A 115,343-nucleotide genomic window follows, 5' to 3' on the forward strand; every position below is an offset into this window, starting at 1 on the left:
CGGAGAGGATCACTTCGGGGCGAGCGCGTCGCCTGCGGTGCGGCAAGCCTGGGCCGAGGCGTCGGTGAAGGCGCCCTTTAGCCAGTCGTACAAGCACCTGTAGCCGTCTTGGTTGCGGATGATCTGGGGGCCGCCGCGATGGCGCACGCCATTTTGGGTCTCTTTGCGCTCGGGATCGTAGGCGAGCGGCTTGGAGATGAGCAGCAGGATGTTCGGATCGTCCCCCGTCATGACGCGATTCAACTGCTCCGGCTCCAGGCCGAGCACGGAGCGGTAGTTGGCCGTCTGCTCCGCGGCCGTCGCCGGCGTGTCGCTCGGCACGATGCCCGCGTCGTTGGGCAGCCGCAAGCCATACGCGCCATAGATGCGCAGCGGCCGCTCGAGCCGGCCGTGACAATCGAGCGTCCCACAACGTCGCTCGAGGAAATAGCTGACATTGCCGGTCTTGAACGCGCCTTCGTCGGGCCGGGTCTTCAAGGTGGTCAGGCGCCCGTCTTCCGGCGCGGGCGCGCAGGAAGACGCGACGAGCATCGCGACCGCGAGCGGCGCGACCGAGAGGAGCGCCGCCGCCGTTTTCCGTTTCGAGATCGCACCCATGGTCGAGCTCCCTGGTTTCACGCGGGTCTCACAAGTGAACGCGCCCGACCGCTCCGAATCGGTCGTTGCTCACCCCTTTGACGGGATCGCGGTGGCACCCGGCGCAGGAGGGCTCACGGCCGACGTGGCTGGTCATGAGCTTGTTGTTTCCATCTTTGTTGATTTTGACGTGAAAGGGAAATTGCAGATCGGGCCAATCGGTGTCGCGCACGAAGAAGTTCCCCGACTTGTTGGTGAAGACGTTCCCCCTCGGCGAGGTGCCGGCCGCATCGACCATCAGGATCTGGACCCCCTCGACCCCCTTGGCCGCCTTGGGATCGGCCACATCGTAAATCGTTCCCGCCACGGCAAAGTGCGAGTTGGCCGTGCCCGCCGGTTGGTGGCAGAGAACGCAAGGCTGGTTGGGGCGATGGTTGGGTCCGGGCCCCGGGCTCGCGGGCTCGTCGCCCAGCTTGGCGATGGCCTCGTCGATCACGGGATCCGTGCACGACGCGGCCGATGCGGCCAAGGCCAACGTGGCCAGCAAGGTGAGATACGGCGCGGCCCTCATTGGAACTCCACCTCGAAGCCGAACGACCCGTACAGGGCTTGCCTCTGAACGATGTAGAGCGAATTGAAGTAGTACGAGTACATGTAGTCGCCCTGGACGGTGATCGCGTACTGGGTCGTCGCCTCCGGTGAGCCGAGCGCGATGCGCGCCCCTGCCCCGAGGGTCGCGCCGATCATCGGGCTCAGCTCGCGGTCGCCCGTGCGGTACGTGGGAAGGACCACCGTTCCATCGTCGCGCGTCAAGGCCGCATAGGCGAGCCGATAGAAATTGACGCCGGTCTGCGCGTGAAAGCGAAGGTGCGGCCAGAGACGCAGATGCCGCCCGATGTCCTGCACGTACCGGAGATCGGTGGTGGTCGCCTTGGTCTGCCAGGTGTCGTAATAGAGGCGCTGGTCCAGGCGCAGGGTCGCGCTGGAGAAGCGGTGCAAGAAGCGCAGCGCAAAGGCGAAGCGATCGCGCTCGTTGGGGAGCTGCTCCTGCGGGCGGTACGGCAGGCGGTTGGCGTTGACCACGTCCGCGGGCACGCCCGCCTGGATCTTGCCGGCCACGTTGGGCGAGAACATCGGCACATAGCGGTAGATCTTCGACTGATCGCCGCGCTCCGTATCCATGGTGCCGCCCACCACGAGCACCGACGTGGGCGACATCACGAACGTCACGCCGAGCTCGAACGAGTTGGTGTAGAGCTTTCGCTTGTCGCCGAGGTGGTAGAGCGGCACGTTGGAGAACGGCGTGTCATTTCGGCCGATGGTGCCGTCCGAGTGCGAGAAGGCCAGGCGCGGGGTGATCAGCTTGTCGTTCAAGTCGGCCGTGATGGAGCCGCCGCCATTCAGGTTGAGGTAATCGGGCTCCGACGAGAACGAGCCATTGGCCTGAAGGCCGAAAATGCCCACCTTGTACCCGCCGCCGAGGGTCCCCGCATAACGCCGCTCGACGAAGGCCCTCGAGGCGGTCGAGACGATGTCGGGCGACGCCGCCGTCACGAAGTCGGCGAGGAAGCTGCCGCCCACGTTCCACCCCGCGGTGGGCGAGATGACCTGCGCGTTGATGGCGGGGCTCGCGACATGAACGTGCGTGTTGTCCGTATAGCCGGACATGTCGAGGCCCAGCTTGACCACCAGGTTCTTGGCGTTCGACGGGAGACACTTCAAAACGTCTTCCTGATTCTTGGCGGCCGTCATGCACGCGAGCTGCCCCTGGGTGAGGAACTCCGGCGCGCGCGACTTCATGGTGATCTTGACGGTGTACGTCTCGCCTTCTTTGACCTCGATCTCCTCGTCGTACGAGAGCGCGTTGCCGTTTCCGGTGCCCTCCGCGTGCACTTGGTGCTTGCCGGGATCGACGGAGAACTTCTTCCTCAGGTCCCCTTTGACCTCGCGCTCATCGAATTTTACCGCCAGATTGGTGACACCATTGGGCGGATCGAATGTCACGTGGGGAACGCGCGGAACGATGTCCTGCACGCGCTGCCGCGCCGCGCGCATGACCCCTGCGTCCTTTTGATCGATGCCCATCTTGAGAGCTTTTTGCGTATTTTTGAGGGCGTCGATCAGCTTCCCCGCGCGGTTTTCGCACGAGGCCAGGTGAAGGCGGGTGCGCGCTTTCTCCTCGAGCTCGAGCGACTTCTTGTCGTTCTCGATGCAGCCCTCGAGGTTGCCCGCCAAGTCGGCGTTCATCCCTGCGCTCGCATACTGAAACGCCTGATTGTTCTCCCATCCCGGGATTTTTCCCGTGGGCGCCGCCGGCATCGGCGCCGCACCGGGCGAGGGCGCGGATGTGTCTTCCAACTGGGCGGCCGTGGTCTCCGTGGGCGCCGGCATCGGCGGCGGTGGGATGACGACACCTTTTACGCGCGACTCCATGAATTGGGTGCGCATGGTGGGGGTGGCCCGCTCGGGCAGCTTGGCGCTCGGATCTTCCGAAAACGCATTGGAGAAATGATTCTTTGCTTCGCTGGCGACACCGAGCTGCGACGCGACCATCCCCAGAGCAATGTAAATTTGCGCTTTGACCGAAGGACTGCAGCGGCCGGGGCGACGGCACCGCTCGAGTTCCGAAACGAGCTTTCGCTTTGCCTCCGAGTATTGCGCTTTTGCGTATTCCTCGGTGAGCACCCCGCGAACGTGCTCCTCCGCGGCTGCGTCATCGGGGAGCGCCGCATGCGCGATGCGGGGGGCCGCCAGAAGGAACAACAGGTGCAGCGTGACGGCGAGAAGCACCGCCATCACTCCGTCGGTGCGTCGCTGGAGCACGGGGCTAAAGTACCGGAAAGTTGTCGGGGTTAGACGCAATTTCTAGTTGCAACCACAGCCACCACCACCGCCGCCCAAACCACCTTTCGCCCCCTCACTGACGTCGCGTACGTGTGCGTCGATGGGGCTACCCATGTCCTCCGTCGTCATGGTCGGATGCGCGAGAGTGCCACGCTGGTAAGGCATGACCTTGGCGCAACCGAACGAGGAGACGGACAGGAGGACTGCTGTTACCAGAGCCCGGCGGAAGGTATTGCTCCTGGACATCGGAGTTCTCGAATAAAGCATGTCGCGCGCCAGCTCTTACATTGCCGGCCGCGGACGGATACACGCGCGAAAACGTCATATTGAAAATTGCAATGGGCATTAGCCAACCCACCCCGGATCGCGCGTGATCCGCCGGCAAAAACCATCGAAACCGTATGTCGGATTCGGTTGCGCGGGGGCCGCACGTCCGTAATAAGGACACCATGCGACGCGGTAAGTTGTTCATCGCCAAAGCGCTCGCCTTCGTTGCGTTCGCGACGTGCGCCAGCTTGGCTTGCCTCCCCGAACAAGAGCGGACGAACTATGGTCCGGCCGAGAGCCTCGGGCCGCGCCAGTTCCCGGGGCCGAAGAACCCGGCGCCGGCGGGCGACGGAGGCACGCCTCCACTTCAAAGCTTGTGCGGCGGCAAAGGTCCCATCGACGGCGGTCCTTGCGACACGAGTTGGAAGAAAGACATCTTCGAGCCGATGTTCAAGACCGCCGGCACCATGAAGTGCTCCTCGGGCACCGCGTGCCACGGCGACAACGGCACCTCGCCGATCATGAGCGACACCGATCCCGAGGCGGCGCGGGCGCAGCTCGCCCTGTTCATCATGCCGGGCAACAAGAAGCCGTACATCGATGTCTGCGGCAAGGACCCCGACGGTTCGGGGATGGTCTGCAACCTGGGGGGCGCCTGCGGGTCGCAGATGCCCAAGACGTCGACGGGTCAGCTCGCGACCGCTGCGCAGATGGAGACCATCCGCAAGTGGCTCGCGTGTGGCGCACCGAACAATTAGCGCCACGGCCGGGGTTACGGCACACCGTGCTGCTCCGTTAAAGAGCGCAAAAAACGCGGATGGCGTCGCGGGGGCGGGATTCTGCTAAGAGTCTTCCGTAGATGGAACGGCTTCTGGCACGGCTCGAGCGGCGGTTTGGTAAATTCGCGATCCCCAACCTCACGACCTTCATCGTCGGCGGCATGGCCATCGTCTTCGTGCTGGCCACCTTGGATCCGCGGTTCATCGGCTCGCTGACCCTCGATCTGCAGCGGGTGGAGCGGGGCGAGGTGTGGCGTCTCTTCACCTACTTGTTCCTCCCGCAGAGCCGCTCGGGTTTGTGGGTGCTGTTCTCGATGTATTGGACGTGGATCATCGGCTCGCAGCTGGACTCCGAGTGGGGCGCGTTCAAGCTCAACGCGTACTACCTGTTCGGCATGCTGGGGACCACGGCGGCGGCCTTCATCAGCGGCGGGGCGCAGGGCAATTTCTATTTGAATTTGTCGCTGACGTTCGCATTCGCGACCGTGTTTCCCGATTACGAATTTTATATGTTCTTCGTCCTTCGGGTGAAGGCGAAGTGGCTAGGCATTTTCCTGGCCGCCCTCTACGGCATCCGTCTGGTCACCGGCGACTGGACGGAGCGCGCGGCCATCCTCGCGTCCTTCACCAACTACTTCCTGTTCTTCGGCGGCCACCTCTGGGGCCTCTCGAAGCAACGCAACACCGTGGCGCGCCAAGCCGCCCGCCGCACCTCCTTCCACTCCGAAGCCCCCCGCGCCGTCACCGGCGGCCGCAGCTGCGCCATCTGCGGCGCCCGCGAAGACGAAGACGACGCGGACATCCGCGTCTGCTCCTGCGAACGCTGCGGCGGCAAGCCGCGCAATCTGTGCCTCGTGCACGCGAAGAATCATTGAGGCGGCGGGCGCGCGGGAGGGGCGCGCTCAGCCCCCGTCACACCTCCAGGACCACCTTGCCGAACGAATCGTTCTGCGCCACGCAAGCATGCGCCGCCGGCGCCTGATCCAGCGGTAAAACGCGGTCCACGACCGCCGCCACGGCCCCTTGGGCGACGAGCGGGACGATGTGCCGAGCAAACACGCGGGCCGCCGCGATCTTCTCCTCGAGGGGCCGCGAGCGCAGCACGGTGCCGAAGATGCGGGCGCGCCGGGTCATGAGGGGACCGAGCGGAATGTCGGCGGTGGCGCCGCCGGCCATGCTGACCACGGCGATGCGACCGCCGGGGGCGATGCACGCGAGATCCTCGGCGAGGTAGCCGCCGCCCACCAGATCGAGCACGACGTCGGCGCCGCGGGCGCCGGTGAGGTCGAGGACCTTGCTGGCGAACTTGCCGCCTTCGGCGAGGATGCCATCCACCATGCCGAACGCGCGCGCGCGCTCCAGCTTGTCGGCCGTGCGCGATGTGCCGATGGCGCGAGCGCCGATGGCGCGCGCAATTTGAACGGCGGCCGTCCCGACCCCGCTGCCGACGGCGTGCACGAGGACCACTTCGCCCGAGGCGAGCGCCCCTTGCGAGACCATGGCATCGTAGGCCGTGATGAACGCCTCGGGGATCGCCGCGGCCGCGGTGAACGAAATTCCTTGCGGGATCTTCGCGAGCGTCCGCGCATGAACGACGATGGCCTCGGCGTAGGTGCCTCCGCCCGCGAGACCGAACACGCGATCGCCCAGGGCGACGTCGGCAACGCCAGGACCGAGCGCCTCGACTTCGCCGGCGAACTCCAGGCCGGGGATGTCCTGCGGAGCATCGGCCGGCGGCGGATAGAACCCCATGCGCTGGAGCAGATCCGCGCGGTTGATGGCGGTGGCGCGAATGCGAACGCGGACCTCCCCGCGCGAGGGTTCGGGCGTGGGGACGTCGCGGAGCTCGAGGACCTCGGGGCCGCCGAAGCGGGCAATGACGATGGCGCGCATGGTGCGGTCAGCGTGCCAGAACCCCCGAGAAATGGATCACCAAAGAAGCGTCAGCCCAGCTCGCATGGCGGTGGTCGTGTCGGTCGCCGGGTAGAACGGCGGGCCAACGCTGCGGAGGATCCCAATCGACGGCTGCACATGGCGCAGCATCATGCGGACCGAGGGTGAAATGGCGTAAAAGGCGCGCCGCTCATCGGCCACGTACGCGTCGATGATGTAGAGCTGGTAGGCCTCCATGCCCAGCGCGACCGTGTCGAACAGGCGAACCGCCACATAGAGCGTGGCGAGCGAGAAGACGCGCTGGCCCGTGTCGTCGCGAACGCCAAAGGTCCACTCCAGGCCCTCGCGAAACTGGATGATGAACGGCCCCACCGTGTCGTGCACGTCCACGAAGGGACGAAACGCGAAGGTGCCGTTTTGAAAGAACGAGTAGTCCCAAGGACGAAGCGCGATGGCCGCGCTGGCGAGCGAAAAAGCATCGCGCGACTCGCGGTCGAAGCTCGCGGTCGGAAACATGATCCCGAGCCCGGCCCCAAAGGCGAGCCCCGTGCTCGTCGACCACACACCGCGCCCTTGAAGCTCCACGTTGCCGCCGAGCACGAACGGCGCGCGCGTGCTCGCCGGCGAGCCGAGGGCGGCCTCGTACGTTCCGCCGACGAAGAACGAGCGCTGGTGGACCGGCAGCTCGGTGCTGAGACGAAGGATGTGAACCGGTACGTGGCCGCGCAGCTCGCTGCTGTCGCGCGGGTAGTACGCGCCCGTGGTCCACTCGATGGTGGCCTCGCGCTCGGCGTGCGCGAGCTCGGGGAGCGTGGGGGCCCGCGGTGCCGTGGGCAGCTGCGTGGTGCCGCCGCCGACCTTGGTGTCCAACAAAGGCGGGGGCAGCGGCGCTGGCGGAGGGGTCTGAGCCTTCTGCTTCGCCTCCGCGCTCGCAGCGGTGTCTGCGCCTGCGGCTTGGGCCCGAGCGGGCGGCGCTTCGAGGGCCGTCACGAGAGCCATGAAGCCTTTGAGGAGCCCGAGACGCCGTCGCACCGCGTCGTAAATACTATCCATCGACCACGATGCCCATCGCGCGTGCACGGATCATCGCTTCATGGTTGGCCGCGTGCCCCGGGCGAAACGCGTCGATGCGCCCCGCGGGTGGCCCGCCGTAGAGAAAGGCGTCGCCGACCAAGTCGAGCAGCTTGTGCCGCGCGGGCTCGTCGCGCGCGGCGGCGGGGCCGGCGGCGTGGAGCTGGTGCTCGCCGACGATCACGACGCTGGCGGCGTCCACGTGCGCCATCATGCCGAGGTCGGCGAGCTTCGCCATCTCGTGCGCGAAGAGGAACGTGCGCGCGGGCGCGATACGCTCCATGAAATCGTGTGGATCGCCGTGCCACTCGGCGCGGCGCTCGAGCGTGGGGTGGTCGAGCTCGAGGGTGATCGCCACGGTGGTGCCGGGCGAAGGGACGAAATGGTATTTGCTTGTGCCTACAAATATCTCACCTTCGCGCGCGACCTTGCACCGCGGGGGCGAGCCAGGTACACCGAGCTCAGCGAGCGCCTTGCACCAGCGCAGCGCCGCTCCATCGACGAACGGGAGCTCGTCCCCTTCCACCTCGATGGCCACCCCCGCGTGAATGCCGAGCCCGCCGAACGCCGCGAACAGGTGTTCGACCGTTCCGACTCGTCGGGCTGCGTGGTTCGCGGAGGGCGCGGGGTGCGTGACGGCCCGTTCGATGGTCGTCGTTCGAAGCGAAGGGACGAACCGATAGGCCGCGAGGGGCGCGCCCGCCAAACGAATCGGGCCGGCCGTTCGGCGCAAGGTGACCGCGGCGAGCAGGCCGCCAAACGTTCCGCGACCATCAACCGAACTGGTCACTTTAGTGACCATGATGGGCCGTCAGGATCATCGAATGGGTGATGGGAAGCGAAATCAGCACGGTCGGCACCAGGCAGTGGTGCAAATAGCACGGCCCCAACGGAACAAGTGGGATTGGCGGGGGACCGGCAAGCGTGAATAATCGGCCTTCGAGAAAACAATGGCGAACAAGGGAGTCCACCTCGTCGTTAAGGGACGAGTCACAGGTGTTTTTTTCCGAGCCTCAGCGCAGCGCGAGGCCCGTCGTCTTGGCATCACAGGCTGGGTGAAGAACCGCAACGATGGTGCGGTGGAGATCCGTGCAGAAGGAGAAGAAGACGCAATCAAGGAGATCATCGGGTGGGCGCAGCACGGCCCATCGGCCGCACGTGTCGATAACGTCGACGTGCGCTGGAAGAGCTATACGGGCGAATTTTTCGACTTTCGCATCGAGCAGTAGCCTCCGCGCGACCTGTCGAGGCGCGCCAGCTCGAGCCGCGACCCGTCGAGGTTCGACGCTTCGAGCCGCGACGCCGTCCGGTCTGGCCGCTCTGCTCGCGGGCGCGATGGTGCTCGCGGCACAGGGCGCCCGTGCGCAGGGTCCCGCGCCGCCTGCGTCCGATCCGGGCGCGCCTCTCGCTGTGCTCGCCGACGCGGGGACGTCGCAGGCCGCGCATCGGATCGTCGCGACGGCCATGGCGAACAGCGCGTACCGTGAGGAGGCTGCGCGCCTGCTCCAGGAGCTCGGCGAGGTGGCCGTACCGGCGCTGATCGAGGCCAAGGGCCGCGCGAATCCGCTGGAGACGCGCAAGTGGGCCATCGCGGTGCTCGAGAGCATGAACAAGAAGGTGCCGGGGGAGGCGGTGCAAACCAAGGACGCCGCCCTCCTGGCCGAGGTGCTCCGCGCCTACGGCAAGACGCGCGATCTCGACGCGCTGGGCGCCATCTTCGCCTTTGCGAACTCGGACCGCACCCCGGTGCGCGAGGCCGCGCGCGAGGCCATCGTGCAGTACGGCGACAGCGCGCTCTCCAAGCTGCGCGAGACGTACACGAACTTGAAGAACGGCCCGCCGCCGGAGGGCTGGGGGGCGCCCGAGCTCGCCCGCGAGCTTTTCCGGCTGATGGACCACGCGCGCCTGCGCGATCTCTACGCGCTCTTCGACGAGGCGCTCGCGAAGGCCAAGGGCGACACGCCGGAGGCGGCCGTCGCCGCGCTCGATCAAGTCTTTGCGCGGGCGCCTTCGTTCGAGCGGCGCGGTGAGGCGGTGCCCATCTATCTGCGGTACGCGGAGTCGCTCGAGGCGACCGATCCGGCGCGCGCCCTCGACTACTACCGGAGGGCCGAGCGCCTATCGCCCGAGGGCACCGAGCGAAACCGGGTCACCAGCGCCATCGCGACCATCGAGGCGCGCGGGCTCGCAGAGCGCGGGGTCCTCGATCGCGAGGCCCTTCGCCGCGCGCTGGAGCTCCACCCCGACAACGAGAAAGCCAAGGCTGCGCTCGAGCGCCTCGACGCCGAGGAGCAGTCGCGGACGCATCGCCTTCGTATGGGCATCGGGATCGGCGCCGCGATCGTCGCGCTGCTCGCCGCGATCCTTCTGTTCCTCCACCGCAAAGCAGAACGCCCTCTCCCGGCAGCCGAGAACTCCGGCGCGGGAAAGGGCGTGTAGCGACCTTCGGACGCGGGGCGATCCTTCTGTTCCTCCACCGCAAAAGCAGAACGCCCTCTCCCGGCGGCCGAGATCCCGGCGCGGGAAGGGCGTATAGCTGCTCGCGGCGATTCTTCTGTTCCTCCACCGCAAAGCAGAACGCCCTCTCCCGGCGGCCGAGAACTCCGGCGCGGGAAAGAGCGTGTAGCGGCTCGCCGCGATCCTTCTGTTCCTCCACCGCAAAGCAGAACGCCCTCTCCCGGCGGCCGAGAACTCCGGCGCGGGAAAGGGCGTGTAGCGACCTACGGATGCGGGGCGATCAGGCGCCGGCGGTGACGTCTTTCTTGGCCCGCTTGGCGGGGGCGCGCTTCTTGTCTTTCTTGGCGGCAGCGGCCTTGCCGTTTGCGCCATTGGCGTGGGCGCCGTTGGTGGCTCCATTGGCGGCGGTTTTCTTGGAGACCACGGTGCCCTTCGGCTTGGAGCCGAGGAGGTCGGAGGCGATGGCCTCGGCGCGGTTGGTCTCCTCCCACGAGAAGCCCTTGCGGCCGAAGTGACCGTAGGCGGCCGTCTTCTTGTAGATCGGCTTGAGCAGATCAAGCTCCTCGATGAGCGCCTTGGGGCGCATGTCGAAGCTGTCGAGGATGTACTTGGCGAGCTTCTCGTCGTCGACCTTGCCGGTGCCGAAGGTGTTCACGTGAACGCCGACGGGCTTGGCCACGCCGATGGCGTAGGCGACCTGCACTTCGCAACGACGGGCAACGCCCGAGGCCACGACGTTCTTGGCGACGTAGCGCGCGTAGTAGCACGCCGAGCGATCGACCTTGGACGGGTCCTTGCCGGAGAAGGCGCCGCCGCCGTGGCGGCCCATGCCGCCATAGCTGTCGACGATGATCTTGCGGCCCGTGAGCCCGCAATCGCCCTGCGGTCCGCCGATGACGAAGCGGCCGGTGGGGTTGACGTGGAACTTGGTGTTCTTGTCGATCAGCTTCTTCGGCATGACCTTGTTGATCACCAGCTCGATGACCGCGTCGCGCAGGGTCTTGTACTTCACCGCCTCGCTGTGCTGCGTGCTGACGACGATGGCATCGACGCGAACGGGGACGTCGTTCTCGTACTCGAGGGTGACTTGGGTCTTGCCGTCGGGCCGGAGGAAGTCGACCTTCTTGGACTTGCGAACGGCCGCGAGCTGCAGCGCGAGCTGGTGCGCGTAGTCGATGGGCGCGGGCATGAGGTTCGGCGTTTCGTCGGTGGCGTAGCCGAACATGAGGCCCTGGTCGCCGGCGCCTTGCTCCTTGTGGAGGCCCTGGCCTTCCGTGACACCCTGGGAGATGTCGGGGCTCTGCTTCTCGAGCGCGGTGAGGACGGCGCACGTGTTGCCGTCGAAGCCGAGCGACGAGTCGTTGTAGCCGATGTCGAGCACCGTCTTGCGAACGAGCGTGGGGATGTCGACCCATGCGCGGGTCGTCACCTCGCCTGCCACGACGACCATACCGGTCTTCGCGAGTGCTTCGCACGCAACGCGAGAGGTGGGGTCCTCGGCGAGAAGCGCGTCGAGAATGGTGTCGGAGATGGCATCGCAGACTTTGTCGGGATGGCCTTCGGTGACGGACTCGGACGTGAACTGGTAGCGTGCCATGCGGTAAAAGGCTCCTCTTTTTCTCCGATAACCAACGAGCCTGAGCTCGCCCTGAAAGCGGCGCCTTCGCGCCGAAGGTGCCGTACCATAGCTCGGGATCCGGCGCATGGCTACGCGTACGGCAACAAGTGGGCTCAGGTCGATTTACTGCTGCACGAGGGCCCGAAGGCGCGCGGCGTGTGGGCTGGTCGGGTGTGCACGTAGGAAAGCCACCGCTTCGTACTTGGCGCGCGGCAGGTTGCCCGTCTTCACCAAGGCTTCGACATAGAGCACCTTACGCTCTTCCTCCAACGTTCCACCCCCGAACGAAGCCTCCCCTCGCTCCAACAGCACCCGCGCGGCCCGCGCATTCCCCTTCCGCAATTCACGCCGCGCCGCCGTGACCAAGGCTGCTTCGTCGGCCAGGTGATCGCTTATCTCGTCTGCGGGCTCGGGGGGTCGTGGGGTCGCGCTCGCGCTGGGAGCAGGAGCGCCTTCGGGCGTGGCTACGCTGGGTTTCGTGGCTCCGGGGTTCGCGGCTCCGGGCGTTGCCCCGCCAGGCGTCGATCCACGAGCGGTCAATCCGCTGGGTTTCGTGCCGCTGGGCGTTGATCCACCGGGCGTTGCCCCGCCGGGCGTCGTGGCGCCGGACGTTGATCCACCGGGCGTTGCCCCGCCGGGCGTCGTGGCGCCGAGTGGAGATGATCCTGCCGAGAGCGCTCCTCCCCCTCCTGTCGTTTCAATGACGGATGTCGAGTCGGCACGCGCGGCGTTTGGCAGGGTCGAGATCCCGGGGGGAAGAGGGATCGTTGGAACGAGGGACGTCGACCCCGAGGATTCGAGCGAAGAAAGAGGCGGCGCATCGAGCTCGGGTACAAGACCGTGCGGCGTGCCGGAGAGGCCCTCGGAACGCGGAGCTCGCGCAAACGATTCGCGCAGCGGCTCCTGGCGCTCAATCGCACGCTCGACCCAGCCCGATGACGATGGTGGCGATGCCGAAGACGACTCCGAACGTGGCGGAGATGCGGCAGGCGCGCCGGATACCGCGGTTCGCGCGGGGGGAGCCGGTGAACGTTCGTCGCTAGGCCCACCCGCGAGGGCCGCCGTGATCCCAAGGATGCCAATCGCCGCCGATACCTTAATCAACGCCCCCGTACCAAACGACGTCGCCGCGACCGTTCCCGCAGCACCCGCCGCGCCAGCAGCACCCGCCGCGCCAGCAGCACCGCCCACGGCAGCACCACCCGCAATCCCCGCACCACCAGCAGCAGCCCCCACGCCACCGGCAGCACCCGCACCACCCCCCGTCGCCGCAGCCGCAGCACCCGTCGTCGCGACCCCCACGCCAACGATGGCCCCCCAAACGGCATCTTTGGCGTTGGCCGGAGGATCCATATCGCGCCCGACGTCGAGGAGCGCGCGCTCCATCTCGGTCTCGGGGCCGCTTTGCTCCAGCCAGCGACGGGGATCGCGCGCCTTCATGCCCCGCGCCCTCCCATGGCGAAGCGCTCGCGCGCAACCCTTCGGTCCAGCGCTTGCCGAAATCGCTCGCGCGCGATCCGCAAGCGCGAGTGCACCGTCCCCACGGGGATGTCGAGCAAGGAGGCGATTTCCTCCCCGCTCATCCCGTCGAGCTCGAACAGTGTGAAGACGGCGCGTTGTTCCATCGGAAGTTCATCGAGGATCGACTCGAGCAGGGCCAAGCGCTGACGCCGCTCCAGAATGGCGGACGCATCGTCGGCTCGATCGGGGGTTTCCTTCAAGGGGCCATCGTCGGAAAGCACATGGCGGCGATCCCAGAGGACGTTGCGGCGGCGTTGGGCCACGCGCATGCAGATGGCAAAGAGCCACGTCGTCAGTTTGGCGTGGCCTTCGAAATCGTCCAGGCGTCGGTGCACCACCATGAAAACCTCTTGGACGGCATCGCCCGCGTCGTTCTCGGAGACACCGAGCCGCCGCAGCGAGCGCCACACGAACGAGAAATGTTCGTCGTAGACGGCACGGAACTCCAGCTGAGACGCGGGCTGGACGGGCTTCGTGGGTCTCTTGAAAAGACTCATGGAAAAGCCAAGGAAGCGCCTAAGGTAAGAGCAACGAAGGGGCTCTCGCCGTTGTAGACGAGGCCCACACCGTCGACTGTGTAGCTCGCGCGAACGAGGGGAACGTCCACCGAGCCGCGCGCCCAGAGCGACCAGCCGACCACCGGCTCCCCGGAGGCCGAGCGCAGCCACCCGAGCTGCTGGCTCCAGAGCAGCGCAGGTCCCCCCGTGATCAGCGGGCGCGATTCGGTGCCCTCGCGGGGATACCCGCGCGCGGTGCCCGACGCCATGGCGAAGCGCATGGTTGCGCATACATCCAATGCCATGGCCGCGTGATCGCCGAAGGGCGTGAAGCATGCATCGGCGTGAAAGCCCGTGAGCGCCAGGCTCACGTTTCCATCCGCAGACTCTTTTTCGTTGCGGCGGGCGAGCACCGAGCTCCGTTGCAACGGCTGATGAAACACGCCGAGCCCGAAGGACCAAGGCGCAGGGTGCGTCCAGCGCGCCGAGATACCGAACACGGGCGCGATGCGCCCCATGAGGCCGCGCGTGATGCCGCCGCCGAGATCGAGCACCAGCGAGGGAGCGGCGGCGCGCGCGGGAACCGTCGCCTTGGGAGACTCTCCGCGCTCCTCGGGCGGCTTTTCAGGAGCCGCCGGCGGCGCGAGGTCGCGTTCGTCGTTTTTCTTCGCGGCCTCCAGCGGATCGAGCATCAACGCCAAGGTCACGCCGGCCGCATCGATCATGGCACCGCACGACGTCTTCGGGTGCCGGATGATGCGCGTCCCCATCACCAATCCGGTGAGGGTGATGGTCACCTCGTAGCCCCGACCTTGACGCGCGAAGTCGACCCGCGCATCGGTGGCATCGCTTGCCTCGTCGCGCGGCCCGCGCGGCAAGGCCGAGAGCAGGCGCTGGCGGATCGTCCAAGCGTCGGGACAACCCGTGATGCGCTCGTCGAGGTTCACCGAGAGCTCGCGGGGCTCCGCGCCCGCCGTGCGCGCGAACGTCATCGCGACGAACGCGGCGAGGATCATCGGGGGCCGCTTAGCGAGCATCGGGAGACCCATCCCCTGGACCCGCTCCGCCGTCCACGATCACCATGGCATCCGGGGCCCCATCGGGGAACGTGAATGCATCCGGGTTGGTAGATGGAGCATCGCTTGGCCCGCCATCCAAGATTCCTCCATCGAGGAGGCTACCGTCGCCTTCGGGCCCGACATCCGGCAAGGGCCCGCTATCCGGCGTGGGTCCGCCATCTCCGGCCGCAGCTTCGAGCCCTCCCAAGGATACAGCTCCGCCCAGACACGCCACGGTGCCGCACATGACCCAGACGAAGAAGAGAACAGCCACCTTCTTCATCGTTTTCAGGCGAAGGGATTCCTCAACGGAGACTCGCGTCTACCACTGTCGGGTCACTGCGGGTAGCGAGCCGGTCTCGCCGCGGGCTCCCGCACGTCGGGCTCCTGCGGATCACCTGCGCCAGCGTCCGCCGTGGGAATACCCGCGTCCGGTGAAGGGTCGGGACCTGCACCGCCGTCGACCGGCCACGGACCTGCGCCACCATCGACGGGCCACGGACCCGCGCCGCCATCGACCGGCCACGGACCCGCACCGCCATCGACCGGCCACGGACCCGCACCGCCATCGACCGGCCATGTGCCGGAGTCGGGCGAAGGCCAGGGTTCACCCGCGCCCGAATCGATGGGCGCCCCCGCATCGCGCGGCGGCCATGGATGGCCGGCGCCGCTATCGACCCGGCCAGCGTCCGGTCCGGGTACGACGCCGCCGTCGGCTGCGGGGCCGCCATCGACGATAACGCCGCCGTCGCCCGCGGGACCGCCATCGACGACAACGCCGCCATCGGCGACAGGGCCGGCGCCGCTGTCGATCACCGCCGCGTCGGGACGATCGCCGTTACCGTCCTCGTTGCCGTCCTGCGCCAAGTTGTGGGGGTTGTCCCCTGTCGTTTCGTCGATGGAGCTGCCCGCGCACGCCGCGAGCACGAGCACACCGGCGAGGAGCCAGAGTCGATGAGTTTTCCGCATAACGTCTCCTTCGTCCGGTGAGTGCGGGCGTCGGAGACGTGCGATCACGAAATCGACATGCGCCTCGAAATGGCGCGCGAACGAGGTCGAACCGTTACTTCAAGTTCGGCGTCGAGCCTTTGCTGAGCGGTACGTGCACGCTGGTGCGGCGCGAGGCGACTTCGATTTCGTCGCCGGGCAACCCCGCGATCGCGAGCGTGGCCGGAGGATCCCACGAGAGCGGCGCATCGGGCCCGCCCACGAGGCCATAGAAACGTGCCGCCACGCGCGACATGCTCGCGTCGCCCAGCCGATCCCAGATGTCACACCAGGGTGTGGTCTCGCGCATGGCGTTGAAGAACTCCTCCGCGCGCTTGAAGGTCAAGGTGTGACGGAACACGGTGTGCCGCACCATCGACAGCTCGGCCTCTTCGAACATCTGGGCCATGGCGTCGCGCTGGGAGAGGATGCGCGGGCTCGGTGGCACGAAGTCGGGCTCGAAGTGCTGAAGGCACTGGCTCACCCGCTCGAACGGATCGTCGTCCTCGGTGGGACCCCATGTCATGACCACGACCTTGCCGGCGGGTGCCAGGGCGCGTGCCCAGGACTTGAGCGCCCCCACACGGTCGTCCAGCCCCCAGAGGCCAAAGGCGCAGAAGACCACGTCCCACGGACCGCCGCTCGCGTCCGCGGCGTCGGCCTGCTCACAGTAGACGTTTTCCAGTCCTGCTGCGTCCGCCTGCTGACAACAGATGTTCAGCAGCTCGGCACTCCGGTCGGTAGCGCGTACCCTACCCGTTTCGCCCACGGCGCGGGCCGCCGCCAGCACCTCCGATCCCGGACCGGCGCATGCAATCAGCACGCGGTGCCCCGGTTCGAGCTTCGCCTCTTGAATCAAATCGAGGTGGTACGGCGTAAACCGCGGTACCCACTCTTCGAAATAGCCGCGCGCTGCGCGATCCCACGGGGTCGCCATGGACCAAGCATAAGCCGAGCGCTTGCCATGAGAAAGGGGTGTACCCTGCTCGCGCGATGAATCCTTCCTCCCCCTCCAATTCCTCCAAGTCCGGCCCCGCTGACGTGGACCCTGGCCAAACCGGCGTCCGGCGCACCTCCATCTACGAGGAGCACGTCAAGCACGGCGGGCGCATGGTCCCCTTCGCAGGCTGGGAAATGCCTGTACAATACACTGGTATCGTCGACGAGCATCAGGCCGTGCGCACCGCGTGCGGGCTCTTCGACGTGTCCCACATGGGCGAGCTCGTGATGCAAGGCGAGCACGCCGGGCGCGTCGTGGATTATCTGGTGACCAACGACGTGAGCAAGCTCGAGGTGGGGCAAGCGCTCTACACGCCGTGCTGCAACGAGGCCGGCACCATCCTCGACGACCTCGTGATCTACCGCGCCGGCGAGGACCGCTATCTGACGGTCTGCAACGCCGCGAACCACGCGAAGATCGCCGAGGTGTTCCGGCGCGCGGCCGAGAACCACTGCTCCTTCGAGGATCGCAGCGACGCCACCGGGCTGATCGCGCTGCAAGGCCCGAAGAGCTTCGAGCTGCTCGCCAAGGCCGGCAGCGACGCCGCCAAGCTGTCGGAGCTCAAAAGGTTCCACTTCCGCGACGCGGTGGTGGCCAACGTGGCCTGCACGGTCGCGCGCACCGGCTACACGGGGGAGGAGGGGGTCGAGATCTTCTGCGCGTGGAACGAGGCGCCGGCGCTCTGGCGCAACCTGGTCGAATTGGGCAAGCCGCTCGGGTTGAAGCCGGTGGGCTTGGGCGCGCGCGACACCTTGCGGCTGGAGGCCCGCCTCTCCCTGTACGGCAATGACATTGACGAGACGACCAATCCGCTGGAGGCGGGGCTCGGCTGGACGGTGAAGTTCACCAAGGGGGACTTCGTGGGCCGCGAGGCGCTCGAGAAGGTCAAGGCCCAGCCCCTCGCGCGAAAACTGGTCGGTTTCGAGGTGACGGGCCGCGGCATAGCCCGGCATGGCTATCCCCTGCGCGACCTGGAGGGGAACGTGGTGGGCATCTGCACCAGCGGCAGCCCCGCGCCGACTGTTGGCAAGAACATCGGTCTCGGCTATCTGCCTGCCCACCTGACGGCGATTGGTACGAAATTCTTAGTCGACTGCCGAGGACGAAACGCCGAAGCTGTCGTCGTCAATACTCCGTTTTACAAAGCGAACAAAGGGACAGGATCCACATGAGCGACGCGAGCATTCCCGAGGGCCTCAAGTACACCAAGGACCACGAGTGGGCGAAGATCGAAGGTAACGAGATCGTCGTCGGCATCACGAAGTTCGCGGTCGAGCAGCTCGGCGACATCACCATGGTGACCATCGACAAGAAGAAGGGCGACGACGTCACCGGAGGAGATGCTTTCGGGTCTGTCGAGAGCGTCAAGAGCGTGAGCGATCTGCTCGCCCCCGTCAGCGGCAAGCTCACGGACATCAACAAGGCGGCCCAGGACAAGGCGGAGCTCTTGAACGAGGATCCGTACAATGCATGGCTCGTGCGCATTGCCGTATCGGATGCGACGGCGCTCGATGCTCTGCTGGATGCCGCAGCGTACGCGGAGCACGTGAAGAATAGCGCTTAGCGCGACGGCACCAGATCGCGCTAATCATCGCGCGCGCTCGCGGGCCTCGGTGCCGAGCGCGCCGCGGGGCGGCGTGGCCGAGGGAGAATCGGCGGCTCGTCTAACACTACTGGTTTCATGCAGTGGAAACGCGCAGCCCGGAACGCGGTCCGGCAGTAGTGTTAGAACGAAGTCGCCGGGGGGACTTGAATTGACGTAGTTCGGTATTATGGTCGAAATACTTTCGAGGGGTGACCATATGGTGGACTACCGTGGGAAGATCGCCGAGGCGTGGAAGATTGCCGATGCGAAGGCGAGCCTCTCGGAACTGGTACGCGAAGCGGAGCGAGCGCCACAACGAATCGAAAACCGCGGGCGCGAGGTCGCCTACGTGGTGGGGGCCGAGGAATACCGGCGCCTCACCGACCAAGCCGAGAAGGCCAGCGACGTCGCCCGTCTTCGCCGCTTCCTCCAACTGAGCGCCGATTTACGCGCCGCGGGCGGAGCCGATATCAAGCTGCCGGAGCGAGGCTCCCGCCCATCGCCCTTCACCTCGGACGATTCGAATTCGTGCCAGCGGCCGGCCGCTAGGCCATGAGCTATCTGGTCGACACCAACGTCGTCGCCGAGCTCGCCCGTCCCCATCCAAACATAAACGTCGTCCGTTGGTTCGAGACCCAACGGGGCATCGTGGTGAGCGCCATCTCCATCGAGGAGCTCTCCCTGGCCATCGCCCGCGCTGAACCCGCCGAACAGAGGCGGCTGATCCCGTGGTTCGAGGCCCTTTTGGCCTTGCCGGCCGAGGTGGTCCCCGTCGATGCCCGCATCGCCCGCGCTTCGGGGGAGCTCCGCGCGGCGCGCGAGCGGGCCGGGCGCTTGGTGGCGCAGGCGGACATGCTCATCGCCGCCACGGCGCTCATTTCGGGGCGAACCCTCGTCACCGGGAAGACCGGCGACTTCGAGGGGTGCGGCGTGGCCTTGTTCGATCCGTTTTGACCTACGCGGCGCGGCACGGAGGGAAAACGCGCTTCCCACCGCCAGGACGCGAGGGGCGCCAAAGGGAACGGTCGCTGGATCGGCACCCAGCTCCCATTCCCCTCGTTTTCATGCGATGGCGGCCACGCTTTGGCGCGAATGGCAACCCTGGCGATGCAATGGGCCTTAGCCCGCGGCGTACTCCTCAATGGGCGGGCAGGTGCAAATGAGATTGCGATCGCCCAGTGCGTTATTCAAACGGCCCACCGGGGGCCAGAATTTGCGGTCGCGCGTCCACGGGGCCGGGAATGCGCCCAGCTCGCGGGGGTACGGGTGCTTCCAATCGCTCGCGATGACCATATCGGCCGTGTGCGGGGCGTTTTTGAGCGGATTGTCGTCTTTGGGGAGCCGGCCTTCTTCGATTTGGCGGATCTCCTCGCGAATGGCGATCATGGCGTCGCAGAAGCGATCGAGCTCCGCCTTCGATTCGCTCTCCGTGGGCTCGACCATCAACGTGCCCGCGATGGGGAACGACATGGTGGGAGCGTGAAAGCCATAGTCCATCAGCCGCTTGGCGACGTCGTCGACCTCGATGCCGGCCGTCTTCTTGAACGGGCGCACGTCGAGGATGCACTCGTGCGCGACCCGCCCGCGCTGGCCGCGGTACACGATGGGGTAGTGCGGGCCAAGGCGCTCGGCGATATAGTTGGCGTTGAGGATCGCCACCTTGGTGGCGTGGGTCAGGCCCTCGGCGCCCATCATTTTGATGTACGCCCAGCTGATGATGAGGATGCTCGCGCTCCCCCAGGGCGCCGCCGACACGGGCCCCACCCCGAATTTTTCCACGTCCGCGAGCTGATCGTTCTTGGTGACCGTGCTCGGATAGTGCGGCAGGAAGGGCGCGAGGTGCGGCGCCACGGCGATGGGACCCATGCCCGGGCCGCCGCCGCCGTGCGGGATGCAAAACGTCTTGTGCAGATTGACGTGGCAGACGTCGGCGCCAATGTCCCCCGGCCGGCAAAGACCGAGTTGCGCATTGAGGTTCGCGCCATCCATGTACACCTGCCCGCCGTGCTCGTGGATGATGGCGCAGATCTTCTTGATGGCCTCCTCGAAGACGCCGTGCGTCGACGGGTACGTCACCATGAGCGCCCCGAGCTTGTCGCGGTGGGTGCGCGCCTTCTCCTCGAGATCGCTCACCATGATGTTGCCCTGCTCGTCGCACTTCACCACCACCACGTCCAGACCGGCCATGACGGCCGACGCGGGGTTCGTTCCGTGCGCGGAGGACGGAATGATGCATACCGTGCGGTGCGCCTCGCCGCGGCTCTCGTGGTACTTGCGGATGGCCAGGAGCCCCGCGTATTCACCTTGCGCGCCGGCGTTGGGCTGCAAGCTCACGGCGGAGAAGCCGGTCATCTCGGCCAGGTAGCTCTCCAGCTCGCGGAAGATCTGCTGGTAGCCGCGCGACTGCGCGAACGGAACGTACGGGTGCAGGCGGTTGAAGCCGGGGAACGAGATGGGCATCATCTCGACCGTCGCGTTCAGCTTCATCGTGCACGATCCCAGCGGGATCATCGAGTGGGTCAGCGAGAGATCGCGCCCTTCGAGCTTGCGCACATAGCGCAGCATCTCGGTCTCCGAGTGGTACCGATTGAACGTGCTGTGCGTCAGGTACTCCGAGGTGCGGCGCAGCGCCTCCGGGATCGCCGGCTTCGGCGCCGATTGCGACGCGCTTCCATCGCCCCCGAACACGCCGAGCAAGGTGGCGACATCGGCCGGGGTGGTGGTCTCGTCCAGGCTGATGCCGAGGCTCTGCGCGTCGATGCGGCGCAGGTTGATGCGCTTCGACTCGGCGGCCGCGAGCCACTTCTTCACCTCGGCCTCGGTGCCCTGGACGCGCAAGGTGTCGAACCACGAGTCGTGGGCCAGGCGCACGCCCAGCGCGCGCAGCCCCTCGGCCAGGGACGACGTGGCGCCGTGCACCATTTCGGCGATGGCGCGGATGCCGCGGGGACCGTGGTAGACCGCGTACATGCCGGCGATGACGGCCAGGAGCGCCTGAGCGGTGCAGATGTTGCTCGTCGCCTTTTCACGGCGAATGTGCTGCTCGCGGGTCTGCAACGCCATACGCAGCGCCGGGCGCCCTTGCGAGTCTTGCGCGACGCCGATGATGCGGCCCGGCAGCTTTCGCACGAACTCGTTCTTGGTCGCCAGGTACGCCGCGTGCGGGCCGCCGTAGCCGAGCGGAACGCCGAAGCGCTGCGTGCTGCCCACGGCCACGTCCGCACCGAACTCGCCGGGCGGCGTGAGGAGGGCCAACGAAAGGATATCGGCCGCCACGATGAACAGGCCGCCCGCCTTGTGCACTTGCTCGGCGAAGGCGCGGTAGTCGTGGAGCGCGCCGTCGGTCGCCGGGTACTGCACGAGGGCACCGAAGGCGCCGATGGCCGCCAAGTCGACCTTGGCCGGATCGCCGATGACCAACGAGATGCCGATGGCGCCTGCGCGGGTGCGCAGCACGTCCAGGGTCTGCGGGTGACACGTCTCCGACGCGAAGAACGTGTTCTTCTCCTCGCCGGTTTGCAGCGCGTAGGCCATGTGCATCGCCTCGGCGGCGGCGGTGGCCTCGTCGAGGAGCGATGCGTTGGCGACGGGCAACCCCGTGAGATCGGTCACCATGGTCTGGTAGTTGAGCAGCGCCTCCAGACGGCCCTGCGCAATTTCCGCCTGGTAGGGCGTGTACTGCGTGTACCACCCCGGGTTCTCCAGGATGTTGCGCTGGATGACCTTGGGCGTCAGGCAGTCCGAGTAGCCCATGCCCAGGTACGAGCGGAAAATCTCGTTCTTCTGACTGAGCTCGAGCGCCTGCGAATAAAGCTCGTTCTCGCCGAGAGGAGCCGGAAGGTCGAGCGGGCGGGCCAGACGGATGCTCGAAGGGACCGTCTCATCGACGAGCTGCTCGACCGACGAAAGCCGGAGAGCGCGGAGCATCTCGACGGTCTCGTCCGTATCAGGACCAACGTGGCGCAGTACGAAGCGATCGGGGTGTTTCCAGGGTGCTGACATGGCGTGGTGGAGCGTCCTATATCAGATAGTCTCGCCCCATGCCTGCTCCGGGGACGCGCATCCGCGATTATGAGATTTGGGGCCTTCTCGGCGAAGGCGGGATGAGCGAAGTCTGGCTCGCCAAAGACGAGGTCCTGTCCATCCCCGTGATGATCAAGACCTTGGGGAAGACATCGTTGTCCGCCCCCGAAGCGAGCCAGCGCGTCTTGAACGAAGCGCGCACGATGGCGCGAATTCCCGAGCCGCGCATCGTCCGCGCGCTCAACGCGGGCATCCACGAGGGCACGCCGTACCTCGTTCAGGAGTACGTCGACGGCATCGACATCGAGGAGCTGGACGCCTGGCGCCGTAAGACGTTGGGGGTCAATTTGCCGCTTTGGTTCATCTGCGATGTGATGAAAGAGACGTGCCGTGCGCTGCACTCCGCACACCAGAGCGGGGTCATCCACCGCGACGTGAAGCCCTCCAATGTGTTCGGCTCCCCGGAGACGGGCGTTCGCTTGGGCGATTTCGGCATCGCCGCCGGTATTTCCAGCGGGCAACCCTCGGACATCTGCGGCACGCCCTCGTTCATGGCCCCCGAGCAAGTGCGCGGTGAGCCCATCGACCGCCGAACCGACGTCTTCGGCGCCGGCGCCACCGCCTACGTGCTCCGCTATGGCACCCCGCCCTTTGCGAGCTTGGAGGAGTTGCTCGATCCGGCCGTCTCCGTCGCCTTCCCGCCGCCGCAGCACCCGCAAGAGGGCTACTTTCAGCACCTTTTGGCCGCGATGCTCACCAAGGATCCGGCCGCGCGCCTGCCCAACGCCGCCATGGCCGGCCGGCACTTTGCCATGATCGAGCACGCGCTCCGCTCCTCGCTGCAGGCGGCGCCGCTGGTTTGCCTCAGCGATTTCACCTTCCGTTTGCTGGACTGCACCATCGTCCTGGAGGTCGGCGATCTCGCAGAGGCCACGGTCGACGGGGTCGTCTCGTCGGGCAACTACGATTTGCGCATGCGCACCGGTGTGGGCGATGCACTGCGGCGTCGCGGCGGCGACTCCATCGAGGACGAGGCGCTGCAGAACGGCGAGCAAGCCTTGGGCACCTGCGTGCCTACGCGCGCGGGCCGCCTTCGCGCCAAGCGCGTGCTCCACGCCGTGAGCGGGTGGAACGAAATTTCGTGCATCGGCCGCGCCACGCAGCGGGCGTTTCTTCTGGGCGACGAGCTCGGGCTGCGCTCCCTCGCCTTCCCGGCCCTCGGCACCGGCGCGGCGCGCATCAGCGTGGAGGCGTGCGCCAACGCCATGATGACCGCGCTGCGCTCGCACCTGGCCTTGGGCGGGACGCGGCTCGAGATGGTGCGGGTGGTGTTCGATACGCCGGCCAAGCGTGACCGATTCCGCTCGGTGGCCGAAGAAGCGCTGCGGGCCGAGGAGGATCCGCCGACCTTGATCGACCTGGGGCTGCCCGTGGCCGCGCCCAAGGTCGGGGAGCACTCGGCGACCCACCTCGATTTGAGCCGCCACGAGGCTCTCCGCTCTACCGTACCCGTTCGATAGACCCTACCCAGCCCAGCCAGGTACCGATGCCGAAGTCCGAAACCTTGAAACGCTGCGCGTGGCCCACCGCCGATCCGCTCTACCTCCGCTACCACGACGAAGAATGGGGGGTGCCCCAGCACGACGAGCGCAAGCTGTTCGAGATGCTCGTCCTCGAAGGGGCGCAAGCGGGCCTCTCGTGGATCACCATCCTGCGCAAGCGCGAGAACTACCGGCGCGCGTTCGACGGCTTCGACGCGGAGAAGATCGCGCGCTACGGCGCCAAGAAGCGCGCGGCGCTGCTCGCCGACGAGGGCATCGTGCGCAACCGGCTGAAGATCGACGCGGCCATCGGCAACGCCCGCGCGTTCCTGGAGGTCCGCGAGCGCGAGGGCTCGTTCGATCGCTTCCTCTGGAGCTTCGTCGATGGCCGGCCCATCGTCCGGCGCCCGCGCACCATGAAAGACGTACCGGTGAGCACCCCCGAGTCGGACGCCATGAGCAAAGAGCTCAAGGCGCGCGGCTTTCGTTTCGTGGGCTCGACCATCCTGTACGCCTTCATGCAGGCGTGCGGGCTGGTCGACGATCATGTGCGGGGGTGTTTTCGGGCGAAGAAAGGGCGCTAGGCTGCGCTAGGCTCGCAGCGCATGAAGTCCGGCATCGCGCTTCGCCTGCGGGGCGTCGTCAAGTCGTACGGGGAGAGGCCGATTTTGCGGAGCCTCTCGCTCGACGTCCCGAGCGGCCAGTTCGTGGCGGTGGTCGGCCGCAGCGGCTGCGGAAAGAGCACGTTGCTCCGGCTGATCGCGGGGCTCACCGCGCCGGACGAAGGCGCGATCGTCGCGGGCGACCACCGGGTGACCGGGGTGCAGCCCGATGTGCGGATGATCTTCCAAGAAGCGCGCCTACTCCCATGGAACGACGTGCTGGCGAACGTGGGGTTCGGAACGACGGGCATCGATGCGCGCGCGCGCGACGCGAGGGCGCGCACCTTGCTCGAGCACGTGGGGCTCGCGGATCGCGCGGCGGAGTGGCCGGGGCGGCTCTCGGGCGGTCAGCGCCAGCGGGTGGCGCTCGCGCGCGGCCTCATGAGCGAGCCGCGGCTCCTGCTCCTGGACGAGCCGCTCGGCGCCCTCGATGCGCTCACCCGCATCGAGATGCAGCAGCTCATCGAGCGACTCTGGCGCGAGCACGGCTTCACCGCCGTGCTGGTCACCCACGAGGTGCAAGAGGCGGTGGCGCTGGCCGATCGCGTGATCATCCTCGAGAACGGCAGCATCGCGGCCGATGTGGCGATCCCCATGCCGCGGCCGCGGATGCGCGAAGACGGCGCGTTCGTGGCCACCAGCGCCGCCCTCCTCGGGCACATCTTGCAGACCCGGCCGGCGCTCTAATTTTTCCGCCTCTCTAACCCCCGCCTTCCTCGCGCCAGCGAAGGAGCCGCCGCTCGATTCGGACCAGAATGCCGTCGCTGATCTTGCCGCACCCCGCGAGAAGGACGATGGCCACGAAGATCAAATCCGCCCGCGAGAGCTCGCGGCCATCGGTCAAGAGAAAGCCCAGGCCCGCGTGGGCGGCCATCAACTCGGCGGCGACCACATAGAGCCACGCCACCGCGAGGCCCGTGCGAAGCCCCGTGAGCAACGACGGCAGGCTGCTCGGCAGAATCACGGCCCGAACGATGCCGAGCCGCGGCAGACCGTGGATGTGCCCGAGCTCGATCAGCTTGCGGTCCGTGCTGCGAACCCCCGCGATGGCGTTCAGGTACACGGGGAAGAACGAGCCGATGGCGATCAGCGTGATCTTCGGCGCCTCGCCGATGCCCATCCACAGCAGAAGGAGCGGCACCCACGCCAGGGAGGGCACCGACCGCAGCGCCTGCACAGTGGGATCGAGCAGCGCTTCCCCGCGCGGATCGAGCCCCACGCCAAAGCCGAGGACGGCGCCCACCACGGCGCCCAGGGCGAAGCCCACGAGCACGCGCACCACCGACGCGCCCAGGTGGAGCCAGAGCTGCCCCGTCTTCATCATATCCACCAGCTCGAGCGCGACGGCGCTGGGCGCGGGGAGCACGAACTCCGGGAGCGCGCCGGCCCGGGCGGTGATTTCCCAGGCGGCAAGGAGGGCGCACGGCACGAACAGACCGTGCAGAGCGCGCCCTTTCACCCCGCGATCCCTTCGGCGCTCTTGGTATCGAGCAAGGTATCGACCGCCTTTCCGACGTCCGCCCCCGCGCGGACGAGCTGTTCGTCGACCAAGATCGACGACACGGCGCGGAGCGCGTTCACGTGCGCGGCGCCCAAGCGCGGCTCGCCAAAGTCGTTGCGCTCGAGCACCCTCTGGGTCACGGCGGGGCTCAGCTTGGCCTCGTTGGTCACCAGGGAGCGAAGCTCGTCGGGGTTGGCGAGGGCCCAGCGGCGGGCGCGCTCGTAGATCTCGATCACGGCGCGCACGGCGTCCGGATACTGCTCGGCGAACGCATCGCGCACATCGAGAAAGCCGTAGGTGTTGTACTCGGGCTTGCGCACGACGAGCCGGCTGCCTTGCTCCAGCTCGGAGGCCGCCATGTGCGGATCGAGCCCGGCCCATGCGTCGACATCGCCCCGCTCGAGCGCGGCGCGCCCGTCGGGGTGCTGCAGGTGGACGAGCTCCACGTCGCGCTTGGTGAGGCCCGCGTCGTGGAGCACCCGAAGCAAGAAGAGGTACGGATCGGTGCCCTTGGTGGCGGCGATCTTCTTGCCGCGAAGGTCGGCGACATTTCGCACGGACGAAGCCTTGGGCACGACCAGCGCCGTCCACTCGGGCTTGCTAAAGATGTAGACTGCACGAATCGCGTTGCCATTGGCGCGGCTCAAAAGCGCGGCGCCGCCGGCCGTGGAGCCGATGTCGAGCGCGCCGCTGCCGAGCAGCTCCAGCGCTTTGTTCGAGCCGAGGCTGAGGATCCAGCGGATGGGCACCTTGGCGCCGGCGGTCGCGAAGCGCTCTTCGAGCCACTGCTTTTGCCGCACGACCATCGACAAAGGTGAGTAGTAGGCCCAGTCGACGCGGAGCTCTTCGGGGAGGCGCGGCCGAGCGCTGCGCGCCTGCGAGCGGCACGCGGCGGCGACGGACACCGTGCCCATGGCGCCGAGGGCCCAGAGCAATCCTTGGCGGCGGGTGGGCCTTCGAGCGCGCGCGGCATCGTTCGCCATAACGAACAATATGTCCGTTATGGCGAAGGACGTCCAGCCGTCATCTCAGGCGTGCGGCTAAGCGGGCGATGCGACTTGCTTTTTCCAAGTGGCCACGAGCTGCAGCGCCTCGAGCGGCGTGAGGCGGTCCGTATCGAGGGAGCGCAAGGCTTCGGCGATGTCGTGCGCGGTCTTTTGCTCGGGGGTCATGGCGGCGCGATCGGGGCCACTGCCGAAGAGATCGAGCTGCGGGCGCGCCGCGCGGTCCCGCCGGCGGAGCGAGGCGGGGGCGCCGCTGGGGAGCGGGGCGCCGCGTTCGAGATCGGACAGGAGGGTGCGCGCGCGCGCCAGCACGATCTCGGGGATGCCGGCCAGGCGCGCGCAGGCCACGCCGTAGCTGCGGGAGGCGGCGCCGCGCTGGAGCTTGTGCAGGAAGATGAGCGTGCCCTCGTGCTCGCGGGCCGAGACGCTGAAGTTCTCGGAGCCCGAGCGCGTGGTGCATAGCTCGGTGAGCTCGTGGTAGTGCGTGGCGAACATGGCGCGGCAGCCGATGACGTCGTGGAGGTGCTCGGCCACGGCCCACGCGATGGAGAGCCCGTCGTAGGTGCTGGTCCCGCGGCCGATCTCGTCGAGGACGACCAAGGAGCGGCGGGTGGCGCGGCGCAGGACGTTGGCCGTCTCCTTCATCTCCACCATGAAGGTGCTGTCGCCCTTGGCCAGGTTGTCGCTCGCGCCCACCCGGGTGAGCACGCGATCGACGATGCCCACCTCCGCGCGGCGCGCGGGCACGAACGAGCCGGCCTGCGCCAAGATGACGATGAGCGCGACCTGGCGCATCAAGGTCGACTTGCCCGCCATGTTGGGGCCCGTCAGGAGCCAGAGGCGCTCGGCGGTGGCGTCGAGCGCCACGTCGTTGGGGACGAAGCGCCCGGCGGCCGCGAGGCGCTCGACCACCGGGTGGCGCCCGTCCTCGATGACCAAGCGGAGCGAGTCATCCACCACCGGGCGCGCGTAGTCGTTGCGATGGGCGACCTCGGCCAGGGCGCTCGCCACGTCCCACTCGGCCAGGCGCCCGGCCACCGCGCGCAGCCGCTCGACGTGCGCCACCAGGCTTCGGAGCACGCCGTTCAAGAGCTCCGTCTCGCGCGCCATGCAGCGGTCCTCGGCGTGCGCGAGCTTGTCGGCCAGCTCGTCGAGCTCGTCGCACGTAAAGCGCTCGGCGTTGGCGACCGTCTGCTTGCGCCGCCAGGTCTTGGGCGCCTTGCTGGTGTGCGAGCGCGTGACCTCCACGTACCAGCCGAACACGCGCGTAAAGCGCAGCTTCAAGCTGGGGATCTGCACCTCTTCGCGCAGGCGCGTCTCGAGCTCCACGATGAGCCGTTGCCCGTCGCGCGCCAGGGTGCGCACTTCGTCGAGCGCAAGGTCGTAGCCGGCGCGGATGACGCCGCCGTCGCTCGCGCGCACCGGCGCGTCGGGGTCGATGGCGCGCACCAGCTCGTCGCAAAGATCGGCGCACACGTCGAGCCACGGCGCGCCCGGCGCGATGCCGAGCGCCTCGCGCGCGCTCAAGTCGGGGCACGACTCGAGCGCGTGCGCGACCGCGGGGAGCGCCTCCAGCGAGCGGCCCAGCGCCACCAGATCGCGCGGGCTCGCGCGGCCCACGGCGAGCTTCATCGCGAGGCGCTCGATGTCCGAGACCCGCCCGAAGAGCGAGCGCACCTCGGCGCGCAGACCGGGCTGCGTGACGAACAGCTCCACGGCGTCGTGGCGGCGCCGGATCTCCGACACATGGGTGAGCGGCGACAAGAGGCGCCGGCGCAAGAGGCGCGCCCCCGGACCGGTCTTGGTCTCGTCGATCTGCGCGAGCAGCGAGCCGCGCGTATCGCCGTCCATAGTGCGCACCAGCTCCAAGTGCGACTGCGTGGCGTCGTCCAGGAGCAAGGTCTCGTCGAGCCCGTACACCTCCAAGCGCGCCACCGGCGGCTTCTGCCCCGCTTCGCACTCGCGCGCCACGTCGAGGCAGCGCGCGGCCGCACGCAGCGCCGAAATGGGCGCGCCGGAGGCGCCTGCCTCGCCGGCGCCGAGGATGGCGTCGAGGGTGGCCATGGCCGCCGCCTCCTCGAGCGCAGCGGCTTGCTTGCGAACCACCGCGCGCGGCCGCACGGCCGCAAATTGCTCGGCGACGGCCTCGGCGCCCGGCCCCACCAGGAGCTCGCGCGCGTCGAGCCGCACCAGCTCCCCGAGGGCGCCGTCGCGATCGGCCGCTTCGCACGCCGAGAGCTCGCCCGTCGAGACGTCGAGCGCCGCGATGCCAAAACGACCTGCGCCCTCCTCGACGGCCACCAAGTACAAATTGGTGCGCGCATCGATGGTCGCATCGTCGTACACGATGGCGGGTGTCACCACCCGCACCACCTCGCGCGGCACGATGCCTTTCACCTTCGAGGGATCGGCCATCTGCTCGCAAATGGCGACCTTGAAGCCTTGGTCGAGCAGCCTTTGAATGTACGTGGCCGCCGCGTGGTACGGCACGCCGGCCATGGGGATCTCGTCCTCGGCGCCCTTGTTGCGGCTGGTCAGGGTGAGCTCGAGCGCGCGCGCGGCGATCACCGCATCTTCGAAGAAGAGCTCGTAGAAGTCCCCCAAGCGAAAGAACAAGAGCGCGTCTTTGTGCTTCTCTTTCGCCGTCAAATACTGACGCATCAGCGGCGTCGCGGCAGGGTCTTGCTGCTTTGCCATCGAGACGGACATAAGCGCTGCCGCGGGCGCTGTCTACACAGGAGCGGCGAGCCCGTCTCCGAGCCCGCGCCCCTGCGGCTTTTCGCGCGCCATCGCCACGGGAGCGGCGAGCCCGCGCGTCGTCAGAAGTACGGGCTGCGCGCCAGGATGTAGTTGTTCAAGTCGACCATGATCAGCCCCTGCGAGGAGCCGTCCACGACCGCCATCTGTTGAAACGGCTCCACGAACTTCATCGACTGCGGGCTCATGGCCACCGACGAGCCTGCCAGGTTCAAGGTGAGCGCGCCGTAGCCGCCGCGCGTCTGGAACTGCCAGATCGTGTCGCGCTCCGGCACCACGTCGGCCGCTCCGAGGTGGCCGTTGAAGATCATGAAGCTGAGCGCCGCGTTTCGCATCGCGAGCGGGCTGTTGCGACCGACGAACTTCGTCGAGTCCTCGCGGCACTTGCCCGCGCTGTCGGCGCAATCGAACGACCGCACCGCGGGGGCGCGGCTGTTCATCAGCCGATCGCGCGTCGCGCACGACTGCACGCACGCGCCGGTCGCTTCGTCTTTGACGACGTGGTGCGAGTACAGCGCGAACGTCGACTGGGTGACCCACTGCCCGCCCGTGCGGATCTTGAAGTGCGCCTGGTTGTGGAAGCAGCATTTGAGCTGGCTCACGAACTGGGCGTTCGACCGATCGCGCCCCACCACCACCCGGTTCGACGTGCTCGGCGGCCCCTTGGCCGTCTCGTATCCGTATCGCCCCAGGACCAGGTGATCGTCGTAGGCCTCCAAGATGGGGAAGTCGCGGAACACGCTCGGCCGCTGCTGGCCGGCGTATCCACCGAAGATGGCCGCGCAAAAGTCGTGTCGCGCGCGGGGCTCCTGCGGCGGCGCCGCGCCCTCGTCCACGACCTTGTCCCAGCAGCTGCCGCCGTCGTCGTTGTTGTCGGCGCCCCAGTAGGGATCGGCCACGTCGAGGATCTCGTCGGTGATCTGAACGTAGTCCGCGATTCGTTTCTCGAGCGGGAGCTTCGGATCGCGCGAGGTCAAGGGAGTCTGCGGCGTTTGCAAGGCCTCCTCCGCCTTGAGCACGTCGCTCGCGCGCTGCTGGCCGATGCGGTAGTCCTCGATGCCCTTTCGGCAAAAGAGCACGTTCGGCTGCGACAAGGTGATCGTCTGAAAGTCGTCCGTGCGCTTGAGGGTCCCCGTGTACCCCTCCATCCCCGGAAGGACCCCTTCGTACACGACGGCCCACGATTGCTCGAAGTGGACCTCCGGGGCCTCGAACGAAAAGCGAACCCCCGGCGAGGTATCGTCGAAGTTCGAAGGCGGAAACGCGCTCTTTCCCGGATAGAGGAAGTCGTCCTTGGTCGGGACCATCAGCGGATAGGGTCCGCCCTCGACCCCGGCCGCCGGCAGCGAGGCGCCGTTGAGCACCAGGCGCGGCCGCCCATCGATCGTCGGCACCCGCGAGGAACCGTACGTGGCGTCCACGCGAACGACCTCCTTCGAGCGCGAGCGATGCGGCGCGCCCATCGGGAAATAGTACTCGTCGGTCACCGTTGGGATCTGTTGGGACGTCGCCACCTTCACATGGTAGGCGTCCTTGGCCAGGTTGCCCGGGCCGTCCGTTTGCGCGAGGGTGGTGTCGCTGACCTTGTCGCTCAAGTCGATGGGGCGCCGGCAAGGCGAGTCCCAATCATCGACGTCGATGGCGATCATGCGCCCGTTGGTGAGGGTGACGAACGCAAAGATGCCGCGCATCCGCAGCGGCCCGAGGACGGGGTTGACGCTCTGCCCCGACATGTTCGCGCGAAAGAGGGTCCCCGGATCGAAGTCGGGCGCGCTCGGATCGAACGACGCGCGCGGGTTCGGATTGCAAAGCGCGCCGCGGTAGCCGCCCGGGAGCACGTTGCCAAACTGATCGCGCGGCGAAAAGTCGTGGCGCGCGAAGGAGACCGCCGCGATGGGCGAGCCGAAGGCGATGCGGTCGGGCGGCTGGAACGGGTTGAGCTCGGGGTTCGGCCGCGTGAGCGGAACGCGCGGCGACGTCGCGGGATCCGTCACGTCGTACACCATGATGCTGCCGTCGCTGCGATCGACCGCGTACAGGAACTTCTTGTAGTCGCGCGTCGGCGGGCTCACCGCGATCTGCCCCAGCGACACCAGGCGCTCGGGCGTGAGCTGGCTCGTGGCCAGCAGCGGCGCCAGCTCGCGCGGGCTCCCCGGCTTCGACAGATCGAACACGTGAATGAGCGGCAGCGCGCCATCGGCCACGTAGAGGATCTGCCCATCGCGCGCGACGTACGTGCCCTGCGGCGCGGGCCTCATCGCCGGCGCCAGAGGGTACGAGACGGGCGCGCCCGCGTCGACGGGGGCGGTGCCGCCATCGGCCGAGGGCGGGGCCGCGCAGCCGGGGGTCGGCGGCATCGGCAGCGGCGCGGCGGTGCTCTCGGCGCCGGCATCACCGGCGTCGGGGGTGTCCTTCGGGATCCCGTTGCCCCAAGCCGGTCCCGGATTCCACGAGCTCGGGAGATCGCCGGACAAGTTCACCGCGCCGGTGATGGCGATCTTGCAGTCATCCAGCGAGCCCGGCTCGATGCGCGGGCCAGCGGTCTTCTCGAGCCGCTCGGCGTCCGGGGTGCCGAGGGGATCGGCGCCGCGCAAAAACGGCTTGGGGTCGAGGGTGATCAGCTGCGATGGACGCCGTCCATCCCCCGGGAGGACGACCGCCACCTCGTAGTTCGACTCGGGCGATCCGCCTCCGACGGTGCCATCGCCGGGGAGCCCGCGCGGAATGACCGACACGGACAGGGGCTGCTGCGGGAGCGCGCACACGGGCCACGTGGTCAAGGTGGGGATGGGCCGCGTGCTCTCGGGCGGAAGCGGGTAGGTCTGCGGCCAGTCGCCCAGAACGTCGCGGTTGGGGAGCGCGTAGATCGCGTACTTGTTGGTCTCCGCCGTCGCCACGAACGACATCTTTCCGTCGGGGGAAACGGCGACGTCGGTGGGCTTGGCGCCGACCGGGAGGAAGTTGATCCCGGGGGTGCCGCGATCGATGTCGATCACCGCTTGGCCCGAGAGATCGACCACCGCCACCTCGCCGCGCGCGAGCTGGGTCACCAGCGCGAAGAGGTGAAAGCGGGAGAACTCCGCCGTCAGCCCCGCGGGCGCGGGCGGGCAGTTCGCGGCAGGCGCCGGGGTCGGCGGGATGGTGCGCAGGAGGCCTGGAGCATCGCCCTCGAAGCGCTCGAACAGCTGGATGCACACGAAGTCGACCTTCTGGGCCATCTCGAACGAGCTGACGGCACGCTGGGTCGTGTTCTGCGTGCAGCTCGCGATGGAGAGCGCCAGAACGGCCGTGAGCGCGGTCGCCAAGAGCGCCGCGACGGAAATGGAGACGAGGCGGCGACGGCGCATCACTGGGAGCCCTTCGGAGCCGTGGGTTGCCCCAATGTGTAAACGACGTTGCCGAAGGTGGAGTTGTCCGGCCGGGAGTTGTCGAGATCGATCACTTGGACGAAGGAATTGGTGAAGCTGGCCACATAGGCGAAGCTGTAACGTTTGATATGGTGCGCCGGGTTCTGCCGGTCGTCTTCGGGGACGGGCTTGCGGAGCGCGACGTCGTCGAGGACGAACGGATCGAAGGCCATGGCGAAGGGGCCCACGCCCACGCGGATGGTGTCGGGCGGACTGGCCATGTTGTTGGGGTCGTAGATGTAAATGAGCGCCGAGTCGAAGGCGACGACGAAGAGCCGCAGCGCATAATTCCCGGCGCGATCGACGATGGGCGCGAGGTACACGCGGGAGGGACCGGCCTGCAGGGGCTCGTTCTTGCCGAACTGGAGCTCGTCCGGATCGTAACCGGAGGTCGTCGCCGAGCCGCCGACGGTCCCCGTGACCAACATGTTCGGCGAGCGGCTCGCGATGAACATGCGCGCGGGCACCCGTGCACACTTCCTCAAGTCGGCGCCGGGCGCCGCTTTGCAGAGGATGCGCGGCGTCGGGTCGAAGGCGATGCCACGGATGTCGACGTTCTGGGCGTTGACATTGGGGATGGCGAACACCTCGTTCTGCAGCCAGGGGCGGAAGGCGTCCGACGACCCTCGGAAACCGTCGTCGTCCTTCAGGCGAAGGCGATCGAGGCGCCCGTAGAAGCGGCTGGTCTGCAGAAACGAGGGCATGAGCCGATCGCAATTCTCGAATGCGTCCGGATCGTGGGGGATGTTGGCGATGCCATTGCCCCCGGGCGTGACGTTGTCCACCACGAACTGCAGGGAGGGATCGCCGGGGCTGACGAGGCTCCCGCCGCATTTGACGCCCGGTATGGGATCGAGCCCGGTCACGAAGAGGCTCGACCTCGCGTCGTTCAGCGCCTGGTGCGTGATGACGATGGCCGTGCCGTCATCGCTCTGCGCGAGGCCAAAAGGCTCGCCCGGCATGGTGACCCCGCGCGAATTGCGGGAGTCGGCGCTGGGGTTGTTGCCCACGCTGTGCCGCCCGTCGCATCGCCGATCGACGCGCGTGCCGCAGTCGATGCGAAAGGGCTCGAAGGACGTGTCGAAGCGGTCGACGTTGGGCGGGGGCGCCTTCGGATCGTCTTCGCCGACGTCGGCCCACGTGAGCGACGCGTTGCTTCGCAGCGGCAAAAAGAGGCGTGCGCGCTTGTCCGCGGTGAGGGCCTTCGACAGATCGAGCTCGCTCGCGAACGCGCCGATGGTGGCCGAGTCCTGGATATAGGCCTCTGACTGCATCGGGGGCGAGCACGTCTGCCCGATGGGAATCAGGCGCCCGTCGCGGTCGTAGCGATCGGGCCCGCCCAGGAAGGTGCCGTCGGGCCGGCAGAAGGTGCGCGGCTTCACGATGTAAGGAAGGTCCGGGAGCGGTGCGAGCTCACCGGGGCCCGTCGACGGCGGCGTGTAGTTCAGCGCGACGCCAATGTCACGGCGGATCTTCCAAAGGTTGTACGACTGAACGGTTCCCCCGTTCCACTGCAAGTCGAAGTCCGAGTTGACTGCGTAAAGAACGTTCCCGCCGCGCGAAACGGCGAGACCCGTGGGGAAGTAGAATTTATCGGGTGGGGGAGGCGACCCGTCTCCCCCTGCAGCGTAGCAGGAGCTGAGCGCGAGCGCGGCCGCCCCCATAAGACGGCGCACCATGTCGGCGGAGCCTAGTACATAGGCCCCTTCAGATGTCCAAGATGATCACACCCCGGTTCGCTTCATCGTCCACCTCATGGCGGGGACGTGGGCGCGGAGGCATAAGGGGAAGCTCCAGCACCGGCTGCTCATAGCGGGCGCGTTCTTCCTCTTCGCGTTTGCGTATTTGCTCGATGATGAAAGGGGGGAGCATCGGACCTCCTCCTGTTTCAGACGAACCGACCCTGTGTGAACTCCTCGAATTAACTGTTAGCAACCTGGGTGCCATGGTCAAGAGAACGGCGCCGTGCTTCGCATCGCACTCTCCCACGGGTCTTGAGTTAACCTGGCCACGCATGACGATCACCGCTGGATCATGCGGAAACATCCCGCACACAGAGACGCTAGGACCTCGTCCATCTGGCGTCCAGCAGCGGCGTGCGTCCATGCACAGCACGCCACACCCGCCATGGCAAGAGGATCGTCCACCGTCCATCCAAGCCATCATGGCCGCGCTGGTCGTCGTTCTCGCATTTTTTGCGACGGTTTTGAGGTCGGAGCCGGCTGCGGCCGAGGGCGCCACTCATCCGTTCGACATCACCAGCAACGATTGGGAAGGCTCCGCCGAGTTCGTCCAGCTCGCGCGTCATGAACTCGGTGACGCGCGCATCATGGGAACGGAGCGCATCGATCTCACGCATTTGAGGCCGGAAGACAGCCTGATTCTCCTGCACCCGGAGAAGACGCTCGATGTCGGCTCGCTTGCGCGCTTCATGCGCGCGGGAGGGCGCGTCATACTGTTGGACGACTACGGGCGGGCCGATGCTCTTCTGCGGCATTTCGGCATGGAGCGCATTGACACGCCACACCACCCTGCGGACAGCGTGCGTAGCGACCCGCGGTTGCCCATCGCCGAGCCTGCAAGTCCACACCCCGTCGTCACAGACGTGCGCCGGGTTGTGACGAATCACCCCACCGGAATCAAGCATCCGGACCTTTCACCCATCCTCAAAGTGCGCGGTGTAGGCGAGCCCGATGTGCTCGTGGCGGTGGCGGGCGCCGTGGGACAGGGGCGGCTCTTGGTGGTCGGCGATCCGTCCATCGTGATGAACTCGATGCTCCGCTACGCCGACAACCGTGCTTTCGCGCGCGCACTGGTGCGGTATGCAGGCGAGGATGACTCGTGGGGGAAACGCGCCGGACGCATTTACATCGCCGCCGGTGGTTTTGCGCAGGATGGCGCATTCGGTGCGGAGGAATCGCTCTTCACCGACCTCGGCAGCCGCCTACGCGGGCTGGAGGATGCGCTTTCGTCGGTGCGGCGCGAAGGGTTTCCGCCGTGGGCCCTCTATGCGGTGGCCGTCCTGATCGGCTTGGGTGTGGTCATCTGGGTTGGGGCGAACGCAGGGCGCATCCACCGTCCGCTCGTGCCGCGCTTTACGCGCCCGATTCCCCTCGCGGCACAAGGAGGTGTCGCGGGGCGCGCAGCCCTGCTCGCGGCGCCTCAAACGTCGCGGGCTCTTGCGATGTTGGAGCTAAAGAACGCCCTCGAGGAGGAAACCTGTGGTTTGCTCCACCTCGACCAAGTGCCGGCCCACAACGTTCTGCTCGAGCAGCTCGCGCAAGCGCGCCTCCTTCCCCCCGATGGCATTGCGGAGCTCCGAGCCTTGCTCCTTCGCCTGGCGAACATCGAAACCTTGGTACTATCCCGAAGCCCCTCGGCTATGAGTAAGATAACCGACAACGATGTGATGATGGCCGCCAAGACGATACGAACGCTTCTCGAGCGGGCCCGCAAGAATGCCGCATCTCTGTCGGGGGACGTCACGCCGATGAATCGAGCGAACCAGGTGCTCGGATGACCGCCGCCAACGTCGTTGCCACCAACGAAGTCGGTCCGGCGAAGGAGCGGGTCGACGAGCTGCGTCGCGAGGTCGCGCGCGCGTACATCGGCTCGTCGCGCTCCCTCGACGCCATGCTCGTGGCGCTCCTGGCCAAAGGTCACGTGCTGCTCGAAGGGGTACCGGGCGTTGCAAAGACCACCTTGGTCAAAGCATTTGCCACCGCGCTGGGCTGCTCGGCGCGCCGCATCCAATTCACACCCGACCTTCTGCCGGCCGACATCACGGGCACCTACGTCCTGTCACCCAAAGACGGGACCTTCGCCCTGCGCGCGGGCCCGGTGTTCGCGAACGTGGTCCTGGCCGACGAGATCAACCGCGCCCCCGCCAAGACGCAATCGGCGCTGCTCGAGGCCATGCAAGAGCGCCAGGTCACCATCGAGGGCGATCGCTTCGAGCTGCCGCTCCCCTTTCTGGTGCTGGCCACGCAGAACCCCATCGACCTCGAGGGGACGTATCCCCTCCCCGAGGCGCAGATCGATCGCTTCCTGGTGCGCGTCTCCATGGGCTATCCGCAGCCGCGCGAAGAGTCGCTCATGGTCCGCACCTACGGCGTCGACGCGCCCACCGTGCGCCCGGTGTTGAGCCCCGAGGACATCGCCGCGCTCCAGACCACGTGCGCGCGCATCCACGTCGAAGACGATCTGTTCGACTACGCCGTGGGCATCACCGGCTTCACGCGCTCGCACCCCCGCGTCGCCCTCGGCGCCAGCCCGCGCGCCACCCTCGGCTTGATCCAAGCCGCCAAAGCGTACGCCTTGATCAACGGCCGCGGCTTCGTCACCCCCGACGACGTGCGCGCCGTCGCCCCCAACGTGCTCGCGCACCGCTTGGTGCTCACCGCCGACGCGGAGCACGAGCCCAAGATGCGCCAGCACGTGATCGACGAGGCGCTCTCCAAAGTCGGTTATCGCCGCGGCGTACGCGCCGTTTGAGTGCACGGCGCACGTATGTCGTCCCGTATTTCGAATTTTCGAAATACGGCTTAGCGGATTAATCGCGCCGCACCGGTCGACCGAATAATCGGATGCAAGATCCGATGTTGTGCGGGCAACGCGATGACGCGCGCGGCCATGAGCCGCACAACGCGGCGCACGCGCTCATTATGTACATCCCTGAACGAATTCGTCCTCGAACGGCACTTCGACACGCGTTCGACACGCGCACTTTGGATGTACGTGCACACTTCGCCAATGACATCCGACTCCATCGCGACAACGCCGGATGAGATAGCGGAAGCCATGAACCGTTTTCTTTCATTTCGGTGGACGCCGGGAGGGCAATCCCGATAATTGCGCAACTGTTGAATCGGCGAAGCCCACTTTCATCGCCGTACATACCTGCCGTACATAGCCAACTCGTCTCCTCAATGGAGGTTTTCCTATGAATAAGAGTGCGGTGATTTTCACATCACTTGTTGGTTTGGTGTGGGCATGCAGCGACGCCGGAGTCCAGGCTCCAGGGCAACCTTCGGTCAATGGATCCGAATTGGCTTCGGAGACCGAGGTCTCGACCGCGTCGAGCGAGCTCGCAGTGGCCCCCGCCGCCGACGATGATCCGGTAACGCACCTCAATTACTTTGGGGCCGATGCGCAACGCGGGCGAAACGCCCCGTCGGCCGACTTCGATCGTTCGGCAGACTACGTGGTCCAGCGACTGAAGCAGTACGGACTGGTGGGCCCGAACCCCAATGACCCGAGCAGCCCCTACTATCAAACGTTCAACATGAACGGCTTTGCCTCCGAGAGGGCGGAGTTCGCAAACCACGCCGACCACGGCACGGGCGCGGACGCCTTCGGGACGACGCTGTTCGAGCACGGCTTCTACCTCGACGATCGATTGGATTCGCAGTCGTTCGGCGTGCTGGCGCAGAAGTACCGCTCGATCACCGGCTCCACCAAGACACCGACGCTCAGCGATTTGAAGGCGAGCACCGAGCTCCTCGCGGCCACGCGCAACGTGCTCGGAAGGCTCGATGGCACGGGCCCCAAGAAGGCCGAGGTCATCGTGGCCATGGCGCACCTCGATCACCTCGGGGTCTCCGGCGGCCAGATCTACAACGGCGCCGACGACAATGGCTCGGGCAGCTCGGTGCTCCTCTCGTTGGTGCCGATCCTCGCGGCGGCCAAGGAAGCCGGCCAATTGAACCGCACCATCCTCTTCTTCTGGACGGCGGCCGAGGAGGACGGTCTGGTCGGGTCCAACTACTTCGTCTCCCACCCCATTGCCGGTATTGGTCTCTCGAACATCGTCGGCGTCGTCAATATGGATATGGTGGGTCGCTGGGACAATTCACGAATCAGCATTCTCGACAAAAAGTCGAACGGCTCCACCACCTACCTCTCGGGCCTCCTCTCCCAAGCGAACAGCGCCCTCGCCACGCCGTTCACGCGCATCAACAAGGACATCGATGCGTACGCGCGCCGGCAGGACGGCGCATCCTTCTTCGATCGCGGCGAGGACGTCCTCTTCGTGTTCGAAGGGCTGAGCAATCCGAACGGCGGCGGTAACCTCCACTCCGATTACCATCGCCCGACGGACGACGTCTCCAAGATCATCGCCGAGAACGGCGGCCAAAAGGTACGCCGTATTCGCGACTTGGTGGGCGGCACCTTGAAGCTCGCCGCAAATCGTCCTTAGTCGCGACGTCGCGACCATAATTTCGCAATACAGCTTGCCCCCTGGCGCGTAGGATGCGGTGAAATTTTCACCGTTCTTTCGAGCTAGGGGGTTTTGCTTGAAAATCCAACGACTGCGTCTCCCAATGGGCCTATTGGCTGCGGCGAGCGTATCCGCGCTCGCCCTTTGGTCGTACGGCTGCAGCAGCAACGACAATCCATCTTCACCCGGCCTGGGCAAGGCCGATCCCGGCGGCACCTTTGGCGTGCAAGCCATGGTTCACGTCACCGGCGCGGGGCGCGTGCTGAGCGCTCCCGCGGGCATCGACTGTCCGGGGACCTGCGCGAGCATCCTCCTCTTCGATCCGAGCAGCGCAGCCGCAACGACCGCGAGGGAGGTCACCCTCTCCGCCACCGCATCGGCGGGGTGGCGCTTCGCCGGGTGGGACTTCGAAAGCATCGACGCCCCCGGCCATGGCCGCGGCGCCGATCCATGTCAGCCCATCGTGCGCCGCACGAACACGCCGAGCGCAGATCCCTCGAGCAACGTGATCAAGCTGGCCGCAGGCGAACAAGATGGAACGCCGCCGCAAGGGCAAGACTGCGCGGGCGTCACCAAGGTGCCGCTGGCCTACTCGGTCACCGCCAAATTCGTGAGGCTCGATGCGCCGCCCGACGGTGGAAGCGAGGGCACACCTCTTTATGCGTGCCCGGCGCCGGCCACGGGTCGAAAGCTCTTTCACAAGGGCGGGCGCCTGCTCTGGCAATGCGACAGCAGCGGGCAATCGACGATCTGGTCCGGCGACACCTCGGGCGCGGCCACCGCCGCGCAGTTCGCATCGGCCGCGTCGATTCAAGCGTTTCAAGTCGATCCTTACGCGTCGCACGCCGTCTACCAAACGGGCCCGAGCGAGGTCTACGCCCGCAACACATCGAGCGGGACCAGCGCCGTGCGCGCGCTCGGCACCGTCCCCACCACGTGCAGCGCGCTCACCGCGGACGGCCTCAATGGCTACTGCCGCTCCCTCGATTCGCTGTTTCGGTGGCCCCTCGAGAGCTCCGCGACGGGAAGCATCGTCGCCACCGGCCTGCCGTCGGGCTCCGATCTCACGATCGACGGCTCCCCCGCCACCAACGTGTACTTCTCGGAGTCGTCTTCCTCCGCGGGCGGCGTCTACTTCCTGCCGGTCGCGGCGCTCGATGGCGGCGCCCCCGGTCGCACCCCGGTGGCCACCGGTCAGGTCCTTCCGCTCCTGGGTTACGTCTCGTCCACCACCGCCTACTGGCAAAACGGCGCGCAGAGCATCGTGAGCGCGTCCAAGGCCGGCGGCGGGGCTCCGGCGACCCTCCAATCGCGCACCACCGGCATTCGCAGCTTCGTCTACGATCCGCTCATGGCGCGCATCTACTTTCTGTACGCGCCCAGCACCGGGGCGGGCGCGTCCTCGATCGAATGGGTCGTAAGCGGCAGCACCGTCAGCACGGTGACCAAGTCGGGCCTGACGAACCCGGTCGCGCTCGCCGTCGACGGCAGCTACGTCTACTGGCTCAGCGGCGACGGCCGCGTCTTCCGGGCGCTCAAGTAGGCCCCATCGGAGACGTGCGGTCTTGGCCGAACGCCGCTATCGTTCGGCCATGTATCCGCTCTCGCTCGAGACCGAGCGTCTCGTTCTTCGCGACTACGAAGATGGGGATCACGTCGCCGTCCACGTGTTCGAGAGCGATCCCGAGGTGCTCCGCTATCAAACCCGTGGCATTTCCCCGCTCGAGGAGACCCGCGCGTTCATCGACAAGGTGCGCGCGGAGAGCCTTGCCACACCGCGGAGGCTCTTCGAGCTCGCGGTGGTCTCCCGCGAGGACCAGACCCTGATCGGCCGGGCCGGCATCGTGGTGCGAAGGCCCGAGCACGCCGAGGCGGAGCTCTTTTATGCGTTCCGCCGGGACCGCTGGGGGCGCGGGTACGCGGCGGAGGCTGCGCAGGCGATGGTGGACTTCGGGTTCGGGCGGCTGGAGCTGCACCGCATCTACGCGGACACGGATCCGCGCAACGTCGCCTCCATGCGGGTGGCCGAAAAGGTCGGCATGCAGCGCGAGGGGCTGCTGCGCGAAAAGTGGTTCATCAAGGACGAGTGGTGCAGCTCCGTCATGTTTGCGATCCTCGATCGCGAGTGGGCCGCGCGGCGTACCTAGAGGCGCGCTCGGCGGCGGCGAGGGACATGCGGCCGGTCGCGGAGATCTATGCTGCCGCGATCCAATCCTTGCCGATCTCCTCGAGATAGAGGTGTTTCGTTTTACACGTGTCCTGTAGCGCCTTGAGGATATCCACCGAGTAGTTTTCGAGCGGAGCGAGGTTGGCGACGCACATCCGAAGCAAGCGCTCGGCGATGGGGCCCATGGGTTCCTTGTCGTTCTCCCAGCGCGAGACCGTCTCCTTCGTCACCCCCATCACTTGAGCCAAGTCGGTACCGGACCATCCAAGCCACTTCCGAAGAAAACGGATCTCGACGGCTTGCAAGCGCTCGGTGCGCTCGATGAGCGCCTTTGCGATCGCGAAGTGCAGCTTTTCGATACGGGAGATGGCGACGTCGATCTCACCGCACTCGCTGCAACGGCTTACCTCCACCCCTCGAAGCGTAACGTTCGGCAAGCCGCACTCGTCGTAGCGGTAGTTCTCTCGTGCGGTCGTCATCGGACTGCCGCAGTTGGGGCACTTCATGGCTTCGTTCTCCAGGCGGTTACGATGCGAAGCTCGGTTCGTTCTGGGAGAGCAATGAACGGCAACTCGGACGGGACGTGGGAACGCGGTATCGCCATTCGCCGTCGAAGCGATTCACGCGCTCATCAATTCGCCGTCCAGCGCGCCGTGTCGGTGACTTGCTTCAAGGAGACGATGGCGCCGTCGCGCACTTCGATGACGTGAACGAAGGCTGCGTCGAGCGGAGCGCCGGCCGCGCCCGTGCCCCGGTAACGGCCGAGCACGAAGAAGCGGCCGTCGCGTGCAGAGACGATCTCCTCGGGCACGGGCGCCACCCGAAAGCGCGCGGCGATCGTGCTCCAGAGGTTCAGCATGCTCGCGCGGCTCGGGATCGTTCCCCCCACGCCGAGCGGCATCCCTTCGCTGACATAGCCCGTGAAATCGCGGTGAAGAAGCGCCGCCAGGCCCGCACCATCCCGCCGCCAGAAGGCGTCGTAGAGCTGCTCGACGGTGCTCCGATCCTCTCGATGCTCGTCCATGTGATCTCGCTCCCTTTTGATTAGAACGTTTGCTCTAATTATCTGGAGCAGCCACGCTCGTTCGTCAAGGCGCGAGGAGCGTTTGTCCCACCCGCCGCGATGGACTACGGTTCGCGGACGTGGGCCGAGACGGCATTCATTCCCCCGACGACATCCTCGACGCCGCGCGCGACGTCGTCCTCGAGCGCGGCGTGAGCGGCGCCACCACGCGGGCCATCGCCGAGGCCGCAGGGGCGCCGACCGGCTCGATCTACCACCGCTTTGGCTCGCGCGACGGCGTCCTCGCCAACATGTGGATACGCGCCGTCCAGCGCTCGCAGCGCGCGTACCTCGACGCCATCGCCGTGCAGACGGATCCGGTGGAGGGCGCCGTGGGGGCTGCGCTGTCCATCTTCGACTTTGCCCGCCACGAGCGGAAGGACGCGCAGATCGTCGTCCTCTTTCGCCGCGAGGACTTGATCCGCGAGGCGCCCAAGGGTCTCGCCGAGCCCCTGCGCACCTTGAACGAGCCGGTGCTGCGCGCGATCCGGCAGCTCCACGATGCGATGAGCGGCTGCCCGCCGCCGTCGGGGGGCGCGCTCTCGTTCGACACCTTGCTGCTCGCCGTCTTCGACTTACCTTATGGCGCCACGCGCCGCTATCTCGTGCGCGGAAACGCGCCGCCCCGCACCATCCGGCCCGCGCTCGAGCTGGCCATCCGCGCCGTGCTGCCGCCGTCGACCATCAAGCCGTGAGCGCGCTCGCCACCGCCAGCTCGTAGCGGTGCCCATCCTCGTCGTCGTCTTCGATGAACCACAGCGCCGAGAGCACGCTCTGCGCGATGGCCCACCCTCGGATCCGCTCGCGATCCAGCGCGAGCTCGTCGGCGAGCTGCGCCATGCGCCGCTGGAGGAGCCGCTCCCAACCGGGCCATGTGATGAACTCCGGGATCGGATCGTGGAGGAACACCGCCGTCTCGAAGGCCGGCTCGCCGATCACGCCCTTGGGATCGATGGCCACCCATCGCCCGCCCTCCACCTCCAAGATATTGCCGTGGTGCAGATCGCCGTGCAGCAACACGGGCGGCCCCGACGACGCGAGGAGCTCGCGATAGACCCCCTCGGCGCGGTCCACCAATCGCGGCGGGAGCTCGCCGATGCCGCGGCCACCCGGCAACCGCCCGCGCGCGCGATCGAACGCCTCCGACCACAGCTCCAAGGTCACGAACGGCGAGGAATCGGCGGGGACATCGCGCCGGAGCGCACGCATCACCTGCGCGGCGATCGCGGTGGCGCGCGCATCGTCGATCCGCGCCAGCGGCGCCAGCTGGGTTCCGGGCATGGCGCGCTCGAGGAGCATGGCACCGCTCGCGCGATCGACCTCCAGGAGCCCGATGGCGCCGCGCCCTGGACCGAAGGCCTCGAGCGCCGCCACTTCGGAGACGAAATCCCGATCCGGAAAGGTGACCTTGAGCACCACGTGCGAGCCATCCGCCCGTCGCGCGGGGGCCGCATAGTTGTAGCTGACCTCGGGGAAGCATTCGCCGAGCTCGAGGGACCACCTCTCTGCGCAGCGCGCGATGGTTGCAGGAAGCGCGTCGAGCCACGCGCGAACGGCCTCTCCCCTTCCGGCGTTGTTCTCCAAAATGTCCGGCGGGAGGTTCACGGGGTTCATGACGGTTGCCGAATCCAAGCGTCCACCCGTCGCTCCAGGACGTCCAGCGGGAGCGAGCCGGCGAGCAGCACCACATCGTGAAACGCGCGAACGTCGAACCTTTGCCCCAGAGCGCGCTCGGCGCGGGTGCGCAGCTCGCGCATCTTGAGCTGGCCGATTTTGTACGCGAGCGCCTGCCCCGGCCACGCGATGTACCGATCGACCTCGTTGATCACGTCGAGCTCCTGCCGCGGCGCGTTCTCCATGAAGTAATCGATGGCCTGCTGCCGGGTCCATTTTCGAGCGTGCATCCCCGTGTCCACCACCAGACGAACCGATCGCCACATGTCGTACGCGAGCTGGCCGAACTTGTCGTACGGATCGCCGTACAAGCCCAGCTCGTCGCCCAAGGTCTCGCAGTAGAGCGCCCAGCCCTCCGCGTAGGACGTGTAGCTACCATAGCGCCGAAAATCGGGCATCGTCGTCTGCTCGGCAGCGAGCGATACTTGCAAATGGTGCCCGGGCATGGCCTCGTGCAAGGTAAGCGGGATCATCTCCCAGCGCGGGCGCGTCTCCGGCTTGTACAAATTCACGAGGTAGGTGCCGGGCCGCGATCCATCGGAGGCCGCCGGATAATAAAAGCCGGTGGTGGCGTCTGGGGCCATGGCCTCCGGCGTGGGCTCCACGCCATACGGTTGCCTCGGCAACGTTTTGAACAATTTGACCAGCAAGGGATCGATCCGCTTCGCCAAGCTGCGGTAGCGCAGGAGCAGCTCCTCGCCCGTGCGGTAATAGAAGCCGGCGTCGGTGCGTAGAAAGTGGAAGAACTCGTGGAGCGAGGCGCCGAAGCCCGCGCTCGCCTTCACCGCCTCCATCTCGGCGCGAAGGCTGGCGACTTGGGCGAGGCCGATCTCGTGAATCGCGTCCGGCCCGAGATCCGTCGTCGTGAATTTACGGGCCAAAAACGCGTACATCTCGGGCCCGTTCGGGAGCTGCCAAATACCGATTTGCTCGGGTGAAGCCGGAATATACTCCTCCGTAATGAACCGCTGAAAGCCCCGCAGCGCAGGGACCACATGGTCCAAAATGGCCGCGCGCGCCGCCGCCGCGAGCCGCTCCCGCTCCGGGGCCTCGACGTGGGGAGGAAAGCGCGTAAACGGCGCGTAGAACCCGCTCTTGCTCGGGTCGTCCACGAGCTGAGGCTCGAGCTGCGCCGGGATGCGCTGCAGGATGATGCGGGGGTGCACGAGCCCTTCGCGCAAACCTTCCCGCATGAGGGCGACGACTTGATCGACATAGACGCGAAAGCTCCCGAGGCGCGCCACCCAATCGTCGTAATCCTGGGTCGTCTCGAAGCGCAAGGTATCGGCGAGCTGGTAAGCGGCCTGAACCCCGGTGAGCTCGCGAACGTGCTCGGGCAAGAGGCCCATCTGGCTCGTCGGGAGCAGATGCAGCTTAAATTCGTACTCGCGCGTCCACGTCTCGTAACAGCGCCGGAAGAGGTCGTAATCGAGCTGCTCCTCGCCGGGCAGGCCGCCGCGCTCGATCCGATCGAGCTCCGCGAGCACCTCGCGATCGTGCCGGTACGCCTCCTCGATGGCCCCGAAGCTCCGGTCGTCCCAGCGCCCGTTCCAGCGGCGGTCGCCGAGCACCGAGGCATAGGTGGGGCTGTGCTCCAGTTGGTAATTCCATTCGCGCTCGATCAGCGCGCGAAGTGGGGTGGTGGGGACACGGGAGGTGGTGTGCTCGGCGTGCGGCATATCGCTCTGTTCTGTAGGAGGGATCCGGCGCGCTGAAAAGAGGCGGGGGCCTTCCTTGCGGAAGTCGTCCTCCAGGGTGCGGCTCGGGACTCACTTGCGGAGGTCGTCCTCCAGGTACGGCTCGGACCTCGCTTGCGGAGGTAGTCCTCCGGGGTACGGCTCCTCGGGACTCACCTGCGGAAGTCGTCCTCCAGGTACGGCTCGGGACTCACTTGCGGAAGTAGTCCTCCAGGGTACGGCTCGGGGCTCACTTGCAGAGGTAGTCCTCCAGGTGCGGCTCCTCGGGACTCACTTGCGGAAGTAGTCCTCCAGAGTACGAAATCGCCGGAGCACGTCGATGGTCGGACGCTGGATGGGAACCGTGCCCTTCGGGCAGGTCCGTGCATTCGGTGATGCTGCAGGGGTTGGTCGGGGTTGGGTGGCGTTTGGCTTGGTGCCGTTTGGCGTCGTGGTGCTCGGCGTCGTGCCGTTTGGCGTCGTGCTGCCTGGCGTGGTGGCGCTCGGCGGCGGGTCGCTGGGGGCCGTGGTGTTCGGTGCGGCGGCGCGGGGCGCGGCGACAATGGGTGGCGGCGGCGGTGGGGGCGGCGGTGGTGTCGCGATCTTCGTGCATGCCCCGGGCGTGCGGCAGGCGGGTTGCTTGTCCCAGTCGACGCAGTCGAACACGCTATTTCCGTCGGAGAACGATGCGCGCACATGGCGGCGGTCGTAGAGCGCGTCGATGTATTGCTGCATCCGCACCTGCTCGGCGGGGCTGGCGAGAATGGGCGATCCCTGCGCATCGACGGAGGCGGCCGCGGTGGTGGGCTGCGACTGTGGGGGAGGCTCGGAGTTGGAGCACGCGGCGGCACCGATGGCGTATGTTGAGCCCATGGCGGCAACAAGGAAGCGACGGAACGTCATGCCTGTTCGACGGACGCGCACGTCGATCCTTACACGTCGCGTATCGGCCGGCGCGGCATCGGCTTCGCATGCGCCTCGAGATGCCGTGCTATTCGCCCTCCCGGGCGCCTCGAGATGCCGCGTTATTTTGCCTTCGCGGGCCCGACGATGCTCCAACAGTGCCCATACGGATCGATGATCTTCCCCATACGCCCGTAGAACTCGTCGTTGAGCGGGCGCAGCACCTTGGCGCCGGCGGCCACCGCGCGGTCGAACCAAACATCGGCATCGTCCACGGCGAGCGAAATGGTCGTGGTGGTGCCGCCGAGGGATTTGGGCGCCCGCACCCCCGTCATCTCGACGGGAAATTCGTCCGACATCATGACCTCACCGCCATTGATGAGGAGGGTGGCATGGCCGAGCTTACCTTCATACGGATATGTCTCGGCAACGACCGCGCCGAATGCACGTTTGTAAAAGTCGAGGGCTCCGTTGCCATCGTGCACGGCCAGATACGGCGCAACCGGCGCGGGTTTTCGTTCGGACATGATTTCGCTCTCCCCAACGCCGATGGTAAACCTCGCGAAGGTCCTTGGCGAGCCCGAAGCGCCACCTACGCACGGGCATCCATCTCGCTCCCTCCTTGCGAACGAACGCGCATCGCGGCTTTCTGGGCGCCGCGCGTCCTCGCGTTCGTTCCACATCCCGATGTGGCTACGGAGCCTTGGCGAGCGAGCCCTCGAGCCACTCCAAGATCCGCTGCGTTTGAATGGCCTCCGCGCCCGGCTGGTCGTGGAACTGGGCGGTTTCGGCCGCGGTGAACTTCAGATACTCCTTCTTCGACGTGAGGGCGTCGAAGAGCTCCTTTGCCTGGCCCCGCGACTCCTCCTCGGCGTCGACCACCAACGTATTCGCCGTGATGTTGGCCACTTCGGCCGGCGTCATGATGTAGCGTCGCAAATCTTTGATGAGCTTCGCGGGAGTGTCGACTCCGTGGCGCCACATGAAGTCTTCGATCCCCCATCGCAAGAAGGAGCTCGCCTTCATCAGCTCGTCCATCTTGGCATTGAAGGCCGCTTCGTCCGAGTCGACCAAGGCCAGGAGCTGCGGATCGAGCGCGGCTGCCATATTGCGATACCAATCGATGACACCAGGATTGGGCACGAGCGCGCGTATCCGATGTTCCTTGGTGGCCGCGCGCGGTCCGAGGTAGCCGCCCATGCTGAGAGAATACAATCCGACATAGTCCGGATCGACCTCCGGGCGCGCGATCACATAATCCACGACGGGGGTCACGACTTTTTCCCAATCGGGCCGGAACGGCAACCCCTGCAAACGAATCACCTGCCCTTGCCCGGGTCCATCGAACATGAGCACATGAAAGCCGCGCTTCATGGCCTCTTCGGCCATCGTATATCCGTCCTCGGCCCACGCATCGCGCCCCTGCATGTAGAGCAGCACCGGCGCCCGCGAAGCCGCGCCGGGGGACTTGCAGAAATACCCCGGCAGCGTCGTACTCTCGTAAGGTATTTTGACGACCTCGCACGGCGAGCGCGAGAGCGTGAGAAATTTGGCGAACGCGTCGACCTCCTTTCGCGTGAGATCGCGATACTCCGCCGCCCCTTGCGCCGAAAGAGGCTCGACGGAATGGTGCATCGCCGCACGATAATACGTCGCCGCGCGATGGTACGCCTGGCTCGCAGAGAGCGGGTGCTTCCTACTTTCGCTCTCCTGGCCGACCGACATGAGCCGGTCTGCCGTCTTTCGCCACTCGCGGGTCCAACTCTTCGGGTCCGACTCGTCCACACGCCGCGCCGTCTCGAGCACCTCACCGACGTCCGACTGCTGGCCCCACGCATGTCCGAGATAAAACAAGGTGACCTCGTTATAGAGGTCATCCTGGAATCCCAAGTTCCACCACGGTTTCTTCGCCCCCCCGCCATCCCCCGCATCGTCGCCCGACACCGGCGGCGGCTTCGCGGGATCATCGGAACCACATGCCGTCATGGCCCCTGCCATCAACGCGCCCATCAGCAGCGATCCTCCGAGCCAATGCATCCGGCGCATCGAACCAGGGCGTGCAGGAACCGAGCTCTCGAACGTGAAACCATTTTCGTCCTTCATGCAGACTGCTCTTTCGCTAAGGGCGGACCTCAGCCGCCGGCCAATTTCCTTTGCTAGGTATGTGACCGCGGCGAACGTTTTGTTCAAACAATTGTTTGAAACTGTTGATTGACGACGTCAACATGCCGCGCCCAACCGAGCCGATCGGAGGCAACCGTGTGCGCGTTGCACGATATTTCGGGGTATTTCGGCGCTCTTGCGCGAGACGAGCGCGCCGTTACGCAGCCGGTACAGACTATTTTACTGAACAGCTTGCTAGCACCACCGGCTACGGTTGCGGAACGTTTTGGCCCTGGGCGGCGCGGAGAGCGGGGGTCAGGCACACACGGACGAGGTGCTCGAACGAGACGTCGGGGCCATCGTGCAGTCGACACAGAGCGCGCGAACTTTCCGAGATGCGCCGGCGCATCGGCGCAGCGCGCGCTTCGAAGTGGCGCAACATCGTCCGTGATACGGACTCGGTCGACCACGCAGACATTACCGCGGCGGTCGCGCGACCAACGAACGCTCGTGGACCGCCTCGCCGGCTCGCAGGTCGTGCGCGCGCGCGGGGTGAGATGGTGAGATGGTGGCAGAGGTTCATATAACGAGCGAGGTCGAGTACGAGCTCGTGCCCCTGGTTCCGCAAAGATCCGATGACGGTTTCATGCGCCCTTGCTGGACCGTGCCGCCGAGCTCAGTCCTGCTCCTTCGCCCTTGACCACGCACTCTCCTCACTCTCGAGCCATGTCACGCCGACGGTTCGGGCAGCGATATGAATGAAGCTATTCCAGTCGCTCACATAGAATGCATAACGAAAGACGCCCTCCGCCACCGTTGGAAGACGGACGTTCGGATTCTCGGGCACATTCTCGCAGCCGCTCACATCGAGCTCCTCGTGGTCGCTATCCCCAAGCTGCTCTGGAGGTTCCACGACGCAATAGACCAAACGTTCGAAGCTTAGGTTGGCCCGTCTCATCACGGGAGTGCTCCCCAAAAATGGCTTTGACGGAAGGAGACCAATCCAGAGCTTCATCAAAATATAAACTACAGATTTCTGGTAATCAATCTCCAGCTTCTCTAAGGTGGCATCATGAAATCCATTTGGCAATCCGGCTTCGAGCTCGATGATGTTCATTGTTCACCATAAAAAAACCCGCAAAATTAGTAGCAAATACCTTCGCCGACCCCTTCTGCCGGGCCAAACGGTAGTGCGAACGAGATTAGCAGGATCCACGAAAGAAGTGCATCGAAGCCGTAGCGTCGTCAAATCGCATCCGTCCGATCGGTGATTAAATTGTTCGGGGCGACATCGACTTTTAACGAAACCCATTTCGCTTCTGGCCGATGGTCGCGTTCAGCAAGGAAGTGGCCAACGGCTCACCGTTCCATGGGTCGAATGCGACCAGATGCCCATCACGGATGAATAAAGCCAAACGACACACGACGATCGGCTGCGACGTAAAGTGCATTGAAGCAATCGAAGACCGGAGATCAAGGGCTGGGCGGCCGTCATCCGAGAGCGAAAGCTCGTCGCATGCACGTACGAAGAATCGCCCCATCGCACGTGAACAAGACACCGTGAAGGCCGCGGAGTTTCTGGAAAACGATCCGCAGAATTCCCGGAACGCACCTACGCCAATGCAACGATCTTGCAAGCTCGCCATGGCGCGCGCCGACAAACACCACGCACCCGTTCATGGCGGTGCTGCACGCTCGGAGCGCCGTCCGCGCGCGGGTCGAACGACCATGTTCGATCGAAACGTCCTCACGGATGCATCTGGCGCGATCTTCATGGTAGACGCTCTGGAAAGGACCCCATGCGCAACCCTGGTATCGACCTGCTCCGCGGCCTGTCGATTCTACTCGTCGTGTTGCACCATCTCGGCCTGCCGATGCGCATTCCGCTGAAGAGGTCGCTGCTCGCGGAGATCGTCCCCGCACGCCTGCTCGCCGCGGTGAACTACAACGGCTACGAAGCGGTGTTCGTCTTCTTCGTGCTCTCGGGTTTCCTGATCACGACCACGTCGCTTGAGCGCTGGGCCCGGCTCGACCACATCGATCTGCGTACATTCTACGTTCGCCGCGGCGCGCGCATTCTGCCGTGCCTTCTCCTGCTCGTGAGCGTGCTCGCGCTCCTGCACCTGGCGGGCTTTTCCGATTACGTGATTCACCGTGAAGGTCAATCGCTGCCGCACGCAATCCTGTCCGCATTTGGCTTGTACCTGAATTGGTACGAGGGCACGACCGGCTACCTCCCGGGCAATTGGGACGTGCTATGGTCCTTATCCATCGAGGAAGCCTTCTATATCGGCTTCCCCTTGGTCTGCCTCACGGTACGCCGCGAGCGCGTGCTCGCCGGCATGTTGGCATTGCTGGCCGCGTCGATGCCATTCTCGCTGGCCGCCATCGTCGACAACGAAATCTGGAAAGAAAAGGCCTATTTGCCCGGCATGTCCGCCATCGCCACCGGCGTTTTGGCCGCCCTCTTCGCCGCACGCTACCGCCCTCGCCATTCCGGGATCGCGCTGGCGCTCGGCGCACTGGGCGCCCTTGGGATGGCCACCGTATTTCTGGCCATGCCCTGGCTTTGGCCATTGCTGCACGATGCCGTCTTGCTGCTGCTGCCGTATCGACCGCGTGCCTCGTCATCGCCTTGCATTGGCGGCAAACGTCGGGGCACACGATTTTCCTACCCGGTACGGGCTGGCTGCGTTCGATGGGGCGTCTCAGTTATGAAATTTATCTCAGTCATATGTTCGTCGTTTTCGCTGCCTTCCGAGCATTCCGAGCCACCGGCGCAAATCCCCGCTACGGGTTTCTCTGGTACCCGCCCGTGGTCGCTTTGGCGTGGCTACTCGGCGCGTTGATTGCGCGAACCTATTCGATTCCGTGCGAGCGTGCGCTCCGACGGCGGTTTCTGAGGGGATAATTCCTTTCTTCCGAGAGGACGAGAGCGCAAGGGCTTTGGTCGTCGCCGTCATCGAATGTTGTCAAAACATCTTCCGGCGTGTCAGCCCCGCAGCGGAGCGCTGCCCGAAGAAGATGGGATGCGCTTGAGAAAATAGGCAACGAGACAGCGGATTGGCCGAGATACTGAGGAGAGTAGGAAATAACGGGTGCAGAGGGAGGTTCCATGCGTCGACTTTCGGTCTTGTTGGGTGGCATTGGCTTGCTGATAGCGTGCGGTAGCACGAGCTCACCGGCCGGAAGCGGGAACAAGCCTGACGGAAAGGACACCATCGTGGTCCCTCCTGGATGTCCGTTTGATCCGCCCGCGCAGGCGGAAGATGGGATCAAGGATGAGTGCGGGATCTTCGTCTCCTCCAGCAAGGGGAGCAGCACTGGCGACGGGACATCCCAGGCGCCCTTGGCGTCGGTGCAAAAGGGGATGGAGGTCGCAAGGGCAAAGGGTAAACGGCTCTTCGTGTGCGCCCAATCCTACCGTGAGCAGCTTACGCTCGTCGACGGTGTCTCCATGTTCGGTTATTTGGATTGCACCGCGTCCACGTGGAAGGCCGGCAAGAGCCGGGCGGTGATCGAGGCGGCCGCGAGCCCCACCGTAAAGGCCACGGGGCTTCGCGATATGCGAATGGATGGGTTCGAGATCCGTTCGCCGGATGCCACGGCGCCTTCGGGGAGCTCGATTGCGATGGTGGTGATGGAGTCATCGGGGTTGAAGATTGTGAATTCGAAGGTGCACGCGGGCAGCGGTGCGAGAGGGACGGATGGTGTGGACCGAACGCCACTCATCGCCGAACGAGCTAACGGTGAACCTCCCATAGTCGAGGAGACGTGCGACAATGACGTCTGCGTCCGTCGTCATTTGCGCGAGCCCCCGCGTGGCGGATACGGAATCTGTAGCGGAACGGATTTTAGTCCGACCGGTGCTCCAGGTGGAACGGGAGGACATTACGATTCGTCTGGATCTTTTGGGCCGTGGAGAGTACGCACTGCGCCGGCTCCCGGTTTACCTTGGCCCAACGATCCCTGGCGCGGCGCTGGTGGTGGTGTAGATGGCGTTCCTCCGGCTACTGCGGGCCATCCGGGAACTTCGGGAACCAACGGCGTGAGTGGGGACAACTTCGGCACGATAACGGAGCAGGGTAACTACGTTTCTAGCGATGGCTCGAAAGGAACGGACGGTGCTCCGGGCCAGGGTGGTGGAGGTGGCGGTGGCATGCGCCCCGTCCGATCCGCGGGCGCAACGTTCGACGAGATTTGGAGCACTACCGGTGGTGGCGGCGGTGCCGGGGGTTGTCCTGGCCTCGCGGGCACCGCCGGCACCGGAGGGGGAGCGAGCATTGCGATCATCGCCATCGGAAGTCCGGTGCAACTATTCTCCTCCGTGATCGAAACGTCGACGGGGGGAGACGGAGGGCGCGGAACGACTGGAACCGCCCCCACACCGGGCGGCGAGCCGGGCACGTCGAGCACGTTCCCTGCTGCGAATGGTGGTCATGGGGGTGCGGGAGGACGCTCCGGCCTAAGTGGAAGTGGCGGGGGCGGCCCCACCATTGGAATCGCATTCAAGGGGGAGTCCCCCGTCCTTACAAATACCGAGGTCGCACCCGGCGTTGGAGGAGCTGGGGTTCCGGTTCCAGAATCTCCAAGGGGCGTTTCGGCGCGTACGCGCGAATTCTAGCAGCCGCCCTGGCGTCCTGCGTTGTTGGCCACGGGCCGAGCCCCCCTCGCGAGTCTTCCAAAACGGCAATTGGATGCGTCTACGAGACTTTTTCGCCGTGACCCGCGCCATTGATTGGAAATCTTCTTTTTGGAAACGGAGCTGGACACACGCTATTTGCGCGCCCAGCTCCGAACCACCGAATATTCTCGTTCAAACCGGCATGAGGTGCGGTCGTTTCCCGCACCGTGTGCGCGACCACACCGCGCGCGTCCGACCCCTATTGCGACGTCTTTCGTTCCCGACAAACGTACTTCGTTCTGCTATCGCTCGGCGGCCTGCCATCGTGCTTGGACAGTTCGCACTCCTTGTCGCTCATGCAGCCGGTGTCGACGCACTTGTGGTCGATGCACGAGAGGAAGCCATACGGGTGCGGATCGCCGCACTCGAGATCCGTCTGGCACGGAACGATGCATTTCCGATCGGTTCCGCAGGTCGCTTCCACGTTTCGCGTCGCCGCAATGCACTCTCGATCCGAGAGGCACCCCGAATCTACGCACTTCCCCGCTTGGCAACGATCGAACTCGGGGCAGTCGGAGTCGAGAGCGCAGGGGCCCTGACACGTGCCATCAACGCACGTCTTTCCTCCGGTGCATTGAGAATCTTGGTTGCATTGGGCGCATTTTCCTCCGGAGCAGTACGGGGTCGACGGCGTATTGCTCCTGCACTCGTTGTCACTCGTGCAGCGATTCAGGCATTTCCCGTCGGCCGTACAGTCGAATTTGGCTGCGTCGCATTTGCAGTAAAAATTGTAAGCGTCGCAGTAGGTGGTGGAACCACTATCGATCGAGCAATAGGGCAACAGCTCGGCACACGTTCTTCCGACGCTCGAAACGTACGTTGTCGGGGGCGGGCAGCAATCGGCCGGCAGGGCGCACGAGATCGTCAAGCAAGACTTGGCGCTCGGCTCGACGTGAAATACGCCCGTCACACAGATGCCTGCGCCCGGGGTGCCGGTGCTCGTCGAAACGCGGGGGCGGCATGCAAGACCGGCGGCGCAATCGTTGGAGGTATCGCACGAATCGCCTTTTTGAGAGAGGCGTCGATTGTCGTTCTTGTCGTCGTCCTTGCACCCAGCGATGAGCGCGCCGATCGTGAATAGGCTCAGGAAGCCAAGTGTTGCCCCATAAGCCAGTACAGTCGTTCTTTTCATGGCTGCGCAGATTACGGCCGTAGCGGCCACGAGCACAAGAACGCAGCCTTTGAATTCGTAACCAACCGTTTAGCGAATCGCGCCATCTCAACCGGTTACGGTTATTGAAATACTCGTTACTTCGCCAACTTGCGGAACTTAGTGCAACAACGGACATCGTGGCCAACACGGTGCCGTATCGCTTATGCATCAATCGTCGCGACGTCGCGACCGCAGCCGTAGTGGTCCCCACCGCGGCTTCTTCTATCTGCGAGAAGGGTTTTCGTCTGCCACCCCGAAGCGTACCGTCTTCGCGAGCCGGCATCTCTCCAGTGACGCCGCCGCGTACCGCGTTGAGATCCGGCCCATCGACGGTGCGCTCGTCATGCCGTGGAAACGAAGTGCCCGTATCGAGCTTCCCCGCCCCTTCTCCGCCGAATGCGATCGAGGCGGTCGACGCGTACGCGCGAGAGTCGTGATGGCGCGACCCCGGTGGTCACGCACACTCGGAGGACTTGTCCCGCACGGCGACGGCGTCGATGCCTCGCGGAGGCCCGAGCATCCTCGCGCGCCCGCGATGATGCAAACGCGGCACGCAACGCTGAGGATGGGAGCCCCCGCTGGACGTGCAACACGTGAAAACGACTCGGCCCCGGGGGTCCCGAGGCCGAATCTTCAGTTCGCGGTCGCGTCGTCGGTGTCGTCGTCGTCATCATCGTCGTCGTCATCGTCTTCGATGTCGGAGACGTTGAGGAGCGACGGTTCGGAGGGAACGGCGCGGCCTTCTTTTTCGGCCTGTTGACGGGCTTTTTCGGCTTGGATTTTGGCCTGGGCCACCTTCTGCATGATGGCCGGCTTCGGCGCCAGGAGGACCGTCATGGTGCGGGCTTCCATCATGGCGCGCGTTTCGACGTTGGCGACGTCGTCGGTGGCTTGGATCACGATGGTGAGCTGCTCTTGCGCCTTTTCGGGGTGCGTGATCTCGCGGCCGCGGAAGCGGACGGTGACCTTCACCTTGTGGCCCGCTTCGATGAAGCGGCGAGCGGCCTTCACCTTGAAGGCGATGTCGTGATCGTCGGTCTTCGGACGAAGCTTGATCTCTTTGATTTCGACGACGGTTTGCTTGCGCTTGGCCTCCGCCGTCTTCTTCTTCTCCTCGTACTTGTACTTTCCGAAATCGAGGATCTTGCAAACGGGTGGCTCGGCCTTGGGGTTGACCTCCACGAGGTCGAGCCCCTGCTCCTGGGCGAGTCTCATCGCTTCGTGGGTTTGCAGCACACCGAGCATCGAACCGTCGGCTCCGATGACACGGACTTCCGGAACTCGGATGCGGTGATTGACGCGAATCTGAAAACCGCGCTGCTGCTGGCGCGGATCAAAGCGAGGGCGACCCATCGGCATTGGCTGACCGTAACCTCCTTGACAGAGACAATTTGCGGAGACCATTCCCATACGGGAAAAAACGAGACGAGACGAGACAAGAAAAAGCGAAGTCGGGCGAAGAACCTCGGAAAAGCACCCCAGCCGCCAGAGGACGGGAAAGGGCCCGAGAACCAAAACGAGAAACGGGGCGGATGATAGTGGCAAGCGCGCAGGCCCCGTCAACAGGCAACCGCGGCGCTTGCCTGGATCGAACGCGGCCCGGTGCGCTCGACACCACGCGATGCCGCGGCGAACCGGCAAAACACCGACCGGTTCGCCGCTTGAGCTTCAAGGAATGCTGAAAATCGTGCGGGAACGTCAATTTTTGGTTGCGTTTCCGTCGCCGGGGGCGACAGCAGCCGTAACTGCAGGAGCCGCAGGAGCCACCGCGCCCGGGACGCTCTCCTTGAGGACCATTTCGGCGAACTCATCGCGGGAAATGGCGCCCAGCTCGCCGCGGTCGCGGGAGCGCACGCCCAAGGTGCCCGATTCGGCCTCTTTCAGGCCAACCACGCACAGGTAAGGGTAGCGGGCGAGGCGGGCGTTGCGGATTTTGGCGCCGAGCTTGTCGGCGCTGTAGTCGATGTCGACCCGGATACCGCGGGCGCGCAGCCGATCGCGCGTTTCGAGAGCGTAGGCGTCCACTTTGTCGCTGACCGTAAGCACGATGGCCTGCTTCGGCGAGAGCCAGGTGGGGAAATTTCCTCCGCAGTGTTCGAGGTACACCGAGAAAAATCGCTCGAGGGACCCGAGGACGGCCCGGTGAAGCATGACCGGACGGTGCTCTTTGCCGTCGGCGCCGACATAGGACAGGTCGAAGCGCTCGGGGAGGTTGGGATCGTACTGCAGGGTGCCCAGCTGCCAGCTTCGTTTGAGGGCGTCGTGCACGTGGAACTCGAGCTTCGGCCCGTAGAAGGCGCCCTCGCCCTCTGCGATCTCGTAGTCGATGCCGGCCGCCTTCAAGCCCGCGGCGAGGGATGCCTCGGCATGGTCCCAGAGCTCGTCGGAGCCCATGCGCTTGCTCTTCTCGGGCCGGGTGGCGAGCTTCACGTCGATGCGCTCGAAGCCGAAGGTGCGGAACACCTCGTAGAACAAGTCGAGGAAGGCTTTGCTCTCGGCCCCGACTTGCTCCTCGGTGCAGAAGATGTGCGCGTCGTCCTGGCAAAAGCTGCGGACGCGCGAGAGGCCGTGGATCACGCCCCCGCGCTCGTAGCGATGGAGCCGGCCAAAGTCGGCCACGCGCCACGGGAGCTCGCGGTAGGAGCGCTTGCGCGAGCCGAAGATGACGCAGTGGCTCGGGCAGTTCATCGGCTTGAGGGCGAACGACTGCGCGCGGAGCTTCTCCGCGACGGTGTCGTAGCCTTTGGCGCGCTCGGCCTCGGTCATATCGTCGAGGATGTCCTCCGTCCAGAGACGGTACATGTTCTCGTTGTAGTGGCCGAGGTGCCCGCTGGTGCGAAACAGCTTGGGATCGAAGGCCTGCGGGGTGATGACCTCTTCGTAGCCGTAGCGGAAGTAGAGCTCGCGCATGTACTCGACGAGCCGGTTGTAGACGAACGCGCCCTTCGGAAGGAAAAAGGGCATCGCCGGCGAGGCCTGGTCGAGCAGGAACAAGTCGAGCTCCTTGCCGACCTTGCGGTGATCGCGCGCCTTGGCCTCCTCGACGGCGCGAAGGTGCTCCTTGAGCGCATCTTGCGACGCGAACGCCGTTCCGTAGATGCGCTGGAGCATCGGGTTGCGCTCGTCGCCGCGCCAGTACGCGCCGGCCACGCTGGTGAGCTTCACCGCCTTGAGCAGACCGGTGCGCGGGACGTGCGGGCCGCTGCAGAAGTCGACCCACTCGCTCTCGGGCTTGCCGTGGCGGTAGAGGGTGAGCTCTTCGTCCTCGGGACGGCGCTCGATGATATCGACCTTGAAGGTCTCCCCCATCTCGCGAAAGAGGCGGATGGCCGCGTCGCGCGCGATGACCTCGCGGCGGAACTCGGTGTCCTCTTTGACGATGGCGCGCATCGTCTCTTCGATTTTCCCGAGGTCTTCCTCGGTGAAGGGGCCGTCGGGCTTGTCGAAATCGTAGTAAAATCCGTCTTCGATGGCCGGTCCGATGGTGACCTTGGTGCCCGGGAAAAGACGCTGGACGGCGTCGGCCATCACGTGCGCGGTCGAGTGGCGGATGACCTCCAGGCCCTTGGGGTCGGTGGCTCGGATGGGGGTCAAGGTGAGCGCGGACGGGTCCGTTACCTCGATGGGCGTGTGAAGGTCGACGACTTTCCCGCCCACCGTCACGGCGACGATGTCCTTGTCGAGCTTGCCCTGGGATAAGAGAACCTGTTTGGGTGTTTGCTTCGCGCTCATTTTCGGGAGCACGGAGCTTACACCCTCGCGAATCGCTAGAAAACGTCGCTGACTGCGATTTCGACGTCGGGGAAGGCGACCAGGCGAATGTGGTCTCCGTGCCGGTGCGGCTGCACCCGGGTGTACGCGCCACGAACGATCTCGGTGTGGACCTCGACGATGCCGTCGCGGACGTTGACGACCCAGTATTCCGGTACACCGCACTCGGCGTAGAGACGCGCCTTCGCCTCGCGATCCGTCTCGAGCGAGCTGTCGGCGACTTCGATGACGAGGAGAGCTTTCTCGGGGTGAGCCTTGCGGTAATCGCCAGGTGGGACGATGGTGATGTCGGGCTCGGGTTCGGAGCCGTCCGAAGCCGCAAACGCGTTCTGGATCCTCACCGTCGTGCGATCGCCGAGCTGACGGATGAAGAGCTTCGCCAGGATATCAATCGTCCCGTCGTGAAGCGGACCTTTCGGGCTCATCTGAACGATCAAGCCATACAGCAGCTCGACATGGCTGTCCCCGAAAACGCCCGACTCGGCCATCTTTTCGTAGTCGACACGACGGATACGGTACAGATGCTCATGCAACACGGAAGCGGCGGCCATGGGAAGAAGATAGCACGCACTGGCCGGCCAGTGCGCGATGGGCCCACGGCCGGCTCCCCGGCCTCGACTTCAACCGACCCGCGGCCGCGCCCGATCCACGATCCCGCGGCAATCCACGCCCACCGGCAAGGTCCCAAACACAGCGCCATGTTCGCCTTGAATACGCGAACGAACGAACGCCTCGACCATCGCCGGCTGCCCGTAACGCACGACCAAGCTCGCCTGCAGCGCCAGCGCGAGCCGCTCCACCAGCGCGCGCCCGCGCGTCTCGATGTCCGACAAATCCGATAGATCGCGCGTCAGACGCTCGATATAGCCATCGAGGTGCCGATCGGCGCCCCGCGCCAGCGCGAGCTCCGCGAAAAGCGCGGGCACGCTGTCCGGCTCGCGGCCCATCGCGCGTAGAACGTCGAGGCACATCACATTGCCGGAGCCCTCCCAGATGGAGTTGAGCGGCGCTTGCCGATAGAGGCGCGGGAGGACCGACTCCTCCACATAGCCGCTGCCGCCGTGGCACTCGAGCGCCTCGCTGAGCACGTGCGGCGTGCGCTTGCAGACCCAGTACTTGGCGATGGCGGTGGCGATGCGGGCGAAGGCGCGCTGCTCGGGGTTTTTGACGCCGTCGTCGTAGGCTTGGGCGAGGCGAAGGAGGAGCATGGTGGCGGCTTCTTGCTCGATCGCCAGATCGGCGAGCACGTTGAGCATCAAGGGCTGGTCCGTGAGCTTCTTACCGAAGGCGCTTCGGTGCTCGGCGTGGTGCGTAGCCTGCGCAACGGCATGGCGCATGATGCCCGCGGAGCCCATCACGCAATCCAGACGCGTGTGGCTCACCATCTCGATGATGGTCTTCACGCCGCGGCCTTCCTCGCCGATCATGCGCGCCCAGGCGCCGGTGAACTCGACCTCGCTCGAGGCGTTGGAGCGGTCGCCCAGCTTGTCCTTGAGCCGCTGGATGTGAAACGCGTTCCTCGTTCCATCCGGGCGCCATCGCGGCAGGAGAAAACAGGAGAGACCGCGCTCGGTGTGCGCCAAGGTCAGAAACGCATCGCACATGGGGGCGCTGCAAAACCACTTGTGGCCCACGATCGCATACTCGGCCCCGGCACCCGTGGCGCTGCCGAGCGGGCGGGCTTGCGTGGTGTTGGCGCGAACGTCGGAGCCGCCTTGCTTCTCGGTCATGGCCATCCCGCAGAGCGCGCCCTTCTTCTGGGACGCGGGGATGCAGCGCGGATCGTAGACCGACGAGGTGAAACGGGGCACCCACTCTTCGGCGACCTCGGGCTGCGCGCGCAGCGCGGGCACCGACGCGAAGGTCATGGTGATGGGGCAGCCATGACCGCTCTCGGCCTGGGTCATGAGGTAGCCCATGGCCACGCGGGCCACATGGGCGCCGGGGCGCTCGTTCTGCCAGGGGAGCGCGTGCAACCCATGGGCAACGGAGGACTCCATCAGACGATGCCACGCCGGGTGAAACTCCACCTCGTCGATGCGATGACCAAAGCGATCGAAGGTGCGGAGCTCGGGACCGAAACGGTTCGCTTGAAACCCCCACGCCATGGCCTCGCCCGTCATCAGGAGCCCAACGTCACGAACACGTGACATCGCCCATTCGGCGTTGTGGCGCACGAGACCTTCCACGAGCGCGTGATCGTGCTGAAGGGCATCGTAGCCTTCGAGCGGCGGGGGCTGATTGAAAACCTCGTGCGTGGGCATTCGCGTTGTCTCCCTTGGAATCCAGTACTCTACGGGCCGAACTATGAACCGATTGTAACAGTACCCGAGAATTGGCCCGTGCTAGGAGCTCGCCCATCATGCGCCCCGTGCGTCCCTCGGCAGCCGTCTTCGCCGTATTTTTATGCCTCTCCTGGGGCGGGGGTGTCGCATGCCGGCGCGGGGCCACCGCGAGCTCGGAGGGCGCTTCGCCCGCGCCGACGGTCGAGCACCGCGGCGGCAAGGTGGTCGTGCCGGAGGGCTCGCCGCTTCGCCAGCGGATCGAGGTGCAGCCGGTGGCCTTGCAGGCCGTCGAGCGGCACATCGTCGCGCCGTCCACCGTGGAGGCCGAGCCCACGCGCCTCGCCAAGATCGCTCCTCCCCTGACCGGCCGCATCGTCAAGCTCTTCGTTCGCTTCGGCGACGCGATCAAAGCGGGCGCGCCGCTCTTCACCATCGACTCGCCCGATCTCGTCGCCGCGCAAAGCGACTACTTGAAGGCGATGTCGGCCATCGCCCAGGCCGAGCGCAATGTCGCGCGGCAGAAGGATCTGGTCGACCACGGCATCGGCGCGCAGCGCGAGCTCGAGCAGGCCCAGACCGATCGCGACACCGCCAAGAGCGAGCTCGATCGCTGCGCCACCCGATTGCGCTTGCTGGGCGTCGACCCTGGAAATGTGGCGGGCCCGCTCACCGTGCGATCGCCCATCGCGGGCAGGGTCATCGAGCTCTCGACGGCGCCGGGCCAGTACCAGAACGATCCGGCGGCCATCCTCATGATCGTGGCCGACCTGTCGAACGTGTGGGTCACCGCCAACATTCAAGAGAAGGACATCCGCCGCGTGCACCAAGGCGACGATGCAGTGGCCACCTTCAACGCGTACCCGGGCGAGTCGTTCGGCGGCAAGGTGCTCTTCGTCGGCGATTTGCTCGATCCCGAGACGCGCACCATCAAGGTGCGCATCGCCTTCGACAACCCCGACTCGCGGTTGAAGCCGGGCATGTTCGCCACCGTGAGCTTTCACGGCCAGGCGGTGCGCGAGCTCACGGTGCCGGTGGCCAGCGTGGTCATCGTGGGCGACAAGAGCCATGTGTTCTTCGAGACGGGCCCATGGGAGTTCGAGCGGCGCCCGGTGGAGGTCGGCGATCAAGTGGGCGACCGCTTCATCGTGACCAAAGGGCTCGAGGTGGGCCAGCGCATCGTCACGTCCAACGCCGTGCTGCTCCCATGATCGCCAGGCTCGTCTCCATCTGCTTGCAGAAGCGGTGGCTCATGGTCGCCGTCTTCGCCATGGTGGCCGCGTTTGGATATTACTCGTTCACCACCCTGGCCATCGAGGCTTATCCCGATATCGCCGATACGACCGCCCAGGTCATTACGCAATACCCCGGACACGCGGCCGAAGAGGTCGAAGAGCAAATTACGATCCCCATCGAGCGCGAGCTCAATGGCATCCCGGGCCTCCACGTGATGCGCTCGCGGAGCACCTTCGGGCTGTCGCTCATCACCTTGGTGTTCCGCGACGGGGTCGAGGACTACTGGGCGCGCACCCGCATCCGCGAGCGGGTCTCGGGGGTGGCGCTCCCGGACGGCGCGACCCCCTCCCTCGATCCGCTCACCTCGCCGACCGGCGAGATTTTCCGCTATGTGCTCGCGTCGTCCTCGCGCTCGCAGCGCGAATTGAAAGAGCTGCAGCAGTGGGTGGTGGTGCCGACCATCAAGCAGGTCTTCGGCGTGGCCGACGTGACCAACTTCGGCGGGGAGACGACGCAATTCCAGCTTGCCCTGGATCCGGCGCGGCTGGCCCAATACGGACTTTCGCTCACGCAAGTGGTGGCCGCCATCAAAGCGAACAACGCCAACGCGGGCGGCAGCATCCTCGTTCGCGGCGACCAAGCGGCGGTGGTGCGCGGGATCGGGCTGGTTCGCAACCTGGACGATCTCGGAAACATCGTGGTGAGCGAGAGCCGCGGCACCCCCGTGTTCGTGCGCAACCTCGGCACCCTCAAGCTGGGCGCGCTCACGCGCAATGGAATCGCCGGCCGCGACGACGAGCCCGATGTGGTCACCGGGATCGTGCTGCTCCTGCGCGGCGTCAATCCTTCGGTGGCGCTCACCGGGATTCACGAGAAGATCGATGCGCTGAACCGCGGCGGGCTGCTGCCGCCCGACGTAAAGGTGGTGCCCTACCTGGATCGCACGGATCTGGTGCACACGACCTTGTCGACCGTCTCGCACACCTTGCTCGAGGGCATCGGGCTGGTGCTGATCGTGCTCATCTTGTTTCTGGGCAGCGTGCGGAGCGCGCTCATCGTGGCGCTGACCATTCCGCTGTCGCTCATGATCGCGTTCATCCTGATGGCCACGACGGACATCCCCGCCAACCTTTTATCGCTGGGGGCCATCGACTTCGGCGTCATCGTGGACGGGGCGGTGGTGGTGCTGGAGAACATGCTCCGAAAGCGGGAGGAGGAGCCCTCCGCCGCGCTGTCGGTGGACGACGCGCGCAGCTCGGCCAGCCAGGTGGCGCGGCCGATGTTCTTCGCGACGGCCATCATCATCACGGCGTATCTGCCGCTCTTTGCCTTTCAACGCGTCGAGAAGAAGCTCTTTACGCCGATGGCCTACACCGTCGGCTATGCGCTGGCCGGCGCCGCGCTCTGCGCGCTGGCGCTCATTCCGGGGCTGGCATTTACCGTGCTGCGCAAGCCGCGCAAGCTCTTTCACAATCCGGTTTTGGAGTGGCTCGGCCACCGCTACGAGCGTTACCTGGCCGCGGTGGTGCGCCGTCCGTGGGCGTCGCTCGCGCCGGGCATCGGGGCGCTCGCCCTGGGCGTGGTGCTCAGCGTCGCCATCGGGCGCGAGTTCCTTCCGACGCTCGACGAAGGCTCGATCTGGCTCCAGGTCACCTTGCCGCCGGGGATCTCGCTGCAAAAGGCGAGCACCATGGCGAGCGAGATCCGCCAGGCGACGCGTGAGTTTCCCGAGGTGACCACCGTGGTGACGCAGCTCGGGCGAAATGACGATGGGACCGACTCTTGGACACCGTCGCACATCGAAGCCTCGGTGAGCTTGCGGCCTTATGCCACGTGGGCCAATGGCAAGACGAAACACGATTTGATCGCCCAATTGGCGGCGCGCTACGAGAAGATCCCGGGGGTCACGGTGGGGTTCTCGCAGCCGATGATCGATGGAGTGAACGATAAGATCGCCGGTGCGCACAGCGAGCTCGTGATCAAGGTGTTCGGGCGCGACTTCGCCGAGATGCGCCGCGTCGCCACGGAGATCGTGGAGGTGCTGAAGGCGACCCCGGGGAGCGCGGACGTATCCATCGACCAGGAGCCGCCGCTGCCGCAGTTGCAAATTTTGGTGAACCGGGAGGCGGCGGCGCGCGTGGGGGTCAATGTGACGGACATCGCCGATTTGATTGAAATTGGAATCGGCGGGCGGCCGGTGGGGCAAATCTTTCAAGGCGAGCGTCGATACGACATTACGGCGCGGTTCGTGGAGTCGGTGCGCAGCAGCGAGGAGACCATCGGCAACTTGACATTGAGCGCGCCGAACGGGGCGCGGATACCGCTCTCGCAGGTGGCCACCATTGGATTTCGGACGGGGGAGAGCACCATTACGCGCGAGGGGAACGGGCGGCACCTGACGGTGAAGCTCAATTTGCGCGGGCGCGATCTGGCGTCGTTCTTGGAGGACGCGCACGGGCGCATCGATCGCGCGGTGAAGTTCGATTCGCAGATTTACAGCGTGCGATGGGGCGGGCAATTCGAGAATCAGCAGCGCGCGCAGGCGCGGCTCGCGATCATCGTGCCGCTGGCGCTCGGTTTGATCTTTCTATTATTGTACGGTGCGTTCGGGACGCTCCGGCACGCGGCGATGATCCTCGCGAGCGTCCCGTTGGCGTTGGTGGGCGGGATGATCGCGCTTCTTCTGCGGGGGATGACGCTCAATGTCTCGAGCGCCGTCGGCTTCATTGCGCTGTTCGGGGTGGCCGTTCAAAACGGGGTCATCATGGTGTCCAATTTGAATCATATGCGGGGGACGCTCTCCCTTCGAGAGGCGGTCATTCATGGGGCCAAGGACCGGTTGCGCCCTGTTTTGATGACGGCCACGGTGGCCACCCTGGGGCTCTTGCCGGCTGCGCTCGCGCACGGGATCGGGTCGGACGTGCAAAGGCCGCTCGCCACCGTCGTGGTGGGCGGGCTCGCCACGGCGACCGTGCTGACGTTGTTGGTGCTTCCGGCGTTGTACCTGGTGGTGGAGCGGCGTGTGCTCGACGGGGCGGGTTCGGCGGGGGGTGGGGCGCCGTGAGGAGGCGATTGGGTCGTTGCTCGAAGGCGTGCGCGCTCGTGGGGTTGCTCGGGCTTGGCCTCGTGGGTTCGGCGCGTGCGCAGAGTCCGGATACGCGATCACGGCTCCCCCACCCCGGCCCTCCTCCGGGGGGAGCGGGTGCTGATGGAGCGGCGGTCGCTTCGGCGGCGGCGAGGTTTTCGTTTGGCGGATATCTTCGCGACGTGGCCAATGGGAACCTCGAGTTGGTGGCGCAGCGGGCCAATGTTTCGATCGCGCAGGCGCAGCTTGGGATTGCAAAGATATTTCCGGATCCGGTGATCACCGGCGGGTTGTTTCAATACGATGTTACGCAAAAGGGCAACCCCACGGCGACGGTGGTGCAGCTCGGGGTGCCGGTGCAGCTCGGGGGCAAGCGGGGCGCGCGGGTGGCGGTGGCGGAGAGCGGCATTTCGGTCGCCGAAGCGGACCTCGACGATTTTTTGCGGCTCTTGCGATCGAGCGCGGCCCACGCGTACATCGACTCGCTCCGCGCGCGCCTGGTGGTGGAGCGCAAACGGCGCACCTTGGCGAGCCTGGAGTCGCTCGTGGCCGTCAATGTGCAGCGGCTGAAGGCGGGCGACATCGGCGAGGTCCTCCTCGTTCAATCGCGCGTCGAAGCCGCCCAGTTTCGCGCCCAGGTCGTATCGGCCGATGGAGAGGTGCGCGCGGCGGATCTGGCGCTGCTCCAGCAAATGGGAGCCGCGGCGACCGCGCACATGCGCCGCGCGGTGGAGCTGGGGGGCGATTTGCGAACGGTGGCGGACCGGAAATTCCAGGCCGAAACGCTGGTGGCGTTCGCATTGGGGCACCGCCCCGATTTGCGCTCCGCCAAGAAGCGGGTGGCGCTGGCGCACACGGTGGTCGACCTCGCGCGGGCCAACCGCGTGATCGACGTGACCCTCGGGGCCACGTGGCAGCACAACTTCCCCGTGTCCGGCGCGACGCAGATGCCAGCCTCGGATTTTTTGGGCGGAACGTTGAGCGTCCCTTTGCCATTTTCGCGCATCTACCGCGGGGATCTGGACGCGGCCCACACGAGCGAGGCGCAGTCGGAGACCCTGGCGCGCGCCGCCGAAATCCACGTCGAGGTGGAGGTGCGGCAGGCGCTCGCGCGCTACGAGGCCGCGTCGGCGCGGGTAAAGTTGTATACGCAAGACGTGCTCTCGGACGCCGATAAGGTGCTGGAGAAGACGCTCTACAATTACCAACGAGGCGGCGCCACGTTGGTCGAAGTGTTGGTCGCGCAGCGCACCGTCGATGACGTTTATTTATCGTATTACGACGCGCTAGCGGATTCGGCGCATACCTTGGTGGGCCTGCAGCAGGCGGCAGCGTATTGGGATTTGGAGCTTTGACACGCGTGACCGAACCGTGACATGCGTCCCGTGCGCTCTATTTTCGACGGCTCACTACGCCTCTGCCGTGCCGATTTCCATCTTTCCGCTCGGGCTCCCTTGCTATTTCCAAACGGAGGGCTCAGTGTAGGGCCACTCACCACGGGTGAGGACCGCGTACGACCCCGCTCTCTCGATTGTCGAGATCGCGCATCGTGGCGATATCGAAATCGAGGAAGAAAAATCATGGGCAATCGTCTCTACGTCGGCAATCTCTCGTTCAACGCCACCTCCGACTCGGTCCGCGAAGCATTCGCCGCGATTGGTGAAGTTTCGGACGTGCATCTCGTCACGGATCGTGAAACGGGCCGTCCGCGCGGCTTCGCGTTCGTCACCATGGGCTCGCAGCAAGAGGCGCACAAGGCGATCGCCGAGATGAACGGCGCGCTGGTCGACGGTCGCGCGCTCAAGGTGAACGAGGCGGAAGAGCGTCAAGGCGGCGGTGGAGGTTTCGGCGGCGGCGGGCGCGGCGGCCGAAACGGTGGCGGCGGTGGTGGCTACGGCGGCAAGCGCTGGTAGTCGTCTCACTCGAAGAATTCTCGACCTCTCTCGATCGCGGAGGACACGTGCCGAAGGAAAAAGAAGCTACCAACCGCCGTGCACTCCGCATCACCGACCAGTTCCGCAAGGATCGCAGCATGGTCTACGACTTCCGGTGCGATGACGATCGCTTGACCGTCACCATCACCCCGCGGGAACGCACGGAAGACGAAGGCGACTGGCACGTCGAAGCTTGGGCGGGTGGCTCGACGCGGGTGGATGCCATCCGCGCATGGGGCGAGACCCGCGCGCAAACCGTACGCGCCGTGGCAGATTCATGGAGCCTGCAGCGGCGCGAGCGCCAGCTCCCCCCCTTCGACTGGGACGCCGTCGCCACGGCCCTCGCCACCGTGCGCGCGATCTAAAACGTCACCTTTCGTTGGAGCCATGCAGCTCCCAGGTCCCCCGCCGGCGTAGCACCGCGAGGTAGTAGACCACCGACACCACGCCGATCCCCACCGTGATCACGAGGCTCGGCCTCCCCACGGCAGGGTCGAGCGCGCTCTCGTACGTCACGTACACCAGCGCGGCCAATGCGAGCAGGGGCGCGAGCGGAAACCACGGCATCCGGTACGCCGCGTGCGCCGTGCTCCCGTTGCGGCGACCCGCGAGCACCGCGAGGCACAGCGCCGCGTAGACGGCGACGATGGACGTGGCCGTCATCACCAGCAGAAAATCCTTGTTCGCGAAACACAAGGCCATCCCCAACATCCCGGTGGCGATGGTGGCGATCCACGGCGTGCCGGTCTTGGGGTGGATGGCCGCGAGGCCTCGGCTGGCTGCGCGCGGCCACGTTGCATCGCGGCCGGTGCTGAAGACCATCCGCGACGTGATCAGAATGATGGCCAGTACGGCGTTGAGGATCGCCAATGCGATCGCCAAACTGATCACGGAGTTCACCGTGGGCCCCGCGCGGGCGGTGACGAAGTAGCTCATCATGTTCGGCGCGCTGAAAAGCTCGGCCAACGACGGAGCGCCCAACAGCACGGCCGTAATGGGAATCAGCTCCGCGGCCACGGTGATCGCCAGCGCCCATAGAATGGCGCGCGCAATACCGCGGTGCGCGTTCTTCGTCTCCTCACCAAAGTACACGGCCGAGCCGTAACCATTGTACGAGAAGATGGCGACGGCCGATGCGGCAGCAATGAGCCCCGCCGATGCCGGAGCCACACCGGCGGATGTGGCGACCACCGGATGCGCGAGCAGATCGCCCATGGTCCGCGCCGGGTGGAACAGACCGAGCACGGTGAGCACCGCCAGCGCTATCATCTCGATGCCCAGGAAAACCCCGGTGATCCACGCGTTCACGCGGACGTCGAAGACCGCGAGCACCGTCGCGATCCCCGTCGTCACGGCCGCCACCAATGGACCGGGCAAACCTGGAAACAGCACCTCCAAATAGGTCCCGACGCCCAGCGCGATGACGGCGATGATGAGCAATTGCGTAACGAGCAGCAACCCCAATGCCACGAACCCCGGCAGCCTGCCCAATGTTCGCGCGACAATCGCGTATTCGCCTCCGCTGAGCGGATAAGCCGACGCCAGCTCGGCGTACACGAATGCCATGAACACGCCCACGACACCGGCGATCACGAAGCTCCAGAACGCACCGCTGCCCGCCTGCGTCATCACACCGGGCGCGATGATGAACACCGACGACGCCGGGGAGATGGCCGACAACGTGATGAGCAGGGTGCCGAGCATCTTGAGCCCGCGATGCAGCTTCGGTGCGGACGCGGCGGACATGGACGACGACGGGCCTGGCATGGCGTCTCCTCAGGTCACGCGATTGTTTGAATGAACATCAGAGAACTGGAGCGCCCCCTTGTCAACAGCGGTCGCGCTGCAATCGCTTGCCGGCAGGTCGACACTCGTTTCCTGGCCCGCTACCCACTTGCGTTCTTTGACGACCCACCGAAGAATCGAACGCATGCCGAGACCGAGTCGGGCACACGAAAAACGCAATGAGTTGATTGCCGCCGCGCGTCAGGCCGTCCTTGCGCGCGGTGTGCTCGACCTGCGCCTGCGCGATGTCGCCGATCAAGCTGCCATGTCGACCGGCTCGGTTCTGTACTACTTCCCGAAGCTGGGCGAGCTGCTCTACGAGGTGCTGGGCGAGGCCATCGAGCGCTTCTGCGTGAGCCGTGAAGAAGCCGCCCGCGACGAGCCCGATCCACGAAGGCGGCTCACGGGCATGATCCGGGCGGGCCTGCCCAGCGCGAAAGACGACGAGCTATGCGTCCTGCTCTACGAGCTCGGCGCGTACGCGCGGCGCAACCCGTTCTATGCCGCCCAGCATATTCGGCTGTACGAGCGCCAAGTCGCGCTGTACCAAGCGATCCTCGACGCAGGTTCCGCCACGGGCGTGTTCAACCTAACGCGGGACGCGACCACCATCGCGCGCGGTCTGGTCGCGCTGGAGGATGGTCTCGGCCTGCACATCACCCACGCCGTACCGACGTTCACCATCGCGCAGGCCGAGGCGATGCTGATCGCCTACGCAGCCGACGCCACCCGCTGCGACTTGGGGGTCTGATGCGCGCCCGCGAGCTCGGTCTTCGTCTCCGCGGCCGCACCGGACGGCACAACGCCATCACCGATGTGGCGGGGGTGGAGGTGGGCTACACGACCTTGATCGAAGGCGACGACGTGCGCACCGGCGTCACCGCGATCCTGCCGCGCGGCAAGGCGGATTTCGATGTTCCGTGCATCGCGGAGTGGTTCTCGCTCAATGGCAATGGCGAGATGACGGGCACCACGCTCATTCGTGAGACCGGGCAGCTCCGGCTGCCGGTGCTGATCACCAACACGCACGCCGTCGGCCCCTGCCACCGCGGTGTGATCGAGTGGGTCGCACGGGAGAAGCCGCGCGTGGCCGCGCAGTGGCTGCTGCCGGTGGTCGCCGAGACGTACGACGGCTACCTCAACGACACCAACGGCGCGCACGTCCAAGCGTCGCACGCCATCGCCGCCATCGACGCGGCGTGCTCCGGCCCCATCGCCGAGGGTTCGGTGGGCGGGGGCACGGGGATGAACTGTTACGCCTTCAAAGGCGGCAGCGGTACGTCGTCCCGCGTGGTCGAGTATGGCCGCGACATCTACACCGTGGGCGCCTTCGTGCAGGCGAACTTTGGCGCGCGCAACGAGCTGACCATCTGCGGCGTGCCGGTGGGCGAGGCGCTCGGCGACGACAACCCCATCGAGGAGAGCGACTGGAAGTCGGGCGCGGGCTCCGTCATTGCCGTGATCGCGACCGACGCGCCATTTTTACCCGGCCAATGCGCCGCGCTGGCCCGCCGCGTTCCGATGGGGCTGGCCCGCACCGGCACCACGGGCTCGCACTTCTCCGGCGACATTTTTCTCGCGTTCTCCACGGCCAACGTGCAAACGCCGTCGGTCTATCCCGTCGGCGATCCGGGCTACGACCACCTGCGGCACGTGCCGTGGAACCGCATGGATGACTTCTTCGCGGCCGTCGTGTACTCCATCGAGGAGGCGGTCCTCAATGCGCTGCTGGCCGCCGAGACCATGACCGGCCGGCTTGGCCGTCGCTCCCCTGCCCTTCCGAAAGATCGCCTCGCGGCGCTGCTTTCGTAATGGCGTCAATGGCGGCTGCCGCGGAAAGACGATTTCACATAGTGGAATAAAAGGTGGATGGCACTTCCCGCGCGCAAACGCGGGCGGCGGTGAGGGAGCTCCTGGCCGCGGAATACAAGCATATCGCCGATTCGCTGCCGAATGGTGACCCGGCGCGGTTTGCCGGCGGCGGGCGGGAGCTCCAGCACGATGGGCCACGGAAAGATCCCGCGCGAGAACGGTTCGAAGTCGAGCAACAGGGAAACGGTGTATTCGCATTGGGCGCGATCCGTATGTTTGCGCAGTATCCCGCCGCGTCGAAACGCGGAGAGGAACGTGTACGACGGTTCGATCTCTTCGCCTGCGAGCGTGGCGACCAATGGCGTCAAGACGTGATGGAAGACGGAAGCCACGCCATCGCCGTGCCGCCACAGGCGCCGCTCGTCTTCGTTCCATTCGAGGAATCCGCCGCGGACCAGCGCGCGGCCATACCGCCGCAAGCTGGCCAGGTGCAGCGAGGGAATGACCCCGGATAGGTTCGTGAATCCGTTCTCGTGAAGGTGCCGCCGTGATGCAACGACGAAGGCCTTCCACGCGCGGCGGGCTCCGTCCACATCGCGGCGTCCGAGGCCCGGCGCGACCCGCGAAATGGCGCGTAGAATCCCAATGTCGATGCAGCACGGCCGCGGAGCGGCTTGGGTCGTGCCGGTTCGATGGCCGAGCCAATAAGGAAACGGCAAACCGGTTACCGGGTCGGCGATGACGGCATCGGGCGGGCGGGCAAAGTAGACGGGGTTGGCGAGCAAAGGGATCGCGGCGGGCGGAAGGTAGGACAATCGGGCCGCGAGGGACGACTTTTCGTGCGCGCCCCTCGGAAGCGCGCCGAAGCCGCTCGGCGTAGGGCGCTTCGAGAGACACGCGTAGCGCGGCCAGATCGGTTTGTCGTTCGCGCGAACGAGGATTCCGGCCTTTCGCAGGTGGGCGATACCGGATTTCGCGACGAGCTCCGACGTCGGGTCGCGTAGAACGAGGGAGAGCGCAGCGTAGAGCTCCGGCTCGTGCGCGCGAGAGATGCGTCGCTTCGCGAGGGAGCGGCCGGGCCTCGGCGCCATGATGTCGATGAAAGCATGCTCCCCGCGCGCGATCGGTTTGGAAATGAAAGCAAAAGGATTCAAAATGAGCGAATTCGGAACCATTTTTCCCTTTCGAGCCATACACGTCGGGGACCTCCTCCCGCACGAGCAGGAACGACGAATGTCACGCGAGGAGAAAGCGGAACATCTCCGACCGCCGGAGCCCTTCGCAGAGTCGCGCGATGTCCTTGCGCTCATCGCGCTTCGCCGGCCTCCCGAGCGACCCTCCGACCTTGGAGACCAGCCCCTGCCCGGACCTTCCTTCCAAGAGCCCGCGCAACGCCGCGAGCACGGTTTCGTCGGCCTCGAATCCCAGCGCGGACGATCCACGTTCGAACGGCGACGGCAATCGCGCGAGATGCTCGACGCACTCGAGAACGCAATCGACGGGGTTTCGGCCGGGAAACTCTTCTCGAACGAGGCGCAGTGCCTGCGCGCGGCCGCGCACGTTCAGGAGGATCGCGAGGAAGAATCGAAGGCGCGGGTCGGCCACCGTCGTTCGTCGAGCAACGATCGCAGCCTCGCGCCGATCGTTGTCGATCACCTTGCGCGCGATGGGGGCGATGACGGCGTGCGTCCTCTCCGCCTTCCGTAGAAGCTCGTCGCAATCCCCCGCGGAGAGCAAGGTGGCGGCCCTTCGCAGACCGAGGAATGCGCTCACCGTGTCCGCCCTGCCGAGCCAGCGTTCGCACAGCGCCGGCAGCCGCTGCGGGTGGGTGCGCCGCGTCAGTTGCAAGAGCTGCAAGCGGCGCGTCCGGTCGGAACGATCGTACCATGGGTCCCACGCGACCCCGGCGCGGGAGTACGAGTACTGCGGACGAAAGGCTGCGGCGACGTCGGCGCTCGCGTGGGTTCGTACGACGATCGTGGCCGAGGGCCGCTCGAGGTGGAACAGCGAATGGATCATCGCGGCGCCGGCATGAATGGCGCGCACATCCCCGCGGCGAAGTCGCTCGACGCGACGCTCCGTGAGCGCTCCGAGGACCAGGTGTTCGCTCACGGTCTCACATGGCTCGAAATCGAAGGTCGTGTGAAGGCTGCCCCCCTCGAGCACCTGGAATGCGCCGCAAAAGCCGTGCTCGTGGATGCACGTGGTGCCGTCGAGCCAGAAGTAAGCCGCAATATGGAACCGATCGTTCACGAACAAGGTGAGCGGTGGTTCTGCGAAATTGGCGTCGATATCCATTTGGCGAGGGAGGCGGCGGCATCCCAGCCCCCAGTCGAGGAGCTCATCGGCATTCACATGACGGGCGGGCGCCATTTCCGCGAGCGCCCGGGCACAAATATCCGCAAAGGTGCGCTCACGGTAATGGGCGCGGAACCACCTCGCGTCGATCCGGGCGCCGAGCTGGTCGAAGAGCCCGTTCATGCTTTCTCACCCCGCCGCGCGGAGACGTGGCGGGGCGACACCGTATCGACGTGCACGTTCGGTGGGTGCCCCGGCTCACGGAGCATATCGCGCGCTTGAAAGTCCGTGCGCGCGAGGAGCTCGACGATCACGGCGGCAACGTTGATGATGGCTTTGGGGTTACGTTTTCTGGATTTGGTTTTCGTCGTCATGCGGGGGAGATGCCGGGCCTATGCGCATGTCGCATCGCCTCCGTACGAAAACGAAAAAACTCTCAATGCCGGCTGTCCAAATCCGCGTCGGCCCCCGCGTCCTTGGACGCGACGTCCGGTCCACGAGGGCTGGACGAGGTGTCGAGTTCAACCACGATGTCATTGGCGAATGTTGGCGAGCCCGGTGGTCGGGGGGGCTTGCCTCCTGCCCCGCGCCCCGACGGCCATTTCGCGCCACCATCTATCCGCACCACCGTCGGAGCCTTCGGTCCTTGTGGTAGCTGTGGTAGCTGCGGTGGCGGCGACGACGGGATGGGTTTCACCATTGGAGGCGGCCAAGGGGCCTTCGCCGAGGTCGCGAGCGACAGGGATGACACCTGCGCGCGAACAATCGAATTCCCATCCGACGTTTTGGAACCGTCATGCGCGAAAAAGGTCGCCGTGATGGCCGCCCCGGCCGCGGCAGCCGCGAGCACGGTCGCTACCCGTAGCATCGGACCGGCGAGCGGGCGCCCGGCTCTCTCTGGATACGCGCGATCCCGTGCCGGACGGCGCGACGCAAACGGCGCGAGCGCGGCGGCGAGCTCGCTGACCGCACCGTAACGGTCCTCGCGTTTCTTCTCGAGGCAACGAAGGACGCATGCGTCGAGCGCCGGAGGCACACCGTGCCGCAACGACGAGGGAGGTATCGGCTTTGCCGTGAGAATAGCAAAAGACAGCCATGCCATCGAGCCTGCGGAGAAGGGGACCTTCCCCGTGAGAAGCTCATAGAGGATGACCCCCAGGGACCAGACGTCCGTTCGCGCATCGACGTCCCTGCTGTCGGTGATTTGCTCGGGGGACATGTAGAGAGGAGAGCCAATCTGCGTCTGGGCTCTCGTGATACCGAGCTTGATCGATAGCGTGCCGTGGAGAAGCTTCGAAACTCCGAAGTCGAGCACCTTGACCAGCGGCGAACCGTCCGCTCGTTTCGTCAAAAAGAGGTTCGCCGGTTTGAGATCGCGATGCACCACGCCCGCGGCGTGCGCCTCCGAGAGCGCCGTACATGCCTGGACCACGTAATCCACGGCATGGGCGACGGGGAGCGGTTGGACCGCGATCATCTGCGCAAGATCCAATCCCGATAGATATTCCATAACGAGGTATGCGGAACCGTTCGGCAGGTTTCCCACGTCGAAAACGCGAATAATATTTTCTCCTTTCAGCTTGACGCACGCCCGCGCCTCATTAAGAAAGCGCGCCGCGCTGTCGCTATCGCTCCGAAACAACACCTTGATGGCGACTTGATGACCGAGCGTCCGATGGCGCGCCACGAAGACGGCGCCCATTCCACCGTGACCGATGGCACGCTCGATGATGTACTTGTCGGCCACGATTTCGCCGGGCTCTGGCGCGCTGAAATGCCCCCACGATGTACCCGCCTCGCCCCATCGATTGGAGCTAGGCTCGGAGGTCGAGGACATGCCCATCCGAGCAGCGGCTACGGCCGTGCAGCACCTGGAGCAAACCGCGAGGTGCGCCTCCGCGCGCGATCGCTCGACGGGCGGCAACGATCCTTCGATGAATGCGGCTATCTGCTGTTCAGTGAGGCACATGCTCAACCGGGGCTCCGCAGCGCACCGAATAGAAACCGCGACGTGGAATCGGCATGGGATCAAATCCCTATTGGCCGCGTAGAAGTCGTCATGAACCTGGAGCCAACCAATGGAATTGCCACCGGCTGACGTCATCGTCGCACCGAATGGTGCGGCAGATACACACACGAAGCATGCTGCTGAATGGAATGAGCCGTTGGCTGCCTATGCAGCGCAAGCGCGTGCGGCACACCCGAAGCTCGATGTCGATATGACAAACTTCGTTCGTCACCTCGCGGAGCGCGCGGCCATCGGCAATGTGCCGCACGATACCTACGCGGGCGATGTCTATTTCGCCTATGCGTGCATCCGCCGCGTCGGTGGGGCGGTCGAAGCCTTTTATCAGACATTCGACCATGTGATTCGACGCGTCATCTCGCACCGTGGCACCTCGCGTGACATGGTCGATGACACCGTGCAATCCGTCTATGAACGTCTCCTGGTGGGTGCCGCCGGCTCCCGCCCCAAGCTCGCCGACTACGCGGGCACGGGACCCTTGCGGAGTTGGGTGGCCAGCGCCGCCGCTACCACCACCCTCATGATCCATCGCGCGGTGGGCCGGCGGCGCGAGCAGCCGCGGTGCGATATGGACGAGGTCCGTGAGGTCGCGGCGCAGCCCGATCTCGACTATATGAAGCGAAAGTACAAAGTGGAGCTCGAAGACGCGATCGCGATGGCATTCATCCATCTCGGCCATCGCGATCGCGCGCTGCTTCGACTCCACTTGTGCCAGCGTCTCAGCATCGACAAGATTGGCGCGATGTACGACGTCGATCGTTCGACCGCTGCGCGCTGGGTGAAGGCGGCGCTCGAGCGGGTCATGGAAGCTGCGCGCCAAGAAGCTTGCCGGAAGCTCCAGGTGAGCGAGAGCCAGTGCCGCAGCATTGCAGGCCTCGTGCAAAGCGAGCTTCATGTCTCGATTCTTCGGTTGCTCTCAACGTAATTGCGGCCTTTGCTGGCATATGCCGCTAGCTTGGCGCTCGCGCCGGTGAAAATCGATGCCGGTGCGCGAGCCGACGATTCGTCGGGAAGTCTCTGTTGCGCACCGCTCCCGGCTCACCGGAGACGCCCTTCGTCGCCGGAGGTATTCGTCGGACATACGGTGGACGCACGGCTGTCGGCCTGCATGGCCGACCGACTTCCGGAGGTCACCGGAAACCGCTCGAGCACGCGCCGATACATCGCACATGCGCGAACGACATCCCCTCGCTCCTCGAGCATGGCACCGAAATTCAGAAGCATGTGGACGTATTGAATCGGACCATCGAGGTGCACACACGAAGCTGCGGCACGTTCGAAATGGAGCATCGCATCGTGCGGCCTTCCCCCCTTCCAGAACACCGTGCCAAGAACGGCATCGTGCTGGAACCAGCGGCTGGTTCGAGGAAGCAGCGGCAGATACCCCGGTAAAACGTCGAGCGCCTCGCGCGCTCCCGCGGCGGTGGTCACCGGAATGGCATAAGCATCGAGCCAATTGCGCTGGACGCCATCGGCGAGGTCATCGCGAGCCTGATGGTGCGTGAGATGCTCGTCGCGCAGCTGCACCCATCGCTCCCACGGCAAGACGCCCAGCCTGGTCGCGTACGCGTGAAGATAGAGAACGTCGTCGCCCCGGTACGAGTGGTGGCGCAACCCGTGCCGCTCGTGGGAATAGGCGGAGATCATCTTCTCTGCCTCGGACGCGCGGCCGACCTCCGCGTTCAGGAGCATGCCGTCCATCGCGTGGACGAACCGATCCTCCGCGCTATCGAGCTTTTCGATGATCCGCGCGAGCCGTTCGTGGATACCCGAGGCTTCGTCGAGACGTCCTTCGTAGAGCGCCATTTTGAAGTGGGCTCGAAGCCGGTGCAGGCTTTCCTCTCCACCGCCCCGTAGGTCGGCCCATTGCTCGAGCGTCGCGCGGACCTCTCCCGCAGGGGCTCCTCGCGCAGCGAGCGCGTACGCTAGGAAAAGTCGCGCGTTGGGGTCGCGCGGGTGCGCCTCCATGTGCTGGTGCGCCACGCGCTCGGCCTCCGCGCAATGGCCCTCGAGGAGCTCCAGCTCGGCGAAGCGTCCCGTGCACGAAGACGCCGCGGGAAAGGTGCTCACGCAGCGGCGGTACATCGTACGAGCCGCGTCGACGTCATCGCGCATGGCCTGTACGAGGCCAAGGGATGCGAGCACGATCCCGCGCGCGTCCGGTGCATCGGCGAGCGGCTGCAGCAAGGCCTTGGCCTCGTCGAGGCGGCGGACGCGCATCCACCCCACCGCGAGGGCGACGCGAATGCCCAGATCGTCGGGATCGGCCCGATGGAGCGCCTCCAGCCGCTCGGCGGAGAGCCGAAAATCGGGCGGCACGCTCATGGCCGGTGCGAGCGCCTGCAGGTAGCGCCGTTCGGCATCGGTCAATTGCTTTCGTTCCTCTTGCGCCGCGAAGAAGTGCGCCCGATCGATCCCGTTTGGCCACACGGGCCCTGCGCGAAGGAGCGCGAGGTGCGCGCCGGCCGATCCGCTGTCGGCGGCGAGCGCGTCCTCCGCCCGGGCGCGCGCCTGCTCGATGTTCCCGTCGAGCCACACCTTCTGCGATGACATGACCAGCGCCGTCGCGGCCGCGAGCCTCGAGAACGCGAACCCGGCGCAGCCCACGGCGAAGGCGGTGGCGGCCACCGCGAGCCATCGCGCGACGCGTTTTCGTGGCAGCCGCGCCGCGGACATTTCGAACGAAGCGGCCGGCGTTGGGGTGCTCCAGGATCGCCAAGGCTCGGCTTTCCGAGGGATGCGCCTCTTCGGAGCGGCACCTTGCGTCGTGGCTTCTCGGATATCCGTGTGCGGCTCGTGATCGGGGGCCGAGAACGCGAGCTTCGCAAGCGGCGCCCCCAAGAGAGGCTCACAGGCTCGGAGGAGCGCGTCCTCCATCGCGCCCGCATCGGGCCAACGTTTCGTTTTGTCGAAGGCGAGCGCGCGGTCGATCACCTCGCCAATGCGACGGGGCAACCCCGGCGCGACCTCTCGGATCCGTCGCGCTCTCTCGCTGCCTGCGCGGACGAGCACTTCGCTGGCACAATCCGCCTCGTGAACGAACCGGCCCGAGAGCAACGAGAACATCGTCGCGCCCACCGCCCAAATATCCGTTCGCCCATCGATGGCATGGATATGACCGAGCGCCTGCTCGGGCGCCATGAAGGCCGGTGTCCCCATGGCTCGACCGGAGCGCGTCGTCGAGGCCGCGCCGAAGTCCTCGAAGAAGCAGGCGATGCCGAAATCGAGCACGCGGAGATCCCCCATTCGAGTGATGAACAAGTTCCCAGGTTTGATGTCGCGGTGCGCAATGCCCTGAGCGTGTGTCGCTTTCAAAACATCGAGGAGCCTGTGGGCGATGAATACCACCTCCGTTAAAGGGAGTTTCCTTCCGCTGTGCTTTGCCCGCTCCTGCACGGTGTGCCCTTCGAGGAGATCCATCACCATGAAAATGGAACCGTCCTCGGTGACATCGTCGTCCGTGAACCGCACGACACCCGGATGTCGAATCGCGTTCGCCAGCCGCGCCTCGCGGCGAAAGCGCCCAACGTCATGCCGCGACGCCAGGCCATCGTGCAAAATTTTGATGGCTACCTCGAGCCCATTTCGATGCGTGCCACCGTAGACGGCGGCCATGCCCCCAATCCCAATGACATACGAAATACGATAGCGACCGCACAGCGTCGTACCGATACGCCGGAGCACGCGCGCGAGCAACGGATCGTCGGGGCCTGACGACATATTTCGGGCCCTGAGAATAAAAGCGCCCGAAGCGCCGTCAAGGCTCGCTGCAAGGGCGCACGATGGACGTTCGCCCGTCATCACGAACGCCATCCCCGTCATGGTACGCGTGCGGAGGGCACACGTGGTCCCTTGGTGGGATACGCCGGTGGGATATGCCGCCGACTCAACCGCGACAGAGTGCCTACGAAATGGGCAATGCCCAAAATTCGAACACTCCGCGCACGGAATCAAAAAGCGGCGAGCTCGGTCTCGCATGGTGCGGCGAGCGCGCCCGCGATCCGGCGCGCCGCGCATTTCGGTGTGGCCACGCCGGTGGGTCGGCACGCAGCCACGCGCATGGCTCGGCATGGCCCATCGTTTGCTCCAGGCGAGGGCCGCACGTTCATTCGAAGGAGGTGATTCGCTTGTGTCTCGAACGAACGCAACGCTCCATTTATCTTTTCCGCTCGATGGACAAGCCAATCCGACGCCTCGTCGTAGCCCATGGCCCCAATAGCGGCGCCCATCTCTTGGTCGGCGCGAGCTTGCAAATGGTCGGACGCGGGCGGGGTGCGGATTTCATGTTGGACGACATGGCGGTGTCCCGGCAGCACTTTCACGTCGTGGCCAGCGACGAGGGGGTGCACATTCACGTGTGCGATGAAGCGACGCCGCTGATGCACGCGGGACACCCGATCCGCGAGGGCGACGTAAAAATTGGCGAGTCGATCGTCGTCGGCAATACCGTACTTTTCGTCGAAGACGTTGGCATCGAGGAGAGCGTGTCGTTAGCGATGAACGATGACGCGACGACCACCGTCCAATCGCTGCTCAGCGGAACGACCGTCGACGTGCAAGGGCTCGCAGCGATCTTTTCGCTCAATGAGAACCTGGCGGAGACGGGGACGGCGGGAGCGCTCGAGGAAGCGCTTCGCGCCTGGGCCAAGGTGCACGCCCTTTGTCATGGCGTCGAGATCGACCTTGCACCCGGTGGCGCAAAGCCGCATGCCGACGAGACGATCGTCGTCACCAAGGCCGAGGGACGCGACTGCACGAAGATCTCGGTGCCCGCGCACGGTGCGCCGGCGGGCCGCGTGACCTTTACCACCAGCGTCGCGGCGCATCTGGTGACCGACTCGCTCCGCCGGCTCCTCATCCTCGCCGGCGCTCTCTCCGGGGCGCGACTCGCGCAACTCTCCACGCTGCACGCCATCGACGAGGACCGCAAGGCGCTCCGTCAATTGGCGGTGGGCAGCGCGCGGGCGTTCCTCGGATCCTCGCCGGCCGCGGCGCGCGTCATCGACGCCATCCCAAAGCTGGCCATCTCCAGCACCACGGTGCTCCTTTTGGGCGAAACGGGGGTGGGCAAGAGCTTCCTCGCGCGGCTCATTCACGAGTCCAGCCCCCGCAAGGAGAAGCCCTTTCACGTCATCAACTGCGCGGCCATTCCGGAGAGCCTCGCCGAAAGTGAGCTCTTCGGCCACGAGCGCGGGGCCTTCAGCGGCGCCATTGCGACCAAGCAAGGCGCGCTGGAGGCGGTCGGCGACGGCACCCTCCTGCTCGACGAAATTGGAGAGCTCCCGCTCGCGAGCCAGGCCAAGCTGCTTCGCGTCCTCGAGGACAAGCGCTTCGAGCGGCTCGGATCTCCCCGTTCGTTGCCCCTGCGCGCGCGCGTCATCACCGCCACCAATCGCGATCTGGAGGCGATGGTTCGCGCGGGCACCTTTCGCAGCGACCTCCTCTTCCGAATCTCGGTGGTCCCGGTCTTCGTCCCACCGCTCCGAGAGCGCGAAGAAGATCTCGTGCTCTTGGCGAAGCACATCCTCGTCGATCTCGGGCAAACCTCGCCCCGGCGAATCGACGGCTTCTCCATGGAGGCCATCGCCGCCATCCGCGATTACCCATGGCCGGGCAATGTCCGCGAGCTGCGCAACGCCATCGAGCACGCGGTGGTCCTCGGCGACGATCCATGGATCAAACCGTCGGACCTTCCGCTCACCGTTCGTCGGTTGGCGATCCCCACCGCCGAGCATGAATCGGACGCGTTCCTGGTGCGCCTCCCCGCGAACCTCGAGTGGCTCAAACAGCTCGCGATCCGCGCCGCCATGCAAGCAACGGGCGGAAACGTCACCAAGGCGGCGGCGCTGCTGGGGGTGAATCGGAATACGCTGTATTACAATAAGTCGTAGCGCGGACTCTCCCCGAGGCCGGGGAGTCGGCCGGCGAGCTCGTGATCGCCATCGCAAACGTCCAAAAGGAGGCGTCGATGCCTATTATGACCAATTCATCTGGCTGCGCCGAAATGCAAGGCCGGTGGCGTTCGCGTGTTCGCAGCGTCGGATCGATGATGCTGACCATCGGTGTTGCTTATGGGGCCGGCTATCTCGCGAGTAGGCCCGGATCCATCTGGCACGCGAATGCACCTTCCGAGGTGACCTCGCCTCGATCGGGGCCGGAATTCGGCAAATCGAGCGAGCCATTGGCATACGAGGGCGATCCTCGTACCTTATCCGGCCACATGACGTCTTCGGCGGCGGTAGCCGACCCCATCGCGCGCCCCGCGGAACAATCGGCGGCCGCTGCGGAGGGCAGAGCCACGGGTGACACGGGGGCCTCCGCCGGGCGACACATGACCGCCGATTTCATGAGAGATGCGTATGCCGCGACGCTCACGGGTGAGAATCGTGACAATGCGTGGGCAGTGCGCGCCGAACAGCGCATCGTGTCGCAAATAAGGAGCGCGAGCAGAGCGGGGACCGCGCTCGAGTCCGTCGATTGTCGCGAGACATTGTGCAAAGTCGACGTGCGACACACTTCACAGGCGACCTATGAAGCCTTCTTGGACGACACCTTCACGCGCGCCCGTGACTTCATTTGGAATGCGCCCGTCTTCATCTCGCGCAAGGAGGGGGCCGGCGAAGACGTGCACGTCGTGATGTATATCGCGCGGGAGGGTTACTCGTTACCTACCTTGGAATAGCGGGTTGCTTCGATCGTATCGATTGTCTCGTTGATTTTACCCACAGCGTGAGACGAAACATCCACATTGAATCCAGCGGGAGGTATACATGCTAAAAACGTACATTCTTGGGGGCCTTGCCGTCATGGCGTTCGTCGCGGGTGCTGCCGACCGAGCGAGCGCTAGTACAGTCCAGGGGTGGTCCGGCGGGAAGCCGTTCGACGGTTATGAGACATGCTTCGGCGACGACTACGGCGCTGCCAAAAACTCACGATGCAACGGGGTGTCCTCATATACGATTCCAATGGACCTAGATTTCAATCAAGCTAGCCGCGTCAAAACGACGGTCTGGGGCAATGGCGGGAATTGCTTTGCAGTATATAGCTCGTTCCATCGAGCGGTGGTGATCTACGGACCTACCATAGCGCTCTCCGGAGGGTTCGATGGCGCCTATCTCGGGGCGATCGACTATCCGGACTTCGATGGAAGTGCGCTAAAGCCCGTCTACGGAGCCGGAGAGGTCGTTTGCCGTCTAGGCCTCAATCAGCGCGTCGATGGTGCGTTGTTCATCCAGACGACGAGTCCTTGATACATCGACCACCAATCCCGAACGAGCGAGTCCACCGTGAAGAAATTTGCAATCGTCATGCTGGCGGGCGCCGCGCTGCTCACTGGGAGTTATCTCGCGGTCTGGCGATCGCCGAAAGAGCAGAACCGAATGGCTTCGTTGGGGTCGGCAGGAGAACCCGCTCCGATACCGATGCGACCCGCGCTCGACACCCCGCCACCCGCCGAGGTGTCGCAGCCATCACCCAAACCGCTCGCCCCCATGACGGACACCTCGGCGGCACCGGAGCCCACGTCGGAGCCAGCTCCCCGCACGGCGCGGGACGTCCGCGCCGAAGCGCGTGCCGAGCTGATGGCGTCGGCCCGAATCAGCGCCCCATGGAGCCGCGCCGCGCCGGATGTGGTCCGGGCGATGGATGCCACCTTGGCGACGGCGGCGATCAAGGCGCGATTCTCCGATGTCGAGTGCTTCGAGCGCGGGTGCATCACCACGCTCGTCATGCGCGATGGCGCGGAGCTCGTGAGAGCGACTCGACTCATCGCCGAGTCGGACGCGTTTCAGTCCTGGCGTGGTGGGAAGTACAAATCACCCCCCATCGATGGCCCTTCGGGAACGGAGACCGATTGGATCCTTTATCCACCTCAACCGACAGCAACAGCTAACGAAGAAAGGTAATGAGCATGCGACGGTTTTCATTTTTCGCGAGCGCCCTCGCACTGGGGTTCGTCGCAACGTCGGCGCGCGCCGACTTGACCATCATCAATCACGGCGCAAATTGTCATGTCATCGGAAATGTAACGAGCGAAGGCATTCAGGGAGTCGTCTCCCCTGGCCCTGGCGGGGCAGGCAACTGGGGTGCGAACCAGGCGCGCGTATATTGCTCTGCGCCGGCCGCCTCCGAAAACTACAACACCGCGAGCTCTCACGTTTCTCGAATGGCCGTCTCGTACAAAGATAGCTCGTCCAGCGTTCCGTTCACGTGCTTCCCTTATGCGAACGACTGGCAGGGCGCCGAATATTGGGGACAGACGCGATACACGTGCGCCGAAGGCGGCTGCACGGACCCGACGACGAAGTACATCGGCCATGGCGAAATTTCCTGGACGAACCCCTTTGGCACGACGCGACTCGATCGAGCGTCGTACGGAGTATCTTGCTTATTTTCCCAGTGGTCCAATGTAACGAGCACGTATCAGCGGCAAGACTAGTATTTTTGGTGGGCGGGGCGGTTATCGACCTGCATCGACGGCTCGCGTCGACGATGCCGGGTTCGCTGCCCCTCCTGCCGCCATACAGCCACCATCGACCCTTCTACGAGGCACTGCCATCATGAAAGCACTGCGATCCCTGGCCTGCATGCTCGTCACCGTCGGCATCTTCGGCTCGTCCATGACAGAGGTGTACGCTCAGCAGCCCGAAGCCGTTATTCCGCCGGAATGCCAACAACTCACACCGGTGAATATTCAACGCAGCATCGACGTGCTGAATGCCATCGTCCCTTCTCTGAACGCCGACGTCGCATTTTGCAGCGCAAACCCATGTCGTTACTCGGCTGCGCCCACCAATGCTCTCGCAGGATTGACGTACGCGCGGGACAAGATGGTGGAAATCCAAACACTGATCCGCAACTACGGTGGCCCGGACGCGACGGAATACGTCCGCAACGCCAGCCTCAGTTATGGCCTCTACAACGCTGGACGAGAAGCGATCGACGGCCTCCACGTCGCCCGTCATTGGGCGACGATCAGCAAAGTTTATCACGGGAGCACATTCGTTCAGAACGGCGTCACCTATTCGCGACGTGATACCATCCTCCGCCTCACGTCGGCCATGGCTCCGTTCGGGCCCCTCTCGAGCAACGCCACGATGTGTTACGCCGATCAATATCCGTGACCGGCGCTCGCCATCGCTAACCCCGTATCGCCGGGTAACGCGCGGATTCGCGAACCGATGTCCGCCCCCGTCCCGAAAAACTCGGGACCGGGGCTCACCTCCGCTCACTATCCAAATGCGCCATTTGCGCCGCCGCATACCGCTCCCCCGCCGCGGCCCCCGCAGGCACGGCGCGTTCAATCTGCGCCAGATCTTCCGCCGTCAACTTCACGTCGAGCGAACGCAGCGCCTCCGAAAGGCGGTCCCGCCGCCGCGCACCGACCAGCGGCACGATGTCGTCGCCCCGTGAAAGCACCCACGCAATGGCGATCGGCGCGACGGCGCTCCCCTTCGCCTCCGCGACCTTGCGCAACGCCTCGACCAGCGCCAGGTTGCGATCCAGATTGTCGCCGCTGAAACGCGGACTGTGCGCGCGAAAGTCGCCGGCCACCGCGGCGCGATCTTTGGACCAGTGCCCGCTGATGAGCCCCCGCGACAGCACGCCATACGCCGTAATCCCAATGCCGAGCTTGCGCGTCGTCGGCAAAATATCCGCCTCGATGCCGCGCGACAAAAGCGAATACTCGATCTGCAAATCGGAAATGGGGTGGGTCGCATGCGCGCGCCGGATGGTATCGGCCCCCGCTTCGGAGAGGCCGGCGTACCGAACGTATCCGGCTTTGACGAGCTCCGCGATCGCGCCCACCGTTTCCTCGATCGGTACCGCGGGGTCCACGCGCGCGAGCCGGTACACATCGACGTAGTCGGTTCCGAGCCGGCGCAAGCTGTACGCGAGAAAGTTCTTCACCGCCGCGGGCCGCCCGTCGTAGCCGAGCCAGCTGCCATCCGGACTGCGCAGCCCTCCGAACTTGACGCTGATGACGATGCGTTCGCGGTCCCGCGAGCGTCCCTGCAGGGCGTCGCGAATGAGCAGCTCGTTGTGCCCCATACCGTAGAAATCGCCCGTGTCGAGCAGGGTTATGCCGGCTTCGAGCGCCGCATGAATCGTGGCGATGCTCTCGGTTCGATCGGCAGGTCCATAAAGATCGGACATGCCCATGCAGCCCAAGCCGATCGCCGAAACTTGCGGACCTTTGGTGCCGAGTGCGCGCGTGCTCATGCCGACGACGCTACCACCATCGCGCCACACCGATCCCGCGAACAGCGCGCCGGAACGCGGTCCCTGGGCTGAGTTGGCGCCGATCGCGGCAGCTGGTGGATTGCACGAGGGCGGCTGGGGTGCGCCGCCGCGCGGCAATGTCGTTCGAGAAAATGTCGCGGGCATGTCGATCCGGCCCGAGCTCGTTCGTCGCCATGGTGAGCAGACGGTGTCTCGAGGGTGGCGCGGGGCACGCCTGTGCTAAGGAGTTTTCTCATGTCAAAGCTTCGGGTCAACGCATTTTCAATTTCCATCGATGGTTACGGCGCCGGTCCCGACCAGGGGCTGGACAATCCGCTGGGCGTCGGAGGCGAGTCGCTGCACGATTGGATGGTCGATACGCGAGCGTTCAAGAGGCTTCATTCCGAGTCCACCGGCAACGAGGTGGGCCGAGGAGGCGACGACGACGATTTTACGGTGCGCAGCTTCGAGAATGTTGGCGCCTGGATCCTCGGGCGCAACATGTTCGGGCCGGTGCGGGGCCCCTGGCCCGACGAGGAGTGGAAGGGATGGTGGGGCGAGAACCCGCCCTACCATGTGCCCGTCTTCGTGCTCACGCACCATGCGCGCGCGCCCATCACGATGGAGGGCGGAACGACGTTCCACTTCGTGACCGATGGAATCCACGCCGCGCTGAAACGCGCGACGGAGGCGGCGCAGGGCAAGGACGTCCGGCTCGGGGGCGGCATTGCCACCATTCGCCAATACCTCGCCGCGGGCTTGATCGACGAGCTCCACCTTGCGATTTCCCCTGTGCTCCTTGGGCGCGGTGAGCATCTCCTCGCGGGCATCGATACGGTGGGCCTCGGCTACAAATGCACGGAGCGCGCATTGACGGGCAAAGCCATGCATATCGTCCTGACCCGCTAACGCCGCAACGGAACGCGGTGCTTGGGCTGCGTTGGCGGAGGTCGCACGGGTGCGGCGGGGATGGGCCGTCGCACCACCAGGCCGTCCTCCACAGTGATGGGCTCTCCATGATGTTTCAGGTGCATGACGCCCTCGCCCTGGAGCAACTCGTATGTTGCCTCGGTAGCATTTACCGCAACTCGGAGTTGCATGCGGCGCCGCGTCAGGGTGAATGTCAGCCGCGTGAGGCCGTCCGGCAAACGCGGTGCAAAGGAGAGGTCCCCGTGGCAGTCGCGCATGCCGCCCAAGCCGGCCACCAGCGCGATCCAGGTCCCGGCCAGCGCCGCGATATGAAGACCGTTGCGCGTGTTCTTTTGGAGATCTTGCAGGTCCAAAAGGGCGCCCTCCGCGAGATAATCAAAGGCGAGCCGCAGGTGTCCGACCTCGGCCGCGATCACCGCTTGGGTGCACGACGAGAGCGACGAGTCGCGGACGGTGAGGCGCTCGTAGTAGTCGAAGTTTTTTGCCTTTTGCTCGGCCGTGAAGGCGTCGCCGCGCAAATGCATGGCCAGGACCAGGTCCGACTGCTTGACGACCTGTTTGCGATACAAATCGAAGTACGGAAAGTGGAGCAGCAGCGGGTATTGCTCGGCCTTCGTGTTCTCGAAATCCCAGATCTGGTGGCGGGTGAAGCCCTCGGCTTGTTGGTGCACCCCCAGGTCCTCGTCGAAGGGGATGAGCATGGCCGCGGCTGCGGCCCGCCACTCGGCCATCTCGTCGGCCGTCACGCCCAGATCGCGCGCGCGGATGAAATGCCGCTCGCAGGCCGACGCGGCGCCGACCATGTTTCGTTGCGCCATCAAGTTCGTATAGAGATTGTTGTCGGAGATGCAGCTGTATTCGTCGGGGCCCGTGACCCCGTCGATGCGGAAGTTGCCATAGACGTCGTAGTGGCCGAGCGCTCGCCAGAGGCGCGCGGTCTCGACCAGGAGATCCATGCCCGTTTGCTCCTCGAAGGCGAGATCGCCGGTGACTTCGACATAGCGGATCACGGCGTCGGCGATGTCGGCGTTGACGTGGAAGGCGGCGGTGCCGGCGGGCCAATAGGCGGAGCATTCGTCGCCCGTGATGGTTCGCCAGGGGAAGGCTGCGCCGGTGAGGCCGAGCTGGCGCGCGCGCTCTTGGGCGATGCCCAAGGTCGATTTTCGCCATCGCAAGGCGTCGGCGACCGAGTCGGGGTTCGTGTACGTGAGGACGGGGAGCACGAAGGTCTCCGTGTCCCAAAAGGCATGTCCATCGTAGCCTGGACCCGTCAGACCTTTGGCAGGAATGGCGCGGTTCTCGGCGCGGGCGCCGGCTTGCAGCACGTGAAATAACGCGAAGCGGACGGCTTGTTGGATTTCGGTGTCGCCTTCGAGCTCGACGTCGGCCCGCTTCCAGAACGCGTCGAGGTAGGCCCGCTGCTCGGCCATGAGACCGTCGATGCCCGCGTGGTGCGCCGAGGTGAGCGCGGCGCTGACTTGATCGCGCACGGCGGGCAAGCTGCGCTGGCGCGACCAACCATACGCCACGAACTTCACCACGCGCAGGCTCTGCCCGGGCTGGAGCACGTCGGTCACCGTGACCCGGCCGATGTCCGCGGCCGCGTGCGCGCCGATGCGCACTTGCGCGGTGCCCGCGACGATGTGATCCATGGCCGCCGCCATGCGAATGCCGCTTCGGTTCGTCTCGTGGACCAGCTCGATCATCGCGTCGCGCGCCTCGAACTCGAGCGAGCGAAGCGGCGCCTCCAAGACGGCGGCCTCGCGCGGATCGCGGCCCATGGGGGGCATTTGCTCGTTGGCCATCAGCTCGGACTGCAGCACCACGGTGGCCGGCCCGTCGAGCGGCTCGACCTCGTACACGATGGCCATGAGCGAGCGGTGCGTGAACGAGACCAGGCGCGTGGAGGTGACGCGGATGGTGCGGTGCGCCGGGGAGGTCCACTCGGCGATGCGCGTGAGGGTCCCCGCGCGAAAATCGAGGTGGCGCTCGTGCTTGCGCAGCTCGCCGTAGCGCACGTCGAAGGGCTCGTCGTCGATGAGCAGGCGCAGGATCTTGCCGTTGGTGACGTTGATCATCGTCTGGCCCGCCTCGGGGAAGCCGTAGCCCGCCTCGGCGTAGGGAAGCGGACGCAGCTCGTGCAAGGCGTTGAGGTACGTGCCCGGGAGCCCATGCGGCTCGCCCTCGTCCAGGTTGCCACGAAGGCCGATGTGTCCGTTCGAGAGCGCGAAGAGCGACTCGCTCTGCGCGATGAGGTCGAGCCGCAGCTCCGTCTCCGTGAGCCCCCACGGCTCGACGGTGTACGCGCGTTGCTCGATCATGAGCGCACGCTCGCCGCGCCGAGGAGCTCGCCCAGATCGGCGACCACGATGTCCGCGCCGTGCTTCGCGAGCTCGGCGGCTTGCCCCACGCGATCGACGCCCACGACATAGCCGAACTTTCCTGCGCGGCCCGCCTCCACGCCCGCGAGCGCGTCCTCGAAGACCGCGCCCTCGGCGGCCTCGACGCCGAGCGCGCGCGCGCCGGCCAGATACGAATCGGGCTCGGGCTTGCCGCGCAGGTTCTCGCGGATGGCCACGAGCCCATCGATGCGCACGTCGAACAAAGCGTCGATCCCGGCTCCAACGAGCACGTCGTGGCAGTTGGTGCTCGCCGAGACCACCGCCGTGCGAAGCCCTGCCGCGCGCGCCGCCCGAACATAACGGACGGAGCCCTCGTACGCTTCGACCCCGCGCGTCCGAATGAGCCCGAGCAGGATCTCGTTCTTTCGATTTCCCAAGCCGTGAATGGTCTCGGCGGAGGGAGGATCGTCGAGAGAGCCCTCGGGCAGATGGATCCCGCGGGAGGCGAGGAAGGAGCGCACGCCGTCGGCGCGCGATTTACCGTCCACGTACACGTCGTACTCGTGCAGCGCGTCGAAGGGGACGAAGGGCTCGCTGCCTGCGCGCCTGGAGAGGTACTCGTCGAACATCTCCTTCCATGCGGCGGCGTGCACGATTGCGGTTTGCGTCAAGACACCATCCATATCGAAGAGGCAGGCGCGGATTCCAGTGGGAAGGCCGAGCGGCGTGGTCGAGGTGGTCATATGGCTCCTGTCGGGGGTGGTGCGCATCGGTCACTCGTTGGGAGAGTATAGGGACGATCGTCAGCCCACGACGACCCTGCGTACGCAACTGACGCACGCCGCGCGGCCCAAGGCGCTCGAAAATGGCGATGCGGCGTTCGAAGACGGTGAAATCGAATCATCGTGCACGATTCGACTGGAATCGAAACGAAGCCGTACATGCGGCATGGCTGTTGCGATAGGGGGTGGCGCGGGTGACGGGAGCCATGGGGGGCTCGACATCGATCCCGCGCTCGACCTTACGCAGCAACGGAGACGACGATGCAATACCAACTCAATATCGATATCAGCAGCAAGGGCCTCTCGAACATCTACGACTCGGGACAGACGGTCACGCTCGTGAAGAGCGTCGTCACCGATCCGCTCTCAGGGGGAAATCTTCCCGTTGCTTGGTTGGCATTCCAGCCGCTTCAATCGAACCAGGTCACCTGGATGGTCACTTATTACATGTACGCCACGACGACCGTCATCCAGTCGGGCGCCACCATCAAGATGACGTCGAAGACCGATACACCCGTGCAGGCGGGGTGGACGTATCCTTTCGCGCAGGGGCAGTTCGGGTCCGTGTCGGGGACCGGGAGCACCTACAACGTGGAGAACCAATCCGCACAAGGAAAGTACCAGTTCGGTTTGGCGCAGCAGGCGCTCGTGAACAACGTCCAGACGATCGCTCCGCTCAACGCCGTTCCGGTCCTCTACAACGAGTCGGCGACCTTCACGCCCAAAGAGAACATCTCCATCTTCCTTTCGGGGGCGACGGACAACGGCTCCGTCATCAGCCAGGTCTCCAGCAAGGCCCTCGCCGTCACCCTGACCAGCCAGAACCCGGTCGCCAATATCGGCTTCAACGACACGACCAACACGTTCTACCTCGTCGGCCAGAGCCTGCAGTCGCCGGCCGAATTCGCGAAGCGGTTGGTGACGTCGTCGCACGAGCCGCGCATCCTGCCGGCCAGCGCGGGCGCACCGGGCCTCGTCACCGCCAACGGCAACGGTCATCAGCTGACGCGCTAAGCCGTATTTGCGCTGACTCGAGCTGGGTGCACCCGGCGTGCACCGACGATGGGCGGCAGGGGGGCGGGTCCGCCCTGCCGCTCATCGTCCGATTCGATTGGCATCGAAGCCGCACTTGGGGGGGCGATATCGACCTCGAACCGTAATGGGAGGGCGATATCGGCCTCGAAACTGCAATGGAGGCGATATCGGCCTCGAAATCGCAATGGAGACGATGATGCTGTACCAAATTCATATGGACATCGGCAGCGAGGGACTCCTGTACATTTACAAATCGAAGCAGGTGGTCACGATCGTCAAGAAGGTCGACTGCGGGGCGGAGACGGAGCACACTCCGGCCATCGCATGGTTCGCATTTCAGCCATTTCGGGTGAACTCGATCCTATGGTCTACGGCCTATTACATGTACGCGACGACCACCCCTCTCAGGGAGGGAGCCCTCATCCAAATCGCATCGCACACCGAAATGCAGCTGCGGCCGGGGTGGACCTATCCGTTCGTCGATGGGCTATTCGGCTCCATCCCGGGGCAGGGAGACACCTACAATACGGTGAATAAATTTCCCGATTGGAAGCAGGATCTCGCGTTCGGGCTGACGCAGCAGGTGAGCGTCAACAACGTACAGACCTCCGGCCCGCTGAACGCCGTTCCGGTTCCTCTCAACAAGACCGCGGCGTTCGCGCCGACGGAGACCGTGTCCATCTTCCTGTCGGAGGCGGAGAATACGAGGAGCGGCACCGTGATCGGCAAGATCCCGGCGGGCGCGCTCACCACGACTTTGTCGGGCGCGCAGCCCGATATCCACGTTAGCTTCGACGATAGAACGCATACCTTCGTCCTCGCCGGCCGCATGACGCAGACGCCCGCCGAGTTCGCGAAGAGGCTCGTGCTGGCTTCGGGCGAGCCGCGCGACCTTTCCATTGCGTCCGGCGCGACGGAAGAGCAAACCGTCATGCGATGAGTTATTGCATCAACATTGCCATCGACAGCGAAGGGCTGAAGAAGATCTACAGCGTGGGCCAGACCGTCACCCTCTGCAAGGGGGTGATGGGCCACGTGCAGTCGAAGGTCGCCGGACAGACGGGCTCCACCGTCGCTTGGATTGCGTTCTCGCCGCTTCAAAGCAATGACGTCGTTTACGACGAGCTGAGTTACTACTTGTTTGCGACGACCACGCCGCTGCAGTTCGGGAATGTCATCTCCATGAGCTCCCAGACCCCGAGCCCTGCGCAGGCGGGGTGGACATATACGTTCGATCAGGGCCACTTCTCGGGCGTGCCTGGCAGCGGCACCACCTACAATGTATACAATGGGGCGATAGCCACGACCATGGCCTTCGGGCTGGCGCAGAGCGCGTCCGTGAACAACGTGTCGGTGTTGGCACCGCAGGTCGCGCTGCCTGTACTTTACAATCAAACCGTGTTCTTTCAGCCGTCGACGACGGTGTCGATCTTTCTCTCCTCGTGTCAGGCGAATGGCACGATCCTCGGCGGCATCTCGTCGTTGGCCTTGGCGGTCACGCCCACGCGCGAGAAGCCCGCGGTCAACGTGGGGTTCAATGACGCCACCAATACGTTTTACTTGATTGGCTGATGCCGAATCGGGGCCGTTGCTCTACACTGCCGCGTATGCTCGCCCGTCACTTTGCGCCTCTCTTCCTCGCGCTCGTTTACGGCTGTGGATCCAACCCGGCCCCCGCTTCGCCGCCGCAGGGCACATCGTCGGCGGCCGCTCCCCCGACGTCGACGTCGGCCGAAACGGGCCGCGCGGCGGAGCCGGCCAAGCCGAGCGAGCCCGCGGGGCCTCCGGCCGATTGGCGCTTTGCGAAGCCGGTCACGGTGTCGGGGGCGAAGGGCATGGTGGTGACGGACAACGCGCTGGGCTCGAAGGTGGGGCGCGATATCCTGGCGGCCGGCGGAAATGCGGCCGACGCGGCGGTGGCCACGGCCTTCGCGCTCGCGGTGGTGTACCCGACGGCGGGAAACATCGGCGGCGGAGGCTTCGCGGTGACGCGCGTGCGGGGCGAGGTGCGCGCGCTCGATTTCCGGGAGACGGCGCCGGGTGCTGCGTCGCGCAATATGTATGTCGACGCGCAAGGCAAGGTGTCGAAGGAGGCCGTGGAGGGCCCCAAGGCGGCGGGCGTGCCGGGGAGCGTGGCCGGCCTCTGGGAGATTTACAACACGTTGGGCTCCAAGAAAAAGACGTGGGCCGAGCTGATCGCGCCGGCCATCGCGCTGGCCGAAAAAGGCTTCGAGGTCGACGAGGCGTTCCTCGACACCATCGGAAACGGCGGCCGCAGCGGCGCCTACGATCGCATCAAGAAGTTCCCTACGACGGCCGCGCTGTTTCTGCCCAACGGGGCGCCGCCCGCGAAGGGCTCGATGTTCAAGAACCCGGATCTCGCGGCCACGTTGAAGCGCATCGCGGCCAAGGGCCCGGCGGGCTTCTACGAGGGCCCCACGGCGGACGCGATCGTGGCGCAGATGAAGGACGGCGGCGGCATCATCACCAAGGCCGATTTGAAGGGCTACAAGGCCAAGTGGCGCCCGGCCATCGAGTTCAGTTATCGAGGCAACAAAGTGATCTCGATGCCCCCGCCCTCGTCGGGCGGCATCACCTTGGCGATGATCTGCCATATCCTCGACGGCTACGAGCTCGGCAAGCTGGGGTGGCAGTCGCCCGAGGAGCTCCACTTCGTGTTCGAGGCCATGCGCCGGGCGTTCGCCGCGCGCAACGAGAAGCTGGGGGATCCGGACTTCGTGAAGCTGCCGATCGATCAGCTGCTCTCGGAGGCTTGGGCCAAGGAGCAACGCTCGACGATCCAGGCCGAGAAGGCCACGCCCTCATCGGAGATCAAGAGCGGCACGGCCTCCGGCGTGGGGCCGCACACCACGCACTTTTCGGTGGTGGACGGCGACGGCAACGCGATCGCGCTCACCACGACCATCAACTGGTGGTTCGGCTCGGCCACGGTGGTGAAGGGCGGCGGGTTCCTCTTGAACAACGAGATGGATGACTTCGCGGCGCTCCCCGGTACCGCCAACGGCTACGGGCTCGTTCAAGGCGAGGCCAACGCCATCGCGCCCGGCAAGCGGATGCTCTCGTCGATGTCGCCGACCATCGTGGTGGGCGAGGATGGGAAGGTCAAGCTGGTGGCCGGGGCCGCGGGCGGGCCGACGATCATCACCGCGGTGCTTCAAGAGATCGTGAACCTCGTCGACTTCGGGCTGGAGCCGGGGGTGGCGGTGAGCGCGCCGCGCTTCCACATGCAGCACCAGCCCGATGTGGTGGCGTTCGAAAAGGGCGGGCTCGCGCCGGCCACGACGAAGCGGCTCGAGGCGATGGGGTACACCCTCAAGGAGATGCCGCACCTCGCCGATGCGCCGGCGATCGGGCGCAACGGCGGCAACTGGATCGGCGTCGCCGAGCCGCGACGGCTTGGCGGGCTCGCGGCGGGGCTTTGACCGTTACGGTTTGACCGCCTGCGAGGACGCGATGCGCTGGCGCAGGATGCGCGCGGCGTTCGCGAAGGTGGGGTTACCGGGTTGTTCGGCGGCAAGGCGCTCGTAGAGCTCGAGCGCCTTCGGGAGATCGCCGCTGTGGAATGCGTCCACGGCGGTGCGCTCCAGGGTGGTGGTCTTCGCCGCGGCGCTCGTGGGGGGTGCGACTTCGCGGGGGGCGGATGGGTAGACGATGATTCCCGTCGGCGGGGGGGCGGATTGGGACGCCGTGGCGGATTGCGGTGACGTGCCGGTCGCGGGCTGCGGCGACGTGCCGGCCTGCGGTGCGGTCGCGGGCTGCGGCGACGTGCCGGCCTGCGGCGCGTTCGCGGGCTGCGGCGCGGTCGCGGGCTGCGGCGATGCCGTCGCAGATTGCGGCGCGTTCGCGGACTGCGGTGCTGTACCGGATTGCGGCGTCGTCGTGGATTGCGGTGACGTCGCAGGCGGCGCGGCCGCCGATTGCGGCGCAACCGTGGGCACCGGACCAGCCGGCGCAGACGGCTTTGGCGCAGTGGACGAAGGGTTGACGAGCGACTTGATCGGAGGGTGCGCCTTGCGATGGCGCTGCGACCAGACGCGGCCAAGGAGCACACCGGTCATCGCCAAGGCGGACACGGTGACGAAGATGACGGCCGCCAGGATCCATTTGCGACGCGCTTCGCGGCGTGCGGCCGAGGGTTGCGTGGCTTGCGTCGGCTGGCTCAAATGGCTCGGCGGGCCTGGCTGGCTCGGCTGCGACTGCACCGGACGCGAATAGCTCGGCGGCGCGGATACCCGCGCCGACACCAACGTAGGCTCGACCACGCAGCGGGTGAGCGAGTGGTCCGACTGCGGCGGCTTGTCGGCCGGGGCTCGCTTTTGGGCGAAGTCGAACACGGTGGTCTCTTCGCCGATGCGCGAAGGGCGCGCGGTGTCGGGCCCGCGCAAGGCCACGGCGATGGCGCCGAACCGCAGGTAGCAGGTGGGGGTGAGCTCGGTCCAACGACGGGGGAGCGGTGCGCCGTCGACCAGCACCGGGGTGACGCTGTCGGTGCTGCACATGAAGAGGCGCTGCCCGTCGAAGTGCACGAACGCATGCACATCGAGCACGCCGCTGCCGTCGATGTGAAACGTACCCGTGCGGCCGATGGAAAACGCCTCGCGCGGCTCACCGGCGAAGAAGAGGAGCTCCGCCCCCTCGTCCAGCGCCAGCACGTATTTGAGGGCGCGCACCGCGGTTTGCGCGCCCCCGAGCGGTTCGGTATCGGGATCCATGACGGCCATCGACCTTGCTTTCATGTGTCGCTCCTCCCCTCGGAGCGCGCAAGGGCTCGCGCCGCATCGTACATCTCCGAGGGGAGCTCATAGCCTTGTGCACGAATGTGATCGAGCATGCTCGGGAGGATGCCGGTCGGCAAAAGCTCGCTCAGCACCTTACCATTGGCATCGATGCCCGAGACGTGCCGGAGGTAGAGATCGCGCACGAAATAGACACCTTGAGCAAGATCGAAGCCGGCGATCTCGGACACGTGCGTGATCTTGCGGCTGCCGTCGCGCAAGCGCGCCACCTGCACGACCACGTTGATGGCGGAGGCGATCTGCGCGCGCATGGCCACCAGCGGGATCGAGACATCGCTCATCATGGCCATCGTCTCGAGACGCGAAAGCACATCGCGCGGGTAGGTCGCGTGCAGGGTCGTCAAGCAACCGCCGTGACCGCTGGTCATGGCCTGCACCAAGTCGAGCGCTTCGCCGCCACGGATTTCGCCGATGACGATGCGGTCGGGGCGCATGCGCAACGTGATGCGAAAGAGCTGGCGGATGGTCACCTCGCCCCGCCCTTTCACGTCGGCCGGCCGCCCCTCCAAGGTGACCACGTGATCGCGCTGCAGCTGCAGCTCCTGCGAGTCCTCGATGACCACCACCCGCTCGTCCTCGGGGATGAAGGCCGACACGGCGTTGAGGAGCGAGGTCTTTCCGCTGGCCGTACCGCCCGCGATGACCACGTTCTGTTTGCACGCGATCAAGGTGGCGATGAGCTCGGCCGCGTCGCGCGTGATCGACTCGAAGCCAATGAGCTTCTCCACCGTCAGCTTCTCGCGGAAGAAGCGGCGGATGGCCACGTACGGACCGCCGGGCCCCGCGGGCGGGAGCACGGCGGCGACGCGCGATCCGTCCGGCAAGCGCCCTTCGAGCAGCGGCCGCTCCTCGTCCGCGTGCTTGCCCACGTACTGCGCGGCGTTGCGGAGGGCCGAAAAGAGCGCCTTGGGATTGGGGAACTTCGCGGCCACCCGCTCCAGACGGCCGCGGCGCTCGATGAAGATTTTGCCGGGGCCGTTGATCATCACCTCGGTGACCGTGGGGTCCTCGAGGTACGGACGAACGGGGTGAAAGAACTCGAGCAGGGTGCCGGAGAATACTTCGTCGGGGATCATCGCGTTTGCTCCGGGGCCGTCGTGGCAGGGGTCAGGGTCGCGGGGGTCGCCGTCGCGGGGGTCGCCGTCGCGGGCAGCGTTGCGGGGCTCGTCGAAGGTGTCGTGGGGACAGCCATCACGGGCGCCTCCGACAAGGGGGTCATGGTCGCGGGGGTCGCCATGGCGAGCCGCAACATGAGCGAGCTCTTGGCCTCGTCCGCGTGCTCGCCTTTGGGCGCGAGGCGCAGGTACTCGCGGAAGTACGGATCGGCGGCCACCCGGTCGGTGAGCTCGTCGCGAAAGAAGACGGCCACGGCGAACTGAATCTCGGCGTCGTCGGGCAGCTGGTGCGCCGCCTCCTCGAGGTAATCGCGCGCGCGCGCCCGCTCGCCGATCGAGACGTAGAAGGCGCCGGCCACGAAGCGCAGTCGCGCATCCTTCGGACGCCGCGCGAGGGCGACCTCCGCGTACTCGGAGGCGAGCCGGTAGTGCCGCGAGGCGATGCACACCCGGAACAAGGCCGGGAGCACGGCGCGCTCGTCGCCGTGGGCGTTGAGCGCGGCCGCCAGGTATTGCTCGGCGCGCACCAGATCCCCGAGCTCGGCGTACGCCTTACCGCGCTCGTAGAGCAGCTTCGGATCGCGATCCTCGGGGAGCGGCGCGGCCGTCTTCGCGGAGCGCGCCCCGGAGGCGGAGCCGCAGGCGCCCAGGGAGAGCGCCGCGGCGAGGACGAGTGCGAGGCGTACGAGACGGGTCATCATGGTCTTCCTCATTTTCCGAGCGGCTTCGAGGTGCGGCGCTCCGCTTCCAAGGTGGCGTAGCGGTCGAGCGAGGCGAGCCACTCGACGTACTGTCCGCGGCGGTGCGCGGTCATGGGGATGAGCGAGGCGAGCTCGCGCTTGGCGCCGAAGGGATCGCCCACGCGGAACGCATGCTCGAGGCGCACGCGGCGCACGCGGTACTCCTCCTCCAGCTTCTTCCGCTGCGAGGCGGCCCCGGCCCGCGACTCGCGCTCCTCGTCGGCGGCGCCGGCGAGGTGAAAGCACGCGGCGGCGCCCTCGAAGAGAAACACCGCGTCGACGGCGTCGCGCCGCGAGAACGGACCGCGCTCGCGTTTGGCCAGCGCCGTGCGCTGCTTGTCGGCGGCGAACGGCATTTGGAGCTCGCCTCCCTGAACGGGGCACGTCGCCACCGGCGCGTCGAAGAGGACCGGCGCCTCGGGGATCACCGCCTCGGCCGACGCGGCCACGCGCGAGTAGATCACGGTCGCGATGACGGCCACGATGGGGACCGGCAAGAGCAGCCAGAAGGGCGAGCGCCCGCGCTGCTTCGAGTCGAGATCCACCGACTCGACGGTGAGGGTGGTGCCGCCGATGGCCAGCACCTTGCCGGGCGCCCAGGGACCGCTCGCGTAGGGCGCGCCGTCGAGGCTGGGCGGGATGGCGTTGGTGCGCACCGAGAAGTGCACGCGGCGATCGCTGGCGAACACCTCGACGTGCTCGAGCGCCGCCACCTCGGGCGGCAGGCGCACCTCGCAGTGCGCGGCGCTGCCGATGAGCGCGCGCTCCGCGTCGACCAAGAACTGCTCGAAGCGCCCGTCGGCGTGGCGAACTCGGAACTTCAGACCCGTCTGCGTCTCGCGCGGTGTATTTTTCATTTCGAGCTCCCCGACATCATCCCGGAAGAAATCTTGTCGAGCATCATCGACGACGGAACGGCGATGAGCATCATGCCAACCCCGATGAGGATCATGGTGGGCAGCACCATCTTGGCGCGCATGTTCTCGGCCGCCTTCTCCGCCAAGTTGGACCTGCGCGTCCTCGCCGTCGCCGCCTGCACCTCCAGCACCGCTGCCACGGGGTTGCCGCGCTCCTCGGCCTGAATGAGCGCCTGCGCGAACTCGCGCACGCTCTCGATGGGGACGCGCGCCGCCAGCTCCCGCAGCGCTTGGGTGCGCGTGCGGCCGAGCTGCAGCTGCTGCAACATGTACGCGAGCTCCTCGCGCATGGCCTCGTTGGCCTTCGCCTTCTCGACCACCTGCTGCACCGAGCCCGGGAAGTCGAGGCCCGCGCTCATCGACAGCGCCATCAAGTCGACGGCGTACGGGAGCCCGCGGTTGATGGCCTTCCACCGGTTGACGCGCGCCCCATCGACGATGAGGTAAGGAACGCCTGCCCCGAGCGCGATGCCGACGGGGATGGGGAGCCAGGCGATGCTCATGTGCAAGAGATAAGCAGCGAGCGTGCCGAAGGCGCCCCCGACGATGCCGCCGGTGACGATGCAGGCGAAGTACTCGTCGGCGCTCATTCCCAAATAGTCGCCGGCGTAGGTCAAGAGCAAATCGAGCTTCGTGCGCGTGGCCGAGTCGAGCAAGGCCCCCACGCGCACCCCCATCCAGCGAACGAACGGCTCGATGCTCGCCCAAATCGGCTTGCGCAAGAGCGACTGCTGCCGTTTGAGCCCGCGCATCCCCAGGCGCGAGGTGGGCCGCGACGGGCGGCTGGCGATCCAGAACACGGTGGGCCCCACGGAGAGGACCAACAGCGCCACCATGGCGATGCGATAAAACGGATACGTCATGATTAGATATCCATCCGCGTAAAGCGGTAACCGAGGTAAAGCGCCGAGAGGTACATCACCACGCACTGCGCCACGACGAGCTGCCCTTTGACGGTGTCGCGCAGCGGGTCGAAGAACCCGGGCACGACGCGCGGGAGGAGGGTGGCGAGGATGGCGGTGATGGAGGCCGCGATGAGGAGCGATTGCCGCGCGCCCATGGTGACCTTGTCCGTCAGCTCCTCGAGCCGCTTCAACTCACGCAGCGAGTTGGCGGTGCCCTCGAGGATGCGCGGCAAATCGCCGCCCGTCTGCCGGCCGATGAGGAGCGCCGACACCACCACGTCGAGCGACGTCGACTGCGCGCGCTCGGACATGGCGAGCAGCGCCTCCTCGAGCGTGCTGCCGATGCGCACCTGTTTGAGCGCCGTCTCCAGCTCCTCTTTCAGGGGCTTGGCGGTCACGTCCAAGGTCACCCAGAGCGCGTCGCCGATGCTGGCCGTGGTCTTGAGCGCGTTGGCGAGCGCCAAGGTGAAGCCGTGCACCTGATTGTCCAAATTCCGCCTTCGCCGGATGGCCATCTGGCGAATCACCACCGGAGGCACGATCAACGCGGCCACCGTGGCGGCGAGGAGCGCGTCGTTCTTCACGAAGCCGTACACCGCCAGGAGCGCGATGGCGCCGATCAGCTGCAGCCACGCGAAATAGGCGCCGCGCGGGGGGAGGAACATGCTGCGCAGGTGCACGTCGAGACCGGCCGCGTACCCTGCCCCGGCGCGCCGCGCCACCCCGCGCGGATCGGTGCTCGATGTGTAAACGAAGGACGCGAGGCCGATCCAGACGAACAAAAGGCCGACCACTTCGTACGTCGTCCTTGGAATCTCTCCGCGGCCAACCGCCTGGAGGAAGCGAAGCACCGTCTCTTTCATAGGTAGGGTCCTCCCTTCTTGATCAAGCCGCGTACCAACATCTCGTCGATGAAGCTCGGCAGATAACCGGTCGCCTGATAGTCGCCGAGCACGGTGCCGTCTTCCTCCACACCCGTGCGATCGAACTCGAAGATGGTGCGGGTCTCGAAGTGGCCCGTGGGGTCGAGCTCGTCGAGCTCCGAGATATGCGTGATCTTGCGGGTGCCGTCCGACATACGCGACTGCTGCACGATGACGTGGATGGATCGCCCGATTTGCTCGCGGATGGCGCGCGACGGCAGATCGAGGCCGGCCATCAAGGCCAGGGTCTCGAGGCGGGCCAGCGCCTCCTCCGGCGAGTTGGCATGGATGGTCGTGAGTGATCCATCGTGGCCAGTGTTCATGGCTTGGAGCATGTCCAGCGCCTCGCCGCCGCGGCACTCGCCGACCACGATTCGGTCGGGGCGCATACGCAGCGCGTTGCGCACCAGATCGCGGATGGTGAAGGCGCCCTTGCCCTCCATGTTGGCGACCTTGGTCTCCAGGGTGACCACGTGGGGCTGATTCAACTGCAGCTCGGCGGCGTCCTCGATGGTGACGATGCGCTCGTCCTTGGGAATGGCGGCCGACAGAATATTGAGCAAGGTGGTCTTGCCGCTGCCGGTGCCGCCCGAGATGAGGATGTTCTTCTTGGCGATTACGCACCGCTCCAGGAAGCGCGCCATCTGCCGCGTGATCGATCCGAGGCGGACGAGATCGTCGGTGGTGAGGCGGCGCTTGGGGAATTTCCGGATGGTGATGCAGGATCCGCGCAGCGCCAGGGGCCGGATGATGGCGTTGACGCGCGACCCATCGCGGAGGCGGGCGTCGACCAGCGGCTGCGACTCGTCGATGCGCCGTCCCAAAGGTGCCACGATGCGCTCGATGACCGCGCGTACCCGCTCGTCGTCGGTGAACACCGTGTGCGTCGGCTCCAGCTTGCCCGCGCGCTCCACGAAGATGGTCACCGGGTCGACGACCATGATCTCCGTGACCGAGTGATCGGCCAGGAGCGGCTCCAGCGGCCCGAGGCCGAGCGCCTCCTCCACCAGCTCGCCGATGAACTCCTCGCGCGAGATGGTCTCCGGGATCTCCTCCTCCAGATCGCGCACGATGCGCTTGAGGGCCGTGAGCACGCGCGGGCGGAGCGAGGGATCGTCGGCGCGCGTGGGATCGATCTTGGCGAGGTCGAGGTTCTTGAGGAGCTCGAGGTGAATGCGCCGCCGCAGGGCGACGATGTCGAAGGCATCTTCCGAATCCGGCCCGACGATCCCTGGGGGGGAGGGAGCTTTCGCCTCGGGCGACGACGAAGGCCTCGCCCTGCGCACTCCCCCGGCGGGCGTCGCCGGAGGCGCCGGCGGAGGCGCCGGCGGCGGCACCAGCACCTCCGCGTTCGGATCCACGTCCCCCACCGTCACCGAGAACGGCCCAATCCGCACCGAGGTCCCATACGCGAGCTCCTGCCGCGCGCGGTGCAGGATCAACCCCGGCGCCACCTCGGTGCCGTTGCTCGACACATCCTCGACGATGAACGTGGCCGCGCCGAGGAGGAGCTTCGCGTGCGTGCGCGACACCAGATCGGCGTCGAGGCGCAGTTGGCACTCGGTGTGGCGACCCACCACCAGCACCGCGGGCGCCGCCACGAGCATGGTGGAGACGTCCGTCTCTCGATTCGCGACTCGAATGGGTACCTGCATGGCATCACCGGTAATTCGGAGGCGTTTTGGAGTAAGCGTTCACGCTGTCGAGGCTGCCGCTGTAGTCCTCGTACTGCTTCATCGCCGTGTCGACGATGTCGTACGCGCGCCGCGGCACCGACTCTACGATGCTCGGTACGATGAACACGGCCCCCTCCAATTCAGCCTCGCTGTTCGTGTGGCCGCCGAACAAGAGGCCGAGCACCGGGATCTGACTGAGGAGCGGGATGCCGGTGACCGAGTGCGTCTGCGAGCTCGTACGGATGCCCGAGAGCACGATGGACTCACCGAGCCGCAGGTGCACGAAGGTGTCCACCTTCGACGTCTTTCGCCCGGGCAAGGAGCCGCCGGCCGGCGCCGTCAGGTCGCTCACGTTGGCCAGGACCTTCACCTCGAGCGCGCGCGTCACCGCGTCGTAGCGCGGGACCACCGTCACATTGGTGCCGAACTTGATCGGGTGCACGGTGCCGGTGAGGCCCGCGGCCACCGCGAAGTTCTGCTCGCCGCCGTTCTCGAACGTCGCCTCCGATCCGCTGGTGGTCACCACCGTGGAGTGCTTGAGCACCTTCGCCCAGCCGCGCGTCTGCGCCATATCGAGCGCGGGGAGCGGCTGCTGGAACGCGGCCGCGGCCGACGTGGTGTTGGTCACCAGATCGTGCGCGACCTGCACGGCGCCGGGGGCGATGCCGCCCGGCCACCTCACGCCGACCCCGTAGTTGGACGACTTGTCGTACTGAACGAAGTAAAAGTCGACCCGCACGTTGATCGTGTGCTCGATGCCCACGGAGCCGACCACCACCAGGGACTCCACCTGCCCCGGATAGAGGCCGGCGATGAGCGCCACCCTGCGCGCGTCCGCCTCGGTGGAGACGCCACCTTCGACGAAGAACCGGGTGCCCACCTTGCGGATGCGCAGACCCGTGTACCCCACGAGCAGCTGCTCCAGCTCCTGGTTCACCACGTCCGGCGAGCGCGCGTACACCGTGATCGCGTACGTGACCTGGGTGCCGTTCTGCATGAGCATCAGCACCGTGGTGCTCCCGGCCTTGAGCCCCACGAACACGAACTGCGACATCCCCGGCGCCACCTTCACGTCGATGATGCCCGGCGCGCCGACCGAGTAGCTCGTGACCCCTTGCGCCGGCAAGGTCTTGTTGTCGCCGACGATCATCGTCATTTCCACGGTGGTGGCGCGCGCAGGCCCCACGTCTTTGTCTTTGTCGCGTACCTGTCCGCTCGCATCCATGGTCGCGAAGGAGACGGCGAGGAGGAGACATGCAGCGGCCGTTCGTCGCATCGTCATCATCGCCCCGCCGATTGCATGGCCTGCGGACCCGCGGGGGCCGCCACCGCTTTGATCTTCTCCGGCTGCGTCACCAGCTTGTCCGATCCGTACTCGCCGAGGCCCTCTTGAATGCGGTTGTCCTCGGGGCTGCGCAGCGCCACCGACAGCTTGCCCTTGTCGGACGCGACGCCGAGGATCTGTGCGTTCTGCAAGGTCAGGCTGAGGGCCAGATCGCTGCCCTCGGTGTGGCCCGAGCGCCCGTCGCCGTCGTTGCTGCGGCCGAGCACCAGGACGTTTTGGAGGAGCACGACGCCGGTCTTGACGTCGTTGGTGCCGGGCTTGGAGAAGTTTCCAATCACGTCCACCCGGTCCCCCGCCCGCACCAGCATGCTCGACTTGGTGTCGGTATGAATGGTGACAGCGCGCATGCCCGGCTGCACCAACCCGCTGATGTCCCGTTTGTCGTCGTTGGCCAGGACGATGTCCGTCCACATGATGAGCTGCTGCGCCTCCAGGGGCGCGGCAATTCGCAAGTTGGCAATGCGCTGCCGATCGGTAGCTCGAATCGCCCGCGTCTCGATATACGACTGAGGGATGAAGCGCTCTCCGATGTCCTCTTCGCGAAGAATGGAGCCCGGCTCCAGAGTGCGCACTGCAACGAGCACCCCGATGCGCGGACCGCCCGAAGCCTCGGCCTCGAACCGCTTCAAGTATTGCCACAATAGGAACCCGCCGACGCTCGCGATCAAAATCGCGAGCAGCGTCGCACGCAGCTTCATGCCTCACTCCCTTCGAACGGTGGAACGATCGATGCTTATGATTCTCGATATGCTAACTACGATTGAACGAAAGTCGAGAAACGGTCATTCGAAAATTAGGAATACTGTATTTGCGATTGCGCTCGGTGCAAGCATGATCGGTTGTGGAGAACCAACGCCCCCTCCGTCCGTGGCCGTGGTGGTGCGCGCCCGCGCCGAGAATGGATCGCCGGTGGGCGCGGTCGAGATCTTCATGGGCCCGCGGCTGGTGGCGCGGACCGAAAACGACGGGCGCGCGCAGCTCGATGTGCGCGGCGCCGAGGGCGAGACGTTCTCGCTCCAAGTCAAATGCCCCGAGGGGTTCCGCTCGCCGGCAACGCTCCTTCCGGTGCGCAGCTTCGGCGTTGGCGCGGCCGCGCCCCCCGAGTACAACGTCGTGTGCCGCGAGACCCGCCACACGTTGGTGGTCGCCGTCCGCGCGACCGATGGACCGAACCTCCCCATCTACTACCTGGGGAAGGAAGTTGCCCGCACGGATCGCTCCGGGGGCGCGCACGTCAGCATGGACATGGAAGTCCACGATAGGGTTGAGCTGATGCTGGGAACGGCGGGCAAGGAATTCGAGAAAGTCCACCCTCAAAATCCCGCTGCTACATTTGAGATGCCCGATCATGACGACATTCAGGTCTTCGAAATGAAGTTCACACGCGACAAACCCAAGGTGGTCCGGCGGGCAAAACCGTCCGGCCCCGTGGTGTTCTGAGCTCGCACTCATCCCCGTACCCTCAGGTGCCTATGCGAGCCGCGTTCCAAGGCCACGATCGCGCATCAATTGCGCGGTGCCCGGGATGAACATCGAACAACGTTGCTTTGCGGGGGGCGCGATGGATGCGATAGTTCCGTGGAACACCTCTCTCCGCGAATCCCAGCGAGGTCGCCCCGATGCAGTCGCCTGTGCACCCGTCGTTGTCCGAAGAGACAGTCCTCCGCCCCAAGCGAAATACTACAACGACATCGTTTCAACTGACGTTTTTACGCGGCCCCGACGCGGGGGTCGTGCTGGTGGTCGACGGGGCCGCGGCATGTCCGGTCCTCCTCGGAACCAGTGAAGTCTGTTCGGTCCGGCTGCGCGATCCCGAGGTTTCCCGGCGCCATGTAAGCCTGGACGTGTACGACGCCTACCTGCGCGTCCGCGATCTCAGCTCGAAGAACGGCACCTTCGTCAACGCCACCCGCGTTGGCGAAGCGCTCCTCTGTGGGGGCGAGGAAATCCAGATCGGGTCGACGGTCGCGCGCGTCGATGTCGAGGTCAAGGCCAAGCCGATCCCCGTGTCGCCGGACACCAGCTTTGGCCCCGTGCTCGGCGCCAGCCTGGCGATGCGCCGGCTTTATCCGCTTTGCCGCAGGCTGGCAGAGTCGGATGTGCCGCTCGTGATCGAGGGAGAAACAGGGACTGGAAAAGAGGTCATGGCCGAGGCACTGCACGCGGCGAGCCGTCGTGCGTCAGGGCCTTTCGTGGTCTTCGACTGCACCGCGGTGCCCGCCTCCTTGCTGGAATCGGCCCTCTTCGGCCACGAAAAAGGCGCCTTCACCGGCGCGGCTACCGCACGACCGGGAGTCTTCGAGGAGGCGCACGGCGGAACGTTGCTCATCGACGAGATTGGCGATCTGGAAAAGTCGCTGCAATCCAAGCTTCTGCGCGCCATTCAAAAGTCCGAAATCCGAAGGCTGGGCGGGGCGCGATGGGTCAAGGTCGATGTTCGATTGATCGCCGCAACGCGCCGTGACCTCGATAAGGAGGTGCAGGCCGGCCGCTTCCGCGACGACCTCTTTTTCCGCCTTGCCGTGGCCCGCATCGCCCTTCCCCCGCTGCGCGATCGTCGCGACGACATCGAGCCCTTGGCGCGTCACTTCTGGGAGCTTTATGGCGGGCGCGACAAATCATTCCCCGTCCATTTGCTCGATCGATTGTTGAGCCATTCGTGGCCGGGCAATGTGCGTGAGCTAGCCAATACGGTGGCGCGGTTGGTCGCGCTCGGGGAGCTCGCCGATTCGTACTCCGAGCTTTTCCGCCAAGCCGCGCCGGAGGCCTCCGAAGAAGGCGGCGAGGCGGCCATGCCTCGCGATTTCATCGAGAACGTCGTCGGATTGAACCTGCCCTTGGCCGAGGCGCGCGAGCAGGTGCTGCGCGAGTTCGAGCGGCGCTATGTCGTCCATTTGCTGAAGCTGCATGGGGGCGACTCCGCCCGCGCCGCGGCCGCATCGGGCATCGGCGAGCGCTATCTCCGCATGATTCGCGCGCGCGTCCGGCCGGCATAAGGACCAGGGAGGACCCTGGAAGTCCCTCGTCTTCTGGAGAGCTCCTGGAGATCGCCAAGAGATCTGCGCGCGATCTCCAAGAGATAGAGCGCCCCGAAGGATCGCCAAAGATCCAGGGAAGGAACCAGGAAGAGGCAGGCGGAAGCCATCGTTCCGCGACCGGAACACCTGGTTCCGGAGGAACAGAAGAGTGCCGCCGGGGCGTACGTCGTTCTTCCAGTCTCCCTGTCGTCTTGTGGTTTTCAGCGGTGCATCGTCTCCCTCGCGGCGCTTTGGGGCCGTGGCACGAAGCGTGAAGTAGTAGCGGGCGTGGTCACCGCGACTCGATTCGCTCGGCCCCGCGCGCGAAAGCGCGCTCGTGCCGGCGGCTTCACGCCGCTCGAGCAAGTGCTCTCCATCGCGGCGCTTCTCGGCTGCTTCGTATATCCGCTGTCGCTCGCGGCGCGAGCTGCCGGGCAGCGCATTGCGGGGCAAATGGACTCCGCGCAAAAGACATTGCTCGAGCAACATCGCTGATCGTTTGTGCAACATTGTAATAAAAAAGAAGGAAGGGATCGACATGAACGCTATCGCAGTTCGCATTCGTCAAATTGGGCAGTTCGCTACGAACCTGGTGCGCGACGACCGCGGCGACATGAGCTACGCGGACAAGACGGTTCACATCTCGTCGGCGGCCAAGGTCGTCTTGGCGGCGACGGCGATCACCGCGGCAGCGGCGGGCGTAACGTCGGTCGCCAACAACGCGAACAGCTCGAGCGATCACACGAGCGAGCAAATCAACAACGCCACCGGCGCCTCGCACACCGGCTCCGGCACCGTGCAGGCGCCGTTCTCCAGCGGCTCCGGAAAAGGCCCCTAAAGCCTGCATGCGCCTAGGGCGCGCGAAGAGAAAGGAAAGACCATGAGAGCATTTGCAATCCGCCACGCGGTTCGTATCTCGTGGGCGCAGGTCCGAAGGCTCTTCGCAGACCGGCGCGGCAACAGCGATCTCACCACGTACATGCTGCTCACCGCCGCCGGAGCAGCCATGGTGGGGCTCACCGTACCCTCGCTGTTTCAGTCCTCGGACAGCGCCGCACGGACCTTCAAAAACCAAGTGGACGTGCTGGAGAAAGGAGCCAATGGGGGCTCCAGCGGAGGAAGCGGAGCCGGCGGCGGCGGCTCCGGATGGACCGTCAACGTCGGTAAAGACGGCGTGAACGTCTCCGGCCCGGGGGGGGTGAGCGGGTCGGTGGGCTCGGGCGGTGTTTCAGTGGGCTCGGGGGGCGGCGGTGGTGGTGGAGGTTCCTCTGGAGGGGGGAAGCTCAACCTCACCGGCAGCTCCCAAGGCCTCGGTCAGATGCAGCAAAGTGTCGACCCGCAGCAAACGAGTTTGTTTCGATAACACACTTTTACTCGGTCGTAACGGAGAGCCCCATGGACGTCGGGAGTACGGCGATTTGGATCTGCCTTGCCATCGCATCGGCGGCAGCAATTTGGGATTTCATCTCGCGAAAAATTCCCAACTTCCTCACACTCGGGGGGGTCGTCTTGGGGCTCGTGCTGCATGCCGCGGTCGGATACGTCGACAACGGAATCGCCGGATCCATCCGCGGACTCGGAGCATCGCTCGCAGGGATCGCAGTCTGCAGCATCATTCCCGTGGTGAGCTATGCGCGCAACGAAATGGGCGGCGGGGACGTAAAACTCCTCGCCGCCATCGGAGCCCTCTGCGGCCCCGTCTTCGGCTTCTTCGCGGAGGGCTTCGCCTTCGCGATCCTCTTCGCGGTGGTGCTCCCCTGGCGCATCATATGGAGCGGCGCCTTCCACGACCGCTTGGGCAACTTCTTCACCTGGCTCGGCAACGTCTTTCGAAGGCGCGAAGACCGTCTCCCCTACCAAAAAGTCCGCAAGATGCCCCCCGTCGTCTTGGGGCCGGCCATCCTCGCGGGGCTCGCAGTCGCCATCGTTCACAACAAGGTGTGGCCATGAGGCGGTTCCTCTCCGATACGCGCGGCAGCGGCGTCTCCAACATGTTCTCGGCTGCGCCCACCTGGTTCGTCGTCTTCGGCGTCTTTCTCATGAACGTGCAGCTCTCGCGCAACTACGTCCAGCGCGACATGGTGGATCACGCCACCGCCATCGCTGCCGACACCGCATCCAAGGTCATGTGCGCCGACGCCCGAGACTTCGGCGGCGCTCCCCAAGGCTCGTTCACCGGCGGCCGCGCCGACGCCATCCGCTCCAGCGTCGATCCGGTGCTGGGCCTGGTCTCCAAAGGCAGCCAAGTATGCAATGTGGAGGCGACCCCCAAAGGCTCGAGCACCCCCGGCGCCCGCGAAATCGACGTCAAGATCCGCTGCGAATTCCCGTGCGAGCTGCCCTTTGCCGCACAGCTCATGTGCAGCGGCTCACCGAAGCACGTCACCTTCGAAGGCAAGCAAACGACGGTCGCCATGGGTTGCGACATGAAGGATGGAGCATAAGTGCCATGAGCTGGTTTCATCGCCTCGCGCGAAGCACCGAAGGAACCATGACGCTCACGTTCTCGCAGCTCTTCATGGGCGCGCTGACCATCGGGCTCGGCTCCTTCCGCGGCACCGAGGCATACCTCACCTTCTACTACGAGACCCAAGTCGGCCACGCCAACTACGCGGCGTCCAAGCTCGGCGCAGACCACGCGCGCGCCTCCAACTCCAACTCGAACAACAACGTCATCTCGGCGTCCATCATGGGCCCGCGCTTCGCGGTGGAGGCCGACAACATCACCATGGACGTGAACGCGGCCATCGCCTGCCCGCAGTGGCACAACTCGCACATGCGGAAGATCTGCTCCGAGTACATGGCGAACAAGCCGCGCGCGCTGGCGAAGCTCGTCTGGGTGCGCGCCAAGCAGGAGTTCCTCTGGGGCGCGCTCGGCAAGCTGACGACCACCATCGACAAAGTGACGTCGCTCGACGCGATGGAACAGGTCCGCTCCACGACCACCGATCGCAACGTAAGTTTGCGCGCCGAAGATCCATCGACGAGCGGCAACATCTGGGGCACGGACAACACCCCCGTATCGTGCACGCTCGCGCAGAAAGACGCGCTCCCGACCGAAATGCCGGGCCACGCGTTCCCCATCTTGATGGAGAATTTGCTTCAGGAGCTGCCGCGCACGCTGGTGGCGACGTTGCCGAAGGTCATCTGCGGCGCCATGAAGGAAGGGCAGTCGTTGGCGTCTCTAGGCGGGTCCGGGTCCGGGTCCGGATCCAACTCGGAGAACATCAAGCTGCCGCAGATCCCGAGCATCAGCAAAGACACGCAGAAGCAGTGCAACGAGATCCAAGAGCGCATGCAGGCGCAGATTCAACACGCGCACATGCAGTTCGCCTCCGAGAACGGCGGCTACGATAACCGGACGTATCTCGGTGACCGCGGCTCCGGACGCGGCGTGAAGAGGAACGAAGAGTCGAAGAAGGACGAGTCTCCGAGCAGCCCCGTCTTCTCCAGCGACGTGCAGCCGTACGCCAAGTGCGTGAGCGCGTCGATCACCACGTGCAGCTTCGATCGCGAGAAGTGCGAGAGCGACAAGCTGGAGTCGAACACGACGGACTACCTGCACAAGGCCGGATTACCTGCAAACTTCAGCGAATCGAGCTTGGGCGGCGCCACGCACGCCCCCACCGACTCCGACTGGAACCACGCCGACAGCATGCGCGCGTCCACGTTCTCCTCGGCCGAGGTGAACAAGACGATCGCCAACATCTCGGACGCGGTCCGCAGCCTAGTGAGCTTCGGCCAAGCGTCGAAGTCGTCGAGCATGCACCAGCGCCACGAGTACCAATCGTGCGCAAAGTGGTATTTCCCCGATGGTGCGGGGAGCGAGTTCGCGAGCGTGCAGCACGATCAACAGCCATTCGTCGCAGCCTGGAAATACGCCATGGTCGCGTGCCGCGACAAGGGTGGACAATGAGCATCGTACGCAAATACGCACGAAGGGCGAGGCAGCGCGGCTTCTCCCATGTCTCGATGACGGTCGAGGCGGCCGCCGTCATGGCCTGGTTCGCGGTCCTGGTCCTCGGCGAAAAGTACGTCGGCGACGCCACCTCCGCGCGCCGCGGGGCGGAAGACGCCGTGCAACAGTCGTCGGTGCAGAGCGCGATGAACTACTGCCAGGGCTCGGCGAATCCGTCCTCTGCCGTGCAGAACTTGCAGAGCAATTTGTCGGTGCGCCCCAATGGGAAGCTCCCGGCGTCGCAGATCGTCTCGCTGATCGCCGGAATGGGAATCGGTTCGGAGAAGACATTTCCCATTTACCTCGAGCCGTTCACGGGGGCCTTCGCCACGTCGTCGGTGGGCGGGGTCACGCCGCACCGGCTGGTAGGCCAAGGGACACATACGTTTACCGGGGATCGCTCGATGGCGTGCCTGGAGCGCCCCAAGGACTCACCCCTTCCGAGCATCAACTTGTACCGCACATCTATTTTCGGCACCACCATCCGCGGATATGGGCCCAATCCGTAATGTGCTATCGCGTTTTCGGGGCGAGCTCCTCGGCGGTCTCGTCGTGGTGGCGTGTGCAGTTCCCCTCGCCGGGCATGCGATGCGGGAGCGGCGGGAAGCGAAAGCGGTGCTCGCCCGCTTCGAGGCGCTCCAGGCCGAGCTGGCGTCCGTTGCCCGGCAGGTGAAAACGGCGCACCACGTGCGCATCAACGGCGAGCGCGTCTTCTTTCGTACGAGTGCGATGCACGGGTCTATCGCCGATGCGCTCGCGCAAATTCGTGGGGAGTGTGAGAGCTCGTCGCCGGGTACGATGCTCGGCACGGGCGAGCCGGGGGCGGCGGCGGACGGGTTGGCCGTAGCTCCGGAGGCGATTGGGCTCGAGCGGGTCGACACCGAGCATGGGCAAGGGGCGAGCGCCATGCTGTGCACGTTTCGGGAGAAGCATCCGCGGAACGGGGGGTCGGGTACCTTGGTGCGCTATACGCTCGTGAAAGATGCGGGCAGCGCAGGTACGAGCGTGTTCACGATTGCGACCGAGTCATCGACGCCGTTCGAGTCGCTCTTTCCGGATGAAGGCGATGCGCCAGGCGACGACCTTCCGGGCATTCCGCGTCCGCGCGGCTCGAGGCGTGTGTTCTCCGCTTCGCTCGACGGCGAGCCGTATGGCGTACGAATTTACGAGGCGCGCACGGCACTTCCGGACACCGTCGCGGCGCAAGATGCGGACATGGTCGCGCAGGGCTGGGTCTCTTCGTCCGCCGTGGCGGGCGCGTTCGCCGATGCGCGCTCGTATCGACGGGGCGGCACGCAGGTGATCGCGTCGTTCAATCGGGTCGGCGAAGCGACGACCGTTACGTTTTCGGTGGATGGTACCGCGGGCGGTGCGACGTCGAAGGCGTCGGGAGAGTTGCCGGGGGGCCTGCACTGACGAAAGCGACTGCACACAGTCGCCAGTTTGCGGCAGGATGGGTCTCGAGAGACGCACTTCGTGCCTAATGGTTGCTCGCGGTCGCGTAAGTTGGTCGAGGTGCGTCGGGCGGCTGCGGCTTCGAACAGAAAGTACGTCGCGTCGCGTGCTGCCAGCCTTGGCGGCACGCGTTCGTGACAATGGTCAATATCGACCATATTTGCCGCCAGCGGGAAACCAACCGCCGCGCAAGAAGCACGACGCCGTTCTTTACCGCAGCGGACGCGCGTCCGCGTCGCGGACGACCTTTACGCCTTCGAACTGTTTCGGCCCGTCGAACAGCAGGACTTCACCCGTGTCCTTCTGAACGCGAATCCAAAAGTCGTTCTCCCCGTTCGCCTTTTCGCCGTTTGCGTTTACGTACTCCATGGTGCCGTACGATCCCGGACGGGATTTCAGGATTTTCACGCTCGACTCTCCGTCGAGCTTCGCCCTCCACGGATCTTCGAGCCGATCGAGCACGAAGCCGCTGGCGCCGTCGAAGGTCGAATAATGGCCAAGCAGCCGACTCCGTTGAAAATCCGTGAGCACACGTCGCTTCGACCCGTTCGATGCGTTCGACCCGTTTGTCGAATTCGATGCGCCCGACGAGCTCGATGCGACCGGAGAGATCCCCGTCCCCCGCCCCGTTTGCACCGTCGCCGATGAAGACGGCGCCACGCCCGGCGTCAGAGAAACGCCCACCGCAACGATCGATGCCGCATCCGCCGCCCCAGCATCCTCCACGCCCGCATCCGCAAGATCCGCCGCCGCCACACCACTATCCACGGCCGCCGACGACAAGACCGGCCCGCCCGTCACGGCCCCGACAGGATCCGTCATTCCCGCCGGGGCGGCCGGCGGATGCCGCTTCGTCCACGCGATTGCCAAGAATGCCCCGAGCGCCGTGGCCGACAGGAGCAACGCGAACAACCCCGCAAACCCCAAGGCAAGCCACCGCTTCGAACGCCAAGGCGGCTCCGGCGCAGGCGGCACGGCGCTCGGCGCGGGCGGCGCGATAGCCGTCTCGGTCGGCATCATCCACACCGCATGCAAGTTCTGCGTCGATTTCCCTTCGAGCAGCTTCATCGCGCGCACCACGCAGCGTTGCCACTCACCGGTGCCGAATGGGCCCAGCGCTTGCGCAAGATCGGCGACCGTTTGAAATCGCTCTTTCGGATTTTTCTGCAAGCAGCGCGCAATGACGTGCTCGAGCCCCATCGGCACCTCGGGACGCCGCCCGCGAAGAGGAATGGGCTCGCGCGTCGAGACGGCCTCGAATACCTCGCCCACGGAGCTGCCCTCGAAGGGAGGAGCGCCGCTCATCAAGTGGTATGCGATGGCGCCGAGGGCCCACACGTCGGTGCGCTCGTCGACCAGCTTGGCCGAGCGGAATTGCTCGGGGGACATGTAGCGCGGGGAGCCCATGATCGAGGTGGTCCCCGTGAGCGAAGGATCGCCCTCGAGCGGCGACGCCTTGGAGATGCCGAAATCGAGCACCTTGATGATGGGCGATGCGCCCGTGCGCGTGGCGAGAAACAAGTTCGACGGCTTGAGATCGCGGTGGATGATGCCTTGCGCGTGCGCCTCGGCCACGGCGTCGATGGCCTGCAGCACGTAGTCGACGGCGACGGCGGGCGCGAGCGGGTGATGGGTGCCGCCCAAATCGTGGCCCTCTAGCAGGTCCATCACGATGTAGGGTGCGCCCGACTCCAAGGTGCCCGCGTTGATCACGCGGACGACGTGATCGCTCGTGAGCTTGACGGTGATGCGCGCTTCGCGCATGAAGCGCTCGACCGGCTCGCTGTCGGCGAACGCCAAGCCGACGAGCACCTTGATGGCGACGTGATGCAAGAGCTCGGTGTCCCATGCTGCGAGCACCACGCCCATGCCGCCGCGGCCCACGATTTTTTCCACGCGGTACCGTCCCAAAAGGATGGTGCCGGGCTCGAAGGACTGCACCGCTGCCGTCAATGCCGCACCTCGCGCTGCATGTTGCCGAACGAGGTTACCACGGGCATGCTCGGTGTGTGGACACTACGAACCGCTTCAAGATTGCCCTCCGAGAGCGCCGCCCGCAGATTGGCCTGTGGAGCAGCTTGTGCAGCCACCTCGTCGCCGAGGTCATTGCCGGCGCAGGCTTCGACTGGATCGTGATCGATTCTGAGCACGGGCCAAACGAGCTCCCCGATGTCGTTCATCAACTCCAGGCGATGGCGCCCTATTCCGTCGAGCCAGTGGTCCGCATTCCCATCGCCGATCCCGTCGCCATCAAGCGTTACTTGGACGCCGGCGCGCGCTCAATCTTGGTGCCCATGGTGCAAAACGCAGCCATGGCCGCCGCCATCGTCTCGGCCACCCGCTACCCACCCGCCGGTATCCGCGGTCTCTCGCTGGCAAATCGCGCCAATCGATTTGGCCGCACCCCCGACTACGTGCAGCGCGCCGCCGATGACATCTGTGTGCTGGTGCAGGCGGAGACCGCCGAAGCCATTTCCCATATCGAGGCCATCGCCACAACGCCCGGCATCGATGGCATCTTCATCGGCCCGTACGATCTCTCCGCCGATCTCGGACACATCGCCAATCCGGCCGCTCCCGCCGTCCAAGAGCTCATCGCTACCGGTGCCCGGCGCGGGATTGCGGCCGGCAAGGCCATGGGCATCCTGGCCCCGAACGAAAATGACGCAAACCGTTACCTCGATGCAGGCTTCACCTTCGTGGCCGTCGGGAGCGATGTCGGAATTCTGGCACGCCAAAGCGAAGCCCTCGCCGCGTCGTTTCGACACCGCAAAGCGTGACTCCTTTCGCGTTCGGGCCGGAAGGCACCACCTCGGATGCTCCGGCCCGAACCGCCCTCCAACCCCCGGCTCAGCTCATCAAATTTCACCGTAGGCGCGTGAGACCAGCCGGCGCGACACGGATTGAATGCCGGTGTGCTCGAAGTAGTTCGTGGTGATGTCCAGCACGGCCGCCACCGTATCGAGCTTGGCCTCGGCCACGTCGACATAGCCTTTGATGCGGTCGATCAGGCTCTCGCGCGAGATGCCTTTGTCGGCCACGAAGCGCTCGATTTGTCCGCGGGAGGCCTCCAAGGTGGAGGTGACGAGCGCCTTTTTCTCGGAGATGCCGCCGGGGAGGTATTCGGCGATTTTCGAGAAGCGGCTGTTTTGTCCGAGCTCGCCCTCGCTCAATTCGCTGACCTTGCCGAGCAGGGTGCTCATGAAGTCGGGCCCCAGCGGGATGACGCAGTCGAAGGAAATCCACGCGGCGAAGCGAATTGCATCTTCCTTGGCGGCGTTGACGAGGGAGGCGGCGAAGTCGCCGACGCTGTCGCCGGGGATGCCGCTCGAGTAACAGAACGCGGCCATTTCGGCCACGAACTTGACGGCGGCGTCGATGGCCTGGGCGGTGTCGGGCTTGGGCGTGATCTTCTCGAGGAAGCCTAGGATTTTGAAGGATTCACCGAGCTTGTGGCCGAGCGAGGCCGCGCCGGCCGCGGCGCCCACGTGATCGACGAGCTGGTAGATGGAGACGGCGCGCTGGTAGCCCTGCGCGGAGTCGTTGTAGAGCATGATGGCGCGATCGCCGATTTGTTGCACGAGCGCCTGATCGTCCTCGCCCGTGACGCTCTTGATCATCTCTTCGATGCTGGTGATGTTCTGCCACTCTCCCGGAACGAGGTAGTCGAGCGCTTTGAGCACGGTGGTGGTGACGTTCGTCGTCGGCAATTCCTGGAGCAGTTCGTGAAGAGGTTTGCTCATGACGTATTTCTCCCGAGGTTGGTGGCAATGACGAGACGGTTCAGAGCCGGGCGATGCCGCCCAAATCGAACTTCGACAAAAGCGACTTGCGCGCAGTGGCATCGAGGGTCTGGCTCGACACTTTGACTTGATAGCGCCCGTTGACCAGGAGCGCCGATTGGTTCTTTCCCACGGTGATGAGGGGATAAGCGTCTACCTTTTCCGTGGCCTTTTCGAATTTGCCCTTGGCCTGGTCGTCGTTCACGGAATCGGAGAGGCTCAAGGTGGCGACGTCCTTGCCGTCTTTCTGGAGCTTGGCCTCGGCGAAGCCTTCTTTCTCCTGGGTGAAGACCCGCTTGTAGCCGTCGGTTCCATCCCCAGGAAAGAGCGTATTGAACGCCGCGCCTTTGGTCTGCTTCACCTCGGGCGCGGGCGGGAGGCCGGCCTCCTCACGGGCCGCGGCCCTCGCCTCGGAGGTGGTGGTCGCCGCCGCTTGATCCCAGCGTGTTTCTTTTTTGCAACC

General features: G+C 65.7%; 100 protein-coding genes (1 of these 100 only partly in view). 46 read left to right on the forward strand and 54 right to left on the reverse strand.

Annotated elements, in window-relative coordinates; all coding sequences use genetic code 11:
* Positions 1-9: 9 nt before the first annotated feature.
* The 3 genes from LZC94_36225 to LZC94_36235 are packed head-to-tail and all read right to left on the reverse strand — an operon-like array spanning position 10 to position 3,399.
* Positions 10-597 carry a hypothetical protein gene (locus LZC94_36225; GenBank protein WXB13279.1) on the reverse strand — a complete coding sequence of 196 codons (588 nt, stop codon included), beginning with the start codon at positions 595-597 and terminating at the stop codon, positions 10-12.
* 28 nt (positions 598-625) lie between these two features.
* Positions 626-1,147 (reverse strand): hypothetical protein, encoded by a 522-nt coding sequence (locus LZC94_36230; GenBank protein WXB13280.1) that lies wholly within the window; start codon positions 1,145-1,147, stop codon positions 626-628.
* A complete protein-coding gene (locus LZC94_36235; protein ID WXB13281.1) occupies positions 1,144-3,399 on the reverse strand; it encodes a DUF3570 domain-containing protein in 2,256 nt (751 codons plus the stop codon). The genes LZC94_36230 and LZC94_36235 overlap by 4 nt, the downstream gene beginning before the upstream one ends.
* A 470-nt stretch (positions 3,400-3,869) precedes the next feature.
* Between LZC94_36235 and LZC94_36240 the strand changes: the two genes are divergently transcribed.
* Together LZC94_36240 and LZC94_36245 are read left to right on the forward strand one after the other, a co-directional pair.
* The gene (locus LZC94_36240) at positions 3,870-4,445 is read left to right on the forward strand and encodes a hypothetical protein (GenBank protein WXB13282.1); all 576 of its coding nucleotides are present in this window, start codon (positions 3,870-3,872) and stop codon (positions 4,443-4,445) included.
* 101 nt (positions 4,446-4,546) lie between these two features.
* Entirely contained in the window at positions 4,547-5,341 is a 795-nt protein-coding gene (locus tag LZC94_36245; GenBank protein WXB13283.1) for a rhomboid family intramembrane serine protease, read from the forward strand.
* A gap of 37 nt (positions 5,342-5,378) precedes the next feature.
* Here LZC94_36245 and LZC94_36250 read toward each other — a convergent pair whose 3' ends face one another.
* From LZC94_36250 to LZC94_36260, 3 genes are read right to left on the reverse strand one after another with little or no spacing between them, the layout of a single operon-like run.
* Positions 5,379-6,359 carry an NAD(P)H-quinone oxidoreductase gene (locus LZC94_36250; protein ID WXB13284.1) on the reverse strand — a complete coding sequence of 327 codons (981 nt, stop codon included), beginning with the start codon at positions 6,357-6,359 and terminating at the stop codon, positions 5,379-5,381.
* A 36-nt stretch (positions 6,360-6,395) separates the two neighbouring features.
* Complete coding sequence (locus LZC94_36255; GenBank protein ID WXB13285.1) at positions 6,396-7,412, reverse strand: hypothetical protein; 1,017 nt, start codon at positions 7,410-7,412, stop codon at positions 6,396-6,398.
* Positions 7,405-8,220: a UDP-3-O-acyl-N-acetylglucosamine deacetylase gene (locus LZC94_36260; GenBank protein WXB13286.1), complete on the reverse strand. Its 816-nt coding sequence runs from the start codon at positions 8,218-8,220 to the stop codon at positions 7,405-7,407. Before LZC94_36260 ends, LZC94_36255 begins: the two co-directional genes overlap by 8 nt.
* A 160-nt stretch (positions 8,221-8,380) precedes the next feature.
* Between LZC94_36260 and LZC94_36265 the strand changes: the two genes are divergently transcribed.
* A complete protein-coding gene (locus LZC94_36265; GenBank protein ID WXB13287.1) occupies positions 8,381-8,659 on the forward strand; it encodes an acylphosphatase in 279 nt (92 codons plus the stop codon).
* 106 nt (positions 8,660-8,765) lie between these two features.
* Positions 8,766-9,869, forward strand: a complete 1,104-nt coding sequence (locus LZC94_36270; protein ID WXB13288.1) for a hypothetical protein — start codon at positions 8,766-8,768, stop codon at positions 9,867-9,869.
* Positions 9,870-10,167: 298 nt separating this feature from the next.
* Here the strand turns inward: LZC94_36270 and metK are convergent, their stop codons facing one another.
* The 7 genes from metK to LZC94_36305 form a co-directional block, all read right to left on the reverse strand.
* Positions 10,168-11,484 (reverse strand): methionine adenosyltransferase, encoded by a 1,317-nt coding sequence (gene metK, locus LZC94_36275; GenBank protein WXB13289.1) that lies wholly within the window; start codon positions 11,482-11,484, stop codon positions 10,168-10,170.
* Positions 11,485-11,628: 144 nt separating this feature from the next.
* Positions 11,629-11,775: a hypothetical protein gene (locus LZC94_36280; GenBank protein WXB13290.1), complete on the reverse strand. Its 147-nt coding sequence runs from the start codon at positions 11,773-11,775 to the stop codon at positions 11,629-11,631.
* Between the two features lie 830 nt (positions 11,776-12,605).
* The gene (locus LZC94_36285; protein ID WXB13291.1) at positions 12,606-12,764 is read right to left on the reverse strand and encodes a hypothetical protein; all 159 of its coding nucleotides are present in this window, start codon (positions 12,762-12,764) and stop codon (positions 12,606-12,608) included.
* Between the two features lie 177 nt (positions 12,765-12,941).
* Positions 12,942-13,523 carry an RNA polymerase sigma factor gene (locus LZC94_36290; GenBank protein WXB13292.1) on the reverse strand — a complete coding sequence of 194 codons (582 nt, stop codon included), beginning with the start codon at positions 13,521-13,523 and terminating at the stop codon, positions 12,942-12,944.
* Complete coding sequence (locus tag LZC94_36295; protein WXB13293.1) at positions 13,520-14,539, reverse strand: hypothetical protein; 1,020 nt, start codon at positions 14,537-14,539, stop codon at positions 13,520-13,522. Before LZC94_36295 ends, LZC94_36290 begins: the two co-directional genes overlap by 4 nt.
* A 378-nt stretch (positions 14,540-14,917) precedes the next feature.
* Positions 14,918-15,550: a hypothetical protein gene (locus LZC94_36300; GenBank protein WXB13294.1), complete on the reverse strand. Its 633-nt coding sequence runs from the start codon at positions 15,548-15,550 to the stop codon at positions 14,918-14,920.
* Between the two features lie 94 nt (positions 15,551-15,644).
* Positions 15,645-16,505, reverse strand: a complete 861-nt coding sequence (locus LZC94_36305) for a class I SAM-dependent methyltransferase (GenBank protein ID WXB13295.1) — start codon at positions 16,503-16,505, stop codon at positions 15,645-15,647.
* 173 nt (positions 16,506-16,678) lie between these two features.
* Between LZC94_36305 and gcvT the strand changes: the two genes are divergently transcribed.
* From gcvT to LZC94_36325, 4 genes are all read left to right on the forward strand, one after another.
* A complete protein-coding gene (gcvT, locus tag LZC94_36310; GenBank protein WXB20292.1) occupies positions 16,679-17,740 on the forward strand; it encodes a glycine cleavage system aminomethyltransferase GcvT in 1,062 nt (353 codons plus the stop codon).
* A complete protein-coding gene (gene gcvH, locus LZC94_36315) occupies positions 17,737-18,132 on the forward strand; it encodes a glycine cleavage system protein GcvH (protein ID WXB13296.1) in 396 nt (131 codons plus the stop codon). Before gcvT ends, gcvH begins: the two co-directional genes overlap by 4 nt.
* Positions 18,133-18,370: 238 nt before the next feature.
* Complete coding sequence (locus tag LZC94_36320) at positions 18,371-18,709, forward strand: type II toxin-antitoxin system prevent-host-death family antitoxin (protein ID WXB13297.1); 339 nt, start codon at positions 18,371-18,373, stop codon at positions 18,707-18,709.
* Complete coding sequence (locus tag LZC94_36325; protein WXB13298.1) at positions 18,706-19,107, forward strand: PIN domain-containing protein; 402 nt, start codon at positions 18,706-18,708, stop codon at positions 19,105-19,107. Before LZC94_36320 ends, LZC94_36325 begins: the two co-directional genes overlap by 4 nt.
* 165 nt (positions 19,108-19,272) lie before the next feature.
* On the opposite strand, the gene gcvP is transcribed toward LZC94_36325, so the two are convergent.
* Complete coding sequence (gene gcvP / locus LZC94_36330) at positions 19,273-22,155, reverse strand: aminomethyl-transferring glycine dehydrogenase (protein ID WXB13299.1); 2,883 nt, start codon at positions 22,153-22,155, stop codon at positions 19,273-19,275.
* Between the two features lie 38 nt (positions 22,156-22,193).
* Here gcvP and LZC94_36335 point away from each other — a divergent pair, with 38 nt between their 5' ends.
* Genes LZC94_36335 through LZC94_36345 form a run of 3 tightly spaced genes read left to right on the forward strand, consistent with a single transcriptional unit; the run spans position 22,194 to position 25,066 of the window.
* Positions 22,194-23,696, forward strand: a complete 1,503-nt coding sequence (locus tag LZC94_36335; protein WXB13300.1) for a serine/threonine-protein kinase — start codon at positions 22,194-22,196, stop codon at positions 23,694-23,696.
* Between the two features lie 26 nt (positions 23,697-23,722).
* Positions 23,723-24,301, forward strand: a complete 579-nt coding sequence (locus tag LZC94_36340; protein ID WXB13301.1) for a DNA-3-methyladenine glycosylase I — start codon at positions 23,723-23,725, stop codon at positions 24,299-24,301.
* A gap of 21 nt (positions 24,302-24,322) precedes the next feature.
* On the forward strand, positions 24,323-25,066 hold the full coding sequence (locus tag LZC94_36345) for an ATP-binding cassette domain-containing protein (protein WXB13302.1): 744 nt from the start codon (positions 24,323-24,325) through the stop codon (positions 25,064-25,066).
* Positions 25,067-25,079: 13 nt separating this feature from the next.
* On the opposite strand, the gene LZC94_36350 is transcribed toward LZC94_36345, so the two are convergent.
* The 5 genes from LZC94_36350 to LZC94_36370 all read right to left on the reverse strand — a co-directional run bounded on the left by LZC94_36350 (position 25,080) and on the right by LZC94_36370 (position 34,727).
* The gene (locus LZC94_36350) at positions 25,080-25,838 is read right to left on the reverse strand and encodes an ABC transporter permease (GenBank protein ID WXB13303.1); all 759 of its coding nucleotides are present in this window, start codon (positions 25,836-25,838) and stop codon (positions 25,080-25,082) included.
* Complete coding sequence (locus tag LZC94_36355; GenBank protein WXB13304.1) at positions 25,835-26,863, reverse strand: aliphatic sulfonate ABC transporter substrate-binding protein; 1,029 nt, start codon at positions 26,861-26,863, stop codon at positions 25,835-25,837. The genes LZC94_36350 and LZC94_36355 overlap by 4 nt, the downstream gene beginning before the upstream one ends.
* Positions 26,864-26,920: 57 nt before the next feature.
* On the reverse strand, positions 26,921-29,581 hold the full coding sequence (gene mutS, locus LZC94_36360) for a DNA mismatch repair protein MutS (GenBank protein ID WXB13305.1): 2,661 nt from the start codon (positions 29,579-29,581) through the stop codon (positions 26,921-26,923).
* A gap of 122 nt (positions 29,582-29,703) precedes the next feature.
* A complete protein-coding gene (locus tag LZC94_36365) occupies positions 29,704-32,988 on the reverse strand; it encodes a hypothetical protein (protein ID WXB13306.1) in 3,285 nt (1,094 codons plus the stop codon).
* A complete protein-coding gene (locus LZC94_36370; GenBank protein WXB13307.1) occupies positions 32,988-34,727 on the reverse strand; it encodes a hypothetical protein in 1,740 nt (579 codons plus the stop codon). The genes LZC94_36365 and LZC94_36370 overlap by 1 nt, the downstream gene beginning before the upstream one ends.
* A 158-nt stretch (positions 34,728-34,885) precedes the next feature.
* Between LZC94_36370 and LZC94_36375 the strand changes: the two genes are divergently transcribed.
* The 5 genes from LZC94_36375 (at position 34,886) to LZC94_36395 (ending at position 41,415) form a co-directional block, all read left to right on the forward strand.
* Positions 34,886-36,568 carry a DUF4350 domain-containing protein gene (locus LZC94_36375; GenBank protein ID WXB13308.1) on the forward strand — a complete coding sequence of 561 codons (1,683 nt, stop codon included), beginning with the start codon at positions 34,886-34,888 and terminating at the stop codon, positions 36,566-36,568.
* Entirely contained in the window at positions 36,565-37,542 is a 978-nt protein-coding gene (locus tag LZC94_36380; protein WXB13309.1) for a MoxR family ATPase, read from the forward strand. The genes LZC94_36375 and LZC94_36380 overlap by 4 nt, the downstream gene beginning before the upstream one ends.
* Before the next feature lie 553 nt (positions 37,543-38,095).
* Complete coding sequence (locus tag LZC94_36385; protein ID WXB13310.1) at positions 38,096-39,247, forward strand: M28 family peptidase; 1,152 nt, start codon at positions 38,096-38,098, stop codon at positions 39,245-39,247.
* A gap of 124 nt (positions 39,248-39,371) precedes the next feature.
* A complete protein-coding gene (locus LZC94_36390) occupies positions 39,372-40,811 on the forward strand; it encodes a hypothetical protein (protein WXB13311.1) in 1,440 nt (479 codons plus the stop codon).
* 22 nt (positions 40,812-40,833) lie between these two features.
* Entirely contained in the window at positions 40,834-41,415 is a 582-nt protein-coding gene (locus LZC94_36395; protein WXB13312.1) for a GNAT family N-acetyltransferase, read from the forward strand.
* A 46-nt stretch (positions 41,416-41,461) separates the two neighbouring features.
* On the opposite strand, the gene LZC94_36400 is transcribed toward LZC94_36395, so the two are convergent.
* A complete protein-coding gene (locus LZC94_36400; GenBank protein ID WXB13313.1) occupies positions 41,462-41,914 on the reverse strand; it encodes a helix-turn-helix domain-containing protein in 453 nt (150 codons plus the stop codon).
* Positions 41,915-42,066: 152 nt separating this feature from the next.
* Complete coding sequence (locus tag LZC94_36405) at positions 42,067-42,459, reverse strand: nuclear transport factor 2 family protein (GenBank protein WXB13314.1); 393 nt, start codon at positions 42,457-42,459, stop codon at positions 42,067-42,069.
* A 119-nt stretch (positions 42,460-42,578) separates the two neighbouring features.
* Between LZC94_36405 and LZC94_36410 the strand changes: the two genes are divergently transcribed.
* A complete protein-coding gene (locus tag LZC94_36410) occupies positions 42,579-43,193 on the forward strand; it encodes a TetR/AcrR family transcriptional regulator (protein WXB13315.1) in 615 nt (204 codons plus the stop codon).
* Here LZC94_36410 and LZC94_36415 read toward each other — a convergent pair.
* The 6 genes from LZC94_36415 to LZC94_36440 form a co-directional block, all read right to left on the reverse strand.
* Positions 43,183-44,112 carry an aminoglycoside phosphotransferase family protein gene (locus LZC94_36415; GenBank protein WXB13316.1) on the reverse strand — a complete coding sequence of 310 codons (930 nt, stop codon included), beginning with the start codon at positions 44,110-44,112 and terminating at the stop codon, positions 43,183-43,185. The two genes, LZC94_36410 and LZC94_36415, sit on opposite strands and share 11 nt — an antisense overlap.
* Positions 44,109-45,851: a DUF885 domain-containing protein gene (locus LZC94_36420; protein WXB13317.1), complete on the reverse strand. Its 1,743-nt coding sequence runs from the start codon at positions 45,849-45,851 to the stop codon at positions 44,109-44,111. Before LZC94_36420 ends, LZC94_36415 begins: the two co-directional genes overlap by 4 nt.
* A gap of 288 nt (positions 45,852-46,139) precedes the next feature.
* On the reverse strand, positions 46,140-46,721 hold the full coding sequence (locus LZC94_36425; GenBank protein WXB13318.1) for a hypothetical protein: 582 nt from the start codon (positions 46,719-46,721) through the stop codon (positions 46,140-46,142).
* Between the two features lie 152 nt (positions 46,722-46,873).
* On the reverse strand, positions 46,874-47,278 hold the full coding sequence (locus LZC94_36430) for a VOC family protein (GenBank protein WXB13319.1): 405 nt from the start codon (positions 47,276-47,278) through the stop codon (positions 46,874-46,876).
* A gap of 166 nt (positions 47,279-47,444) precedes the next feature.
* Positions 47,445-48,788 (reverse strand): alpha/beta hydrolase, encoded by a 1,344-nt coding sequence (locus LZC94_36435; GenBank protein ID WXB13320.1) that lies wholly within the window; start codon positions 48,786-48,788, stop codon positions 47,445-47,447.
* 742 nt (positions 48,789-49,530) lie between these two features.
* Positions 49,531-49,971, reverse strand: a complete 441-nt coding sequence (locus LZC94_36440) for a hypothetical protein (protein ID WXB13321.1) — start codon at positions 49,969-49,971, stop codon at positions 49,531-49,533.
* 682 nt (positions 49,972-50,653) lie between these two features.
* Here LZC94_36440 and LZC94_36445 point away from each other — a divergent pair.
* On the forward strand, positions 50,654-51,703 hold the full coding sequence (locus LZC94_36445) for an acyltransferase family protein (GenBank protein ID WXB13322.1): 1,050 nt from the start codon (positions 50,654-50,656) through the stop codon (positions 51,701-51,703).
* Between the two features lie 616 nt (positions 51,704-52,319).
* Here LZC94_36445 and LZC94_36450 read toward each other — a convergent pair.
* From LZC94_36450 to LZC94_36470, 5 genes are all read right to left on the reverse strand, one after another.
* Positions 52,320-52,586 carry a hypothetical protein gene (locus LZC94_36450; protein WXB13323.1) on the reverse strand — a complete coding sequence of 89 codons (267 nt, stop codon included), beginning with the start codon at positions 52,584-52,586 and terminating at the stop codon, positions 52,320-52,322.
* Between the two features lie 2,738 nt (positions 52,587-55,324).
* The gene (gene infC, locus LZC94_36455) at positions 55,325-56,044 is read right to left on the reverse strand and encodes a translation initiation factor IF-3 (protein WXB20293.1); all 720 of its coding nucleotides are present in this window, start codon (positions 56,042-56,044) and stop codon (positions 55,325-55,327) included.
* A gap of 345 nt (positions 56,045-56,389) precedes the next feature.
* The gene (gene thrS, locus LZC94_36460; GenBank protein ID WXB13324.1) at positions 56,390-58,423 is read right to left on the reverse strand and encodes a threonine--tRNA ligase; all 2,034 of its coding nucleotides are present in this window, start codon (positions 58,421-58,423) and stop codon (positions 56,390-56,392) included.
* A gap of 35 nt (positions 58,424-58,458) precedes the next feature.
* Entirely contained in the window at positions 58,459-59,013 is a 555-nt protein-coding gene (locus LZC94_36465; protein WXB13325.1) for a Uma2 family endonuclease, read from the reverse strand.
* Positions 59,014-59,082: 69 nt separating this feature from the next.
* Positions 59,083-60,726, reverse strand: coding sequence for an acyl-CoA dehydrogenase family protein (locus LZC94_36470; protein ID WXB13326.1), 1,644 nt, complete (start codon positions 60,724-60,726; stop codon positions 59,083-59,085).
* A gap of 98 nt (positions 60,727-60,824) precedes the next feature.
* Here LZC94_36470 and LZC94_36475 point away from each other — a divergent pair, with 98 nt between their 5' ends.
* The 5 genes from LZC94_36475 (at position 60,825) to LZC94_36495 (ending at position 67,364) form a co-directional block, all read left to right on the forward strand.
* On the forward strand, positions 60,825-61,955 hold the full coding sequence (locus LZC94_36475; GenBank protein ID WXB13327.1) for an efflux RND transporter periplasmic adaptor subunit: 1,131 nt from the start codon (positions 60,825-60,827) through the stop codon (positions 61,953-61,955).
* Positions 61,952-65,044 carry a CusA/CzcA family heavy metal efflux RND transporter gene (locus LZC94_36480; GenBank protein ID WXB13328.1) on the forward strand — a complete coding sequence of 1,031 codons (3,093 nt, stop codon included), beginning with the start codon at positions 61,952-61,954 and terminating at the stop codon, positions 65,042-65,044. The genes LZC94_36475 and LZC94_36480 overlap by 4 nt, the downstream gene beginning before the upstream one ends.
* Before the next feature lie 203 nt (positions 65,045-65,247).
* Entirely contained in the window at positions 65,248-66,420 is a 1,173-nt protein-coding gene (locus LZC94_36485) for a TolC family protein (protein ID WXB13329.1), read from the forward strand.
* Positions 66,421-66,645: 225 nt separating this feature from the next.
* Positions 66,646-66,978: an RNA-binding protein gene (locus tag LZC94_36490; protein ID WXB13330.1), complete on the forward strand. Its 333-nt coding sequence runs from the start codon at positions 66,646-66,648 to the stop codon at positions 66,976-66,978.
* A gap of 47 nt (positions 66,979-67,025) precedes the next feature.
* The gene (locus LZC94_36495; GenBank protein ID WXB13331.1) at positions 67,026-67,364 is read left to right on the forward strand and encodes a hypothetical protein; all 339 of its coding nucleotides are present in this window, start codon (positions 67,026-67,028) and stop codon (positions 67,362-67,364) included.
* 4 nt (positions 67,365-67,368) lie between these two features.
* Here the strand turns inward: LZC94_36495 and LZC94_36500 are convergent, their stop codons facing one another.
* Entirely contained in the window at positions 67,369-68,766 is a 1,398-nt protein-coding gene (locus LZC94_36500; protein ID WXB13332.1) for an APC family permease, read from the reverse strand.
* A gap of 163 nt (positions 68,767-68,929) precedes the next feature.
* On the opposite strand from LZC94_36500, the gene LZC94_36505 reads away from it, so the two are divergent.
* On the forward strand, positions 68,930-69,535 hold the full coding sequence (locus LZC94_36505) for a TetR family transcriptional regulator C-terminal domain-containing protein (protein WXB13333.1): 606 nt from the start codon (positions 68,930-68,932) through the stop codon (positions 69,533-69,535).
* Positions 69,535-70,596: a P1 family peptidase gene (locus LZC94_36510; protein WXB13334.1), complete on the forward strand. Its 1,062-nt coding sequence runs from the start codon at positions 69,535-69,537 to the stop codon at positions 70,594-70,596. Before LZC94_36505 ends, LZC94_36510 begins: the two co-directional genes overlap by 1 nt.
* Before the next feature lie 5 nt (positions 70,597-70,601).
* Here the strand turns inward: LZC94_36510 and LZC94_36515 are convergent, their stop codons facing one another.
* The 4 genes from LZC94_36515 to LZC94_36530 form a co-directional block, all read right to left on the reverse strand.
* Positions 70,602-71,687 (reverse strand): hypothetical protein, encoded by a 1,086-nt coding sequence (locus tag LZC94_36515; protein WXB13335.1) that lies wholly within the window; start codon positions 71,685-71,687, stop codon positions 70,602-70,604.
* A gap of 145 nt (positions 71,688-71,832) precedes the next feature.
* Positions 71,833-73,077, reverse strand: a complete 1,245-nt coding sequence (locus tag LZC94_36520; GenBank protein WXB13336.1) for a hypothetical protein — start codon at positions 73,075-73,077, stop codon at positions 71,833-71,835.
* Positions 73,074-73,268 (reverse strand): hypothetical protein, encoded by a 195-nt coding sequence (locus LZC94_36525; protein WXB13337.1) that lies wholly within the window; start codon positions 73,266-73,268, stop codon positions 73,074-73,076. Before LZC94_36525 ends, LZC94_36520 begins: the two co-directional genes overlap by 4 nt.
* 62 nt (positions 73,269-73,330) lie before the next feature.
* The gene (locus LZC94_36530; GenBank protein ID WXB13338.1) at positions 73,331-74,731 is read right to left on the reverse strand and encodes a serine/threonine protein kinase; all 1,401 of its coding nucleotides are present in this window, start codon (positions 74,729-74,731) and stop codon (positions 73,331-73,333) included.
* A 382-nt stretch (positions 74,732-75,113) separates the two neighbouring features.
* On the opposite strand from LZC94_36530, the gene LZC94_36535 reads away from it, so the two are divergent.
* The gene (locus LZC94_36535) at positions 75,114-75,845 is read left to right on the forward strand and encodes a sigma-70 family RNA polymerase sigma factor (GenBank protein ID WXB13339.1); all 732 of its coding nucleotides are present in this window, start codon (positions 75,114-75,116) and stop codon (positions 75,843-75,845) included.
* A gap of 113 nt (positions 75,846-75,958) precedes the next feature.
* On the opposite strand, the gene LZC94_36540 is transcribed toward LZC94_36535, so the two are convergent.
* A complete protein-coding gene (locus LZC94_36540) occupies positions 75,959-78,535 on the reverse strand; it encodes a protein kinase (protein WXB20294.1) in 2,577 nt (858 codons plus the stop codon).
* A gap of 557 nt (positions 78,536-79,092) precedes the next feature.
* On the opposite strand from LZC94_36540, the gene LZC94_36545 reads away from it, so the two are divergent.
* From LZC94_36545 to LZC94_36560, 4 genes are all read left to right on the forward strand, one after another.
* Entirely contained in the window at positions 79,093-80,811 is a 1,719-nt protein-coding gene (locus LZC94_36545; protein ID WXB13340.1) for a sigma 54-interacting transcriptional regulator, read from the forward strand.
* A 41-nt stretch (positions 80,812-80,852) separates the two neighbouring features.
* Entirely contained in the window at positions 80,853-81,602 is a 750-nt protein-coding gene (locus tag LZC94_36550) for a hypothetical protein (protein WXB13341.1), read from the forward strand.
* 604 nt (positions 81,603-82,206) lie between these two features.
* Positions 82,207-82,824, forward strand: coding sequence for a hypothetical protein (locus tag LZC94_36555; protein WXB13342.1), 618 nt, complete (start codon positions 82,207-82,209; stop codon positions 82,822-82,824).
* A 654-nt stretch (positions 82,825-83,478) separates the two neighbouring features.
* Entirely contained in the window at positions 83,479-84,042 is a 564-nt protein-coding gene (locus LZC94_36560; GenBank protein ID WXB13343.1) for a hypothetical protein, read from the forward strand.
* Between the two features lie 94 nt (positions 84,043-84,136).
* Here LZC94_36560 and LZC94_36565 read toward each other — a convergent pair whose 3' ends face one another.
* Positions 84,137-85,141, reverse strand: coding sequence for an aldo/keto reductase (locus tag LZC94_36565; protein WXB13344.1), 1,005 nt, complete (start codon positions 85,139-85,141; stop codon positions 84,137-84,139).
* Positions 85,142-85,396: 255 nt separating this feature from the next.
* On the opposite strand from LZC94_36565, the gene LZC94_36570 reads away from it, so the two are divergent.
* Positions 85,397-86,050, forward strand: a complete 654-nt coding sequence (locus LZC94_36570; GenBank protein WXB13345.1) for a dihydrofolate reductase family protein — start codon at positions 85,397-85,399, stop codon at positions 86,048-86,050.
* Here the strand turns inward: LZC94_36570 and LZC94_36575 are convergent.
* A complete protein-coding gene (locus LZC94_36575) occupies positions 86,047-88,392 on the reverse strand; it encodes a hypothetical protein (GenBank protein ID WXB13346.1) in 2,346 nt (781 codons plus the stop codon). The genes LZC94_36570 and LZC94_36575 overlap by 4 nt on opposite strands.
* On the reverse strand, positions 88,389-89,183 hold the full coding sequence (locus tag LZC94_36580) for a beta-phosphoglucomutase family hydrolase (protein ID WXB13347.1): 795 nt from the start codon (positions 89,181-89,183) through the stop codon (positions 88,389-88,391). Before LZC94_36580 ends, LZC94_36575 begins: the two co-directional genes overlap by 4 nt.
* A gap of 273 nt (positions 89,184-89,456) precedes the next feature.
* Between LZC94_36580 and LZC94_36585 the strand changes: the two genes are divergently transcribed.
* The 4 genes from LZC94_36585 (at position 89,457) to ggt (ending at position 93,673) form a co-directional block, all read left to right on the forward strand.
* A complete protein-coding gene (locus LZC94_36585) occupies positions 89,457-90,209 on the forward strand; it encodes a hypothetical protein (GenBank protein ID WXB13348.1) in 753 nt (250 codons plus the stop codon).
* Positions 90,210-90,423: 214 nt separating this feature from the next.
* Entirely contained in the window at positions 90,424-91,170 is a 747-nt protein-coding gene (locus tag LZC94_36590; GenBank protein ID WXB13349.1) for a hypothetical protein, read from the forward strand.
* Positions 91,167-91,802: a hypothetical protein gene (locus LZC94_36595; protein ID WXB13350.1), complete on the forward strand. Its 636-nt coding sequence runs from the start codon at positions 91,167-91,169 to the stop codon at positions 91,800-91,802. The genes LZC94_36590 and LZC94_36595 overlap by 4 nt, the downstream gene beginning before the upstream one ends.
* A 35-nt stretch (positions 91,803-91,837) precedes the next feature.
* Positions 91,838-93,673 (forward strand): gamma-glutamyltransferase, encoded by a 1,836-nt coding sequence (gene ggt / locus LZC94_36600; protein WXB13351.1) that lies wholly within the window; start codon positions 91,838-91,840, stop codon positions 93,671-93,673.
* 3 nt (positions 93,674-93,676) lie between these two features.
* Here the strand turns inward: ggt and LZC94_36605 are convergent, their stop codons facing one another.
* From LZC94_36605 to cpaB, 9 genes are read right to left on the reverse strand one after another with little or no spacing between them, the layout of a single operon-like run.
* Entirely contained in the window at positions 93,677-94,987 is a 1,311-nt protein-coding gene (locus LZC94_36605) for a hypothetical protein (protein ID WXB13352.1), read from the reverse strand.
* The gene (locus tag LZC94_36610) at positions 94,984-96,123 is read right to left on the reverse strand and encodes a CpaF family protein (GenBank protein WXB13353.1); all 1,140 of its coding nucleotides are present in this window, start codon (positions 96,121-96,123) and stop codon (positions 94,984-94,986) included. Before LZC94_36610 ends, LZC94_36605 begins: the two co-directional genes overlap by 4 nt.
* Positions 96,120-96,863: a hypothetical protein gene (locus tag LZC94_36615; protein WXB13354.1), complete on the reverse strand. Its 744-nt coding sequence runs from the start codon at positions 96,861-96,863 to the stop codon at positions 96,120-96,122. Before LZC94_36615 ends, LZC94_36610 begins: the two co-directional genes overlap by 4 nt.
* An 8-nt stretch (positions 96,864-96,871) precedes the next feature.
* On the reverse strand, positions 96,872-97,759 hold the full coding sequence (locus tag LZC94_36620) for a hypothetical protein (GenBank protein ID WXB13355.1): 888 nt from the start codon (positions 97,757-97,759) through the stop codon (positions 96,872-96,874).
* A complete protein-coding gene (locus LZC94_36625) occupies positions 97,756-98,682 on the reverse strand; it encodes a type II secretion system F family protein (protein ID WXB13356.1) in 927 nt (308 codons plus the stop codon). The genes LZC94_36620 and LZC94_36625 overlap by 4 nt, the downstream gene beginning before the upstream one ends.
* 2 nt (positions 98,683-98,684) lie before the next feature.
* The gene (locus LZC94_36630) at positions 98,685-99,587 is read right to left on the reverse strand and encodes a type II secretion system F family protein (GenBank protein WXB13357.1); all 903 of its coding nucleotides are present in this window, start codon (positions 99,585-99,587) and stop codon (positions 98,685-98,687) included.
* Positions 99,584-101,302, reverse strand: a complete 1,719-nt coding sequence (tadA, locus tag LZC94_36635; GenBank protein ID WXB13358.1) for a Flp pilus assembly complex ATPase component TadA — start codon at positions 101,300-101,302, stop codon at positions 99,584-99,586. Before tadA ends, LZC94_36630 begins: the two co-directional genes overlap by 4 nt.
* Positions 101,303-101,306: 4 nt before the next feature.
* Positions 101,307-102,599, reverse strand: coding sequence for a pilus assembly protein N-terminal domain-containing protein (locus LZC94_36640; protein ID WXB13359.1), 1,293 nt, complete (start codon positions 102,597-102,599; stop codon positions 101,307-101,309).
* Between the two features lie 5 nt (positions 102,600-102,604).
* On the reverse strand, positions 102,605-103,366 hold the full coding sequence (gene cpaB, locus LZC94_36645; protein ID WXB13360.1) for a Flp pilus assembly protein CpaB: 762 nt from the start codon (positions 103,364-103,366) through the stop codon (positions 102,605-102,607).
* Positions 103,367-103,403: 37 nt separating this feature from the next.
* Here cpaB and LZC94_36650 point away from each other — a divergent pair, with 37 nt between their 5' ends.
* From LZC94_36650 to LZC94_36690, 9 genes are all read left to right on the forward strand, one after another.
* Positions 103,404-104,108: a hypothetical protein gene (locus LZC94_36650; GenBank protein ID WXB13361.1), complete on the forward strand. Its 705-nt coding sequence runs from the start codon at positions 103,404-103,406 to the stop codon at positions 104,106-104,108.
* A gap of 179 nt (positions 104,109-104,287) precedes the next feature.
* Positions 104,288-105,664: a sigma 54-interacting transcriptional regulator gene (locus tag LZC94_36655; protein ID WXB13362.1), complete on the forward strand. Its 1,377-nt coding sequence runs from the start codon at positions 104,288-104,290 to the stop codon at positions 105,662-105,664.
* Positions 105,665-105,973: 309 nt separating this feature from the next.
* Entirely contained in the window at positions 105,974-106,180 is a 207-nt protein-coding gene (locus tag LZC94_36660; protein ID WXB13363.1) for a hypothetical protein, read from the forward strand.
* 43 nt (positions 106,181-106,223) lie between these two features.
* Positions 106,224-106,523 (forward strand): hypothetical protein, encoded by a 300-nt coding sequence (locus LZC94_36665; GenBank protein ID WXB13364.1) that lies wholly within the window; start codon positions 106,224-106,226, stop codon positions 106,521-106,523.
* Positions 106,524-106,565: 42 nt separating this feature from the next.
* Complete coding sequence (locus tag LZC94_36670; protein ID WXB20381.1) at positions 106,566-107,048, forward strand: hypothetical protein; 483 nt, start codon at positions 106,566-106,568, stop codon at positions 107,046-107,048.
* A gap of 32 nt (positions 107,049-107,080) precedes the next feature.
* Positions 107,081-107,635, forward strand: a complete 555-nt coding sequence (locus tag LZC94_36675; protein WXB13365.1) for an A24 family peptidase — start codon at positions 107,081-107,083, stop codon at positions 107,633-107,635.
* Positions 107,632-108,129: a hypothetical protein gene (locus LZC94_36680; protein ID WXB13366.1), complete on the forward strand. Its 498-nt coding sequence runs from the start codon at positions 107,632-107,634 to the stop codon at positions 108,127-108,129. The genes LZC94_36675 and LZC94_36680 overlap by 4 nt, the downstream gene beginning before the upstream one ends.
* A 5-nt stretch (positions 108,130-108,134) precedes the next feature.
* The gene (locus tag LZC94_36685) at positions 108,135-109,601 is read left to right on the forward strand and encodes a hypothetical protein (GenBank protein WXB13367.1); all 1,467 of its coding nucleotides are present in this window, start codon (positions 108,135-108,137) and stop codon (positions 109,599-109,601) included.
* Positions 109,598-110,152, forward strand: coding sequence for a hypothetical protein (locus LZC94_36690; protein ID WXB13368.1), 555 nt, complete (start codon positions 109,598-109,600; stop codon positions 110,150-110,152). The genes LZC94_36685 and LZC94_36690 overlap by 4 nt, the downstream gene beginning before the upstream one ends.
* A gap of 4 nt (positions 110,153-110,156) precedes the next feature.
* Here the strand turns inward: LZC94_36690 and LZC94_36695 are convergent, their stop codons facing one another.
* Positions 110,157-110,378 (reverse strand): hypothetical protein, encoded by a 222-nt coding sequence (locus LZC94_36695; protein WXB13369.1) that lies wholly within the window; start codon positions 110,376-110,378, stop codon positions 110,157-110,159.
* Between LZC94_36695 and LZC94_36700 the strand changes: the two genes are divergently transcribed.
* Positions 110,373-111,059 (forward strand): hypothetical protein, encoded by a 687-nt coding sequence (locus tag LZC94_36700; GenBank protein WXB13370.1) that lies wholly within the window; start codon positions 110,373-110,375, stop codon positions 111,057-111,059. The two genes, LZC94_36695 and LZC94_36700, sit on opposite strands and share 6 nt — an antisense overlap.
* A 249-nt stretch (positions 111,060-111,308) precedes the next feature.
* Here the strand turns inward: LZC94_36700 and LZC94_36705 are convergent, their stop codons facing one another.
* A complete protein-coding gene (locus tag LZC94_36705; protein WXB13371.1) occupies positions 111,309-113,051 on the reverse strand; it encodes a serine/threonine protein kinase in 1,743 nt (580 codons plus the stop codon).
* A 56-nt stretch (positions 113,052-113,107) separates the two neighbouring features.
* On the opposite strand from LZC94_36705, the gene LZC94_36710 reads away from it, so the two are divergent.
* Positions 113,108-113,878, forward strand: a complete 771-nt coding sequence (locus LZC94_36710; protein WXB13372.1) for an HpcH/HpaI aldolase/citrate lyase family protein — start codon at positions 113,108-113,110, stop codon at positions 113,876-113,878.
* A 78-nt stretch (positions 113,879-113,956) separates the two neighbouring features.
* Here LZC94_36710 and LZC94_36715 read toward each other — a convergent pair whose 3' ends face one another.
* Positions 113,957-114,841: a hypothetical protein gene (locus LZC94_36715; protein WXB13373.1), complete on the reverse strand. Its 885-nt coding sequence runs from the start codon at positions 114,839-114,841 to the stop codon at positions 113,957-113,959.
* A 40-nt stretch (positions 114,842-114,881) separates the two neighbouring features.
* On the reverse strand, positions 114,882-115,343 hold the 3' portion of the coding sequence (locus LZC94_36720) for a hypothetical protein (GenBank protein ID WXB13374.1). The gene runs 96 nt beyond the window's last position; the window shows 462 of its 558 coding nt (coding positions 97-558); its start codon lies off the right edge, out of view; it ends in the stop codon at positions 114,882-114,884.

It is taken from the genome of Sorangiineae bacterium MSr11954, from assembly GCA_037157815.1.
GTDB classification, from domain to species: Bacteria; Myxococcota_A; Polyangia; order Polyangiales; family Polyangiaceae; genus Pendulispora; species Pendulispora albinea.

Bases quoted from the DNA above. Each gene is read 5' to 3' on its own strand.
- LZC94_36225 (WXB13279.1), bottom strand. From the start codon at position 597: ATGGGTGCGATCTCGAAACGGAAAACGGCGGCGGCGCTCCTCTCGGTC.
- LZC94_36230 (WXB13280.1), bottom strand. From the start codon at position 1,147: ATGAGGGCCGCGCCGTATCTCACCTTGCTGGCCACGTTGGCCTTGGCC.
- LZC94_36240 (WXB13282.1), top strand. From the start codon at position 3,870: ATGCGACGCGGTAAGTTGTTCATCGCCAAAGCGCTCGCCTTCGTTGCG.
- LZC94_36245 (WXB13283.1), top strand. From the start codon at position 4,547: ATGGAACGGCTTCTGGCACGGCTCGAGCGGCGGTTTGGTAAATTCGCG.
- LZC94_36250 (WXB13284.1), bottom strand. From the start codon at position 6,359: ATGCGCGCCATCGTCATTGCCCGCTTCGGCGGCCCCGAGGTCCTCGAG.
- LZC94_36255 (WXB13285.1), bottom strand. From the start codon at position 7,412: ATGGATAGTATTTACGACGCGGTGCGACGGCGTCTCGGGCTCCTCAAA.
- LZC94_36265 (WXB13287.1), top strand. From the start codon at position 8,381: ATGGCGAACAAGGGAGTCCACCTCGTCGTTAAGGGACGAGTCACAGGT.
- LZC94_36270 (WXB13288.1), top strand. From the start codon at position 8,766: ATGGTGCTCGCGGCACAGGGCGCCCGTGCGCAGGGTCCCGCGCCGCCT.
- metK (WXB13289.1), bottom strand. From the start codon at position 11,484: ATGGCACGCTACCAGTTCACGTCCGAGTCCGTCACCGAAGGCCATCCC.
- LZC94_36290 (WXB13292.1), bottom strand. From the start codon at position 13,523: ATGAGTCTTTTCAAGAGACCCACGAAGCCCGTCCAGCCCGCGTCTCAG.
- LZC94_36295 (WXB13293.1), bottom strand. From the start codon at position 14,539: ATGATCCTCGCCGCGTTCGTCGCGATGACGTTCGCGCGCACGGCGGGC.
- LZC94_36300 (WXB13294.1), bottom strand. From the start codon at position 15,550: ATGCGGAAAACTCATCGACTCTGGCTCCTCGCCGGTGTGCTCGTGCTC.
- LZC94_36305 (WXB13295.1), bottom strand. From the start codon at position 16,505: ATGGCGACCCCGTGGGATCGCGCAGCGCGCGGCTATTTCGAAGAGTGG.
- gcvT (WXB20292.1), top strand. From the start codon at position 16,679: ATGGTCCCCTTCGCAGGCTGGGAAATGCCTGTACAATACACTGGTATC.
- gcvH (WXB13296.1), top strand. From the start codon at position 17,737: ATGAGCGACGCGAGCATTCCCGAGGGCCTCAAGTACACCAAGGACCAC.
- LZC94_36320 (WXB13297.1), top strand. From the start codon at position 18,371: ATGGTGGACTACCGTGGGAAGATCGCCGAGGCGTGGAAGATTGCCGAT.
- LZC94_36325 (WXB13298.1), top strand. From the start codon at position 18,706: ATGAGCTATCTGGTCGACACCAACGTCGTCGCCGAGCTCGCCCGTCCC.
- gcvP (WXB13299.1), bottom strand. From the start codon at position 22,155: ATGTCAGCACCCTGGAAACACCCCGATCGCTTCGTACTGCGCCACGTT.
- LZC94_36335 (WXB13300.1), top strand. From the start codon at position 22,194: ATGCCTGCTCCGGGGACGCGCATCCGCGATTATGAGATTTGGGGCCTT.
- LZC94_36340 (WXB13301.1), top strand. From the start codon at position 23,723: ATGCCGAAGTCCGAAACCTTGAAACGCTGCGCGTGGCCCACCGCCGAT.
- LZC94_36345 (WXB13302.1), top strand. From the start codon at position 24,323: ATGAAGTCCGGCATCGCGCTTCGCCTGCGGGGCGTCGTCAAGTCGTAC.
- LZC94_36355 (WXB13304.1), bottom strand. From the start codon at position 26,863: ATGGCGAACGATGCCGCGCGCGCTCGAAGGCCCACCCGCCGCCAAGGA.
- mutS (WXB13305.1), bottom strand. From the start codon at position 29,581: ATGGCAAAGCAGCAAGACCCTGCCGCGACGCCGCTGATGCGTCAGTAT.
- LZC94_36365 (WXB13306.1), bottom strand. From the start codon at position 32,988: ATGCGCCGTCGCCGCCTCGTCTCCATTTCCGTCGCGGCGCTCTTGGCG.
- LZC94_36370 (WXB13307.1), bottom strand. From the start codon at position 34,727: ATGGTGCGCCGTCTTATGGGGGCGGCCGCGCTCGCGCTCAGCTCCTGC.
- LZC94_36380 (WXB13309.1), top strand. From the start codon at position 36,565: ATGACCGCCGCCAACGTCGTTGCCACCAACGAAGTCGGTCCGGCGAAG.
- LZC94_36390 (WXB13311.1), top strand. From the start codon at position 39,372: ATGGGCCTATTGGCTGCGGCGAGCGTATCCGCGCTCGCCCTTTGGTCG.
- LZC94_36400 (WXB13313.1), bottom strand. From the start codon at position 41,914: ATGACGACCGCACGAGAGAACTACCGCTACGACGAGTGCGGCTTGCCG.
- LZC94_36405 (WXB13314.1), bottom strand. From the start codon at position 42,459: ATGGACGAGCATCGAGAGGATCGGAGCACCGTCGAGCAGCTCTACGAC.
- LZC94_36415 (WXB13316.1), bottom strand. From the start codon at position 44,112: ATGAACCCCGTGAACCTCCCGCCGGACATTTTGGAGAACAACGCCGGA.
- LZC94_36420 (WXB13317.1), bottom strand. From the start codon at position 45,851: ATGCCGCACGCCGAGCACACCACCTCCCGTGTCCCCACCACCCCACTT.
- LZC94_36425 (WXB13318.1), bottom strand. From the start codon at position 46,721: ATGGGCTCAACATACGCCATCGGTGCCGCCGCGTGCTCCAACTCCGAG.
- LZC94_36430 (WXB13319.1), bottom strand. From the start codon at position 47,278: ATGTCCGAACGAAAACCCGCGCCGGTTGCGCCGTATCTGGCCGTGCAC.
- LZC94_36435 (WXB13320.1), bottom strand. From the start codon at position 48,788: ATGCATTGGCTCGGAGGATCGCTGCTGATGGGCGCGTTGATGGCAGGG.
- LZC94_36440 (WXB13321.1), bottom strand. From the start codon at position 49,971: ATGAACATCATCGAGCTCGAAGCCGGATTGCCAAATGGATTTCATGAT.
- LZC94_36445 (WXB13322.1), top strand. From the start codon at position 50,654: ATGCGCAACCCTGGTATCGACCTGCTCCGCGGCCTGTCGATTCTACTC.
- LZC94_36450 (WXB13323.1), bottom strand. From the start codon at position 52,586: ATGAGTGGCGTTCGGTCCACACCATCCGTCCCTCTCGCACCGCTGCCC.
- infC (WXB20293.1), bottom strand. From the start codon at position 56,044: ATGGGTCGCCCTCGCTTTGATCCGCGCCAGCAGCAGCGCGGTTTTCAG.
- thrS (WXB13324.1), bottom strand. From the start codon at position 58,423: ATGAGCGCGAAGCAAACACCCAAACAGGTTCTCTTATCCCAGGGCAAG.
- LZC94_36465 (WXB13325.1), bottom strand. From the start codon at position 59,013: ATGGCCGCCGCTTCCGTGTTGCATGAGCATCTGTACCGTATCCGTCGT.
- LZC94_36470 (WXB13326.1), bottom strand. From the start codon at position 60,726: ATGCCCACGCACGAGGTTTTCAATCAGCCCCCGCCGCTCGAAGGCTAC.
- LZC94_36475 (WXB13327.1), top strand. From the start codon at position 60,825: ATGCGCCCCGTGCGTCCCTCGGCAGCCGTCTTCGCCGTATTTTTATGC.
- LZC94_36480 (WXB13328.1), top strand. From the start codon at position 61,952: ATGATCGCCAGGCTCGTCTCCATCTGCTTGCAGAAGCGGTGGCTCATG.
- LZC94_36490 (WXB13330.1), top strand. From the start codon at position 66,646: ATGGGCAATCGTCTCTACGTCGGCAATCTCTCGTTCAACGCCACCTCC.
- LZC94_36500 (WXB13332.1), bottom strand. From the start codon at position 68,766: ATGCCAGGCCCGTCGTCGTCCATGTCCGCCGCGTCCGCACCGAAGCTG.
- LZC94_36505 (WXB13333.1), top strand. From the start codon at position 68,930: ATGCCGAGACCGAGTCGGGCACACGAAAAACGCAATGAGTTGATTGCC.
- LZC94_36510 (WXB13334.1), top strand. From the start codon at position 69,535: ATGCGCGCCCGCGAGCTCGGTCTTCGTCTCCGCGGCCGCACCGGACGG.
- LZC94_36515 (WXB13335.1), bottom strand. From the start codon at position 71,687: ATGGCGCCGAGGCCCGGCCGCTCCCTCGCGAAGCGACGCATCTCTCGC.
- LZC94_36520 (WXB13336.1), bottom strand. From the start codon at position 73,077: ATGAACGGGCTCTTCGACCAGCTCGGCGCCCGGATCGACGCGAGGTGG.
- LZC94_36525 (WXB13337.1), bottom strand. From the start codon at position 73,268: ATGACGACGAAAACCAAATCCAGAAAACGTAACCCCAAAGCCATCATC.
- LZC94_36530 (WXB13338.1), bottom strand. From the start codon at position 74,731: ATGTCCTCGACCTCCGAGCCTAGCTCCAATCGATGGGGCGAGGCGGGT.
- LZC94_36535 (WXB13339.1), top strand. From the start codon at position 75,114: ATGACAAACTTCGTTCGTCACCTCGCGGAGCGCGCGGCCATCGGCAAT.
- LZC94_36540 (WXB20294.1), bottom strand. From the start codon at position 78,535: ATGGCCGCCGTCTACGGTGGCACGCATCGAAATGGGCTCGAGGTAGCC.
- LZC94_36545 (WXB13340.1), top strand. From the start codon at position 79,093: ATGGACAAGCCAATCCGACGCCTCGTCGTAGCCCATGGCCCCAATAGC.
- LZC94_36560 (WXB13343.1), top strand. From the start codon at position 83,479: ATGAAAGCACTGCGATCCCTGGCCTGCATGCTCGTCACCGTCGGCATC.
- LZC94_36565 (WXB13344.1), bottom strand. From the start codon at position 85,141: ATGAGCACGCGCGCACTCGGCACCAAAGGTCCGCAAGTTTCGGCGATC.
- LZC94_36570 (WXB13345.1), top strand. From the start codon at position 85,397: ATGTCAAAGCTTCGGGTCAACGCATTTTCAATTTCCATCGATGGTTAC.
- LZC94_36575 (WXB13346.1), bottom strand. From the start codon at position 88,392: ATGATCGAGCAACGCGCGTACACCGTCGAGCCGTGGGGGCTCACGGAG.
- LZC94_36580 (WXB13347.1), bottom strand. From the start codon at position 89,183: ATGCGCACCACCCCCGACAGGAGCCATATGACCACCTCGACCACGCCG.
- LZC94_36585 (WXB13348.1), top strand. From the start codon at position 89,457: ATGCAATACCAACTCAATATCGATATCAGCAGCAAGGGCCTCTCGAAC.
- LZC94_36590 (WXB13349.1), top strand. From the start codon at position 90,424: ATGATGCTGTACCAAATTCATATGGACATCGGCAGCGAGGGACTCCTG.
- LZC94_36595 (WXB13350.1), top strand. From the start codon at position 91,167: ATGAGTTATTGCATCAACATTGCCATCGACAGCGAAGGGCTGAAGAAG.
- ggt (WXB13351.1), top strand. From the start codon at position 91,838: ATGCTCGCCCGTCACTTTGCGCCTCTCTTCCTCGCGCTCGTTTACGGC.
- LZC94_36605 (WXB13352.1), bottom strand. From the start codon at position 94,987: ATGAAAGCAAGGTCGATGGCCGTCATGGATCCCGATACCGAACCGCTC.
- LZC94_36610 (WXB13353.1), bottom strand. From the start codon at position 96,123: ATGATCCCCGACGAAGTATTCTCCGGCACCCTGCTCGAGTTCTTTCAC.
- LZC94_36615 (WXB13354.1), bottom strand. From the start codon at position 96,863: ATGATGACCCGTCTCGTACGCCTCGCACTCGTCCTCGCCGCGGCGCTC.
- LZC94_36620 (WXB13355.1), bottom strand. From the start codon at position 97,759: ATGAAAAATACACCGCGCGAGACGCAGACGGGTCTGAAGTTCCGAGTT.
- LZC94_36625 (WXB13356.1), bottom strand. From the start codon at position 98,682: ATGACGTATCCGTTTTATCGCATCGCCATGGTGGCGCTGTTGGTCCTC.
- LZC94_36630 (WXB13357.1), bottom strand. From the start codon at position 99,587: ATGAAAGAGACGGTGCTTCGCTTCCTCCAGGCGGTTGGCCGCGGAGAG.
- tadA (WXB13358.1), bottom strand. From the start codon at position 101,302: ATGCAGGTACCCATTCGAGTCGCGAATCGAGAGACGGACGTCTCCACC.
- LZC94_36640 (WXB13359.1), bottom strand. From the start codon at position 102,599: ATGCGACGAACGGCCGCTGCATGTCTCCTCCTCGCCGTCTCCTTCGCG.
- cpaB (WXB13360.1), bottom strand. From the start codon at position 103,366: ATGAAGCTGCGTGCGACGCTGCTCGCGATTTTGATCGCGAGCGTCGGC.
- LZC94_36650 (WXB13361.1), top strand. From the start codon at position 103,404: ATGATTCTCGATATGCTAACTACGATTGAACGAAAGTCGAGAAACGGT.
- LZC94_36655 (WXB13362.1), top strand. From the start codon at position 104,288: ATGCAGTCGCCTGTGCACCCGTCGTTGTCCGAAGAGACAGTCCTCCGC.
- LZC94_36665 (WXB13364.1), top strand. From the start codon at position 106,224: ATGAACGCTATCGCAGTTCGCATTCGTCAAATTGGGCAGTTCGCTACG.
- LZC94_36670 (WXB20381.1), top strand. From the start codon at position 106,566: ATGAGAGCATTTGCAATCCGCCACGCGGTTCGTATCTCGTGGGCGCAG.
- LZC94_36675 (WXB13365.1), top strand. From the start codon at position 107,081: ATGGACGTCGGGAGTACGGCGATTTGGATCTGCCTTGCCATCGCATCG.
- LZC94_36680 (WXB13366.1), top strand. From the start codon at position 107,632: ATGAGGCGGTTCCTCTCCGATACGCGCGGCAGCGGCGTCTCCAACATG.
- LZC94_36685 (WXB13367.1), top strand. From the start codon at position 108,135: ATGAGCTGGTTTCATCGCCTCGCGCGAAGCACCGAAGGAACCATGACG.
- LZC94_36690 (WXB13368.1), top strand. From the start codon at position 109,598: ATGAGCATCGTACGCAAATACGCACGAAGGGCGAGGCAGCGCGGCTTC.
- LZC94_36700 (WXB13370.1), top strand. From the start codon at position 110,373: ATGCACGGGTCTATCGCCGATGCGCTCGCGCAAATTCGTGGGGAGTGT.
- LZC94_36715 (WXB13373.1), bottom strand. From the start codon at position 114,841: ATGAGCAAACCTCTTCACGAACTGCTCCAGGAATTGCCGACGACGAAC.